The sequence below is a fragment of the Streptomyces xantholiticus genome, assembly GCF_014651015.1.
GTDB lineage: Bacteria > Actinomycetota > Actinomycetes > Streptomycetales > Streptomycetaceae > Streptomyces > Streptomyces xantholiticus.
Genome location: NZ_BMWB01000006.1, coordinates 1 through 115,343, shown reverse-complemented (window position 1 = coordinate 115,343; position 115,343 = coordinate 1). Strand labels below are relative to the sequence as shown.

The 115,343-nt window shown below is 70.6% G+C and carries 97 protein-coding genes and 4 pseudogenes (1 of these 101 running past the window's edge); 50 read left to right on the top strand and 51 right to left on the bottom strand.

Translation table 11 applies throughout. The annotated features are described in order from the left end of the window. From IE198_RS12550 to IE198_RS12525, 6 genes are all read right to left on the bottom strand, one after another. On the bottom strand, positions 1-230 hold the 5' portion of the coding sequence (locus IE198_RS12550; RefSeq protein WP_189885823.1) for a hypothetical protein. Its footprint begins 88 nt before the window's first position; the window shows 230 of its 318 coding nt (coding positions 1-230); its start codon is at positions 228-230; its stop codon lies off the left edge, out of view. Between the two features lie 92 nt (positions 231-322). After that, the gene (locus IE198_RS35125; RefSeq protein ID WP_229833868.1) at positions 323-1,015 is read right to left on the bottom strand and encodes a site-specific integrase; all 693 of its coding nucleotides are present in this window, start codon (positions 1,013-1,015) and stop codon (positions 323-325) included. A 551-nt stretch (positions 1,016-1,566) separates the two neighbouring features. Then, positions 1,567-2,844: a hypothetical protein gene (locus IE198_RS12540; RefSeq protein WP_189885821.1), complete on the bottom strand. Its 1,278-nt coding sequence runs from the start codon at positions 2,842-2,844 to the stop codon at positions 1,567-1,569. 81 nt (positions 2,845-2,925) lie between these two features. Beyond that, positions 2,926-4,245, bottom strand: coding sequence for a hypothetical protein (locus IE198_RS12535; RefSeq protein WP_189885819.1), 1,320 nt, complete (start codon positions 4,243-4,245; stop codon positions 2,926-2,928). Then, entirely contained in the window at positions 4,242-6,476 is a 2,235-nt protein-coding gene (locus IE198_RS12530) for a hypothetical protein (protein WP_189885817.1), read from the bottom strand. Before IE198_RS12530 ends, IE198_RS12535 begins: the two co-directional genes overlap by 4 nt. A gap of 105 nt (positions 6,477-6,581) precedes the next feature. Next, a complete protein-coding gene (locus IE198_RS12525) occupies positions 6,582-7,442 on the bottom strand; it encodes a hypothetical protein (protein ID WP_189885815.1) in 861 nt (286 codons plus the stop codon). 731 nt (positions 7,443-8,173) lie between these two features. Between IE198_RS12525 and IE198_RS12520 the strand changes: the two are divergent. From IE198_RS12520 to IE198_RS12510, 3 genes and pseudogenes are all read left to right on the top strand, one after another. Beyond that, positions 8,174-9,107 (top strand): annotated as a pseudogene (locus tag IE198_RS12520) (oxygenase MpaB family protein). Then, positions 9,089-11,347, top strand: a complete 2,259-nt coding sequence (locus IE198_RS12515) for a serine/threonine-protein kinase (protein WP_189885813.1) — start codon at positions 9,089-9,091, stop codon at positions 11,345-11,347. The pseudogene IE198_RS12520 and the gene IE198_RS12515 overlap by 19 nt, the downstream one beginning before the upstream one ends. A 9-nt stretch (positions 11,348-11,356) precedes the next feature. Beyond that, complete coding sequence (locus IE198_RS12510; RefSeq protein WP_189885811.1) at positions 11,357-12,889, top strand: phytoene desaturase family protein; 1,533 nt, start codon at positions 11,357-11,359, stop codon at positions 12,887-12,889. Between the two features lie 46 nt (positions 12,890-12,935). Here the strand turns inward: IE198_RS12510 and IE198_RS12505 are convergent, their stop codons facing one another. Beyond that, entirely contained in the window at positions 12,936-14,762 is a 1,827-nt protein-coding gene (locus IE198_RS12505; RefSeq protein WP_189885809.1) for a serine hydrolase domain-containing protein, read from the bottom strand. 160 nt (positions 14,763-14,922) lie between these two features. On the opposite strand from IE198_RS12505, the gene IE198_RS12500 reads away from it, so the two are divergent. The 3 genes from IE198_RS12500 to IE198_RS12490 all read left to right on the top strand — a co-directional run bounded on the left by IE198_RS12500 (position 14,923) and on the right by IE198_RS12490 (position 18,815). Next, a complete protein-coding gene (locus tag IE198_RS12500) occupies positions 14,923-16,032 on the top strand; it encodes a nitronate monooxygenase (protein ID WP_189885807.1) in 1,110 nt (369 codons plus the stop codon). After that, complete coding sequence (locus IE198_RS12495; RefSeq protein WP_189885805.1) at positions 16,029-17,588, top strand: acyl-CoA synthetase; 1,560 nt, start codon at positions 16,029-16,031, stop codon at positions 17,586-17,588. The genes IE198_RS12500 and IE198_RS12495 overlap by 4 nt, the downstream gene beginning before the upstream one ends. Positions 17,589-17,705: 117 nt before the next feature. Beyond that, the gene (locus tag IE198_RS12490) at positions 17,706-18,815 is read left to right on the top strand and encodes a calcium:cation antiporter (RefSeq protein ID WP_189885803.1); all 1,110 of its coding nucleotides are present in this window, start codon (positions 17,706-17,708) and stop codon (positions 18,813-18,815) included. A gap of 57 nt (positions 18,816-18,872) precedes the next feature. Here the strand turns inward: IE198_RS12490 and IE198_RS12485 are convergent, their stop codons facing one another. After that, the gene (locus IE198_RS12485; RefSeq protein WP_373299852.1) at positions 18,873-21,254 is read right to left on the bottom strand and encodes a penicillin acylase family protein; all 2,382 of its coding nucleotides are present in this window, start codon (positions 21,252-21,254) and stop codon (positions 18,873-18,875) included. A 143-nt stretch (positions 21,255-21,397) separates the two neighbouring features. On the opposite strand from IE198_RS12485, the gene IE198_RS12480 reads away from it, so the two are divergent. After that, a complete protein-coding gene (locus IE198_RS12480; RefSeq protein WP_189885798.1) occupies positions 21,398-22,927 on the top strand; it encodes an acyl-CoA synthetase in 1,530 nt (509 codons plus the stop codon). A gap of 202 nt (positions 22,928-23,129) precedes the next feature. After that, positions 23,130-23,282 carry a hypothetical protein gene (locus tag IE198_RS12475; protein ID WP_229833864.1) on the top strand — a complete coding sequence of 51 codons (153 nt, stop codon included), beginning with the start codon at positions 23,130-23,132 and terminating at the stop codon, positions 23,280-23,282. Positions 23,283-23,627: 345 nt separating this feature from the next. Here the strand turns inward: IE198_RS12475 and IE198_RS12470 are convergent. The 3 genes and pseudogenes from IE198_RS12470 to IE198_RS12460 form a co-directional block, all read right to left on the bottom strand. Continuing rightward, a pseudogene (locus IE198_RS12470) lies at positions 23,628-23,780 on the bottom strand (IS5/IS1182 family transposase); the annotation flags it as partial. 330 nt (positions 23,781-24,110) lie between these two features. After that, the gene (locus IE198_RS12465; protein WP_189885796.1) at positions 24,111-25,172 is read right to left on the bottom strand and encodes a CU044_5270 family protein; all 1,062 of its coding nucleotides are present in this window, start codon (positions 25,170-25,172) and stop codon (positions 24,111-24,113) included. Next, positions 25,169-25,816, bottom strand: a complete 648-nt coding sequence (locus IE198_RS12460) for an RNA polymerase sigma factor (RefSeq protein ID WP_189885794.1) — start codon at positions 25,814-25,816, stop codon at positions 25,169-25,171. The genes IE198_RS12465 and IE198_RS12460 overlap by 4 nt, the downstream gene beginning before the upstream one ends. A gap of 327 nt (positions 25,817-26,143) precedes the next feature. Here IE198_RS12460 and IE198_RS12455 point away from each other — a divergent pair, with 327 nt between their 5' ends. Continuing rightward, the gene (locus tag IE198_RS12455) at positions 26,144-26,968 is read left to right on the top strand and encodes an IS5 family transposase (RefSeq protein WP_189885792.1); all 825 of its coding nucleotides are present in this window, start codon (positions 26,144-26,146) and stop codon (positions 26,966-26,968) included. Between the two features lie 28 nt (positions 26,969-26,996). Here the strand turns inward: IE198_RS12455 and IE198_RS12450 are convergent, their stop codons facing one another. Continuing rightward, positions 26,997-27,437, bottom strand: coding sequence for a VOC family protein (locus tag IE198_RS12450; RefSeq protein WP_189885790.1), 441 nt, complete (start codon positions 27,435-27,437; stop codon positions 26,997-26,999). Positions 27,438-28,024: 587 nt separating this feature from the next. After that, positions 28,025-28,741: a TetR/AcrR family transcriptional regulator gene (locus IE198_RS12445; RefSeq protein WP_189885788.1), complete on the bottom strand. Its 717-nt coding sequence runs from the start codon at positions 28,739-28,741 to the stop codon at positions 28,025-28,027. A 172-nt stretch (positions 28,742-28,913) separates the two neighbouring features. On the opposite strand from IE198_RS12445, the gene IE198_RS12440 reads away from it, so the two are divergent. Together IE198_RS12440 and IE198_RS12435 are read left to right on the top strand one after the other, a co-directional pair. After that, on the top strand, positions 28,914-30,542 hold the full coding sequence (locus tag IE198_RS12440) for a CocE/NonD family hydrolase (protein WP_229833894.1): 1,629 nt from the start codon (positions 28,914-28,916) through the stop codon (positions 30,540-30,542). A gap of 210 nt (positions 30,543-30,752) precedes the next feature. Continuing rightward, a complete protein-coding gene (locus IE198_RS12435; RefSeq protein ID WP_189885784.1) occupies positions 30,753-31,406 on the top strand; it encodes a hypothetical protein in 654 nt (217 codons plus the stop codon). A 391-nt stretch (positions 31,407-31,797) separates the two neighbouring features. On the opposite strand, the gene IE198_RS12430 is transcribed toward IE198_RS12435, so the two are convergent. Genes IE198_RS12430 through IE198_RS12420 form a run of 3 tightly spaced genes read right to left on the bottom strand, consistent with a single transcriptional unit; the run spans position 31,798 to position 32,696 of the window. Next, positions 31,798-32,022, bottom strand: coding sequence for a hypothetical protein (locus tag IE198_RS12430; protein WP_189885782.1), 225 nt, complete (start codon positions 32,020-32,022; stop codon positions 31,798-31,800). Further along, positions 32,019-32,345, bottom strand: coding sequence for a hypothetical protein (locus IE198_RS12425; RefSeq protein ID WP_229833863.1), 327 nt, complete (start codon positions 32,343-32,345; stop codon positions 32,019-32,021). Before IE198_RS12425 ends, IE198_RS12430 begins: the two co-directional genes overlap by 4 nt. A 12-nt stretch (positions 32,346-32,357) precedes the next feature. Further along, positions 32,358-32,696: a DUF6233 domain-containing protein gene (locus IE198_RS12420; RefSeq protein ID WP_189885780.1), complete on the bottom strand. Its 339-nt coding sequence runs from the start codon at positions 32,694-32,696 to the stop codon at positions 32,358-32,360. An 821-nt stretch (positions 32,697-33,517) separates the two neighbouring features. Here IE198_RS12420 and IE198_RS12415 point away from each other — a divergent pair. From IE198_RS12415 to IE198_RS12405, 3 genes are all read left to right on the top strand, one after another. Continuing rightward, entirely contained in the window at positions 33,518-33,703 is a 186-nt protein-coding gene (locus IE198_RS12415; RefSeq protein ID WP_189885778.1) for a hypothetical protein, read from the top strand. Between the two features lie 116 nt (positions 33,704-33,819). Beyond that, positions 33,820-37,584, top strand: a complete 3,765-nt coding sequence (locus IE198_RS12410; RefSeq protein WP_189885776.1) for a hypothetical protein — start codon at positions 33,820-33,822, stop codon at positions 37,582-37,584. 116 nt (positions 37,585-37,700) lie between these two features. Then, the gene (locus IE198_RS12405; protein ID WP_189885774.1) at positions 37,701-38,231 is read left to right on the top strand and encodes a VOC family protein; all 531 of its coding nucleotides are present in this window, start codon (positions 37,701-37,703) and stop codon (positions 38,229-38,231) included. Between the two features lie 19 nt (positions 38,232-38,250). Here the strand turns inward: IE198_RS12405 and IE198_RS12400 are convergent, their stop codons facing one another. Further along, positions 38,251-39,897 (bottom strand): acyl-CoA synthetase, encoded by a 1,647-nt coding sequence (locus tag IE198_RS12400; RefSeq protein WP_189885773.1) that lies wholly within the window; start codon positions 39,895-39,897, stop codon positions 38,251-38,253. A gap of 160 nt (positions 39,898-40,057) precedes the next feature. On the opposite strand from IE198_RS12400, the gene IE198_RS12395 reads away from it, so the two are divergent. From IE198_RS12395 to IE198_RS12375, 5 genes are all read left to right on the top strand, one after another. Continuing rightward, entirely contained in the window at positions 40,058-40,879 is an 822-nt protein-coding gene (locus tag IE198_RS12395; protein ID WP_189885771.1) for a crotonase/enoyl-CoA hydratase family protein, read from the top strand. An 18-nt stretch (positions 40,880-40,897) separates the two neighbouring features. Beyond that, entirely contained in the window at positions 40,898-41,866 is a 969-nt protein-coding gene (locus IE198_RS12390; protein WP_189885769.1) for a Zn-ribbon domain-containing OB-fold protein, read from the top strand. Next, entirely contained in the window at positions 41,863-42,939 is a 1,077-nt protein-coding gene (locus tag IE198_RS12385; RefSeq protein ID WP_189885767.1) for a thiolase family protein, read from the top strand. Before IE198_RS12390 ends, IE198_RS12385 begins: the two co-directional genes overlap by 4 nt. After that, positions 42,929-44,095, top strand: a complete 1,167-nt coding sequence (locus IE198_RS12380; protein ID WP_189885765.1) for a thiolase family protein — start codon at positions 42,929-42,931, stop codon at positions 44,093-44,095. Before IE198_RS12385 ends, IE198_RS12380 begins: the two co-directional genes overlap by 11 nt. 123 nt (positions 44,096-44,218) lie before the next feature. Further along, positions 44,219-44,434: a DUF397 domain-containing protein gene (locus IE198_RS12375; protein ID WP_189886044.1), complete on the top strand. Its 216-nt coding sequence runs from the start codon at positions 44,219-44,221 to the stop codon at positions 44,432-44,434. Positions 44,435-44,504: 70 nt separating this feature from the next. Here IE198_RS12375 and IE198_RS12370 read toward each other — a convergent pair whose 3' ends face one another. Next, on the bottom strand, positions 44,505-44,855 hold the full coding sequence (locus tag IE198_RS12370; RefSeq protein ID WP_189885763.1) for a hypothetical protein: 351 nt from the start codon (positions 44,853-44,855) through the stop codon (positions 44,505-44,507). Positions 44,856-45,036: 181 nt separating this feature from the next. Between IE198_RS12370 and IE198_RS12365 the strand changes: the two genes are divergently transcribed. Next, complete coding sequence (locus IE198_RS12365; protein WP_189885761.1) at positions 45,037-45,537, top strand: hypothetical protein; 501 nt, start codon at positions 45,037-45,039, stop codon at positions 45,535-45,537. A 138-nt stretch (positions 45,538-45,675) separates the two neighbouring features. On the opposite strand, the gene IE198_RS12360 is transcribed toward IE198_RS12365, so the two are convergent. The 4 genes from IE198_RS12360 to IE198_RS12345 form a co-directional block, all read right to left on the bottom strand. Beyond that, positions 45,676-47,874, bottom strand: coding sequence for a terpene synthase family protein (locus IE198_RS12360; protein ID WP_189885759.1), 2,199 nt, complete (start codon positions 47,872-47,874; stop codon positions 45,676-45,678). A gap of 165 nt (positions 47,875-48,039) precedes the next feature. Beyond that, complete coding sequence (locus IE198_RS12355; protein WP_373299850.1) at positions 48,040-50,013, bottom strand: N-acetylmuramoyl-L-alanine amidase; 1,974 nt, start codon at positions 50,011-50,013, stop codon at positions 48,040-48,042. A 196-nt stretch (positions 50,014-50,209) separates the two neighbouring features. Further along, positions 50,210-50,383 carry a hypothetical protein gene (locus IE198_RS12350; RefSeq protein WP_189885755.1) on the bottom strand — a complete coding sequence of 58 codons (174 nt, stop codon included), beginning with the start codon at positions 50,381-50,383 and terminating at the stop codon, positions 50,210-50,212. 644 nt (positions 50,384-51,027) lie between these two features. After that, positions 51,028-52,149 carry an aminoglycoside phosphotransferase family protein gene (locus IE198_RS12345; RefSeq protein ID WP_189885753.1) on the bottom strand — a complete coding sequence of 374 codons (1,122 nt, stop codon included), beginning with the start codon at positions 52,147-52,149 and terminating at the stop codon, positions 51,028-51,030. Between the two features lie 234 nt (positions 52,150-52,383). Here IE198_RS12345 and IE198_RS12340 point away from each other — a divergent pair, with 234 nt between their 5' ends. Then, a complete protein-coding gene (locus IE198_RS12340; protein WP_189885751.1) occupies positions 52,384-53,877 on the top strand; it encodes a DNA-binding protein NsdB in 1,494 nt (497 codons plus the stop codon). A 42-nt stretch (positions 53,878-53,919) separates the two neighbouring features. Here IE198_RS12340 and IE198_RS12335 read toward each other — a convergent pair whose 3' ends face one another. Continuing rightward, positions 53,920-55,344 (bottom strand): PP2C family protein-serine/threonine phosphatase, encoded by a 1,425-nt coding sequence (locus IE198_RS12335; RefSeq protein ID WP_189886042.1) that lies wholly within the window; start codon positions 55,342-55,344, stop codon positions 53,920-53,922. A gap of 179 nt (positions 55,345-55,523) precedes the next feature. Between IE198_RS12335 and ligA the strand changes: the two genes are divergently transcribed. After that, positions 55,524-57,674 carry an NAD-dependent DNA ligase LigA gene (ligA, locus tag IE198_RS12330; RefSeq protein WP_373299832.1) on the top strand — a complete coding sequence of 717 codons (2,151 nt, stop codon included), beginning with the start codon at positions 55,524-55,526 and terminating at the stop codon, positions 57,672-57,674. A 309-nt stretch (positions 57,675-57,983) separates the two neighbouring features. Further along, the gene (locus IE198_RS12325; RefSeq protein WP_189885747.1) at positions 57,984-58,484 is read left to right on the top strand and encodes a GNAT family N-acetyltransferase; all 501 of its coding nucleotides are present in this window, start codon (positions 57,984-57,986) and stop codon (positions 58,482-58,484) included. 5 nt (positions 58,485-58,489) lie between these two features. Here the strand turns inward: IE198_RS12325 and IE198_RS12320 are convergent, their stop codons facing one another. Next, positions 58,490-59,218 carry a tyrosine-protein phosphatase gene (locus IE198_RS12320; RefSeq protein WP_189885745.1) on the bottom strand — a complete coding sequence of 243 codons (729 nt, stop codon included), beginning with the start codon at positions 59,216-59,218 and terminating at the stop codon, positions 58,490-58,492. A gap of 299 nt (positions 59,219-59,517) precedes the next feature. Between IE198_RS12320 and IE198_RS12315 the strand changes: the two genes are divergently transcribed. Next, positions 59,518-60,600 carry a class I SAM-dependent methyltransferase gene (locus tag IE198_RS12315; RefSeq protein WP_189885743.1) on the top strand — a complete coding sequence of 361 codons (1,083 nt, stop codon included), beginning with the start codon at positions 59,518-59,520 and terminating at the stop codon, positions 60,598-60,600. 285 nt (positions 60,601-60,885) lie between these two features. Here IE198_RS12315 and IE198_RS12310 read toward each other — a convergent pair whose 3' ends face one another. The 5 genes from IE198_RS12310 to IE198_RS12290 form a co-directional block, all read right to left on the bottom strand. After that, positions 60,886-63,573 (bottom strand): SpoIIE family protein phosphatase, encoded by a 2,688-nt coding sequence (locus IE198_RS12310; RefSeq protein ID WP_189885741.1) that lies wholly within the window; start codon positions 63,571-63,573, stop codon positions 60,886-60,888. Between the two features lie 215 nt (positions 63,574-63,788). Then, on the bottom strand, positions 63,789-64,442 hold the full coding sequence (locus tag IE198_RS12305) for a phosphoribosyltransferase (RefSeq protein ID WP_189885740.1): 654 nt from the start codon (positions 64,440-64,442) through the stop codon (positions 63,789-63,791). A 104-nt stretch (positions 64,443-64,546) separates the two neighbouring features. Continuing rightward, the gene (locus IE198_RS12300; protein ID WP_189885738.1) at positions 64,547-65,035 is read right to left on the bottom strand and encodes a DUF5709 domain-containing protein; all 489 of its coding nucleotides are present in this window, start codon (positions 65,033-65,035) and stop codon (positions 64,547-64,549) included. 93 nt (positions 65,036-65,128) lie between these two features. Then, the gene (locus tag IE198_RS12295) at positions 65,129-65,359 is read right to left on the bottom strand and encodes a DUF6480 family protein (protein WP_100105650.1); all 231 of its coding nucleotides are present in this window, start codon (positions 65,357-65,359) and stop codon (positions 65,129-65,131) included. 65 nt (positions 65,360-65,424) lie between these two features. Further along, positions 65,425-65,763, bottom strand: coding sequence for a DUF3140 domain-containing protein (locus IE198_RS12290; protein WP_189885736.1), 339 nt, complete (start codon positions 65,761-65,763; stop codon positions 65,425-65,427). A gap of 144 nt (positions 65,764-65,907) precedes the next feature. On the opposite strand from IE198_RS12290, the gene IE198_RS12285 reads away from it, so the two are divergent. Together IE198_RS12285 and IE198_RS12280 are read left to right on the top strand one after the other, a co-directional pair. Continuing rightward, positions 65,908-66,627, top strand: coding sequence for a UdgX family uracil-DNA binding protein (locus IE198_RS12285; protein WP_229833861.1), 720 nt, complete (start codon positions 65,908-65,910; stop codon positions 66,625-66,627). Between the two features lie 181 nt (positions 66,628-66,808). Further along, positions 66,809-67,399 carry a hypothetical protein gene (locus IE198_RS12280; RefSeq protein ID WP_189885732.1) on the top strand — a complete coding sequence of 197 codons (591 nt, stop codon included), beginning with the start codon at positions 66,809-66,811 and terminating at the stop codon, positions 67,397-67,399. A 148-nt stretch (positions 67,400-67,547) separates the two neighbouring features. Here IE198_RS12280 and IE198_RS12275 read toward each other — a convergent pair whose 3' ends face one another. The 9 genes from IE198_RS12275 to IE198_RS12235 all read right to left on the bottom strand — a co-directional run bounded on the left by IE198_RS12275 (position 67,548) and on the right by IE198_RS12235 (position 72,112). Further along, positions 67,548-67,838 carry a gas vesicle protein K gene (locus IE198_RS12275; RefSeq protein WP_189885731.1) on the bottom strand — a complete coding sequence of 97 codons (291 nt, stop codon included), beginning with the start codon at positions 67,836-67,838 and terminating at the stop codon, positions 67,548-67,550. Further along, a complete protein-coding gene (locus tag IE198_RS12270; RefSeq protein ID WP_189885730.1) occupies positions 67,835-68,050 on the bottom strand; it encodes a gas vesicle protein in 216 nt (71 codons plus the stop codon). The genes IE198_RS12275 and IE198_RS12270 overlap by 4 nt, the downstream gene beginning before the upstream one ends. After that, positions 68,047-68,829, bottom strand: a complete 783-nt coding sequence (locus tag IE198_RS12265) for a GvpL/GvpF family gas vesicle protein (protein ID WP_189885728.1) — start codon at positions 68,827-68,829, stop codon at positions 68,047-68,049. The genes IE198_RS12270 and IE198_RS12265 overlap by 4 nt, the downstream gene beginning before the upstream one ends. Beyond that, a complete protein-coding gene (locus IE198_RS12260; protein ID WP_189885726.1) occupies positions 68,826-69,176 on the bottom strand; it encodes a gas vesicle protein in 351 nt (116 codons plus the stop codon). Before IE198_RS12260 ends, IE198_RS12265 begins: the two co-directional genes overlap by 4 nt. After that, positions 69,173-69,409, bottom strand: a complete 237-nt coding sequence (locus tag IE198_RS12255; RefSeq protein ID WP_189885724.1) for a gas vesicle protein GvpG — start codon at positions 69,407-69,409, stop codon at positions 69,173-69,175. The genes IE198_RS12260 and IE198_RS12255 overlap by 4 nt, the downstream gene beginning before the upstream one ends. A 3-nt stretch (positions 69,410-69,412) precedes the next feature. Further along, positions 69,413-70,135, bottom strand: a complete 723-nt coding sequence (locus IE198_RS12250) for a GvpL/GvpF family gas vesicle protein (RefSeq protein ID WP_189885722.1) — start codon at positions 70,133-70,135, stop codon at positions 69,413-69,415. Beyond that, positions 70,132-70,560 carry a gas vesicle structural protein GvpA gene (locus tag IE198_RS12245; RefSeq protein WP_189885720.1) on the bottom strand — a complete coding sequence of 143 codons (429 nt, stop codon included), beginning with the start codon at positions 70,558-70,560 and terminating at the stop codon, positions 70,132-70,134. The genes IE198_RS12250 and IE198_RS12245 overlap by 4 nt, the downstream gene beginning before the upstream one ends. 96 nt (positions 70,561-70,656) lie before the next feature. Then, positions 70,657-70,977, bottom strand: a complete 321-nt coding sequence (locus IE198_RS12240; protein ID WP_189885718.1) for a gas vesicle protein GvpO — start codon at positions 70,975-70,977, stop codon at positions 70,657-70,659. Positions 70,978-71,065: 88 nt separating this feature from the next. Then, positions 71,066-72,112 (bottom strand): YihY/virulence factor BrkB family protein, encoded by a 1,047-nt coding sequence (locus tag IE198_RS12235; protein WP_189885716.1) that lies wholly within the window; start codon positions 72,110-72,112, stop codon positions 71,066-71,068. A 182-nt stretch (positions 72,113-72,294) separates the two neighbouring features. Between IE198_RS12235 and IE198_RS12230 the strand changes: the two genes are divergently transcribed. The 3 genes from IE198_RS12230 to IE198_RS12220 are packed head-to-tail and all read left to right on the top strand — an operon-like array spanning position 72,295 to position 74,195. Beyond that, the gene (locus IE198_RS12230) at positions 72,295-73,071 is read left to right on the top strand and encodes a hypothetical protein (RefSeq protein WP_189885714.1); all 777 of its coding nucleotides are present in this window, start codon (positions 72,295-72,297) and stop codon (positions 73,069-73,071) included. 3 nt (positions 73,072-73,074) lie between these two features. Continuing rightward, on the top strand, positions 73,075-73,548 hold the full coding sequence (locus IE198_RS12225) for a phage holin family protein (protein ID WP_189885712.1): 474 nt from the start codon (positions 73,075-73,077) through the stop codon (positions 73,546-73,548). Continuing rightward, positions 73,524-74,195, top strand: coding sequence for a DUF3618 domain-containing protein (locus IE198_RS12220; protein WP_189885710.1), 672 nt, complete (start codon positions 73,524-73,526; stop codon positions 74,193-74,195). The genes IE198_RS12225 and IE198_RS12220 overlap by 25 nt, the downstream gene beginning before the upstream one ends. Before the next feature lie 109 nt (positions 74,196-74,304). On the opposite strand, the gene IE198_RS12215 is transcribed toward IE198_RS12220, so the two are convergent. After that, the gene (locus IE198_RS12215) at positions 74,305-74,496 is read right to left on the bottom strand and encodes a DUF6381 family protein (protein ID WP_189886040.1); all 192 of its coding nucleotides are present in this window, start codon (positions 74,494-74,496) and stop codon (positions 74,305-74,307) included. 219 nt (positions 74,497-74,715) lie between these two features. On the opposite strand from IE198_RS12215, the gene IE198_RS12210 reads away from it, so the two are divergent. Continuing rightward, positions 74,716-75,309: a CAP domain-containing protein gene (locus IE198_RS12210; RefSeq protein ID WP_189885709.1), complete on the top strand. Its 594-nt coding sequence runs from the start codon at positions 74,716-74,718 to the stop codon at positions 75,307-75,309. On the opposite strand, the pseudogene IE198_RS12205 reads toward IE198_RS12210, so the two are convergent. Next, positions 75,310-75,663, bottom strand: a pseudogene (locus IE198_RS12205) (mycothiol transferase); the annotation flags it as partial. It abuts the gene before it with no gap. Positions 75,664-75,813: 150 nt separating this feature from the next. Continuing rightward, complete coding sequence (locus IE198_RS12200) at positions 75,814-76,245, bottom strand: nuclear transport factor 2 family protein (RefSeq protein WP_189885707.1); 432 nt, start codon at positions 76,243-76,245, stop codon at positions 75,814-75,816. 93 nt (positions 76,246-76,338) lie between these two features. Between IE198_RS12200 and IE198_RS12195 the strand changes: the two genes are divergently transcribed. The 3 genes from IE198_RS12195 (at position 76,339) to IE198_RS12185 (ending at position 78,521) form a co-directional block, all read left to right on the top strand. Beyond that, positions 76,339-76,908 carry a PadR family transcriptional regulator gene (locus tag IE198_RS12195; RefSeq protein WP_189885705.1) on the top strand — a complete coding sequence of 190 codons (570 nt, stop codon included), beginning with the start codon at positions 76,339-76,341 and terminating at the stop codon, positions 76,906-76,908. Next, positions 76,895-77,713 (top strand): SGNH/GDSL hydrolase family protein, encoded by an 819-nt coding sequence (locus tag IE198_RS12190; protein ID WP_189885703.1) that lies wholly within the window; start codon positions 76,895-76,897, stop codon positions 77,711-77,713. Before IE198_RS12195 ends, IE198_RS12190 begins: the two co-directional genes overlap by 14 nt. Before the next feature lie 418 nt (positions 77,714-78,131). Then, positions 78,132-78,521, top strand: coding sequence for a DUF3662 domain-containing protein (locus IE198_RS12185; protein WP_189885701.1), 390 nt, complete (start codon positions 78,132-78,134; stop codon positions 78,519-78,521). Between the two features lie 291 nt (positions 78,522-78,812). Here IE198_RS12185 and IE198_RS12180 read toward each other — a convergent pair whose 3' ends face one another. Further along, entirely contained in the window at positions 78,813-79,082 is a 270-nt protein-coding gene (locus tag IE198_RS12180) for a hypothetical protein (protein ID WP_189885699.1), read from the bottom strand. Between IE198_RS12180 and IE198_RS12175 the strand changes: the two genes are divergently transcribed. Then, on the top strand, positions 79,081-79,917 hold the full coding sequence (locus IE198_RS12175; protein WP_189885697.1) for a glutaminyl-peptide cyclotransferase: 837 nt from the start codon (positions 79,081-79,083) through the stop codon (positions 79,915-79,917). The two genes, IE198_RS12180 and IE198_RS12175, sit on opposite strands and share 2 nt — an antisense overlap. A 201-nt stretch (positions 79,918-80,118) precedes the next feature. Here the strand turns inward: IE198_RS12175 and IE198_RS12170 are convergent, their stop codons facing one another. After that, complete coding sequence (locus IE198_RS12170) at positions 80,119-80,568, bottom strand: hypothetical protein (RefSeq protein ID WP_189885696.1); 450 nt, start codon at positions 80,566-80,568, stop codon at positions 80,119-80,121. A 239-nt stretch (positions 80,569-80,807) separates the two neighbouring features. Here IE198_RS12170 and IE198_RS12165 point away from each other — a divergent pair, with 239 nt between their 5' ends. After that, positions 80,808-81,923 carry an AI-2E family transporter gene (locus IE198_RS12165; RefSeq protein ID WP_189885693.1) on the top strand — a complete coding sequence of 372 codons (1,116 nt, stop codon included), beginning with the start codon at positions 80,808-80,810 and terminating at the stop codon, positions 81,921-81,923. Positions 81,924-82,058: 135 nt separating this feature from the next. Here IE198_RS12165 and katG read toward each other — a convergent pair whose 3' ends face one another. Continuing rightward, on the bottom strand, positions 82,059-84,290 hold the full coding sequence (gene katG, locus IE198_RS12160; protein ID WP_189885691.1) for a catalase/peroxidase HPI: 2,232 nt from the start codon (positions 84,288-84,290) through the stop codon (positions 82,059-82,061). Between the two features lie 437 nt (positions 84,291-84,727). On the opposite strand from katG, the gene IE198_RS12155 reads away from it, so the two are divergent. Continuing rightward, the gene (locus IE198_RS12155; RefSeq protein ID WP_189885689.1) at positions 84,728-85,138 is read left to right on the top strand and encodes a Fur family transcriptional regulator; all 411 of its coding nucleotides are present in this window, start codon (positions 84,728-84,730) and stop codon (positions 85,136-85,138) included. 49 nt (positions 85,139-85,187) lie between these two features. Here IE198_RS12155 and IE198_RS12150 read toward each other — a convergent pair whose 3' ends face one another. Both IE198_RS12150 and IE198_RS12145 read right to left on the bottom strand, forming a co-directional pair. Then, a complete protein-coding gene (locus IE198_RS12150; protein WP_189885687.1) occupies positions 85,188-86,471 on the bottom strand; it encodes a cytochrome P450 in 1,284 nt (427 codons plus the stop codon). Between the two features lie 217 nt (positions 86,472-86,688). After that, positions 86,689-87,930, bottom strand: a complete 1,242-nt coding sequence (locus tag IE198_RS12145) for an NAD(P)/FAD-dependent oxidoreductase (RefSeq protein WP_189885685.1) — start codon at positions 87,928-87,930, stop codon at positions 86,689-86,691. Positions 87,931-88,184: 254 nt separating this feature from the next. Here IE198_RS12145 and IE198_RS12140 point away from each other — a divergent pair, with 254 nt between their 5' ends. After that, on the top strand, positions 88,185-88,754 hold the full coding sequence (locus IE198_RS12140) for a PadR family transcriptional regulator (protein ID WP_189885683.1): 570 nt from the start codon (positions 88,185-88,187) through the stop codon (positions 88,752-88,754). Between the two features lie 115 nt (positions 88,755-88,869). Beyond that, on the top strand, positions 88,870-90,591 hold the full coding sequence (locus IE198_RS12135; protein ID WP_189885682.1) for an acyl-CoA dehydrogenase family protein: 1,722 nt from the start codon (positions 88,870-88,872) through the stop codon (positions 90,589-90,591). 131 nt (positions 90,592-90,722) lie between these two features. On the opposite strand, the pseudogene IE198_RS35120 reads toward IE198_RS12135, so the two are convergent. Continuing rightward, a pseudogene (locus IE198_RS35120) lies at positions 90,723-91,038 on the bottom strand (iron chelate uptake ABC transporter family permease subunit); the annotation flags it as partial. A gap of 321 nt (positions 91,039-91,359) precedes the next feature. Here IE198_RS35120 and IE198_RS12125 point away from each other — a divergent pair. Then, positions 91,360-91,689 (top strand): STAS domain-containing protein, encoded by a 330-nt coding sequence (locus tag IE198_RS12125; protein WP_229833860.1) that lies wholly within the window; start codon positions 91,360-91,362, stop codon positions 91,687-91,689. A gap of 92 nt (positions 91,690-91,781) precedes the next feature. Here IE198_RS12125 and corA read toward each other — a convergent pair whose 3' ends face one another. Continuing rightward, the gene (corA, locus tag IE198_RS12120) at positions 91,782-92,870 is read right to left on the bottom strand and encodes a magnesium/cobalt transporter CorA (RefSeq protein WP_189885678.1); all 1,089 of its coding nucleotides are present in this window, start codon (positions 92,868-92,870) and stop codon (positions 91,782-91,784) included. 110 nt (positions 92,871-92,980) lie between these two features. Further along, positions 92,981-94,165, bottom strand: a complete 1,185-nt coding sequence (locus IE198_RS12115; protein ID WP_189885676.1) for a MalY/PatB family protein — start codon at positions 94,163-94,165, stop codon at positions 92,981-92,983. A gap of 424 nt (positions 94,166-94,589) precedes the next feature. Here IE198_RS12115 and IE198_RS12110 point away from each other — a divergent pair, with 424 nt between their 5' ends. From IE198_RS12110 to IE198_RS12065, 10 genes are all read left to right on the top strand, one after another. After that, the gene (locus IE198_RS12110; protein ID WP_189885674.1) at positions 94,590-96,305 is read left to right on the top strand and encodes a multicopper oxidase family protein; all 1,716 of its coding nucleotides are present in this window, start codon (positions 94,590-94,592) and stop codon (positions 96,303-96,305) included. An 891-nt stretch (positions 96,306-97,196) separates the two neighbouring features. Continuing rightward, the gene (locus IE198_RS12105; RefSeq protein ID WP_189885673.1) at positions 97,197-97,454 is read left to right on the top strand and encodes a hypothetical protein; all 258 of its coding nucleotides are present in this window, start codon (positions 97,197-97,199) and stop codon (positions 97,452-97,454) included. 100 nt (positions 97,455-97,554) lie between these two features. Then, the gene (locus IE198_RS12100) at positions 97,555-98,310 is read left to right on the top strand and encodes a (Fe-S)-binding protein (RefSeq protein WP_189885671.1); all 756 of its coding nucleotides are present in this window, start codon (positions 97,555-97,557) and stop codon (positions 98,308-98,310) included. Further along, a complete protein-coding gene (locus tag IE198_RS12095; RefSeq protein ID WP_189885669.1) occupies positions 98,307-99,731 on the top strand; it encodes a LutB/LldF family L-lactate oxidation iron-sulfur protein in 1,425 nt (474 codons plus the stop codon). Before IE198_RS12100 ends, IE198_RS12095 begins: the two co-directional genes overlap by 4 nt. Continuing rightward, entirely contained in the window at positions 99,728-100,369 is a 642-nt protein-coding gene (locus IE198_RS12090; RefSeq protein ID WP_189885666.1) for a LutC/YkgG family protein, read from the top strand. Before IE198_RS12095 ends, IE198_RS12090 begins: the two co-directional genes overlap by 4 nt. Before the next feature lie 568 nt (positions 100,370-100,937). Further along, the gene (locus IE198_RS12085; protein ID WP_189885664.1) at positions 100,938-101,411 is read left to right on the top strand and encodes a lamin tail domain-containing protein; all 474 of its coding nucleotides are present in this window, start codon (positions 100,938-100,940) and stop codon (positions 101,409-101,411) included. A gap of 449 nt (positions 101,412-101,860) precedes the next feature. Beyond that, entirely contained in the window at positions 101,861-104,386 is a 2,526-nt protein-coding gene (locus IE198_RS12080; RefSeq protein WP_229833858.1) for a SpoIIE family protein phosphatase, read from the top strand. Positions 104,387-105,134: 748 nt separating this feature from the next. Continuing rightward, a complete protein-coding gene (locus IE198_RS12075) occupies positions 105,135-106,175 on the top strand; it encodes a terpene synthase family protein (RefSeq protein WP_189885663.1) in 1,041 nt (346 codons plus the stop codon). A gap of 23 nt (positions 106,176-106,198) precedes the next feature. Further along, on the top strand, positions 106,199-107,542 hold the full coding sequence (locus IE198_RS12070) for a cytochrome P450 (RefSeq protein WP_229833857.1): 1,344 nt from the start codon (positions 106,199-106,201) through the stop codon (positions 107,540-107,542). A gap of 202 nt (positions 107,543-107,744) precedes the next feature. Continuing rightward, positions 107,745-110,630, top strand: a complete 2,886-nt coding sequence (locus IE198_RS12065; RefSeq protein WP_189886036.1) for an AAA family ATPase — start codon at positions 107,745-107,747, stop codon at positions 110,628-110,630. Between the two features lie 337 nt (positions 110,631-110,967). On the opposite strand, the gene IE198_RS12060 is transcribed toward IE198_RS12065, so the two are convergent. Continuing rightward, positions 110,968-111,630 (bottom strand): response regulator, encoded by a 663-nt coding sequence (locus tag IE198_RS12060; protein WP_189885658.1) that lies wholly within the window; start codon positions 111,628-111,630, stop codon positions 110,968-110,970. Then, a complete protein-coding gene (locus IE198_RS12055; protein WP_189885656.1) occupies positions 111,605-112,777 on the bottom strand; it encodes a sensor histidine kinase in 1,173 nt (390 codons plus the stop codon). Before IE198_RS12055 ends, IE198_RS12060 begins: the two co-directional genes overlap by 26 nt. Positions 112,778-112,952: 175 nt before the next feature. Between IE198_RS12055 and IE198_RS12050 the strand changes: the two genes are divergently transcribed. Further along, positions 112,953-115,232: an MMPL family transporter gene (locus tag IE198_RS12050; protein WP_189885654.1), complete on the top strand. Its 2,280-nt coding sequence runs from the start codon at positions 112,953-112,955 to the stop codon at positions 115,230-115,232. The last annotated feature ends 111 nt before the right edge of the window (positions 115,233-115,343 follow it).

Genomic DNA, 115,343 nt, shown 5'->3' with positions numbered 1-115,343 from the left:
CCCTTGGCGACGGTGGCGATCTCGACCAGCAGCCGGTTGGCCTCTCCCTCGGTGGCGTAGAGCCCGACATTGATCTGCGTCCCGACTGCGGCGGTGGCCCAGGGGACGGGGCAGGGCGGCGCGTGGTCAGGGACCGGGCACAGGATCAACGAGATGACTTCCTGCAACTCCTGCGCGTCCTTGCCTACGGGAACGTGGATCTCGTAGACGCGCCTGCTCTGGACGGTCATAGGAGCCTCCTTCCCCCAGGATACCGGTGGGACAAGGGATGCGCCGCCGGAGATCCCGCCTTTGCGATCTCCGGGCGCGGCGCCCGTGCGGGTCAGCGACGGTAGCTTTCCAGGGTGCGGCAGTGTCGCTTGTAGCTGCCCTTCTCGACGGGGATGTTGCGCTTGGCGGTGTTGACGGCCGCTTGCTCGGTAGGGCCGTTGGCCCATGCGGTGCGCTTGGTGTAGGTGTGGCCGTTGCGGACGATGTCGCACTTGACCTTGGCGTGCCAGTGCTTGCTGATGGCCGGGTCGTGCTGGGCGATGGAGTGGTGCTGAGCGGAGCTGTCCACGGTGGCAGCCGAGGTACCGGAGGTGCCCTTACCGTGCCGGACGTTGAGCTTGCCGAACCGGCCCAGCTCCCACCGGACGTCGTCCAGGTCGAGCATCCGTGCCTCGTTGATCCGCAGTCCTACGTCCGCCGCCGGCCGGGCGACCGCGTAGTTGCGAGCGGCCGGGCCGAACTTGCGGCAGGTCACCAGCTCCTCACGCCATCCGGCGAACAGCTCCTCGATCTCCGCCTCGCTGGGCGGGATCCGCAGTTGCGGTTCCACCGAGGCCCGCGGCCGGTTCATCTCGTCCAGCGGGCACTCCACCACACGGCCGGTGAGGTTGTGCAACTCGACCTTGTGCCGCAGCTCAAGGAACTGGAAGTACACTGCCAGCGCCCCCGCCCGCCCGGTCCGCGTCGAAGGCTTGGCGTCGCGGAGCACCTTGCCGAAGTAGACGTCGGCGCCGGCCGGCTCCATCTCCCACAGCGGACGGCCGAACCAGTCCCGGATCAGCTCCAGGTGGTTGGTGTCGTTGCGGATCGTGCTGTCGACCAGACCGGCCGAGCCCGTGCGAGCACGAACCCCGCCAGGACATCGGTCGCGAACTCGGCGAGTTCCTCCCCGCTCACCGGCGCCCGCTACTCGCGCAGATCGCGTACTACGGCCAGAGCCAACCGACGCCTCCACGACTTCACCCAGACTGAAGGAAGCCCGACAGGGATGAGGGTTGCGTACTACGGGCGAGGTTGGGTCAGAACGGCCTGCGGTCACCCGGACGAGGTAACAGGCCCAGGTCCAGGCACTCTCAGTCGGGCCAGGAACTGGGGAAGAAACGCGGAACTCGGGGACTGTTGCTCACCGATGATGTGACGAGGAATCCTGGTGGGCAGAAAAGACGGCACCACTGGCGCCGCGTACGACGATGTCCCGCCCAACGCGTGCACCACGCACCCGAAGCGCTGACGGCGAGGGTGCGACGGGCTGTGGTCCGACGTGCCCCCGCCGCCGGATCTCTCCGCTGGTGAGCGTCAGATGCGGAGGGTGCCGGGGAATGCCCCGTGGCTGACGTTCGGTGCGGTGAGGGCAAGCCAGCCGTGGCCGCGTACCTCGGTGTGTGGGCCGACCTCGCCGGGGTCGACCGAGAGGTACGCGCAGGCGGATCGGGCGCCCGTGGTGCCCGCGTTGGGCGGGACGCCGTCGTACTCGGGGTCGTAGCCCTCGTCGTCGACCGCGAGGGTCTCCCACGGCAGCGGCTCGCCTTCCCATTCGGGGTCGCTCTCGGCGGCGTACTGGCGGATCACCCGGCCGTTCTCGGCCACGATCCACACGTCGGAGCCGCCGGCGTCGTCCAGGAAGAACAACTGGGCCTGGCCGCAGTGGACGCTGACCCGCTCGACGGTCTCGATCATGTCGTACCAGGGGTCGTCGCCGACCAGCAGGTCGAAGGAGCCGAAGACCAGGCGCCAGCCGTCCAGCTCCGGGGTGACGAAGGCCCGCCCCACGGTGCGGGCGGTGCCGTCCTGCCCGGGCACCCGGATCTCCCTGCCCTCCGACGCCCCGACGCCCGCGGCGACCGTGACGGGCCGCGGGTCGTGCAGGCCCAGGGCCTCGAAGACGCCCTCGTACGACGCTCCGGGCACGGCCATCCACCAGCCACTGAGCGTCGACGACGGCAGCCTCGGCGTCTCGTGCGGGATCTTCACCCGGATCAGCCGCTCGATCGCCGCCCGGTCGCGGTCGTCGAGCGCGTCGACCCCGCCGCCCGCCACCAGCGCCGCCATCGCGCCCCGCCTGGTCCTCGGGGACGCGGCCGAATCGCGGCGCAGGGAGCGCAGCCGCGGTCGGAAGGAGTCGTGCAGCAAGCGGGCGTAGTCGGACGCCTTGTAAGGGACGAGGCCGCTGCGGGCGTAACAGTCCACCAGGGCCCGCAGTCCGGCCTCGGAGTCCGTCCTCAGCCTGACAAGTCCCTGGAAGCCGTTGCCCGACGTGCCGTAGTGCGGATCGGCCGCCAGAGACGCGTACTGGTCGGCGGAGCGCTCGTCGAAGACCCCGAGGAGCCTGCCCGCCTGCCAGTCCGTCACCTCCTTCCGGCGCCACGCCGCCAGGAGGATGTCGAGGGCCGGCGGCCCGATGTATCTCAACACCCGTATGACCGAATTGAGTTCAGCGGTCCGCTGTACTCCGGCCAGACCCTGCAGCAGCGTCGGCACCACGATGTCGGCCTGCGCCGCCAGCCGTGCGGCCGCGGCCTCCACCCGCGCGGCGTCGTCGCTCTCCAGATCCTCGAGAAGGGAATCGATCTTCATGTGGCAGCACAGTAGCCCCGCCCACTGACAACATCGCCGTGGCGGTGCTCGCGGACGAACCAGGGGTTCGCCGTACTGGTGTCACCTGCTCGGATACTGCCCGTACCCCTGTCCGAGGTACGGCGGTGGCGGGGCGTACTGGTGCGCGCGATTTCCTGCCATGGCGAACCAGGCATTCGAGCCCCGCAGGACCAGCAGGACGAAGACCGCGATGTACCCGAGGACCGCGAGGGTCGTGGTCAGGTAGACGGCCTGGTACGCCCACTGGGGGTGGATCTCGGTGAAGCTGGGGAACGGGTCCTGGTACTGCCCTGCACCCATGCTTTCCTTCAGCCGCTGCGACTCCTCTGCGAGCCGGCTCATGGTGGCCTGTGAGGTTGCGGTCAGGAGCCCCCGGCCCGTGGCCAGTGCTGCGAACAGCGCCGTGGCGACGAGTGCCATGATGCGTGCCCGCGGCCGGGGCAGCCGGATGGCGAGTGCCAGGCCGATCATGAGAGCTGCGGCCGCCACCAGGGCCACGACCACGATGGCGGTCGACCCCGCGGCAGTGTCCGGGAGGCGGGGGAAGGCCACGTCGATGCCGTACGGAGCAGTTTGCTTCTCCATGGCCCGCTGGTAGTCGTCGAGCCAGTTCAGTACGGCCTGGTACGTCCGGATCTCCACGACGGCGGCTACGAGGGTGACGACCGCGATGCCCACCAGGACGGCCATGGCCGTGGTGACGGCGACCGGCCGACGTGCGTCCTGGAGCGGCGGCGGCGGCGGATGGTGGGGAGGAGGAGGCGGAGTGCCGGGAGGAGGGGGCAGGTAGGTAGGAGGGGGCGGCTGGTTGGCGTGGGCGGGAGGGTGGCCGGGCGGTGGGGCCGTCGGTGGTGGCGTGAACGGGGGACGCTCACTCTGGCGGGCTGATCGGGCGGCGCGGAAGTACCCGTGGGAAACGGGCAGCGCCAGCAGGGTGACCGCACCGAGCGTCAGCAACAGCATCCCGACGGCCACCACCCGCGTCATGTCGCCGTACCAGGGCACGGAGTCGTAGATGCCGACGGTGAGCAGCGCGACGTTGAAGCAGACGGACAGTGCGCCGACGACCCAGGTCGTCACCCGGGCCCCCTGCCGTCCCCGTCCGTCGAGCAGGGACAGCAGCAGGCAGACGCCGCCGAACACGATCGTGAGCACGGCGAACGCCGTCAGCCCGTACGCGGCCAGGTCCCCTGCCGCGCCGTCGGCGGCTTCCTCGCTCCGATGGTGGCTGAACTCGGGGATGGCGAAGAACGTGCCGACCGAGGAGACCAGGGCCAACGCGGCCACCCCGGCGAACAGGTAGCTCGCCGCGAACACGGCGCCCGGAGGCATCGGGGGCGCCGGTGCCGCCAGTGGCGGTTCCACCCCTGCCGTGGTCACCGGCCGGCCCTTGCCGGTGAGTTCGCTCGGCGGCGCCACAACAGCATGCCGCCCGTCACGAGCCAGGCGGTGAGCGGCACGGCCCCCAGCACGTAGAACAGCGGCTTCGACGTTGCCGGGTCGGGGCCGGCGAAGGCCTCGGCCAGGGGCACGGCGGTGGTCTGACCGCCGAGCCAGACGTCGCGTCCCTCGCCGCTCGGCTCGTGCAGCGCGTTGCGCGCCGTGGCTGTCAGCGCGGGGTGGTCCTTGGCGAACTTGGTCGCGCTCAGCCGGTTCTGGTCGATCTGGCTGAAATCCACTCCGCCGTAGACGTAGGTACGGGTGTATACGACGTTGCCCTCGGTGGTGGTGTGCTTCACCTTGAACTCGCCGTTCTTGTAAGACTGGACGTAGCGGTCGAAGACCTCACGGGGTGTCCATTTCTCCCGGGAGGCCCAGCGGCTGATGTCGCCCTTGCCGATGAGGTCCGAGTACGCGGTGTGCTTGCCGGCGCTGCGCTTGCGGAACCACTCGGCGGCGACCCGGCTGGCGTAGACCCGACGCAGGTCGGCGTACTCGGGCGCGTGGTTCACCGCCTTCTGGATTTGCGGCAGGATCGTCGTGCGGTACACCGACTCGTTGTGCTGAGTGCTGGCCTCGTCCTGCTGTCCGCAGCCGGTGTCGCCGCCGACACCCGGGGTCTCGATGACCTCTGACTCCATCTTCACCAGCAGCGGTGCGTCCAGGATGTACAGCTCGTTGCCGTTGTCGCGGACGGTGGCCGTGTCGGGCACGATCCACTGCCTCATGGAGACGCACTTGGTCTCGCCCCACAGGGAGTCCCAGTACTTCTTGCCTCCCGGGGTGTCGGGGTGGATGAACTTCGCGACCGACTTCTTCATCGCCAGGTCGGCCTCCAGCAGCACCCGCCCGGCGTCGGTCTGGCCGAACTTCTCGTCGATGATCCGGTTGGGCTCGTCCGGATTGAGGTTGACGGTGAAAGCGGACGGCGGCAGCTCCAGCCAGACGAAGAACGAGTCCGAGGCGAGCTGTGCGGCTCGCCGGCCGCCGAAGGACTGCTCGTCGGCCGGCAGGGCGTCGGCCTTGAACGCGTACTGCACGCCGGAGCCGTTGTGGTAGGTGTCGGAGACGTAGCGCAGCTCCAGCGTCGAGAAGTCGACGCCGCCCAGATCCTGGGCCAGGTCGGGGTGGCCGGAGTCCGCGGCGAGTTGCTGGTTGACCTGGCGCAGCTCGGCTGCCTCCTCCGGGGTGTCACCGGAGTCGGCGATCTCCGCCGGGGCCGGGGCCGGGGCCTGATACTGATCCGGGGCGCGCAGGGTGTCGTCGGCGGAGGCACCGCCCCGAGGTCCGCCGCCCTGCGGCCCGCCCTTGGGGGTGCCGCCGCCGTTGGGACCGCTGTCGTCCGGGTCGGCTCCGCCCGGGTCGGCTCCGCCCGGGTCGGCTCCGCCCGGGGCGGTCCCGCCCGGGTCCGTCCCGCCCGGGTTGATCAGCCTCTTCTGCGCCGGCAGCACGGCATACGAAATGCCGGCCTCCTTGAGCAGCTTCTTGGCCTTCTTGCTCGGCTGGTCGGGGAAGAGGTACACCAGTTGCCGGGGGTTGGGCTTGCCCCGCTCGATCTCGAGTAATGCCTTGTCCCGCGCCAGTTCGCCGGCGTCGATGCCTCTACCGGACTTGACCTCGTAGAGCAGGCCGAGTTCCACGTTGGCCAAGTCGTAGTAGCGGTTCGCCTCCGGCACGTGCAACTCGGTCTGCCAGCCGTGGTTGGCACCGAGCTTGAGTCGTTCCACGAGGTGCTTGACGAAGGCCTTGCCCTGGTTGTCGTTGCCTTGATTCGGAATGTACTGCCGGAGCCACTTGTCCCACGGCAGCACGCGGCTCGGCCGCTTGCTCCCCGGATTGCGGTGGTGCTTCGACAACTCCGCGGCCTTCTTCAGCTGATAGTCCTGCCATCGCTTCAGGCAGTGCTCCCACGTCCCCGGCACCTTGGCCTTCGGGCTGAGCATCGCCGCCGCCACCTCGTGGCGCTGCGGCTGCGGTCGGTTGCGCAGCCACTCGGCGGGGTTCTCGTACTCGTACGGCTGCCGCGGTCCGGGCGGGGCCGGACGAGACCCACCCGGCAGGGCGTTCGGATCCGGCGCGGGCCCGTCGAAGCTGGGCAGCGGCACCGGCTTCGGCGCGGCCAGGCCCGAGCCCGGCCAGCCGAACGGCCCGCACAGTGCCGCCAGCGTCACCGCGACCAACCACGCTAAGACTCGTCGACGTCCGTTCACGACCAACTCCCCCGGCAGGCGCAGACGATGACCAGCCTAGCGACACTTGCCCACCGGGAGACAGACTCAGGTGAGTCGTTCGTAGGCGTGACGAAGCACGCCGGGCTCGCGGTCGGCGAGCGCGATCTGAAGCAGCAGGAACGGCACCGCCACCGTCCCTTCCGGGACCAGCTGGTCCAGGAAGGGACGCCCGACGAACATGTTGTCCCCGTCCGGATCACCGGGGTGGTAGCACCACTGCGCGCGCATCGCCGGCCGCAGCACCTCTCCGAGGTACCAGGCGGCGCCCTCGGCGAACTCCGGGTGCGCAGCCAACCCGGCCGGCCGGGAAACCAACTGACGGGCCGCCGCCTCCAGCTCGTCCAAGGACTTTTGGGAGAAGTCCCAGAGTTCGGGCCGCTCCGCGTACGTGGCAAGCCAGGCCGGCAGGGCGGCCGCGTGCTTGGCCAACCACCTGTCCAGGTAGGCCGAGCGGGGGGCGGTCAGCTCACGGTCCAGCCCGGGGGTCGGCTGCTTGCTCGGCGTCCAGCCGGGTGCTGCGGCCTGCTTCTCGGCGACCGCCCGCTCCAGGTCCCGACAGCTCCGGCCGAACTCGTCGCCGTCTCTATGCTGCCGAGCCTGCTCGACCAGCTCCGCCGGGCAGACCGCCGACAGGCTGAGCTCCGGGTCCGGCAACACGACAGGCAGACCACGCCGCTCGTCCCAGGCCCAGCACCCGCCGGCCGCCGACAGCAAAGCTTCGCCCAGGTATCCGGCGACCCGCTCCATGAAGTCGGCCCCGGGCTCGATCCGGGCGACCAGCTCCGCCTCCAGGCGAGCCAGCGACGCCGGTGAGCAGTCCGTCGGCGAGCCGTCCGGCCACTCGAAGTCCACCAGCCCGGCCAGTCGAGGCTGCATACCCTCCAGCCAGTCCTCCAACGGATCCACTGCAACTCCCGCCGGTCGACCCGCGGGGCTCCGCAGGTTCCGAACCCATCGTCCGTCGCGAGCGCCGCCGCGCGCAACGACCCGCCGTCGGGTCCTCAGGCGTCGGCAGCAGTGCGCACTGCTTCGCGCGTCGTCAGGACGCTTCCTCAGGTAATTCGGGCGGTGAAGCGTCGACTCGCCCGGGACGGCCCAGGCTGCGGCGGCGATGCGGTCGACGTCGGTGCGCTCGCCCTGGAGGCGCCCGTATCCGCTGCGACGAGTCCTTTGCCGGAGAGACCTCCACCCCCGAGTGCGCGGCCCTGAACGCTGCCAGCAGCGCGGCCAGTTCGAAGGGCATGGCCGGCCACCCCCGACACGATCCCGAGGGTGACCCGGCCCCGCAGCAGCCCGGTGTCTCGTCCACCGACTGCCGCGCCCCGCCACGGCCGCCAGGGCGGCCCGCGCGTACGGGATGACCGCGCGCCCCACCTCCGTCGGCGTCACCGTCCGCCCGGACCGATCGAGCAGCGGCCGCCCGAGGTCCCGCTCCGGCTTCCGGATCGCGCGCTCAACCCCGGCTGGGACCGGCGGTGGAGCAGTACCTGGAGATGCCGTACCGGATACGGCGTCGCCCCGACTCGCCCGAGGCGCCGCAGAGAGCTCACCTCAACCGGGGTCTCCACCACGCGAACCAGTTGGCATCATCCCTGGTCAGCGGCTTTGCTCTGTGCCATCCAGCGGTCCTGGGCACAATGACCCCTGTGAACGACGCCGACCCCGGACTGTTCGGACCCGACTCCGTGACCTGGAACGTCCACGCCGACCCGGTCATGTGGATTGCGGGCGTGCGCGCCCTCTACCTCCAGGCGCTCCATCCCCGCGCCGTCCGCGGCGTCATGCAGAATCGGACTTCCGCCAGGACGCCTGGGGCCGGCTGATGCGCACCGCGGACTTCGTCGGCACCATCACCTACGGCACCACCGAGGCCGCCGAGAAGGCGGGCGCCCGCGTCCGCCGCATCCACGCACGGCTGAGGGCCACCGACCCCGTCACCGGCGAACCCTACGGCGTCGACGAGCCCGAGCTGCTGCTGTGGGTGCATTGTGCGGAGGTCGCCTCCTACCTCGAGGTGGCCCGCCGCTCCGGGCTTCCGCTCCACGGTGATCTCGCCGACCGCTACTCGACGAGCAGCGCGAAGCGGCCCGCCTGGTAGGCCTCGACCCGGCCGCCGTGCCCGCCACCACCGGGCAGCTGGCCGCCTACTTCGAGCGGGTGCGGCCCGAGCTCGCCGCCGGGCCGGAAGCCCGTGACGTCGACGACTTTCTGCGCCGGCCACCGCTCGCGCCCGCGCTGGTCCCCGTGCGCAAGCTGCTGTGGGGACGGGTCGCCGCGCTCGCCTACGACGCCCTGCCCCCGTACGCCCACGCGCCGTACGGCAGAGGGGCACCGCCGGCGGACCGGGTGACACGCCGCCTGACCGCCACGGGCAACCTGCTGCGCTGCGTCCCCTCCCGTATACGCTGGCAACTACCGCCCGGTCACATTCTGAAAGCGATCGCCCGACTCGGGCCCGGATCGCGCCCGGCCCCGTACAAACTTCGCAGGCGGGCCGCCATACTGGACCGGCCGGGGAGGGCGCAGCACAGCGACGGGGGCGACAGCACGCGATGGCGGAAACCAGGCTGATCCAGGGCCGGTACCGGCTGCTCGATCTCATCGGGCGGGGCGGTATGGGCGAGGTGTGGCGGGCCCGCGACGAATCGCTCGGCCGACAGGTGGCCGTCAAATGCCTGAAGCCGATCGGGTCGCAGCCCGACCGGTCCTTCACCCGGGTCCTGCGGGAACGCTTCCGCCGTGAGGCCCGCGTGGCTGCGGCGCTCCAGCACCGGGGCGTGACCGTCGTCCACGACTTCGGCGAACACGAAGGCGTGCTCTACCTGGTGATGGAGCTGCTCGAGGGCCGCAATCTCAGCCAGCTGCTCGACGACAACAAGCAGCAGCCCCTCCCGGTCGCCGAGGTCGTCGACATCGCCGACCAGATCGCCGACGCCCTCGACTACACGCACGAACAAGGCATCGTGCACCGGGACCTCAAGCCTGCGAACATCATGCGCCTCACCGGCGGTGGGGTGAAGATCTGCGACTTCGGGATCGCGCGACTCGGCGAGGACATCGGCTTCACGTCGAAGCTCACCGGCACCGGCATCGCCATGGGCACCCCGCACTACATGTCACCCGAACAGATCGGCGGCAACCAGGTCGACCACCGCAGCGACCTGTACTCGCTCGGGTGCGTGCTCTACGAACTGGCCACCGGTGCCCCGCCCTTCGACGTCGGCGACACCTGGTCGATCCTCGTCGGCCATCGGGACACGACCCCCCGGCCGCTGCGCGAGCACCGCGACGAGATCCCGGAGTTCCTCGACCTGATGGTGCTCGACCTGCTCGCCAAGACACCCGAGGAGCGGCCCGGTGCCGCGGGCGAACTGCGCCGCCGTATCCATGCCGCGGGCCATGTGCGCCATCGGCCTCCCGTGGTGCCCCTGCAGCGCGAACCCGAGTCGGAGGAGGCGTCACGCGGGGCGTCCCTGCCCTACTGGACACGCGGTATGACCATCGGCCACAGGGCGACCGGTGCGATCGCCGCCCGGTCGGTGCCGCCGGGCCTCGACCACACGGCGGCGCTGACCGGCCTGTGGACCACCCGCCCGGCCCCGCACACCGCCGTCCCGGTCCCGGTACCCGCCCAGGGCCCCGAGCGGACCACCCCGCCGCCCGAACTGCTCGCCGTCCTTGCCACGCGGCACAACGCGGGCCTGAGCCTCGGCCGGCTCGGCCGCTGGGAGGAGGCGGGCGAGGTGCACCGGGCGGTGGCCGCGGAACGCGGGACGCTGCTCGGACCCGACCACCCCGACACCCTCGCCAGCCGCTACGAGGTCGCGTTCAGCCTCAGCCGCACCGGCCGCGCCACGGACGCGCTCGAGGAGTTCGCTCACGTCGCCGCCGGCCGGGAGCGGGCCCTCGGCCCCGACCACCCCGACACGCTCGCCGCCCGCCAGGAGACCGCCTATGTGCTGGGCGGCCTCGGCCGGCACGCCGAGGCCGACCGGCTGTACGCGGCCGTCCTCGAGTCCCGTGAGCGCACCATGGGGGCCGACCACCCGGACACCCTGCGCTGCCGGCACAACCTGGCCTTCAACCTGAGCCGCATGGGACGGATCGAGGACTCCCACCGGATCGCGGAGGACGTCGCCAAGGTCCGTGCCCGGGTCCTCGGCCCGGACCACCCCGACACCCTCGTCACACGCTACGAGGTGGCCTTCGCGCTCGGGCTGATGGGCCGCTGGTCCGAGGCGCTGGCCGGCTACCAGGACGTTGCGGGCGCCCGGGCCCGCGCGCTGGGCCCGGACCACCCGGACACGCTCGCCGCCCGCTACGAGACCGGCATCTGCCTCGGCCGGCTCGGCCGCGGAGCGGAGGCCGTCGACGTCTACCGCGGCCTGGTCGCCGACCGCACCCGGGCCTTCGGCCCCGACGACCCGGAGACCCTGCGCGCCCGCCACGGCCTCGGCGTCAACCTCGGCCGTCTCGGCCGCTGGGACGAGGCACTGGCCGAGGCTCGCGAGGTGGGTGCCCTGCGCGAGCGAGTGCTCGGGCCCGACCACCCCGACACCCTGGTGAGCCGTCGAGAGGTGGCCGTGGCGCTCGGCTGGCTGTCCCGCTGGGCCGACGCCCTGAGCATCTACGAGCAGGTGGCGCAGGCCCGTGAGCGGGTCCTCGGATCCGACCACCCCGACACCCTGTCCAGCCGCAACGACGAGGCGCACTGCCTGGAACAGCTCGGGCGCCACCAGGAGGCGGTCGAGCTGTACCGGCAGGTCGCCGCGCTCCGCCGGACCGTGGCGGAGCAGGCGCCCGGCGGTTAGGGTCCGGCCATGCCCGCACACGCCTCGTACGACGCCGTGATCGTGGGCGGCGGCCACAACGGCCTGGTCGCCGCCGCCTACCTGGCCCGCGCCGGACGCTCCGTCCTGCTGCTGGAGCGCCGGGCGAACACCGGTGGCGCGGCCGTCTCGACGCGGCCGTTCCCCGGTGTCGACGCCCGGCTGTCCCAGTTCTCGTACCTCGTCTCGCTGCTGCCCGACAAGATCGTGCGCGACCTGGAGCTGGACTTCGCCGTACGCAAACGAACCGTCTCCTCCTACACGCCGAAGGGCGGTGGCGGACTCCTCGTCGCCGCCGGCCGCACCCGGGGGTCGTTCGCGGACATCACCGGCGGCGACCGGGAGTACGCGGCGTGGCAGGAGTTCTACGGGATCACCGGCAAGGTCGCCCGACGGGTGTTCCCGACGCTGACCGAGCCGCTGCCCACCCGGGACGCGCTGCGGGCCCTGGTCGACGACGAGCAGGCCTGGCGGATGCTGTTCGAGGAGCCGATCGGCGCCGCGATCGAGAAGCGGTTCGGTCACGACCTCGTGCGCGGCGTGGTGCTCACCGACGCGCTGATCGGCACCTTCGCCGACGCCCACGATCCGTCGCTGGTGCAGAACCGCTGCTTCCTCTACCACGTCATCGGCGGCGGCACCGGCGACTGGGACGTGCCGATCGGCGGCATGGGCGCGCTCACCGACGCGCTGGCCGCCGCTGCCCGGAAAGCCGGCGCGGAGTTCGGCGTCGAACACGAGGCCATCGGTATCGAGACCGACGGCGAGCGGGCCGAGGTCGCCTTCCGCACCCCGGCGGGTGAGGGGACGGTCGCCGCTCACCGGGTTTTGGTGAACGCATCACCGCAGAGCTTGGCCGAACTCCTCGGCGAACCGGTGCCCGAGGCCGCTGAGGGCGCACAGTTGAAGGTGAACATGCTGCTGCGCCGGCTGCCCCGGCTGCGCGACGCCTCCGTCGACCCGAAGGACGCGTTCTCGGGCACGTTCCACGTCTCGGAGGGCTATGAGCAGCTGGCCACCGCCTACCAGGAGGCCGCCTCCGGCCGGCTGCCGAGCTCCCCGCCGTCCGAGATCTACTGCCATTCGCTGACCGATCCCTCCATCCTGTCGCCCGAGCTCGTCGGCCAGGGCTGCCAGACCCTGACGCTCTTCGGACTCCACACTCCGGCCCGGCTGTTCGCCGGCGACAACGAAGGCGCGCGCACGGAGCTGCTGGCGGCGACGCTCGCCGAACTCGACTCGTACCTCGAGGAGCCGATTGCCGACTGCCTCGCTCTCGACGCGAACGGCGACCCGTGCATCGAGGCGAAGACACCGCTCGACCTGGAGCGGGAACTGCGGCTGCCCGGCGGGCACATCTTCCACCGCGATCTCTCCTGGCCTTACGCCTTGGAGGGCGGCGGGCGCTGGGGCGTGGAGACGCCGCACGCCAACGTGCTGCTGTGCGGCGCGGGTGCGGTACGTGGCGGCGGGGTGAGCGGGGTGCCCGGCCACAACGCCGCGATGGCGGCCCTGGGCCGGTGACACCGAAACCTCCCGTGCGACATGACCGGCCGACAACGGCAGGCTGTCAGTCCGATGAGGCGGTCCAGCCCAGGGCCTCGATCAGGGCGGCGTCCGCGGGCCGTGACTCGTCGAACACCGGCCGGCCGTTCTCGTCCTCGACGCGGATCGCGTCGACGTAGGCTCCCCGGCCCACGTAGAGCCGGTCGGTCGCGTAACGCCAGCGCAGCCGTACCGGCGTGCCGCGCCATGCGGTCAGGTCGGCGGTGAGCCGGTGCCAGATCCGACCTGACCAGCCGGTGGCCGAGCCGGCCGGGTGGGGCTCCTCCGCGCCGCCCTTGCGGGCCGCCGTGAAGGCGACCGGCCTCCAGGACGCCCCGTCGTCCTGCGACGCCTCCAGGAACAGCGCGTCGGAGCCGGGCTCGGTGTCCCACCACAGGGAGCACCGCAGCCGCGGTCTGCCGGAGGCGAGGGTGAGCGCGGGCAGCGTGAGGGTCGCCTCGGTGGAGCCGGCCATGCCGGAGAACCAGGCGGTGCGGCCGTGCTCGGGGCGGACCGGGACGGCCCTCGCCATGTTGTTGGCGGCGGCCACGCGCGGCGCGCTCCCGGAGCGCCAGCTGCGCACCGGGTGCACGGAGTTGCCCAGCACGATCAGGAACGAGTCGGTGGTCGGGTCGAGCACGAGGCTCGTCCCGGTGAACCCGGTGTGCCCGGCGGTCCGCGGTGTGGCCATCGCGCCCATGTACCAGTGCTGGTTGAGCTCGAAGCCGAGGCCGTGCCCGTCGCCCGGGAAGTCCGTGTTGAAGTCGGAGAACATCAGGTCGACGAAGGCCGGGTCCAGGATGCGCGAGCGGCCGTAGACGCCGCCGTTGAGGAGCGTACGGGCGAGTATCGCAAGGTCCCAGGCGCAGGAGAAGACCCCGGCGTGGCCGGCCACGCCGCCGAAGCTGTACGCGTTCTCGTCGTGGACCTCGCCCCACACCAGGCCGCGGTCGAGACCGGACCAGGGGAGCCGCGCGTCCTCGGTGGCGGCGATCTGCGGCCTCCAGGAGGCGGGCGGGTTGAACCGCGTGCGGTGCATCCCGAGCGGAGCGGTGATCTCGTCGTGGAGCAGCTGATCCAGAGGACGACCGGTGATCTTCTCCAGGACGAGCTGCAGGGAGATCAGATTCAGGTCGGAGTAGAGATACGCCGTGCCGGGCGGGTTCGCCGGCGCCTCGTCCCACAGTCGCTGCAGCCTGGCTTCCTGTGTCGGCTCGCGGAACAGCGGGATCCAGGACCGGAAACCGGAGGTGTGCGTCAGCAGTTGACGCACCGTGATGCCCTGCTTGCCGGCCCGCGCGAACCCGGGCAGGTAGGAGGCGACCGGTTCCTCCAGTTCGAGTGCGCCCCGCTCGATCTGCTGGACCGCGAGGATCGATGTGAACAGCTTGGAGACCGAGGCCAGGTCGAAGACCGTGTCCTTCGCCATGGGGATCTGCTGCTCGGCCGGGAGTTCGACGGCGGTGTCGGTCTTCTCGTCGTACGCCGAGTAGCGCAGCGCCTTGCCGATCGCCCGGTGCAGCGCGACCGTACCGCCCCGTCCGGCGAGCAGCACCGCCCCCGCGTACCACGGGTGCTTGGGCGAGGGAGCGAGGAACTTCTCGGCGTCCGCGACCAGTTGGTCGAGATGTCCGGCGAGCAGACCCGCCCGCTGCGCAGTGCCCCGCCGCAGCGTCGGCCGGCCGCTGCCCGTATCTGCTCCCGCCCCCGCGCCGCCCGCGCCCGGGCCGTCCGGCATCCCGGCAGCTGCCGCGAAGGGGACCGGTGCGAGGGCGAGCGTGCCGCCCAGCGCCACCATCCCGCCACCCAGCCGCCGCCTGCTGACCCCTCTGCCCGCCGAGTCGTCGGTCATGCGGAACCCTCTCTGCGCGTCTTTGAAAGTATCTTTCGGATCTCCCGCGACACGTGAAACTTTCTTGCCGCCCCGAGGGTCTGTCAACCACCCCAAAAAATCTGACGCAGCATCAGAAAATGTCTTCCCTCGTCCGGCCCCCTGCGGCATCCTGCCGCCCATGGAGACGGAGCTGAGCAGACAACTGGGGATCGAGCACGCCATCTTCGGCTTCACACCGTTCCCAGCGGTGGCCGCCGCCCTCAGCCGCGCGGGTGGCCTCGGTGTGCTCGGCGCCGTCCGCTACACCGCCCCCGAGGACCTGAAGCGCGACCTCGACTGGATGCAGGACCACACCGACGGCATGCCCTACGGCCTCGATGTCGTCATGCCCGCCAAGAAGGTCGAGGGCGTGACCGAGGCCGACGTCGAGGCGATGATCCCCGAAGGCCACCGCCGGTTCGTGGCCGACACCCTCGCCCGGCACGGCGTCCCCGACCTCGCCGAGGGAGAAGCCTCCGGATGGCGCATCACCGGCTGGATGGAAGAGGTCGCCCGCAACCAGCTCGACGTCGCCTTCGGCTATCCCGTCAAGCTTCTCGCCAACGCCCTCGGCCCTCCTCCCGCCGACGTCGTCGCACGCGCCCACGACCAAGGGATCCTCGTCGCCGCCCTCGCAGGCAGTGCCAAGCACGCCCGCCGCCACGCCGAGGCCGGGATCGACGTCGTCGTCGCCCAGGGATACGAGGCCGGCGGCCACACCGGGGAGATCGCCTCCATGGTGCTGACGCCCGAAGTCGTCGACGCGGTCGCCCCCGTGCCCGTCCTCGCGGCCGGCGGCATCGGCAGCGGCGAACAGATCGCGGCCGCACTCGCCCTCGGCGCCCAGGGCGTCTGGCTGGGCTCCCTGTGGCTCACCGCCACGGAGGCGTCACTCGGATCCCACGCCCTCACCGAGAAGCTGCTCGCCGCCGGGTCAGGCGACACCGTCCGCTCCCGTGCCCTCACCGGCAAACCCGCCCGCCAGCTGCGCACCGCCTGGACCGACGCCTGGGACGACCCGGCCGGGCCCGGCACCCTGCCCATGCCGCTGCAGGGGCTGCTCGTCGCGGAGGCAGTCTCCCGCATCCAGCGGTACGAGGTCGGGCCGCTGCTCGGTACCCCGGTCGGCCAGATCGTCGGACGGATGAACTGCGAGCGCAGCGTGCGAGAGGTCTTCGACGACCTGACCCGCGGCTTCGAACGCGCCGTGGACCGCATCAACCGCATCGCCGGAAGGAGCGCGCCATGACCGGTTCACCCGCACCCCTGAACGGCTTCTGGTCCCAGGCCGCGGCCGACCCCGGGCGCACCGTGCTCACCGACCCCGCGGGCGAACGGTGGACGGCCGGGGAGCTGCACGCCGCCGCCAACCGGCTGGTGCGCGGGCTGCGGGCCGCCGGCCTGGAGCGCGGGGACTGCTTCGCCGTCGTCCTGCCCAACTGCACCGAACTCGTCACCGCCTATCTCGCCGCCGCCCAGGCCGGGTTCTACCTCGTCCCGGTCAACCACCATCTCGTCGGATCCGAGATCGCGTGGATCGTGTCCGACTCCGGCGCCAAGGTGCTCGTCGCGCACGAGCGGTTCGCCGGCCCGGCGGGCCACGCGGCCGACGAGGCGCAGCTGCCCCGCAGCCACCGGTACGCGGTCGGCGACGCGGCCGGTTTCCGTCCCTACGACGAACTCCTCGACGGGCAGCCGCCCACCCCGCCCGAAGGGCGCACGCTCGGCTGGGTCATGAACTACACCTCGGGCACCACCGGCCGGCCGCGTGGCATCCGGCGCCCGCTGCCCGGGAAAGCACCCGAGGAGACCCACCTCGGCGGCTTCCTCGGCATCTTCGGCATCCGGCCCCACGACGGCAACGTCCACCTCGTCTGCTCGCCGCTCTACCACACGGCCGTGCTGCAGTTCGCCGCCGCCGCCCTGCACATCGGCCATCCGCTGGTCCTGATGGACAAGTGGACGCCGAAGGAGATGCTCCGCCTCATCGACGCCCACCGGTGCACCCACACCCACATGGTCCCCACCCAGTTCCACCGCCTGCTCGCCCTGCCCGACGAGGTGAAGAAGCGCTACGACGTCAGCTCGATGCGGCACGCCGTCCACGGCGCCGCCCCGTGCCCCGACCACGTCAAACGAGCCATGATCGACTGGTGGGGCAGCTGTGTGGAGGAGTACTACGCGGCGAGCGAGGGCGGCGGCGCCTTCGCGACCGCCGGCGAGTGGCTGAAGAAGCCCGGCACGGTCGGCAAGGCGTGGCCCATCAGCGAGCTCGCCGTCTTCGACGACGACGGCAACCGGCTCCCGGCGGGCGAACTCGGCACCGTCTACATGCGGATGACGACCGGCGGCTTCAGTTACCACAAGGACGAGACCAAGACACGGAAGAACCGCATCGGTGACTTCTTCACCGTCGGCGACCTCGGCCACCTCGACGAGGACGGCTACCTCTTCCTCCGCGACCGCAGGATCGACATGATCATCTCGGGCGGGGTCAACATCTACCCCGCCGAGATCGAGGCCGCGCTGCTCACCCACCCGGCCGTCGCCGACGCCGCCGCCTTCGGCATCCCGCACGCGGAGTGGGGCGAGGAGGTCAAGGCCGTGGTGGAACCGGCCGAGGGCCACACCGCCGACGACACACTCGCCACAGCGATCCTCGCCCACTGCGAACGGCACCTGGCCGGCTACAAACGCCCCAAGTCGGTGGACTTCGTCGCCTCCATGCCCCGTGACCCCAACGGCAAGCTCTACAAGCGGCGGCTGCGCGAGCCGTACTGGGAGGGCCGCGACCGGGCCGTGTGACGCCGCCGCCGCGTGCGGTGCCCCGCTGCGACCGCGGCGCCGTACGTCGCGGCGACGGCAGGCGGAGCAGGGCGGCTCGTCGCGCGGCAGCCGCCCGGCGCTGGCAGCCTCGCACCCATGAGCGCGGTGAACCTCACGTCCTTCCTGAGTCGGTGGACCGTCTGGGCGCCGCTGGCCGCGGTGATCGCCCTGGTCCTGAGCTGGGGCCGCGACCTGCCGCTCTTCGCGGTCGTCCTCGTCGCCTTCTGCCTGGCGGGCGCCGTCCTCGCCGCGGTCCACCACGCCGAGGTGGTGGCGCACCGGGTGGGGGAGCCGTTCGGCTCGCTGGTGCTCGCCGTCGCCGTCACCGTCATCGAAGTGGCGCTCATCGTCACCCTGATGGTCGACGGCGGTCCCAAGTCCGCCTCCCTCGCCAGGGACACCGTCTTCGCCGCGGTGATGATCACGTGCAACGGGATCGTCGGCCTGTCCCTGCTGGTCGCCGCGCTGCGCCACCATGTCGCCGTCTTCAACGCCGAAGGCGCCGGCGCCGCGCTCGCCACCGTCGCGACGCTCGCCACCCTCAGCCTGGTGCTGCCGACCTTCACCACCAGCCGACCCGGTCCCGAGTTCTCCGCCCCCCAGCTGACGTTCGCCGCCGTCGCCTCGCTGGGTCTGTACGTGCTGTTCGTCGCCGTGCAGACGGTACGGCACCGCGATTACTTCGTGTCCGTCACACACGACGGCGAACCGAAGAACGGGTCCGACGACGAGCACGCCGAGCCGCCCGGCAGATCGGCCGCACTGTTCAGCCTCCTGCTGCTCCTCGTCGCGCTGGTGGCCGTGGTGGGCGACGCCAAGGCGGTGTCGCCCACCATCGAGTCGGGCGTGGAGTCGGCGGGCCTGCCGCACGCCGTCGTGGGCGTCGCCATCGCCCTGCTCGTACTGCTGCCCGAGACCCTCGCCGCCGTACGGGCCGCGCGCCGCGAGCGGGTCCAGACGAGCCTGAACCTGGCCCTGGGGTCCGCGATGGCCAGCATCGGGCTGACGATCCCGGTGATCGCGCTGGCCACCGTCTGGCTGGAGGGGCCGCTGCTGCTCGGACTGGGCGCCACGCACATGGTGCTGCTCGCGCTCACCGTCGTCGTCGCCGCCCTGACCGTCGTGCCGGGACGGGCCACGCTGCTCCAGGGCGGAGTGCACCTGGCGATCCTCGCGGCGTACATCTTCCTCGCCGTGAGTCCGTGAGTCCGTGAGTCCCTGGGCCGTCAGCCCGTCAGCCCGTCAGCCCGTCCCCACGTACGACTACCGCCGCTCGCGCACCCGCACCACCTCCAGCTCCGGCGAGCGCATGATGTCCCGCTCACAGAACCGCGACGTCACCCACTCCCCGTCGGAGAACAGCGCCGTCTGGTCCCGGTAGTGCGGCGAGGCCGGGTTCGACGACTGCGAGTACGTCAGCACCGTGCGCGCCACCGGACACCGGCCGCCGTCCCAGCCGATCGCCTGGACATGACTCGAACCGTGGGCGACCTCCGTGTAGCCGCCGCCCGGCGCGTCCCACACCGCCTCGATCTTGTTCCAGACGCCGAGGGCCTCCGTGCCGCCGTGGACCGGATGGCGCTTGCCGTCCCGTACGACGAACTGGTGCTCACCGAGCGGCGCGTCCAGTGCGATCCCGGCCGCACGCAGATTGACCACCGCACCCCTGAGTGCCGCGGCGAAGGCGGGAGAGCCGGTGTTCAGCGTGTGCGGCGTGGCGACCGGATCGGTCGCGGAGAACGGCACCTTCCACAGCTGCGCCGCGGGCACCGACGCCGTCAGCGCCCGCCAGAACCGGTCGAACAGCAGCGCGCCCCGGCTGCCGGTGCCCATGGACGCGTCCCAGCGCTCCAGCACACCGCACGCCTCCGCCAGGTCCTCGGCCGACAGCTCCTTGCAGGCGCGTACCGTGTCGGCCACCGCAAGATCCGCCGCCGGCACCCGGTTCGCGAACTGCTGCCGCTGCAGATCACCGACCGTCAGCCGCCCCTGGTCGGCCATGTCCGCGACGTCCTCGATCGCGCCGCGCGTCCGCAGCGAACGAGGCGTGCCGACGGTGCCGAAGACCCGCTCGTAACCGGTCAGCGGCGTATCCGCGTTGCTCAGCCACGCGCTGTCGTTGGAGTTCTCCGCGTACGCCGCGTCCTTCAGCACAGGCATCCGCGACGGCCCGAAGATGCCCGGCTGCACGGCGTCCCGGTCCCGGCCGAGGTCGCAGTCGCTGCGTGAACCGTCCAGCACCGCCACACCGGAGGCCGGATACGTCACCCGGCCGAGCGGGGTCGAGCAGCGCTGAGCGAGATCGTCTGTGATGCGCGGCAGCACCTGTGACTGGGTGAAGAGGCTGTGGCCGGTGGAGTCCGCGGCGATCGTGTTCACCCACGGCAGCCCCTGTGTGCGCCGCAGGCCCTCGAGCATGTCGTCCGTGGAACGCGCCTTGCCGAAGGCGAGCGCCGTGTCCGAGGCGCGCAGATTCCCGGCGTTGGGGTCGTTGAGCGCATACGCGATCGACCTCGACCACGGCAGGGGCAGTGACGCGCCGAGCGAGGTGACGACCGGGCCGTACCGCGTCCAGTACTGCGTACGAGTGAACGGAGCGCCGTCCTTCACGGGAACGGTGACGGTGCGTTCCTTCATCCGCTCTTGCCTGCCGTCCACCAGGTACACGGTCGGGTCGTGCGGGTCGAGGGTCAGCTGATGCAGATTCAGCGTGACGCCGGTCGCGACGGTGTGGCTCCACGCCACCTTGTCGTTGAAGCCGATGTTGACCACGGGCGTGCCGAGCAGGGACGCACCGGAGACGTTCAGCTCGCCGGGGATCGTCTGCTGGGACTGCCAGAAGCGGCGGCCGCCGTGCCAGGGGTAGTGCGGGTTGCCGAGCAGCAGCCCGCGTCCGTTCGCGGTCACCTTCCCGCTGAACGCGACGGCGTTGGACCCCATGTCGGCGTTCTCCGCCCCGAACAGCTCGCGCGCCGCCTTCGCCGTCTTATCCGCGTCGGGCGGCGCGACGGGCGCCGTACCGGGTGGCTGCGCCGCCGTGATGCCGTCGATGCCGCGGCCCTGACCGCCGAGCACGGAGACGGCGAACCCTCGGCGGGCGACGTCCAGCGTCGTCACCGGTCCGACCCAGTCGGCGTCCCGGCAGGCCGGATCGGTGATGCGGTTCTGCTTCAACCAGGCGTTGTAACCGGCGGCCCAGCCGCGCATCAGCTCCTTCACCTCCCGGCCGGGGCCGGCCGGTGCGGGCGTGGCGAGCAGCCTCTCGACCGTGTGGGAATCACGTGTCCCGCGGAAGTAGAGGTCGCTGGAGAGGTTGGTCCTCGCAGAGGAGAGAGACCCGTCGGGCGCGGCGTTGGGACCGAAGTGGCGCGAACGCTCGCCGCGTACGGTCACGAAACCGTCGGCCAGCACGCACACCTGGTCGGCCGCCTGGGCCCAGCCGGTGCCGAAACCGAGGTGCGCGTAGTCCTTTGCCACGATGTGCGGAATACCGTGCTCGGTGTAGCGGATCACGGCGGACAGACCCCCACCGGAGGGGTGCCGGCCGATGCCGTGCGCGGCTGCCGGTGGGGTCAGGGCGGTGGCGGCGGTCACAAGCGCGACACCGGTGAGAGCGAGCCGCCCGAAGCGGGTGCGGAAGAGCAACGTGCCTCCCAACAAGGCTGCGTAGCATACTGGTTGGTATATGCAGTCAGCCCGTGCCTTTGCTGTCAACATGCCGTTGCGTGTTCGAGGTGACGCCATGACGAGGACTTGACCCCGCCCCCGCCCCCGCACAGGATCACGGCATGACAGGCGCACACAGCAGCACGGTGGACTCCCTCGTACGCCGCAGTGCCCGGCGCGGACCGGGCCGCACCGCCGTCCGCTACGACGACCGGTCCTGGACCTACGCGGAACTCGACGCCGCCGTCACCACGGCGGCCGCCGTCCTGGCCGCCCGCGGCCTGTGCCAGGGCGACCGGGTCGCCGCCTACGGCCACAACTCCGACGCCTACCTGATCGCCTTCCTCGCCTGCGCACGGGCCGGTCTCGTCCATGTCCCGGTCAACCAGAACCTGACCGGTGACGACCTCGCCTACATCTTCGACCAGTCGGGCAGCACACTCGTCCTCGCCGACCCCGCCCTCGCACCTCGCCTCCCGGCCGGGCAGCGGGTACTGGCCCTGCGCGACGCGGACGACTCACTGCTGGCCGAACTGGCCCGACCGCGGCCGTTCACCCCCGAGCGCGAGCCCCAGGCCGAGGACCTGGTCCAGCTGCTCTACACCTCCGGCACCACCGCCCTGCCCAAGGGCGCGATGATGACCCACCGCGCGCTCGTCCACGAGTACGTCAGCGCCATCACCGCCCTCGACCTCGCCATCGGCGACCGGCCCGTCCACTCGCTGCCGCTCTACCACTCGGCCCAGATGCATGTGTTCCTGCTGCCGTACCTCGCGGTCGGCGCGGAGAACACCATCCTCGCCGCGCCCGAGGCCGACCGGATCTTCGACCTCGTCGAAGCCGGCCTGGCCGACAGCCTGTTCGCCCCGCCCACCGTGTGGATCGGCCTGTCCAACCACCCTGACTTCGCCACCCGCGACCTCGGCGGCCTGCGCAAGGCGTACTACGGTGCGTCGATCATGCCCGTGCCGGTGCTGGAACGGCTGCGCGCACGGCTGCCCGCACTGGGTTTCTACAACTGCTTCGGCCAGTCGGAGATCGGCCCGCTCGCCACCGTCCTCGGCCCCGACGAGCACGAGGGCCGGATGGAGTCCTGCGGCCGTCCCGTCCTCTTCGTCGAGGCGAAGGTCGTCGACGAGGACGGCAAGGAGGTCCCGGACGGCACCGCCGGCGAGGTCGTCTACCGCTCACCGCAGCTGTGCGAGGGCTACTGGGACAAGCCGGAGGAGACCCAAGAGGCCTTCCGTGACGGCTGGTTCCACTCCGGCGACCTCGCCGTGCGCGACAGCGAAGGGTACTTCACGGTAGTCGACCGGGTGAAGGACGTCATCAACTCCGGCGGCGTACTGGTCGCTTCCCGCCAGGTCGAGGACGCCCTCTACACCCACCCGTCCGTCGCGGAGGCCGCTGTGATCGGCCTGCCCGACGAGCGCTGGATCGAGGCCGTCACGGCGGTGGTGGTGCCACGCGAGGAGGTGACGGAGGCCGAACTGATCGCGCACGCCCGCGAGAAGCTCGCCCACTTCAAGGCCCCCAAGCGGGTCCTCTTCGTGGACACCCTCCCCCGCAACGCCAGCGGCAAGATCCTCAAGCGCGAACTCCGCGACCGCTTCGGCGACCTCGGCTCCGGGACTGGTGGGCCCGCATGCTGAGGTGTCGCGTATTCCAGCTTGGACGGGCCTTGTTGGTCACTGTGGGTGGCGAGGCCCGTGTTCGTGGTCCGTCCTTGGGCGGACAGGTTTGCCGTGATGTGTCCAAGGCGCTTCCGGAGGGGGCACCGGTGGACGTTGTCGCGATCATGGAAGCGCTGGCTGAACAGGGCATAACCGTGCTGTTCAAGCTGATGCCGAGCGGATGGCAGAGAGGCGGAAGCCCTGGACGTTCGTGGCCAGTGGCGCCCCTGTGCGTGACGACATCCTCGTACGTACCGATGCTGCGTCGGTGGAGCAGTGCCTCGAAGCCTGCCTGCCCCGCCTGCGTGAACTGGGCTTCTCTTTTCCCGAGTGACGAGGCATGCCGGCTGGAGTGGAGCGGCAACTCACCGCGTGTGGTCGCCGGGGGCGTAAGCAGGACGCCGCTGTCCATCAGCAGGTCACGCAGGTGAGCGACGGTTCGCCAGGGTGCTTCCTGGTGCAGTCCGTCGTGGGTGAGCGGGATGGTGCCGGTGGCCAGGCCCCGCAGGAGACGGACGACGTTGGGGTTGCGGAGCCAGATCAGGCGGCTCTTGGGTCAGGCCAGGCGGATCGTCTCGGGCCGGCAGCCCCTGGCTGATCGGGCGGTTCAGAACCTCGACGATCTCGTTCGGCTGCATGGTTCGGATTCTCCTTAGAGCTCGCACATATAGGCGTGGGGTCATGGTCGCCGGGTGGAGCGGTCGTGCCAGCGGTGGGTAGGCCAGGCGCGGCGGATAGGGCTACGCACGGTGATGATGGCGTCAGCGATGTCAAAGAAGGCGTTGATGACGCTGGTCTGGCATTCGTAGCATCGGGCGAGCCGGTGGAAAGAACCGCACGCTTGAAGTGGCGGGGACTAGAAACGGAGCATCGGCCACCGCGCCAGTCCCCGACTCTACTTACGCGGGGCGCCGGTGGTGGCCGTTCACTGAGCGGTTCGGGGTACGAGCAGGCCGCCCACGACTCGGCGGGCGGCCTGCTTCCCTCGTGGCGTTGTGCTGCCTGCCGTCAGCTCCGGCCGGCTGTGCGGCGCCTGCGTGTGATGGACACTGCGCCAGTGCCGACCAGCCGCGACCGCGAGACCGACACCCGCAACGGCGGGAGTGCTGCTCGATGTGATCGCGTGGCACCATATGCACTGCCTAGAGGGGCGATCGCGTTCTCACGCGCGGGTGCCTTGCGCGCCGGGGCGCTGCTTCTGGGCGTCGACGACGGTCCGCTCCAGCACGGCGGTGGATTCGAGGACCGTGCCGGGCTTGATGCCGTCGGCCTGCTTGACCTGGACAGCGCGGCTGCCGAGATAGGCGTACGTTTTGGGGTCGAAGATCCACTCGGTGCGGTCGCCCCTCTGCTGGTCGACCCGGGCCAGGGCGATGCCCTCGCGTCCCGCGGCGTCCTTGGCATGGTCCACCACGACAACCCCGGGGATCTTGGCCGCGGCCCGGTACAGCGCCGCGTTCAGCTTCGCCGGTGCGAGCTGCTCCCTGAGCAGGTCGCCGACAGTGGTGAATGCCTGCTGGTCCGGGGAGTTCCCCTGGCCCTTGGTCTCCTTGTAGATCTTCTTCAGCAGGGCGTCCGGGTCGGTGGGCAGCGTCTTGAGGTAGTCGTAGGAAGGGGCGTTCAAGCTGTTCTCGACGTCGCTGTTGAGGGTGATGCCGCCCTTGGGCTTGTAGCCGGGCTCGTCCAGCCAGCCCTGCTTGCCGTCGGGGGAATTCCAGACCTCACGGATATGCAGGGGCTGGACCCAGGCCTTGGACTCGTCTGCGTCGGTGTGCGAGACGACGAGGTAGGAGACCTTGCTCTTGATGTAGATGTACTGGCCCGGGCCGGGTTCGGGCGTCTTGCGGGCCGAGGCGGCAGCGGCGATGCGCTCGACGGTGGAGGCGAGCTGGGCGGTGCTGCCGGGCTCGATGCGGACGACCGGCGCCTCGACCGGGGCCGGGGTGGCCGCGGCAGGGCCGCTGCCCCAACCGGTCAGCGCGGTGAAGGCGAATGCGCCGGCCAGGGCGGCGGCGGTGACCGGGACACCGATCAGCAGGACACGGCGTGCCGCGCGGCGGGACGGCGCAGGGGCGGGTGCAGTGTGCTGGATCTCGTTCATCAGGTGCTCCTCGAGAAGCAAGTGACGGTCGAGCGACAGGTGCGGGTCTCCGGGCGCCGGCAGCAAACGGGCCAGCTCCGCGTGGTCCAGCGACTCCTCACGCCGAGACTTCTTGCGGATCATTCGGACCTCTCCTCGTACGACTCATGTGACCGGGCCGCAGAAGTGCGGCCGCCCTGTACTTGTCCGTTGCGCGGTAGCGGTTCCCTGCGTTTCCTCAGTTCTTCGTCGGCCAGCTTGCTCAGCCGGCTGCGGGCGCGGGACAGGCGGGAGCGCACGGTGCCGACCGGGACGCCGAGCACGGCCGCCGCCTCGGCGTAGCTGAGCCCGGACCACACACAGAGTGTGAAGACCTCGCGCTCGCTCCGGCGCAGCTTCTTCAGCACCCGCTGGGCGGCAGCCAGTTGGTCGGCATCGGCTATGCGGCCGACGAGTTCGTCGGCGAAGTCCGGGACCGTTTCCTTGGCCGGCAGGCGCTCCAGGGCCCGCTGGTGGCGGCGCGCAGCGCGGGTGGTGTTGCGCAGTACGTTCACGGCGATGCCCATCAGCCAGGGGCGCGGGCTGTCGCCCTCGTCCCGCAGCTTGACGCGCAGCCGCCACGCCTCCAAGAAGGTCAGCGAGACGATGTCCTCGGCGAGGGTCCAGTTCCCGGTCACACGCACCGCGTGCCGGTGGACCAGTCGGGCGTGGTCACGGAAGAGCTCGCGGAACGCCTCGGGGTCGCCTGCCCGTATCCGGGTGTGCAATGAGTAGTCCACGTCCAGCATTGTCCAAGCGGCAGGGCAGGTTCCCGTGGCGTGCGTCACACGGTCAGGAAGACATGGGGCTCCGCGGCCGGCTCGCGCATCGCGTTCACCGTCTCCGGGAGCTGAGCGACATCTCGAGCAGCAGCCAGTACTGGGCGGCACGGTAGTTGAGCAGCAGGGCAGATGGCGTTGTCAGGTTGAGTGGAGGTCTTGTCTGTCAATCGGCTCGAACTGTGGAGATCTTCTAGGAACTCGCGTAGGTAAGCGCGTTGGGGTACCTCGGTAGCAGAACAGAGACACGACCTGGTGATCATGGAGTTGCGACGCTCTGTGATCACCAGGAGACCTGTGCCTACCCTGCCGTCATGGCTGACTGAACCCCTCTGGGACCCCTTCACGGCACTGCTGCCGCAGCGGCCGGTCTACGATCCGGCCCACCCGCTTGGCTGCCACCGCCCGCGGATCAGCGACCGGATCGTCTTCGACAAGCTGCTCCAACTCCTGCGCTTCGGCTGCTCCTATCAGGCAATCGCCGACACGACGTGCTCGGCCACCACGATCCGCAACCGCCGCGACGAATGGATCCGGCTCGGCATCTTCACCCAGTTCCAGCGCATCGCCCTGGAGTCCTACGACCGCATCGTAGGTCTCGTCCTGGACCAGATTGCCATCGACGGGTCGATCACCAAAGCACCCGGAGGCGGAGAAGCCACCGGACGCTCACTGGTCGACCGCGGCAAACAAGGGCTCAAACGCTCAGGAATGACGGACGGTTACGGAATTCCACTCGGCCGCGTACTGGCCGGAGCGAACTGCCACGACTCTCCCCTGCTTGTCCCCACCCTGGACCTGCTGCACGACGACATCACCGTGCACCTGGACTCGGGCTACGACTCGGGCAAGACCCGTACCATCCTCGACCAACGCGGGCTGAAAGGCCGGATCGCGCACAAAGGCGAAAAGGCCCCGATCCAGGCCACCCAGCGCTGGCACATAGAGCGCACGCACGCCCGGCAGAACGCCTTCCACCGGCTCGCGCGATGCTACGAACGCCGGGCCAGTGTCATCAACGCCTTCTTTGACTTGGCTGACGCCATCATCACCGTGCGTAGCCTTATCCGCCGAGCCTGGCCTACCCACCGCTGGCACGACCGCTCCACCCGGCGACCATGACCCCACGCCTATCTGTGCGAGCTCTTACTCATCGCAGTTGCTCGGCCAGTCCGACGATGATGCCCTCCGGGCCGCGGATGTAGCAGAGCAGATGGCTGTCCTCGAACCGGGCGATCTCGCCGACGAGTTCGGCGCCGTGAGGGCGCAGGCGGGCAACGGTGTCCTCGATGTCGTCGACGGCGAACATGACGCGGTGCGTGCCCAGAATGTTGTGCGGCCGGTTGCGCGGCCCGGCGCTGATCACCGCGGGGCTGCGGTACTTCGCCAGCTCGAGCCGGCTGTGACCGTCCGGGGTCCGGACCATCGCGATGTCACAGCGGACGCCGTCGAGTCCGGTGCACTGGTCGGCGAAGAGGCCCTCGACCTGCGCCCTGCCCTCCAGCTCCATACCGAGTTCCACGAAGAACGCGATGGCGGCATCCATGTCCTCGACGACGATGCCGACGTTGTCCATCCGCTGAATGGCCATGCTGGTTTCCCTTCTTCCTCGTGCGGCCGGTGGTGGCCGCTGATGTCCCTGGGACGGAGCCGATGGCACGTTCTCGACATCCTCGGACCGCCGAACTCCGAAAAATCTGGATCGCGCCTCAGCACCGCTACAGCAGACCCGCGACCCAGGCGCCACCATCGAGGGTGAGTGCGGCGCAGGTGCCGCGGTGAAGGCCTCCTGCGCGGCGAGCTGTTGGTGGTCCCTGTCATGCGCCAGTTGTGGAGTGCCTGGATAACGTGCGGCTGCACGTTGCTCCCTTCCGCCAGCGGCGCGCGGCCACCAGCTGGCCGTCAGAGAGACATGATGTGAGCCATGGGCGCACCCTGAATGCTCCGGAAGCCTTGCGTCCGCTGAAGGGTACCGACCGGTCAGCTGGCTGCAGGCACGGTGACCTGATCGCATGACCCGTCCAGCGGGAACCAGCAATATTCAGCCCTGTCCTGTGGCCCACGACTATCAGCCGCCGGCGGTAATCGCGCTGCAAGCCAGGCCAAATAGCTCAAGCACTTTTTCCCGTGGTCTGCAAGGCAACCTTGAGAACGGGCACGGTGAAAGGCGGAGCGAGCTCAGCCGGTGTCCAGGCCGTCGATCAGGCGGTTGAGGAACCGGGTGAAGGTGGCTTCGGGGGTGAGGGGGCGCCCGGGAGCGGAGAGGACTTCGGCGAGTTCCGGGTGGCGGCCGTCCGCGGCGACAGCGGCGAGGTAGCGGGCTTCGACTGCGGCTCGGTCGGGGGCCTGCGAGGCTGCGGCCTGCGCAATCTCATGGGCGACGTGTCCGGCCACGAATGCTGTGAGTTGGGCGAAGATCTCCAGCTTCGCCGTACCGTCCAGTCCGGTGGGCCGCAGGGCGGCGAGCGCGTGTTCCAGGAAGGCCAGGGTGTTGGGTCCAGGGACGCGGCGGGTGGACAGGGCGGCGGGCAGCCAGGGGTGTCGCAGCATGAGGGCGCGCTGAAGGTGAGCGATGACCTTCAGGTCGGCGCGCCAGTCGCCGGTGAGCGTGTTTGCGGTCGGCAGTTCGCCGCTGACGTGGTCGACCATCAGGTTCAGCAACGTCTCCTTGTCGGGGGCGTAGCTGTAGAGCGACATGACGCCGGCTCCGACCCGTGCGGCGACTTTCCGCATGGTGACCGCCTCGAGCCCCTCGGTGTCCGCAAGGGTGACGGCCGCCGCGGTGATCGCCTCTCGGCTGTAGGCAGGCCTGCGACCTCTGCGGGGCTGGACAGGGGTCAGCCAGAGTTGCTGAGGGTCGACGCCCGGGGCGCCGGCTCCTCCGTCACGGGGCATGGTCCAACTCCTTCCTGATCGGCAGCCCTTGCGGGCCTCAGTCAAGCATGCTCTATTCTCGTACATCGTACGGAAATGTAGGAGGGGAACGATGACATCACGCACACACGGTCCAGTGCCGAGGCCGACCTGGGCACCGCCTGCCGGGAAACCGCCACTTGCCTCACGGATGATGAGGGCGACGTGGCGCCGTCTCCCGGCCAAACTGCACGATGTCGGGTGGGAGCCGGGGCTGGTGGTACCGGCCGCCGATGGCAGCCCGCTGATTACGGACCACTACTTCCCGCGCGCAGAGGGTGACTTCCCGACCCTCCTGGTCCGCTCGCCATACGGCCGAGGCATTCCGTGGTCCCCCATGTACGGCCTGCTCTTCGCCGAACAGGGCTTTCACGTGGTCCTGCAGAGCTGCCGCGGCACCGGCGGCTCGGGGGGCGCGTTCGACTTGTGGCGCAACGAGGCTGCCGACGGCCGGGCCACGGTGTCCTGGCTGCGCGAGCAGCCCTGGTTCAACGGAACACTCGGGACCGTCGGCCCCAGTTATCTGGGCTACGCGCAGTGGGCCCTCGCCATTGACCCACCGCCAGAACTGAAGGCAATGGTGGTGCAGGTGGGCCTGCATGACCCCTACGCCCTGTTCCACGCGCACGGTGCGCTACGGCTGGAGACCGCCCTCGCCGTCGGCGTAGGTATGACCTACCAGCACCAGGGCGTGGCACCGTTCCTGAGGGCAGCACTGCGCCTGCAACGACGCCTGCGTGATGTCACCGCCGCGCAGCCGCTGCGCGGGGCGTACGCGTCGGCCCTCGGGGGCGAAGTGCCCTGGCTCGACGATGTGATGACACACCCGGACGCCAAGGACGCGTACTGGCGCGGCGCGTCCCTGGCCAAGGTGGCGGAACGACTCGGCGTGCCCACGAGTCTGATAACCGGATGGCATGACGCGCTGGTCGACCAGACCTTCGAGCAGTACGACCGGCTGCGTCAGGCTGGATGCGAGACCGCCCTGCTTGTCGGCCCCTGGACCCACACCTCCGCCCTGCAACAGGGATGGCCCGAGGTGTTCGCCGAGAGCCTCGCCTGGCTGCGCGCTCACCTGTACGCCGACCCCTCCGGCCTGCGTCCCACAAGGGTGCGCATGCACATCGGCGGCGAAGGCGCCTGGCGGGACCTCGACGACTGGCCGCCGACCACGGCCGTCAGCCCGTGGTTTCCCACCGCGCAGGGACATCTCACCCAGCAGGCTCCCACGGGCTGCGCACCATTGACGTCCTTCTGCTACGACCCGGGCGACCCCACCCCGTCCCTCGGCGGCCCTCTGCTCTCCCGCACCGCCGGTCCTCGCGACAACAGCAGCCTGGAGGCTCGGGAAGACGTACTGACGTTTACCGGCCCCCCGCTGACCGAGCCCGTGGACATCCTCGGGCCGGTCTCGGCGCGGTTGAGTATCTCCACGGACACCGGTCATGCCGACGTCTTCACCCGCCTGTGCGACGTGGACACACAAGGCCGCTCCGTCAACATCTGTGACGGGCTGGGCCGACTGCGGACGAACGGGCAGGAGCCGTCGCAGGTCACCGTGCCGATGAGCTCAACGGCCCACAGATTTGCGGTCGGTCACCGCATGCGCTGGCAGATCAGCGGAGGCGCCCATCCGCGCTACGCCCGCAATCCCGGCAACGGGGAGTCGCCGGTGGACGCCACCACCTTCACACCGGTGCGCATCACGCTCCACACGGACTCGGCGCTGATGCTTGCGATGCATGCCCACAGTTCCGGGCTCAGCCCTGCGGGGAACGGCTGACCAGCCGGACCCGACGGCCCGGCTCACTCCTCGGCGCCGTCTTCGTCGTCGGCCGTCGCTCCCACCGGGGACGACGTGCGGCTTCACCACGCGTGTGATGCGCTTGATGGAGTGGACGATCCGAGGTACCACCCCGGCCCGATCCTTGGCGGGCCTTTCCCACAGCGGTCTCCGCGCAGGAGCGGAGACGGGCTGTGACAAGGAGGAGCCATGTCCGACACGACGAAATCGGAACGGCACCTGAGCGGCCTGCGGAACGCTCGCTATGGCGAGGTCCTGCTCATCTCGCCGGGCGAGGACGGTCGTCTCAAGGCAGCCGTCTACAACACCTTCGGTCTCAACGACTGTCCACCAGAGCGGTGGAACGCGCTCGATCCCCGTGCGCTGGCCGAGCAGTTCAAGGTGCCGATGGTGTTCCTGAACGGGCCCCGCTTCTGGACGATCGACGAGGTCACGGCATTCGACTGGGGGGACACCGCGATGTTCGACGGCCTGGAGGCCCGCTGCGTGGCCGAAGTCCGCATCCCCGCGGAGATCGACCTCACCGGGGCGACGGCCAAGAAGTTCTACGTCGACTCCACGGTGAAACGGGACACCGAGTACGTTCTGTCCAGCGGCAAACCGGTGCACGCGCTGCTCGCCCCGGGCGACCGCACATATGTCCTGCAGGCGTACTCCCACACCGTGGACGACGGCCAGACGATGGACTCCCTGGCCACGCTCGGCCAGCGGCTGCGACTCCCGCAAGGCTGGCAGTATCGGGTCCATACCCCGGAGGACGACCTTGTCATGCGGACGGTCGGGGGAGATGCCCACGTCGTGCAGGACGAACTGGAGAACACCTACATGCTCCTCGCCCACTGAGTCGTGGCCCGGCGGCAGACGCTGCGATCCCTGAGGTCAGGCGCGCAGGCGGTAGTTGGTGCCGCAGGTCGGCGCACCCGCCCCCGTGGCCTGAGCGCCACCGGGGGCAGTTCGGGAGCGAGCAGTCGGCCGCCGTCGTAGCCCTTACGTCACCGAGCGGGACACCTCCATCCGGTCCCACTGCCCTGCCGCCGCACTCCGGGACCATCGCAGACAAACGATCACTACGTGGGACACGGTCCTCATGCTGCCAGGAGCGGGCGTTCGTGCTTTCCGGCCGGCATCTTCCGCTGTGGCTTGATCCGGTGCATGCTGTGCGCACCCCATCCGCGGCTACGTCAGGGCGGGGCGGCCGTCCCTCCCGGCTCCCCACGGGAGGGTCGACGCCTGTCTACGCGGCGTCCCACTGGTGTGCCCGGCCGCCGCGCCACTCGACCCACGTCGGATCGTCGATGACGCGGTCCGGATCGAGGATTCCCGCGGCCTCGAGAAAAACGACCAGGTCGTGATCGGAGTAGGCGGTCCCGAGGATCTCGTCCCGGCCCTGGGCGTGCACGGTCACCCGGCGGCCGCCCGACGGGGATGGCCGGTGCACGACGATCGGCGCCTCGCTCACTCATCCATCGTGCGCGCCGCGCCGCAGGCCGGCACGCCGGCCGCCCGGCCGCAGCGCCACTTCACCCACGCCGGGTCGCCGATGATCGGGTCCGGGGCCGGAAGCCCCGCTGCCTCGAGGAACACCATCAGGTCGTGATCCGAGCAGGCGGAGCCGAACGCGAAGACGACGGTTGCTGCGACAACCTCCGGGTCCGGTCGCTCCCGAAAGTCGACGTCCGCGCGTGCCACGGCTCGCGGCTCGAGGTTGAAGAACCCGGCGAGGATGCACCGCTCTGGTCGCCGGACGTCTGCCGATTGCCGCCGCCGGTCCACAGCGATCACGCCGCGCATGTCCTAGTCCAAGATCCCCAGCTCGGTGTCGGGCCGGCAGTGCGAGCACGCCTCCACACCGGCCGCGATCGCCCGAGCGGCGACGTCCCGTGCGACCGGTTTCACCCGCTTCCCGGCCATGTGGCAGCCGCCGACATGCACGTACACGGCGCCGCTTCCGCTGCCGATACCGGTTTCCAGCACCCAGTCCGGCGTCGACGGCCGGTGCACCGCGCCGTGAGCCTTCTCCTGCTCCCGCCGCTCGGCAGTCGTGATCGCCTCCCGTACCAGCTCGAGCAGCAGGCGCAGGTACGTCTCGATCACACGCAGGCGAGGCAGGTCGGGCGGCAAGAGTTCGGACACATGTTCGATTCTATGCCGCGTAGCCCATGATGGTGTCAGTGGGGCGCGGGGTCCCTCGGCCCGTGGCCGTGCTGCGGCACAGTGTGGTGTCACCCTGGCTCCCCACCCGTGTGGCATCGTCGGCTTTCTGCGGCGGTTGATCGCAGGCGACCTCGATGCCTGTCCCGCGAGTGACAGCACCCTCGGGCTCACGACCCCGTCCCTCACGGCCGCCGCGATCCCCTGGGCCGCGGCCGCCCGCTGCTCGCCGGTCGCCTCGGCGCGGACGGCCAGTGCGTCAGGGCGGCCCTTGCTGACCAGGGCAAAAGCGCCCGGTTCATTGCCGCCGAGCTCGGCGTCGGCAAGGGCATCGAGCGCCACGATCTCGAAGCCCTGCGCCGGAGAGTGCCACCCGGGACCGGGTGCACGCCGATGCGCCGCTACCGGCGACCGGCGCACCCGATGGCTCGCGTCTCGAGCTCCATTGGACGACCAGCCGCCAGGAGCTCGACACCATGACCCGCACTCGCACAACCGCCTGGGAAACCGTCGCTGCCGCGGTGAGCGTCCTCGCCGGGATCTGCGTAACGCGTGGGCCGCAGGCCTCGTGCCGGTCGGCGTCGCGCCCGCCATCACCGACTGCTCCGTCATCCCGCTCCGGCGTACGCGGCGATGAAGCGGCCCCAGGGACCTGGCCGCAGTACTCCCGTCCCGAAGCGGGCGACCGATCATTCGGTCGTTCTGTTTCGGGGCCAGTTATTCAGCCCGTTCCGGCGTCCGTCAAGGCAGGGGAGGAAGGGCTTTCCGCCTGCGCCAGGGGCGTAAGGCAGTTGCCACCGCCGGTGGCCACGGCCGACCCTCGTGGTGGCGGCCCGGCCAGCCACACTCCGCAGGACCGGCTCGCCGCGCCGGCCGGCCGTACACCCGCCGGCCGGCTGGTCAGGATCGACGCCGGCCACCTCGTCCCCGAGAGCAGGCCGCAGGAGTTCTTCGCGGCACTGAAGTCCCGGGGTCTGCAGGGCGGTTGACCTGTTCGACGGGTCCGCGGGGGCGGCCTGGCCAGCGGCTGTCCGAACCCGTTGTCAGTGGTGCGTGCTGAGATGTTCTCCGACGTCCGACACATGATCGAACGGGGGTGGGGCGGATGTCCCGTGCCGATGTGGATGCGGCCGGACTGCGCCGCCACATGGTGGAGTTGCTGACCCACGGCGTGCCCGCCGAGGAACTGGCCGGGGTGCGGGTACGGCTGGGGCTCGCCGAGTCGAAGGCGCCCGAGTCGCCGGCCACGGCTGCGCCGGGGGACGCCGCCGCGGCGGTGCGCGCCGCGCTCACCGACCGGAGAGCTACGGGCCTCGCCCCATTGGTCGATGCCGCTCGCTCGGCCGGCGAGCTGGACGACAGCCTCACCGCCGAGCTGGTGCGGAGCGCGCGCCCCGCCCGCACCCTCGCCCGGCTTCTGCACGGTATTCCGCGGCCCGGAAGCGCGACGGCGTCACTTCTGAGCGAGTTGACGCAGCGCCACCTCGGCGGCGCCCCGGCCCGCTGGCGCGGACTGCACGACGCCCTTGCCACCTCCCGGGAAACGTTGCCGGACCTGCTCGCGGCGTGCCCCGAACCGGCCGACGGCGGGGCGCTGCTGCCGCCGAAGTCCGTCTGCGACACGCTGGCGTTGCTGCTGGAGCAGGCGGCCAAGGAGCACGCGGCTGCCGCGCTGACCGAGCTGCCGGACAGGACGGTGGAGACGCTGCTGGCGGCGGGCTCCCTGCCGGGTGCTTCACTGTCGGCCGCCGTCACTCGGCACGGCGACGGTCGGGCACGGGCCGCGCTCGCCCGCCACCCCCGGATCGACGCACGTGTCCTCAAGGAACTCGTGGCCGTCGACGACACCACGGTGAACGCCGCCGTGTACCGCAACCCGCGCTGCACGCCGTCCCTGCGGCGGACCATCGTCGGCGCACTGCACCGCGTGCCGCTGGACGAAGGGCTGCGCGCGGAACTGCTCTCGGCGACCGGCGAAGGGTCGCGCAGCCGCGCCGCGCCCCTGCTGGGCAGCGGTGATCCGGAGCTGACCGCCCTCGCCCTCGCCTGGGGCGCACGCAAGGTGGCCCAGCGGTACGCCCTGCTGCGCGTCTGGGAGTGCCGGGGCCGCGACGCCGTGCGCGCCGCCCTGGCCGACCCGCTCTTCACCCGGCACGTCCACCCGGACGTCCGGACCGACGTCGGCGCCGCCCTCGGGGAACCGGACGGGGCGGCCCGGCTGCGCGCCGAGGGCGAGCCGTACGAGGTTCCCGCGGCGCTGCCACGGCTGCTGAGCACGAGCCGTGGCACGAGCACCCTGCGCGATCTGCTCAACGAGCCGTACACGCACGACATCCGCGCGCTCGCCGCCGCCAACCGGCGCGCCCCGTTCATGCCGAAGGCGGCGGAGGAGCTGGTCAGGCACGAGGACGCCACGGACGTCGAGCGCGCCGACTTCCGGCTCACGCTGCTCAACGCCCCGTGGCGGGCAGGCGGTCGCATCGCCGGAAACCTCACCCCGCCGTCCCGGCGCCTGGCCGACGAGCAGTTGGACGCCGCGGCCGCGGAGTGGGCGGTCGGCGTGGTGCGGGCGGGACTCCTCGACCCGGCCGAGCTGGTCACCACCGCCCGGCCCGCGGCCCGCGCGCTGCAGGCCGTGCACGCCCTGACGGAGCACGGCCTGGAGGGCGGGCGAGCCCGCGACGGGCTCGCGGCGCTCGTCGAGGACGGGATCGCGGGACGGCCCGGCGCGTGGGCGGTGCTGCTGGAGGTGCTGGCCGAGCATCCCGGCACGCTGTCCGAAGCTGTCCGGGAGTTCGCGAGGACGTCCGGCAGCGGTGCGGCGGCGCGCACGGACCACCGAACCGGCCAGGGAACGGACCACGGAACCGACCGCACAACCGACCGCGAAGCGCACGGTGACGGGGGCCTCGCCACCGACGGCGCACCAACCGGGACGCCCGCCCGGCCCGCGGCACCGTCGAAGCCCGTCGGGCCCTGCGGGCGCTCCGCACTCGGCGCGGTCGACCTCCTGCTGTCGCTCGCACCGTCCGGCACCGCCCCGCTGCCGCAGGACCCGGCGGTCCTGCGGCATCTGACGGCCCACGCCGGGGCGGACGCGCCCGGATGGCAGCACCCGGACTGGCTGTGGAAGGCCTGCATGGACCAGGGGCTGGAGTACGCGGCCCATCGCTGCGCAGCGCCGACCCGCCAGGACGTCCTGTCCTGGATCGAGGAGGAACCGAACACCGAGGCCGTCGCCCGTGTCGCCGAACGGGCGTACCGCAACGGCATCGTGCAGGCAGACGACCTGCTGCGTCACCTACCGGCAGCCTGGCTGCTGCGCCTGCCGTACGGCTGGGAGGACCTGCACTTCCCCGTGGCCTGGAGGCGGGCGCTCGCCGCGTTCCTCGAAAGGGAACTCGGAACGGACGCGGACGCCTGGCTACGGCTCGCCGCGGCCGCACGCGGCGCGGCCGCCGGCCAAAGCGACCACCGCACGGAGGGGGCCGCCGACACGTGGCCCGAGCTGCTGGACCGTTCACGCCAGGACGGCTCGCACGACGCGGACATGTTGAGAGAGCTGTGCGCGGGAGTCGGCACCTCCTCCTTCTCGGCGACCGTCGCACCGCCCACCCCGGAGGCCGCCCTCTCCCTGCTCGCCCGCGGCAACCATCTGTGGCAGTGGCCCCTGGGCACCTTGCTGTGCGCCGCCGCCCCCCCGGTTCTTGCCGCGGTGCTGCCTCGCTTCGGCCCGGACGGGCCCTGGATGCTCGCAGCGTTCCTCCTGCGGTCGAAGCCGACGCCCCGCGTACCGTTCGAGCACCTGCTCCAACTGGGCGACCGGCCGGCGCTGCGGGTCCTCTCCGAGCAGTCACGATGGCTCGACGACGAGGCCACCGCCCGACTGCTCGACCTCGCCGACCCCGATGTCGACCTGGCCGTACTGCGGACCACCCACGACGTGGGGCTCTTGCGCCGTATCGTCGCCCGGCCGGGCGACCTGGCACCACGCCTCGTCGCCGAGCTGCGCGCCGACCCGCTCGCCGTCCCGCCGGGCGGCCCCCTGTGGCTGGAGTCCGCGGAACCGGACCTCGTCGAGCTCGTGTTCGCCAGGTCGGGCAGGCGCCTCGATCTGGCACAGCAACTGGTGGGCTGCCTGAACCTGCTCCGTCACGGCGGACCGGAGCGGCTGGCGGCGCTCGCGGAGGGCGGACTGCTGGGGGCGGCCGCGACCCGGCTGTGTCAGAAGGCGCTCGCAGCCGCGGACCCGGCCGCGCCCCTGGCTGCGCGCGCCCGGCGGGAGTTGTCGGCGGAACGGCTGGTGAAACGGCTGCGCCGGGTGAAGGGACACTGGGACACCCGGGCAATCCTCACGAACCGCCCGGGCGCTCTCGACTGGGACGCGCTCGAGGCCGAGCACCGTGCGGAGCCGATCCCCGAATGGGACCAGATCGTCCGGCGTCCTGATGCCCCGCACGACTTCCGGCTGCGGAACGCCGTCCACCTGCCTGTGCCGTCCCTGCGCACCGTGCCACTGGGACGAGAGCTGACCGTGGCCCGAGTGCGGCACGGCATGGCCCCCGTGGGGTCACGCGAGTCGACGGACACCCTGATCGACCATCTGCTGACGACAGGACAGCTGACCGGCCGGGACCTGATACACGAAGCCGCGCCGGCTGCAGTCGTGCTGAGCTGTCTCAACGGTGCCCAGCGCCGTTCCGACGCGCCCGCCGAGGTGCACACGGCCTTGGCGGCGGTCGCCGATCTGGTGCGCGACCGGCTCGGCGACGACGCCGACGCATGGCACCGCGTCTTCGCCCGCCTCACCGAACAGGTGCCGGACAAGGATCCCGTCGTTCCGGTCGCGGCGCTGCTGTCCGCGCCGTGACCGGTGGGCGCCGTGCCGCCGTGTCGCGGGGCAGGTCGCAGCGGTGTGTGCCGTCCGTCGCGTAAGTTGCGGGGCAGTTGTTGAAACCCGTACACACTGTTCGTGAAGGAGCCGCGATGCCCCAGCCAGAGGGAGCCGAACTCGAAGCCCTGCGCGCCCGCCGTGAGGAGCTCAGGCGCCAGTATCTGCGCGCACCCGATGACCGGCCGGCGACCACCACCCGCGGTATCCACCATGTGGCCTTCATCTGCCGCGACGTGGAGGAGACCATCCGCTTCTACCAGGAGTTCCTCGGGTTCCCGTTGGTGGAGATCGTGGAGAACCGGGACTACCGCGGTTCCACCCACTTCTTCTTCGACATCGGCAACGGCAACCTGCTCGGGTTCTTCGACTTCCCCGGCCACGACCATCCGGCGGCGACGGAGACGATCGGCGGCGTGCAGCACATGGCCCTGTCGGTCGACGCGAGCCGGTTCGGTGCCGCCCGCGAGGCGCTGGACGCGGCGGGCGTGGAGTACGTCGGCCCCGACCGGGGGGTCGAGGACAGCCTCTACATCCATGACCCCAACGGCGTACCACTCGAGCTGTACCAGGAGCGGCTCGGTGTCTTCAACGGCGAACGGATCCTGCCCGGCGACGGAGACTGATAGCACCGGGGCCGCCCGCTCAGCAGCGGTTCTCCGTCAGGCCTGCGGCGCCCGCCGCCTCCGAGGCGACGGCCCGGGCCCAGCGGTAGTCCGCCTTGCCGCTCGGCGAGCGCCGGATCTCCTCGGCGACCACCAACTGCCGTGGGATCTTGTAGCCCGCCAGCCGGCTGCGGCAGTGCGACCGGATCGCGTCCAGGCTCGGCGCAGGGGCCCCCTTGCGCAGCTGGACGACGGCCGCCACCTGGTTGCCCCAGGTGCGGTCCGGTACGCCCGCCACCAGTGCGTCGTACACATCCGGATGCGCCTTGAGCGCCTGCTCGACCTCCTCCGGGTAGACCTTCTCGCCGCCGGTGTTGATGCACTGCGAGCCCCGGCCGAGGACCGTGACAATGCCGTCCTCGTCGACGGTCGCCATGTCGCCGAGCAGCACCCACCGTTCGCCGTCCCGTTCGAAGAACGTCTCCGCGGACTTCGCCGGGTCCTTGTAGTAACCGAGCGGTACGTGTCCGCGCTGCGCGACCCGGCCGGTCCTGCCCGGTTTCACCGGTTCGTAGGTCGCCGGGTCGACCACGGTGGTACGGGCGTTGACCCGCAGCCGGAAGCCCCTGGCCGGGCCGGAGTCGTCGGTCGCGGTGCCGTTGAAACCGGACTCGGAGGAGCCGAAGTTGTTCAGCAGCAGGACGCCGGGAGCCAGGGCGCCGAACTCCTTTCGTACCACGTCCGACATGATCGCCCCTGAACTGGAGACGCTGAACAGGGCCGACAGGTCACAGCCTTTCAGCGGCCCCTTGAGCGCGTCGATCAGAGGCCGCAGCATCGCGTCGCCGACGAGCGAGACACTGGTGACCTTCTCCCGCTCGATGGTGCGCAGCACCTCGTGCGGGACGAACTTGCGGTGGAGCACGACCCGCTGGCCGAAGTTGAAGCCGATGAACGCCGTGAGCGTGGATGTCCCGTGCATCAGCGGGGGAGTGGGGAAGAAGGTGATCCCGTCGCCGCCGGCGGCCACCCGTTCGGCCAGCTCATCCGGCCGGGAGACCGGCTCGCCCGTCGGCGCACCGCCGCCGAGTCCGGCGAAGAACAGGTCCTCCTGACGCCACATCACTCCCTTGGGCATGCCCGTGGTGCCTCCGGTGTAGATGATGAACCGGTCGTCGGCCGAGCGCGGCGCGAAGCCCCGCCGCGGCGAGCCGGCCGCCTCGGCGTCGGCGAAGTCCACCGCGTCGAGGCGCAGCACCCCCTCGGGCGGTGTACCGACGCGTACCAGGTGCCGCAGCCTCTCGGTGCGGGGCAGCACCGCCGCGACCCGCTCGGTGAACTCGGCGTCGAAGACGAGTGCGGCGAGGTCGGCGTCGCGGTAGAGGTGGACCAGTTCGTCCTCCACGTACCGGTAGTTGACGTTCACCGGCACGATCCGGGCCTTGAGACAACCCAGCACGGTCTGCAGATACTCGATTCCGTTGTAGAGGTGCAGCCCCAGGTGCTCGCCGGGGCCGATGCCTGCCCCGAGCAGATGGTGCGCGATCCGGTTGGCCGCCGCGTCGAGCTCCGCGTAGCGGAGCCGGCGCTGCGCGCCGGTGCCGGGATGGTCGATGTACACGAGTGCCTCGCGGTCGGGCACGACGTCGACCACGGATTCGAACAGGTCGGCAAGGTTGTACTCCACCGCTCCTCCTGACCCCGGCGAACCTGGCGGTCATTAGAGCGCCGGTCGCCGCAACTGGGAAGGGCCCGCGGCAAGGAAATCTGACTGACTGTCAGAAAACTATTGAACTGCTCGCCCGGCTACTGCAACCTGTTCCAGGTCTGGGATCGGGAGGTTCCCCATGGACCATCGCAGCGACCACCGCACGGGCACCGAACACCTCACTGTGGCACGCCAGGGCGCCACCCTGATCGTCACGCTGAACAGGCCGGAGGCCAAGAACGCCCTCTCGATCGCGATGCTGGTCGGTCTGTACGACGCCTGGCTCGCGGCCGACGCCGACGACACCGTCCGCTCCGTCGTCCTCACCGGAGCGGGCGGCTCCTTCTGCGCCGGCATGGATCTCAAGGCGCTCGCGGGCGCCGGCATGGCAGGCGAGCGGTACCGGGACCGGATGAAGGCCGACCCCGACCTGCACTGGAAGGCCATGCTCCGCCACCACCGCCCCAGAAAGCCGGTCGTCGCCGCCGTCGAGGGGTACTGCGTCGCCGGCGGGACCGAGATCCTCCAGGGCACCGACATCAGGGTCGCCGGCGAGAGCGCCACCTTCGGACTCTTCGAGGTACGCCGCGGCCTCTTCCCGATCGGCGGCTCGACCGTACGCCTGCCGCGGCAGATCGCGCGTACCCACGCCCTGGAGATGCTGCTCACCGGGCGCCCCTACACCGCGGCCGAGGCCGAACGCATCGGCCTCGTCGGCCGCGTCGTCCCCGACGGCACCGCACTCGACGCCGCACTCGACGTCGCGGAACGCATCAACGGCTGCGGCCCGCTCGCCGTCGAGGCGGTCAAGGCGTCGGTGTACGAGACGGCGGAGATGACCGAGACCGACGGGCTCGCCGCCGAGTTGAAGCGCGGGTGGCCCGTCTTCGACACCGCTGACGCGAAGGAAGGCGCCCGCGCCTTCGCCGAGAAGCGCGACCCCGTCTACCGGCGCGCCTGACAACCCACGGAGAGCCCCATGCCAGAAGTGCTGCGCGCCCCGCTGGTCGTCGAGTTCCCCTTCACCCGCTCCCTCGGCCCCGTGCAGAGCGCCTTCCTGACCGGTCTGCGGGAGCGGACCGTGCTCGGTGTGCGCACCGGCGACGGCAGGGTGCTCGTACCGCCCGTCGAGTACGACCCCGTCACCGCAGAGGAGCTCCGCGAACTCGTCGAGGTCCACGCCACCGGTACCGTCACCACCTGGGCGTGGAACCCGGCTCCGCGCTCCCAGCAGCCGCTCGCGCGCCCGTTCGCCTGGGTGCTCGTACGGCTCGACGGCGCGGACACCGCCCTCCTCCACGTCCTCGACGCCCCCGGCCCCGACGCGGTGCGCACCGGGATGCGGGTACGCGTCCGCTGGGCCGCCGAGCGCACCGGGGCGATCACCGACATCGCCTGCTTCGAACCGTACGGGAGCGAGCCCGCTCCTTTGCCGCGCGCCCACAACGGCAGTTTCCCCCGCACCGCGGCCGGGCCCGCGGCAGAAGCCGTGACCGGCATCGTCGCCCCGGCGAGGCTCGACTACACCTACGCGCCCGGTCGCGCCCAGAGCGACCACCTGGCCGCGCTCGCCGAGCGCAGGATCGTCGGCGAGCGCTGCCCGTCCTGCCGCAAGATCTACGTCCCGCCCCGTGGCGCCTGCCCCACCTGCGGGGTCGCCACCGGGGAACAGGTCGAGGTCGGCCCGCGCGGCACGGTCACGACCTTCTGCATCGTCAACATCAAGGCGAAGAATCTCGACATCGAGGTCCCCTACGTCTACGCCCACATCGCCCTCGACGGCGCGGACCTCGCGCTCCACGGACGCATCGGCGGCATCCCCTACGACGAGGTGCGCATGGGCCTGCGCGTCGAACCGGTCTGGCATGACGGGGCCCGACATCCCGACCACTACCGGCCCACCGGCGAACCGGACGCCGACTACGACACCTACAAGGAGCTGCTGTGACGCGGTACGAGGCCCCGTACGGCAGGGACATCGCCGTTGTCGCCTTCGCCCAGACCTGTCATCGGCGCCGCAGCGACGAGCTGTCCGAGGTCGAGATGCTGATGCCGGTGCTGCACCAGGTGCTCGAGGCAACCGGGCTGCGGACCGGCGACATCGGATTCACGTGCTCGGGATCCAGCGACTACCTCGCGGGCCGGGCGTTCTCCTTCACCATGGCGCTCGACGGGGTCGGCGCCTGGCCCCCGATCAGCGAGTCGCACGTCGAAATGGACGGCGCCTGGGCGCTGTACGAGGCGTGGGTGAAGCTGCTGACCGGTCAGGCGGACACAGCGCTCGTCTACGCGTACGGCAAGTCGTCGCCCGGCGAGGTCCGCGACGTGCTCACCCGGCAACTCGACCCCTACTACGCGGCCCCCCTCTGGCCCGACTCCGTCGCTCTCGCCGCCCTGCAGGCGCAGGCACTGATCGACGCGGGCGAGGCCGGTGAACCGGAGCTCGCCGGCGTCGCGGCCCGCAGCCGCCGTGCTGCCGCGGCCAACCCGCACGCTCAACTTCAGGGAGAGGTTCCGCGAGGCGAGTACCACGTCAGGCCGCTGAGGGTCTCCGACTGCCCGCCCGTCGGCGACGGCGCGGCCGCCGTGATCCTGGCCGCCGGTGAGCGGGCCCGTGAGCTGTGCGGGCGGCCGGCCTGGATCCGCGGCATGGACCATCGAATCGAGGCACACGCCCTCGGTGTGCGGGACCTCACCCGTTCGCCCTCCACCAGGCTCGCGGCAGAGCGGGCCGGCGCCTTCCGGCGCCCTGTCGACACGGCGGAGCTGCACGCCCCGTTCACCTCCCAGGAGATCGTGCTGCGCCGCAGTCTCGACCTCGACGACAGGGTGAGGGTCAACCCGTCCGGCGGAGCACTTGCCGCCAACCCGGTGATGGCCGCCGGTCTGATCAGGATCGGCGAGGCCGCTGCCCGGATCCACCGCGGCGAGTCCGACCGGGCCCTGGCCCACGCCACCTCCGGCCCCTGCCTCCAGCAGAACCTGGTCGCCGTCCTTGAAGGAGAGGCCGATGCCCGCTGAACCCGTGGCCGTCGTGGGCATCGGCCAGACGAAGCACGTCGCAGCGCGCAGGGACGTCTCCATCGCCGGACTGGTGCGCGAGGCCGCCCGGCGGGCCCTCGACGACGCCCAACTGACCTGGGCCGACATCGACGCCGTCGTCATCGGCAAGGCACCCGACTTCTTCGAGGGCGTGATGATGCCGGAGCTGTACCTGGCCGACGCCCTCGGTGCCGTCGGCAAGCCGATGCTCCGCGTCCATACCGCGGGGTCCGTCGGCGGCTCCACCGCCCTCGTCGCCGCCAACCTTGTGGCCGCGCGCGTGCACGCGACGGTGCTCACCCTGGCCTTCGAGAAGCAGTCCGAGTCCAACGCCATGTGGGGGTTGTCCCTGCCGATCCCCTTCCAGCAGCCGCTGCTCGCCGGCGCGGGCGGCTTCTTCGCCCCGCATGTGCGCGCCTATGTGCGACGCACCGGAGCGCCCGACACGGTCGGCTCCCTCGTCGCGTACAAGGACCGCCGCAACGCTCTGAAGAACCCGTACGCGCACCTGCACGAGCACGACATCACCCTTGAGAAGGTCCAGGCGTCGCCGATGCTGTGGGACCCGATCCGCTACTCGGAGACCTGCCCATCCTCCGACGGGGCGTGCGCGATGGTCCTCACCGACCGGGTGGGCGCCGCCCGTTCGCCCCGTCCGCCCGCATGGATGCACGGCGGCGCGATGCGCAGCGAGCCCACCATGTTCGCGGGCAAGGACTTCGTGTCACCGCAGGCAGGCAAGGACTGCGCCGCCGACGTCTACCGACAGGCCGGCATCACGGACCCCCGCCGCGAGATCGACGCGGTGGAGATGTATGTGCCGTTCTCCTGGTATGAGCCGATGTGGTTGGAGAACCTGGGCTTCGCCGCCGAGGGTGAAGGATGGAAGCTCACCGAGTCCGGTGTGACCGGACTCGACGGTGACCTGCCCGTCAATCCGTCCGGCGGGGTGCTGTCGACCAATCCCATCGGGGCGTCCGGCATGATCCGCTTCGCTGAGGCCGCGCTCCAGGTGCGCGGCCAGGCGGGCGAGCACCAGGTCGAGGGCGCACGCAGGGCCCTCGGACACGCATATGGGGGCGGCGCGCAGTTCTTCGCCATGTGGCTGGTCGGCGCCGAGCCGCCTGCCACCTGATCGCCGCCGCACCGTCACGCGCGGCACCCTGTCCGTGACGGGGTGCCATCGCTAGGCTGGCCCCGGAGACGACGCGGGAGGAGCAGGGACGTGGCCGAGAGCACCACCACCACAACCACGCACATGTTTTCGAGGTGGGAGAAGCCGGACCTCGACCTGAGCAACGCGGACTGGCGTTCGGGTACTCAGGGCACCGGGGACGTGCAGATCGCGTTCGTCGAAGGGTTCATCGCGATGCGCAACGGCGGCCGTCCGGAGAACCCGTCGCTGATCTTCACCCCGGCCGAGTGGCGTGCCTTCGTGCTGAACGCGCGGGACGGCGAGTTCGACCTCACCTGACGGCGCCCGGCCCGGGCCCCCTCCCGCCGGCGTGGGAGGGGGAGCAGGCCCGCTCGGGCGGACGTCCGCGTCACATCGCGGCCGACCCCGCCGTGCCGTTGATCTTCTCGATGGCCTGCCGGGCATGCTCACCGGGCGTGCGGGCGGTGAGGGAGGAGACGGACGACGCCGGCGGCAGGTGCTGGCTGCCCGAGGGCGTGGCCGAGGGCGTCGTCGTCGGCTTGGCGTGGCCCGCGGAGCGGGTGCGCAGCCGGTGACCGGCTGCCTCGTCGAGGCTCACGGGTCGCTGCATCTGGGTCGCCAGCCGGCCGGCTTCCTGCCCGAGCGCGGCGACGTCCTCCCAGTGGAGGCGGACCACCAGACGCAGTTCCGCCTCGCCGTCGGGGAGGGCTTGCAGGGCTGGAGTGGTGCGGTCGTTCATGGACTGATCCTCACGTCGGTACGGAATCCCGGCTGGAACGCGCTCCTCACAGGCGTCGGTACTCACCGGCACCGGCCGTGGGGGACCGGTGCTCCCAGGGATACGAGGACGGCGGCCGCCGCGTTCAACGGGCCCCCGCCCCGGCTCGGCCGACTCCGTCCGTACCCGTACCATTGCGGTTATGTCCTTCCTCCGCCGCCGCAGCGCCGCCACACCCGCGGGCCCGGACTTCGACGTCCTGGCCATGGACCCGGGGGACTGGCCCGGAAATCTCGGCGCCGGACTGCTGCCCGCCCCGGACGGAAGCTGTCAGGGCGTCTTCCTGCGCTACGACCTCTTCGGCGGCCGCGGCCCCGCGATGATCATCGGCAACCTTCCGGAGGGCTCGCCGGCCCGCGAGGTCGCGGAGGGGGAGATCCCCTTCGAGGTGGGCCAACTGCTCGTCGCGCTGGAGAACGAGGAGCAGGTCCATGTCACCGGCATCGAGGACACGCCGGTCATGCAAGGGGACAACCTGCTGATCGTGCGCCGGCTGAAGCTCTCGGAAAGCCGCATCTCCTGCGTCCAGTTCGACCGCAGCGACAATGTGCTCGTCACCATCGCCAGCTGGGACCGGCCGATCACCGACGACCTCTACGCGCTGCTCAAGCCGCTGCCCGCGGAGCTGTTCCAGCAGGGCTGACGCCGCCCGGGATCCCCGTCCGACGCACTGCCGGGGCCCGGCGGCCCAGGCAGTCCTGTGACGTGAGACCCCATCGCCGGGCGGCTGCGCAGTCCACCGGCCGCAGAGCCTGTCCGGCGGAGCAGGGTCGGGCAGGCCCTACACCCCGAGCCCCGACCGCCGGCTCGGCAGCGACAGCCGGGCGGCCGACGTGCCCAGCCCCGAGGGTGCCCCCAGCCGCCTCGGTACCGCGCCGCCCCGCAGATCCTCCTCCTTGTAACGCCGCACCTTCCGGTGCCAGTTGAGGATGCCCGCGAGCCAGTCCTCGAGCTCCCTCACATAGGTGTCAAGGGCCGCCCTGCCCCCCTCGTCCAGGCCGAACTCCTCGCACACCAGAGGAAGTTCATGTTCCTTCGTATGCAGGAACTGCTCCAGCCGGGACCGCATGAGAGCGTCGGTCATCGCGGCGGCCGTCGGACGGTCGCAGTCGAAGAACGTCTGCACCACCAGCACCGCGTTGTGCACCTCTCCCTCGTACTCGATCTCCTTCTGGTACGAGAAGAGGTCGTTGATCAGGCAGGCGTAGTCCATGGCCGCGTTCTCCAGGCCCTGCACCGGCCCGCTCGTGTAGAGCTCCGGCGGCAGCTCGCCCTCGTGCCGCAGCCTGCACAGACTCGTGGTCAGGTCCGAGCCGAAGGTCAGCCGCCGCATCTCGATGTAGTCGACCGGATCGGGGACCCGGTGCTGGGCCTGGTTGTGGAGCTCCCACAGCCAGCTGTCCAGCATCACGTCGATCGCGCTCCGCAGCGAGGACCGGGCGCCGGGAGACATCGGCCCGGCGGTGCGAGCCCACAGATCGGCCAGACTGCGCTCCATGGGGGCTACCGCGACGGCGGCGCCGGCCGCCGGTTCGTCCACGGGCATGCAGGCCTTGAGCCGCTCGTTGCACAGCCTGGCACCCTCCAGATCGCGGGAGCGTCCGAAAACCAGCGGATAGTAGTCGTCGCCGTACGTCCCCCAGGTCAGCCACTCGGCACTGAGCTCCAGCTCCTCCGGCGTGGCGTCCGGGTCGAGCCCCGCGGAGCACAGTGCGAAGTCGAAGCCGGTCAGCTTCGCCTCGTCCCAGATGTCCCCCAGCAGGCCCATCCGGCCGGCCCAGGCGACGGAGGCGGCGCGGGCCTGCTCCAGATGGGGGCTGAGCGACACCGGGAACGGCAGGTCGAACTCGGGCAGCCACGAAGGCCCCACCTGCTGCGGCCGGTGGGTGAGTGTGCGCAGCCGCGCCGCAGCGGGACGGCCGAAAAGCGTCCGGATGTCCAGCGCCGATGTGCCCAGCACCCCCTCGAAGCGCGAGCGCTCGTTCTCCACGCCCTCGTTCATGTAGCGGCTGGAGCGCATGTGCCACTCGTGGCCGCCGGACTGCCAGTCCTGAAGTCCCTTGGTATAGGCGGCGATCGCCGCACACTCCGCCGGAGCCAGGCCCTTCTGGACGCACAGGGCCGGCACTTCGGTGAGCGCGGTGTTCTCGAACTGCTGGACCCGTGAGGTCAGCAGGTCGTTGACCACCTCCGCCGCCTCCTGCGTGCCGCAGCCCAGGAACCGCTCCAGCACCAGCACACCGTTGCTGTTCTCGCCCTCGTCCTCCACCTCGCGTTGGTACGAGAAGAGGTCGTTGCGCAGATGCACCGCGTCGGAGAAGGAGTCACGCAGCACCCGCAGCGGACGGGAGCCCGCCACCGACTCCGGTACCTCGGCCTGTGCCGCGTACTCCACCAGACCGGCGGACCAGGGGGCGCCGCCGACCTTCCGGCGCATCTCGATGTACTCGACCGGATTGGCGACCCTGCCTGCGTCGATGTTGGCGAGCTCCCACATCGACTCGTTGAGAAGATGCTCCGTGGCCTCGGCGAACCGGGCCCGCCAGGCGGGCGACATGGTGGGCACAGTCCGCTGCCACAGATCGGCGAGCCCGGCCTCCACCGGGTTCGCCGGATCCGGCGTGCCCGGCGACAGGTCCATCGGCATGAACGCCGGCAGCCGGTCCAGATACGCCTTGCCGCCGGCCAGGTCCTGGCTGCGCTTGAAGACCTCGAGGAAGTGGTCGTCGAAGAAGAAGACCCACACGTACCAGTCGGTGACCAGGCCGAGGGCATCGGCGTCGCAGTCCGGGTGGGTGTACGCGCACAGCAGGGCGTAGTCGTGCGCGTCGAGGTCGCTCTCCTCCCAGATGCCGGACCCCTCCAGCATCCCCATCCCGCGTGCCCACTTCTTGCTGTGCCGCCGCGCCTCCTCGACATGCCGGTTGAGGCGGGCCGGATACGGAACGTAGAAGTCCGGCAGTACGAAGGGCTGTGCCATGTGCGCCAGGGCCTTTCGGAAAAGCCGCGCACAGGGCGCGGACCGGTCATGACGGCCCAGCCCTACCCTTCGCCCGTACGGCCCACGCACCCCGGCAATTACTCACATAAGCAGCCAAGAGGAACGGGGCGCCACCGGACCCCACGACCGGTGGCGCCCCGCGGCCTACGGGAGCACCCGCACGTCGGCTTCCTTCACAAACGCCACTCGGTGCCCCAACTGGATCTCGTAGTACATCTCCTGGCCCCGCACCACCCGGTGGCCTGCCGTGTCGAACGTCGTCGCGTACAGGTACTCGCCCGGCACCCGGTCACCGACCACGTACTTCTGCCCCGCGAGCAGCTTGTACGGAAGCGGCGAGACCGCCTGCACCGGAACACCCGCCGGATAGGCCGACGCCTCCGGATAGGCCCTCCCGTACACCGGCACCTCCGCGAGACCGTCCTTCGGCGTCAGCACCGCCCCCTGCGCGGCAACCGCCGTCGGTTGCGTGCCCGGGTTGTGGAACCACGCCTTCTGCCCCAGGTACCAGATCGCCGTCCACTCGCCCCGGCGCTCCGCCACCGCGTACTGCTGACCGGTCGACGCCCGCGCCCCCGTGTCGTTCACGCCGGTCGTCGAGTCCTGGCCGCCCGGCCGCAGACCGATGTCCTTGACGAGCGGAGCGGTCCCGCTCGGCCCGGTGTGCAGTCGCACCGCACCGGAACCGTGCGGCGCACACGCCTCACCGGCCTTGACGCAGCCCGTGTAGAGCGGCTGGTGCTCCGAGTACTCGGGACGGACGGTGACCACCGCGCTGCTCGGCCCCGCCTGCGGCGTGAACGGCTTGCCCAGCAGCCGGAAGTAGTGCGCCCAGTCCCAGTACGGCCCGGGGTCGGTGTGCATTCCGCGGATCGTGGAAGTCGTCGTGCCCGGCACATTGTCGTGGCCCAGGATGTGCTGGCGGTCCAGCGGGATGTCGTACCGCTTGGCCAGGTACCTCACCAGCCGCGCCGAAGCGCGGTACATCGCCTCGGTGTACCAGGCGTCAGGGGACACCAGGAATCCCTCGTGCTCCAGGCCCACCGACTTGGCGTTGACGAACCAGTTGCCGGCGTGCCAGGCGACGTCCGCGAGCGGGACGTGCTGCGCGATGTGCCCGTCCGACGAACGCAGTGAGTACTGCCACGACACGTATTCCGGGTTCTGCACCAGTTTCAGGGTGGTGTCCCAGGAGGCCTCCGTGTCATGGACGATGATGTAGTCCACCGACTGGGACGCCGGCCGGTTTCCCTGGTCGTGGTTGCCGTAGTCGCCTGCGCCGAACTCCTCGTACGGTGCCGGGATCCACTCGCACGCCACCGTGGGTGGACACTCGGTCCTGCCCGCGTCGGCGGTGCGCAGCCCCAACTGCCGCACCTGTTCACGCGCGGGCGCCACCGCCGGGTGCGGCGCGAGCGCCACCCGCTGACCGCTGTCGGTGGTCCGCGACTGCCCCGTGCGGATCACGTCGAAGACGTCGTCCGCGTAGGCCGTCGCCGTCGCCACGTCGTCCGCGCCGGAGTACCTGGCCACGGCGCCGTACCAGTCTGCCGGATTCTGGCCGGCCGGCATGCCCAGTTCGCGCTGCGCTTCGGCGAGCAGCGCCGCACCGCCGCGTACGTTGGCCCGGGCGCTGTCCCGCAACTGCTCCGCGCCGATGCCCGACACGTCGGCCGCGCGTTCCAGCGTCCGCAGCCGCGCCGGCAGTTCCCCGGCCTTCGACAGCGCCGCCTCGACGACGGAACGGGCCGGACGCGCGTCGTCCCCGCGGGCGTCCTCACTGCCGTGCGCATGATGCGGGGCATCGGCCGGCGCCGTCCTCGCGTCGGTCAGATGCATCGGGCCGTAGCCGCCGGTGACACTCGCCGCGCCGCCGTGCGCGTCCCAGCGGGACTGCAGATAGGAGACACCGAGAAGCACACTCTCCGGCACCCCGTACTCGTCGGCCGCGGCGGCGAAGGCCTCCTGCAGCGAACCGGCCGGGGCCCGTTCGGCAGTCGCCGACGGACCGGCGGACACCAACGGCAGCAGCAGGGCGGCGCTCGCCACCAGGCCTCCCGCCGTCAACGCGCGACGACGGCGGGCACCGCCTGACCGTGGGGGAGTCGATCCTTGCAATGCAGCCTCCAGTGACGAGTGGTGCGCGACGGGACCTGCGGGGCCGGACACGACCCATGGGTATCCGCTCCCGGACGATCCGTCAATCATGCTTCGCCGTAGGAAATTTGCACGTCAACGCGGGTCCCGGCGGGTTTCGCGACGACGGTGCGCCGGGCTGCGGCGCGCCAGTGGCGTGGACCAATGGCCGAGGTGTTCAGCCGCCCCGGACCGCCAGGAGACAGGCGTCGTCGTCATGCCCGCCGCCGACGTAACCAGCCGCCGGCCGGTCCACGATCTGCTGCCGGAAGCGGCCCGCACACATCGCCAGCGACTGCGTCGGCGAGCTGACGCAGTCGCTGATGTCCCTGCCGCCCCCGCTCCACCACACGGTCGGGTGTACAGCAGCAGCACGTCCCCGCTTCCGGTGCGAAGTCCAGCGCCTCGTCACGGTGACCCGGCAGCGCCACCGGCACCGGGCCGCGATGGGCCACCGGCAGCAAAATCGCGCGGTCGCCGCGCAGCAACAGGGGCGCCGCGTGACCGGCACACCCCCGGCCCGGCACCCGCTCGTCCGTGATGTGCCCGGCAAATCACGGTCGCAGTGGACGCGGAGGGGTAGCCGGCCAGCAGGTCATTCACCCACGTGGCGGCATCGCCAAGATGGCCGTTCCGTGTGGGCGAGTCCGGCCATCGCATACCACTGCCGGCCCACCTGACCACCCACCGGGATGGTGGCGGCTCGCGCCCGATGACCACAGCGCCTGCCCGCTGGGCAGCGGACGGCACTTGTACCAGTCACCGCCCACCGCCGCGTTCGGGTTCGGCCGTCAGATACGCGGGGCTCAGGGGGACGCGAGGGACCGGACAGGCCCGGAGCGGCCACCCGGACACCGGCAGCAGCGGTGCCCCGCTGCGCCTGCTGCCGCAGAGGACACACCGCCGATCCTCGGTCGGTGCCCGACACTCGCTGCGCTGCGCGCCCGGTGTGTCGAACACCGGACGCGCAGCGCGCCTTCCCTCTGCGGTGGTGGGTCAGCGGGTGCCGACCGCCGCACGCACGGCCCTGCGGGCCATCGCGCAGTCGTCGTGCAACCTCCGCAGCAGCAGCCGCTGTTCCTCACCCGCGGCCGGGCCGGGCTGCGCCTGGCCGGTCGGGACCGGCGACGCGTCGCGCATGGTGCGCTGCACCGCCGTCTCGTAGGTACGGATCTCCCGGGTCAGCACCAGCATCAGATTGACCAGGAACGCGTCCCGGGCCGCGATGCCCGACTGCTGTGCCAGCTGGCTGATCTGACGCCGCGCCAGGGGGGCGTCCCCCAGCACTGCCCACAGCGTCGCCAGGTCGTAGCCGGGCAGATACCAGCCGGCGTGCTCCCAGTCGACCAGCACAGGACCCGTGGGCGACAGCAGGATGTTGGAGAGCAGTGCGTCCCCGTGACAGAACTGCCCCATTCCCTGCCTGCCCCCGGCCTGTGCCAGACCGTGCAGCAGCTTCTGCAGGTCGCCCAGGTCCCGGTCGGTGAACAGCCCCAGCTCGTGGTAACGCGAGATCCGCGACCCGTAGTCCAGCGGGGCGTCGAACATCCCGGCCGGCGGGCGCCAGCTGCCCAGCCGTACGATCGCGCCCAGCACGGCGCGCAGGTCCGCACGGGGCGGGGCCTCCACCGGATGCCGGGTCAGGGCCGCGGGCCGTCCCGCCATCCGCTCGATCACCAGCGTGCAGTTCTCCGGGTCCGCCGCGATGAGTCGCGGGACCCGCACCGGCGGCCGGTGCCGCACGAAGGCGCGGTAGGACGCTATTTCGTGGCGCAGCCGCTCGGACCACGCCGGCGAGTGGTCCAGTAAGCACTTGGCGACCGCCGTGGTACGCCCCGTCGTTCCGACGATCAGCACGGATCGTCCGCTGCGGCGCAGGACCTGCACCGGGTTGAACTCCGGGCAGATCCGGTGCACCGACGCGACAGCCTTGCGCAGCTGCGCGCCCTGAGGGCCGGACAAGTCGATTCTCCCGCTGAGGGGGCGGCCGACGGTGCCGGCCGGTCTGGGCGCCCGGCCGGCCTCGACGGGCCGGGGATACGGTCCGGTGCCGGCCGTGAACGCGTTGCGCTGCTGCAGCCGGGGCGGGGCGGACACGGAGGACGATGCTGTGTACATGGGAGACAGATCCCTTCGTGTGCCGACAGTTGCGTGCGCGGCCCCGCCCCATATGCCATGGGTAACACCCTGGGGAATGTGCCCCCGGCAGAGGGGACGAGGTGGCGCATTCATACCTGACACCGCGTCGCGGGTGGCACACCATCTGGCGAACCCTGGCGAACCCTGGCGAATAGTCGCCCGCCCCATGCCGGCGGGTTAGTGTCAACTCAGCCGAGAACCTGGGGGCTTGACGTGAGCAGAGAACCCAACACCCGCCTGTGCGACTTGTTCGGCCTGGCCGGCTGGTCCAAGGGGGAGCTCGCAAGACTCGTGAACCGGCAGGCGGCCGCCATGGGCCATCCGCAGCTGGCGACCGACACTTCGCGGGTCCGGCGTTGGATCGACATGGGGGAGACCCCGCGCGATCCCGTGCCCAAGGTGCTGGCAGCTCTGTTCACCGAGCGACTCGGTCGTGTCGTGACCATCGAGGACCTCGGGTTCGCACGGAGCGGGCGAACGGGTAAGCGGCGGAACGTCCAGGGCACCGACAACCCTGACGGTCTGCCCTGGGCGCCCGACCGTACGGCGGCGGTCCTCACCGAATTCACGGGAATGGACCTCATGCTCAACCGACGCGGCCTGGTGGGCGCGGGCGCGGCGCTTGCCGCGGGCTCAGCACTCAGCAGCGCCATGCACGACTGGCTCAAGACCGATCCGGCGACGCCCCGGGGCGCCGCCCGCACCTTTGAAGTTCTGCACACCGACTCCGCCGGGTACGACCGCTACGAGGCCGCCCCCATCGGGTCGCAGGAGATCGAGGCGCTGGAGCGTTCCGTCGAGGTGTTCCGCGCCTGGGACGCCGCCCGCGGCGGCGGACTGCAGCGTAAAGCGGTGGTGGGACAGCTCAACGAGGTGGGCGGCATGCTCGCCTACCGGCACCCCGACCACCTCCAGCGGCGCCTGTGGGGCGTCGCCGCCAACCTCGCGGTGCTCGCCGGCTGGATGTCCCACGACGTCGGCCTCGAACCCACCGCCCAGAAGTACTTCGTCATCGCCGCCCATGCGGCCAGAGAAGGCGGCGACCGGCCCCGCGCCGGTGAGGCGCTGTCGCGTGCGGCCCGCCAGATGGTCCATCTGGGCCGCCCGGACGACGCGCTCGACCTGATGAAGCTCGCCAAGTCCGGCTCCGGGGAACAGACCCTGCCGCGCACCCGCGCGATGCTGCACACCATCGAGGCCTGGGCGCAGGCGTCCATGGGCCACGGTCAGGCCATGCGCCGCACCCTCGGCGAGGCGGAGGAGCTGTTCGTCTCCGACAAGGGCGATGTTCCCCCGCCCAGCTGGATGCAGATGTTCGACGAGGCCGACCTCCACGGCATGCAGGCGCTGGCGTACCGCACGCTCGCCGACCACGAGCCGGCGGCGGCCGGTATCGCGCAGAAACATGCCAAGCAGGCGCTGCAGTTGCGCGAGGGCGGCCGTCAGCGCTCGAAGATCTTCGACTACATCTCGCTGGCCTCCGCGTGTTTCATCGCCGACGACCCTGAGCAGGCCGACCGTTACGCCCGGCTCGCGCTGGTGTCGATGGGGGAGACCTCCTCGCACCGGACCTGGGACAGGCTGCGCGAGATGTACCGTCTCACCGGGCAGTACGCCGGATACGCGAAGATCGAGGACCTTCGTGAGGAGATCGAGATCGCGCTGCCTCGCGGCGACATGCCGAGGCCGAGGAACGCGGAGATCTGACCCTCACGGGATCTGCCCCCTCGGCCGTACCGCGGCCGGCAGCTACCCGATGACCCTTGCCACCATCACACAGGCGTCCCCCTCGCGCTCCTGCGCACCGAACTCCTCGAGCATCGCACGAACGCATCCCGACGCGTCCTCGGCTCGGGCGAACCGTGCTGCCAATGCCGTCAGCCGGTCCGCGCCGACCTCGGACGCAGCGCTCGGGCGGGTCAGGCCGTCGGTGTGCAGCACCAGCAGATCGCCGGGCTGGAGGGCGACTTCGGCCTGCTCGTACACCGCGCCGCCGGTCGCACCGAGGAGTACGCCGTCCGGCGCCGCCAGCGCCTGCCCCGTGCCGTCGCGGAACAGCAGAGGGGCGGGGTGTCCAGCCTGCGCCCACGAGAGGGTCCGGGTCGAAGGCGCGTAACTGCAGCAGACCGCGCTGCCGAGGGCGGGCTGTGCTGAGGCTTCGAGCAGTTGGTTGAGGTGCGTCATCAGCGGCCCCGGCCGGATGCCGGCCACGGCCATGCCGCGCAGCGCGCCCAGCAGCATCGCCACGGCGGACGTGGTGCTCACTCCATGGCCGGTCAGTTCGCCGACGCTCAAGAGCGTGTCACCGCCCGGCAGTTGGAGCGTGTCGTACCAGTTGCCGCCGACGAGCGTGCTCTTCGAGGAGGGGAGGTAGTGGGCCGCGATGTCCAGTAACGCGGCGCCACCTGCAGGGAAGCCGGTGCGCGGAGGGAGCACCGCTTCCTGAATCTCGGCCGCGATCCGGCGCTCGGTCTGCTCCATGTGCTGCCGCCGCTGCAACCAGTCCATGGTCTCCCGCACGGCCCGCTGGCTGCGGCGCAGTTCGCTGACGTCCCGCAGGACGGCCCACATCGACGCGGTGCACCCGTCCGCGTCGAGCACCGGCTCGCCCATCATGTGCACGGTGCGCACCCGGCCGTCGGGCCGTACGAGACGGAACTCGCCGTCGATGGGGCGGCCGTCGACAAGACAGTCCGTCACCATGGCGGTCAGCAGCGGCTGGTCCTCCGCGAACACCACGGACGGCATCTCGTCCAGCGACATGGGCCCGCTGCGAGGATCGCGCCCCAGGATCCGGTACAGCTCGTCGGACCAGCTCACCTCGTCGGTGAGGAGGTTCCACTCGGCGCTGCCGACCCGGCTGAGCAGCGAGCCGGTGCGGGCCGCGCCGTCGGCCTCGTACTCGGCGAGCTCGTCGGCGAACGCGTCGGCCGCCTCTTGGGGAAGCCCTTCCTTCAGCTGCCCCAAGTGGGCGCCCAGATCGTCGAGATGATGGAGCGCCAGGTCGCACAGGGCGCGCTGCCAGCGGCCCTGCGGGTCGTCCTCCGTCGATGCGCCGTCCGGGCGCACCGCGTCGACGTCCCCACGGAGTATGCGCGTCCGGGTGATCAGCGCGTCGACGTCTCCGCGCTCGGGTGGCTGGGCGGAGCGGTCCGCGAACACATGGGACGGCATGTCGTACTCCGATACAAACGCGGCCACGGCCAGGGTCTGGGACAGGGACCGGGTACGACTGTTGCACAGGGAGCGAGGGGCCGTAAGTCATTTGGCAACACTCGATCCGGTGGTGCCTCTGTCATGTGCCACAGGCGTCCGGGGCCTGGCCCCGGCCGTTGTCAGTGGGGGGCGGCAGTATGTTCGACATGACGACTTCACCTGCCGTTGCTGCCGCGCCCGCCGCCGTGGTCACCGACGCCGCCGCGTACGCCGAGGCGGTCGAGACCGCGACCCGCGCCGCCGCCGCGTATTACGCCACCGGCGAGAGCCCCCTGGACGACGACGCGTACGACCGCCTGGTGCGCGGGATCGCTGCGTACGAGCAGGGGCACCCCGACGAGACATCGCCGGTCTCCCCGACCGGCAAGGTGGCGGGCGGCGCGGTGTCCGGCGACGTCGCGCACACGGTTCCGATGCTTTCCCTGGACAACGTCTTCTCCGCGGAGCAGCTCGTCGCCTGGATGGCTTCCGTGGAGCGGCGCACAGGCCGGCCCGTCGAGGAGTGGAGTGTCGAACCCAAGCTGGACGGCCTCGCCATCGCCGCGCGGTACGAGCAGGGCCGCCTCACCCGGCTCGTCACCCGCGGGGACGGCACGGCCGGTGAGGACGTCTCGCACGCGATCGGCACGATCGTCGGTCTGCCCCGGCAGCTGACCGAGCCGGCCACGCTCGAGATCCGCGGCGAAGTACTGATGACCGACGAACAGTTCGAGCAGGCGAACGCCGCACGCACCGGGCACGGCGGCGCGCCCTTCGCCAATCCGCGCAATGGCGCGGCGGGCAGCCTGCGCGCCAAGGACCGTGAGTACAGGGTGGAGATGACCTTCTTCGGCTACGGGGCGCTGGCGCTGCCCGGCTCCGGCGCCGAGCTCGCCGCCGGACTCGGCGAGTGGGCGCACAGTCGGGTGATGCGTCATGTGGCGGGGCTCGGTGTGCACACCGCCGACAGCACCCCGGTCGCCCCGCGCACCCTGACCAAGGCCGCGGAGATCCAGGACCGCATCGACGAGATCGCCGCCGCCCGCCCGGAGCTGCCGTTCGGCATCGACGGGATCGTGATCAAGGCGGACCGGGCCGAGGACCAGACAGCGGCCGGCTCGGGTTCCCGTGCGCCCCGGTGGGCCATCGCCTACAAGCTGCCCGCCGTGGAGAAGGTCACCACCCTGCTCGGCGTCGAATGGAACGTGGGCCGCACCGGAATCATCGCGCCGCGTGCCGTGCTCGAGCCGGTGGAGATCGACGGATCGACCGTCACCTACGCGACCCTGCACAACCCCGCCGACATCACCCGCCGCGATCTGCGCACAGGGGACCGGGTGATGGTCTACAAGGCGGGCGACATCATCCCCCGCATCGAGGCGCCCGTCGCCCATCTGCGCACCGGCGCCGAGCAGCCCGTCGTCTTCCCCGAGGTGTGCCCTCAGTGCGGCTCGGCCATCGACACCTCGGAGCAGCGCTGGCGATGCGTCCGCGGGCGTGACTGCCATGCCGTCGCCTCCGTCTCCTACGCGGCGGGGCGCGACCAGCTCGACATCGAAGGGCTCGGCACCACCCGCGTCGTCCAGCTCGTCGACGCCGGTCTGGTCCGCGACTTCGCCGACCTGTTCGGCCTCACCCGTGAGCAACTGCTCGGGCTGGACCGGATGGGCGAGACCAGCACCGACAATCTGCTGGCCGCCATCGCCGCGGCAAGGACCCGGCCGCTGTCACGGGTGTTCTGCGCCCTCGGCGTGCGTGGCACCGGCCGCTCCATGTCCCGCCGGATCGCCCGGCACTTCGCCACCATGGAGCACATACGGGCTGCCGACGCCGAGGCCCTGCAACAGGTCGACGGCATCGGCGTGGAGAAGGCCCGGACGGTGGTGGCCGAACTGGCTGAGCTGGCCCCGCTGATCGACCGGCTGACGGCCGCGGGCGTCAACATGAGCGAGCCGGGTGCGACGTACCAGGGCGCCGGGACCGTGCTCGGTACCGGCCCCGAAGGGGACGATGACTCCGGCGCGCCCATGCAGACGGCACCGGGCGCCGGCCCCTTGTACGGCATGACCGTCGTGGTGACCGGCGCGATGACGGGCGCGCTGGAGAAATTGAGCCGCAACCAGATGAACGAGCTCATCGAGCGGGCCGGCGGCAAGTCGTCCTCGAGCGTGTCCAAGCGCACGTCCCTCCTGGTCGCCGGAGCAGGCGCCGGCTCCAAGAGGGACAAGGCCGAGCAACTGGGCACCCGGATCGCCGCGCCGGACGAGTTCGCCGCCATGGTGGCGGACTTCCTCGACACGGCCGTGTGAAGCGGAGGGGGAAGGCGGGTACGGCCGAACCCGCCCACCCCGTTCCGGCGAGGCGCCCGGAACAGGCCGCTCGAAGGCGGCGCGGTCGGGGGAAGGTGAGCCGGGCCCGCTTCTCCGGGTCGTCCACCTCGGTCCGAGGACGAAGCCGGAGCGGACCGTACGGGCGATGGCCTTCTCGTTGCGCGCGCCGGTTGCACCACGAGCCGCCGGTGCGACGGGCCCGTGCGTTCGTGGAAGGCCACAGGGAGACCACGGCGGCCGGACGGCCGTCGGTACCCGACCGGCACGGGGGCGCGTCATACTCGTTCCATGACTTCACCCCTGACGGCGAACGGTGCCGCCGAGCAGCGCCCCGGCCGCCCTGGAGCCCCCGCGATCCGACGGGCGACCGGTCAGGACGCCAAGCGGCTCACCCGGATGGTGCGCGGGTCCGGCGCCTACCAGGGGCACTACGCCCCGATGGTGTACGGATACCGCGTGGGCCCGGACTACATGGAGGCGCACGAGGTGTTCGTCGCCGCCGACGAGAGCGGCAGGGTGCTCGGCTTCTACTCCCTGGTGCTGTCGCCGCCCGAGCTGGACCTGATGTTCGTCGCCGACGACGCACAGGGGCAGGGCATCGGCCGTCTCCTGATCGACCACATGACCGGCCGGGCCCGCGCGGCCGGTCTCGACGGCGTCCGAGTCGTCGCGCATCCCCCGGCGGAGGGGTTCTATCTGAGCGTGGGCGCACGGCGGACGGGCACCGTCGAAGCCTGCCCGCCGGCCGTCATGTGGGACCGCCCGGAGCTGCTGCTCCCCGTCCCCTGACCGGCTCAGCCCGTCAGCAGCCGTGCGCGCAACCGGTCGATCGTCTCCTCGTCGACGCCGAGGTGCCCGGTGACGTATCCCTGCACGGAGCCGTACGCGGCCGCCAGGTCGGCGAGGAACAGCCGGATGATCTCCTCGGGCGCCCGGCCGTACCCGGGCCAGACGAGGTCCCGGCCCGGGTGTGCCGCGCGCCAGTCGGCCCGCAGGCGTTCCGTGGCGAGTTCCGTGAGCGCGAAGTCCGCCGCGATGTCGTCCTCCGCGACACCGGCGAGGGACAGTACAAGAGCGGCGAGCAGCCCCGTGCGGTCCTTGCCGGAGGCGCAGTGGAAGACCAGCGGGCCGCCGTCCTCCGCGATCACCTCGAGCGCCCGTCGGAGCTCCTTGGCGCCGTCCAGCGACACTTCGGCATAGCGGTCGGCCAGATATCGCCAGGGGTCCACGTCCGGTGAGATCTCGGCCTGGTCGTACGGTCGGTGTTCCACGCTGAGGTTGAGGTACGCGAGGCCTTCGCTCTCCGGGACACGGCCCTTCGCCTCGATCTCCCACGGGTAGCGCAGATCTATCACCGTATGCACGCCGAGCGTCAGGAAGCGGTCCCAGTCCGCTCCCTGAAGCTTGGAGAGCGAGTCGGACCGGTAGAGCGTCCCGTATCCGACGCTGCGGCCGTCGGCGGTGGCGTAGCCGCCCAAGTCCCGGAAGTTGTGCAGCCGTTCGAACCTCACGTGTCTGTCCATGCCCGTCACTCTACGATCACGCACCCACCTTGCCCGTGTCGCCGGGATCCCCCTCAACTTCCCCAATGCCGCCTCCCTGAAAGGAGTTCAGCAGTTCGATGTGCAGATGCGTCGGACAATCGGCGGTCCAGGGCATGAGGCGCCGGTGCTGGGAGCGCTCCCGCAACGCCTTTGCGTACCGGCGGCCCGGGCCGGTCGTTCCCCTTTCCGTAAGGACCCCGGTCCGGATTCCGGCGTAATGTGGCAGTTGCGGGCCGGTCCCGCCGGCGCGCCCCAGCAGCCCGGTGGAAGGAGCGGTCATGTCGATCTCCGACGCACAGCAGGCGGCACCCGACCTCGCCAAGCAGGAGGCGTTCGCCGGTGAAGTGGTCGACGTGCTGAACAAGGGCGCGCTGGCCCTGCTCATCAGCGTCGGCCATCAGACCGGCCTGTTCGAGACCCTCGCCGGTCTGCCGCCGTCGAGAAGCGAGGAGATCGCCAAGTCGGCCGATCTCGACGAGCGTTATGTCCGCGAGTGGCTGGGCGGCATGGTCGTCGGCGGTGTCGTCGAGTACGAGCCGCACGGCGAGACGTACCGGCTGCCGCCCGAGCACGCCGCTTCCCTGACCGCCGCGGCCGGGCCGGACAACCTGGCGGGCATGATGCAGTACATCGGGCTGATGGGCGGGGTCGAGCAGGAGGTCGTGCGCTGCTTCCGCGACGGCGGAGGGGTGCCGTACTCGGCCTATCCGAGATTCCAGTCCCTGCAGGCCGAGGAGACGGCCCGGGTCTACGACCGGTCGCTCGTGGACACCATCGTCCCGCTCGTACCCGGCCTCACCGAACGGCTCCACGACGGTATCGACGTCCTCGACGTGGGCACCGGACAGGGCCACGCACCGGTCGTACTGGCGAAGGCCTTCGACGCCAGCCGGTTCCACGGCCGGGACCGGTCGGAGGCCGGCATCGAGGCCGGCCGCGCGGAGGCAGCCCGCCTGGGGCTCGGCAATGTGCACTTCACGATCGGCGACTCGACGGAGATCACCGGCGAGTACGACCTGATCACCGCGTTCGACGTGATCCACGACCTGGCGAGGCCGGACGCCACGCTGGCGGCGATCGCGAACTGCCTGCGGGAGGACGGCACCTTCCTCATGGGCGACATCGCCGCCTCCAGCCGTCTGGAGAAGAACATCGGGCACCCCTTCGGGCCCGCACTCTTCGGCTTCTCGGTCTTCTACTGCATGACGACCTCGCTGAGCACCGGCGGAGCCGGACTCGGCACGGTCTGGGGCGAGGAGACGGCCGTCCGGATGCTCAAGGACGCCGGATTCACCGATGTCGACATCAAGGCCGTGGAGGGCGACCCGCTCAACGTCTACTACGTCGCCACCAAGGACTGACCGCTCGGGACCCGTCCTGCGCCAAGCGCGCGCCGCCACGCGCGCCGGGCCTGAGGGCCCGGGGCCGCTCAGGGGGTCAGCCGGCAACCGGCAAAGCGGGCTGAGCCAAGGGAGCCCGTGGTGCTTCTCCCGCGCGATCCCGGTCAGCGCCCTGCCGATCGGGGACGTCGTCCCCGGCCTCGACGTGACAGGTCCCGTGCCCGGCCTCGCCGAGCAGGTGCTCCACCGCCGCTTCCGCCCGACCCGCCGCGGCTGACCGGGCCCGCCGCCGAGGGGCCGCTCGCTTCACCGCGTGCCCGCCGCGCCCGGCATGGGCTGTTCGGTCCAGATGACCTTGCCGTCGGCCGTGTACCGCGTCCCCCAGCGTTCGGCGAACTGCGCCACCAGGAACAGCCCACGGCCGCCCTCGTCCGTGGTGGCCGCCTGCCTCAGATGCGGCGAGGTGCTGCTGTGGTCGGAGACCTCGCAGATCAGTGCACGGTCCCGGATGAGCCGCACCCGGATCGGCCCCGCGGCGTAGCGGATGGCGTTGGTGACCAGCTCGCTGAGGATGAGTTCGGTGGTGAAGGCCTCCTCCTCCAGGCCCCACTCCGCGAGTCTGTCGGACACCGCCGCCCGTACCCTGGCCACCGCCGAAGGGTCGGACGGTACGTCCCACTCCGCGACGCGGCCGGAGCCCAGTACGTTGGTACGTCCCACGAGCAGCGCGATGTCGTCCCTCGGCCGCTCGGGCACGAGGGCGCCCAGCACCGTCTCGCAGGTCTCCTCGGGGTCCAGTCCGGCATGATCGGCCAGCGTGCGGCGCAGCAGTTCCAGGCCCTCGTCGATCTCCCGTTCCCGGTCCTCGACCAGCCCGTCCGTGTAGAGCACCAGCCGGCTGCCCTCGGGCAGCCGCAGCTCGAGGGTCTCGAACGGCAGACCGCCCAGCCCCAGGGGCGGCCCGCCCGGCACGTCCGCGAAGTCGGCGGTGCCGTCCGGATGGACGACGACGGGCTGAAGATGCCCCGCCCGTGCCATGCTGCAGGTCCCCGACACCGCGTCGTAGATCGCGTAGATGCAGGTGGCGCCGGTGACGCCGGCATCGGAGCCGTCGTCGGTCTCGTCCTGGTCGATACGCGCCACCAGCTCGTCCAGATGGAACATCAGCTCGTCGGGCGGCAGGTCCAGACTGGAGAAGTTGTGGACCGCCGTCCGCAGCCGGCCCATGGTGGCGGCGGCATGCAGCCCGTGGCCGACGACGTCACCGACGACGAGCGCCACCCGGGCGCCGGGCAGCGGGATGATGTCGAACCAGTCGCCGCCCACGCCGCCCAGTCCGCCGAGCCCGGCCAGCGCGGGGCGGTAGCGGTACGCGACGTCCAGGGCGCTCTGCTCGGGCAGCACGCGGGGCAGCAGGCTGCGCTGCAGGGTGACCGCCATCGTGTGCTCCCGCGAGTAGCGCCGTGCGTTGTCGACGCTGACCGCCGCGCGGGCGACCAGCTCCTCCGCGAGCGACAGGTCCTCCTCCTCGAACGGCACCGGATTGCCCGCCCGCCAGAACATGGCCATGCCGAGGATCACGCCCCGCGCCCGCATCGGGACCGCGATCATCGAGTGGATCCCCTCGTCGAGGAGCATCCTGGCCCGTTGCGGGTCCTGCTCCTGCCAGTCGGACGGACCGGCCAGATCCGGCTGGAGGACCGCCTCGCCCCGGCCGAGCCCGACTCCGACCGGTGTGGTCGGTACGAACCGGATCACCTGCCCCAGCGGGTAGAGGGCCGTCTCCCCGGCGCCGCTGAACGCCGTGCGCCGCATGTCGGTGTCGGCGCCGGTGGCCGTCGGCTCCTCGCCCCGCAGCACGGTCTCCACCAGGTCCACGGTGGCGAAGTCGGCGAACCGGGACGCGGCGAACTCGGTCAGCTCCTCGCACGTGCGGACCACGTCCAAAGTGGTGCCGATCTCCGTGCCCGCGTCGTAGAGCAGCTTGAGCCGCCACCGTGCCACATCGGCCCGGCCGGTCAGGGCCTGTAGCTCCGTGGTGTCCCGCAGGGTCGCGACGGAACCGGGCGGCCCGCCGTGCTGGTCCGTCGAGCGCTGGTTGACGGCGAGCAGCCGCTCCCCGACGGGGAAGACCTCGTCGGTCACGGTCCGTCCGGAGGACAGCAGATGCGAGGTGAGCGGATCCAGACCCAGTTCGGTGACCGGTGCCCCGTCCACGTCGGCCGGCAGCCCGAGGAGCCTGCGCGCCTCGTCGTTGGCCAGCAGCAGCCGGCCCTCGCCGCTCACGATGATGACCCCCTCGCGTACGGCGTGCAGGACCGCGTCGTGATGCTCGTACATCCGGGTCATCTCGGCGGGGCCGAGCCCATGGGTCTGACGCCGCAGGCGCCTGCTCACCAGGGCCGTGCCTCCCGTGGCCAGCAGCAGCACGCCGCCGGCGGCGCCGAACAGGAGGGGGAACTGTTCCTCGACGACACCGCTGACGCGCTCGATGGTGATGCCGGCGGAGACCATGCCGATCACGGTCCCGTTGTTCGAGGTGATCGGGACGATCGCCTGGACGAGCGGCCCGATCGTGCCGGTGATCCGCTCGGTGTACACCTCACCGCTGCGGGCATGGCTGAGATCGCCGACGAACTTCTTCCCGATCCGGTCCTGCAGCGGATGGGTGTAGCGGATGCCCTCGATGTCGAGCACGACGATGAAGTCGACGCCGGAACGCATCCGGGCCGCTTCCGCACTGGGCTGGAGCACCGCGGTCGGATCGGGACTCCTCAGAGCCTCCTCGATGCCGGGGGAGTTGGCGAAGGTCTCCGCGACGGCGACCGAACGGTTGCGGGCCTCGCGTTCACTGCCCGCACGGGACTGGAAGACGAGTGCCGCCATGGCCGCGGCAACGAGCAACACCACGATCGCCACCTGCAGGAGAAAGACCTGACCGGCGACAGTTCGCATCCTCAGAACCGAGCGCGGGCGGCCGTAGCGTCCGGCCATAGATTCTTTCTACACCTCCGCCATGAGCTGGGCGAACCGCGTAGGGCGGGGCGTGGACGGCTGCGCACCACCCTGTCACGGGTGGCTCAAGCATGCCAACGGAGGTGAGTGTGCCCAAGGTCTTTGCGGAATTCGGTGATCTCGAAATTGCGCGGACGCGCTGCACGACCAGCAAGCCTGCGTCTCGTTCCGCTGTGGGGTGGTGTGAGGAACCGTCAGCGGCCTCCGGGGTGGCCCCGGAGAATCGCGATCACTTCGTCGTCGCCGACCTGGTCGAACTCCTCGTACCACTGCCCCACCGCGTAGAACGGCTGCGGCCGGTGCAGGCACACCACCGCGTCGGCCTCGGCGGCGAGCGCTTCCGCCGCCTCGGGCGATCCCACCGGCACGGCCAGCAGCAGCCGGGCCGGCTCCATGCCGCGGACCGCACGCAGGGCTGCCCGTGCCGTGACGCCGGTCGCCAGTCCGTCGTCCACGACGACGGCTGTCCGCCCCTTCACTTCGGGAGCGGGCCGTCCGCCCCGGTAGAGGTCCTCGCGCCGGTGCATCTCCGCCCGTTCCCTGGCCACTACGGGGCTCAGCCGGTCGGCCGTCAGGTCGAGCATGGCGAGGGCCCGCTCGTCGTACAGCGGAGGGCCCTCTCCGGCCAGTGCGCCGACCCCGACCTCCGGGTTGAACGGCGCACCGATCTTGCGGGCCACGACGACGTCCAGCGGGGCGCCGAGCGCCCTGGCGATCTCGTCGCCGATCGGTACGCCGCCTCGTGGCAGGGCGAGTATGAAGGGGTCGGCGAGCGCGCCTTCACTGCGGAGCGCGATGAGCCGGTCCGCGAGTTCGCGCCCGGCCTCGCGGCGATCGTGGAACAGCATTCCTCGGCTCACCCCTTCTCGTGTACGGGCAGCGGGTCGGGGCCGGCACGGGGCCTGTCTGCCCGGCCTCGCCTGCCCGTGCCGGGCCTGCCGCCCGGCGCGGCCTAGCTCTCGCGCGGTTCCTCGTCGTCCGTGACATGCATCGCCGCTTCCTCGGCCGACGCGGCGCCGCCGTCGATGCCCACATCGCGGGCGATCACGTCGCTCGGCCGCCGCGGGGCAGGATCGTCGACGGGTGCCAGCCGTCCGGCCCGCCGCGCGCCGGCCTCCTTGTCGAGCGGCTCGCCGTCGCCGTCCTCGAGGTCGCCGATGCCGTCGCCCCCCGGCCCCTGCACATCGGGGGTCTCCTGGGCGAGGCGCTGGTCGAGGCTTTCGCCCCGCTGCTGTTCCTCCCCTGTCGTGCCGTACTTGCCGACGCCGAGCGGACGCTCGGGCGGGGAGTATCCCTCCGCCATGGTGTCGTCGAGTCCGCGCTCGCCGATGACGTTCTCCATGTCGAGGTCGCCGCTGGGGCGGTTCTGCACGTCGGAGTTCTCCGGCTGGTAGACGTCGTCGCCACGCGCCTGGTCACGCTGAACTGCTTCGTCGGACATTGCGTCCTCCCTTCGTCGGGCGTCTTGGCTGCCGGCGGTCAAGGGCACGGCGACGCGTTCCGCGGCGCGGTCGAACCGGCGGGCGACGACTGCTCAAAGGATCATGATCAGCGCGTATGCCAGGAAGAACGCGGCGAAGAGAACGACGACGATGCCGATGGCGATCATCGGGCCCTTGGCCCAGCCCCGCGACTGGTCGCCGCGCGGCCCGGTCTCGGAACCGGTGCTCGCCTCGCCGGGCGGTGTCTCACCGGGCGGCACGGGCTCACCGGGGCGGACGCCGGGGGTGTTCCGGGGGTCGGGATCGGGACTCTGACTGTTCATACCGGCCGGGTGCCCGGAATCTCCGGAATCAACAGTCCGGATTTCACGACCGCCGCTCACGGTGGTCAGCCGGCCTTCAGCGGGTCGTGCCCGAGAGTCATCAGCCGGTGACGCCTGCGCGTGTCGTCGACGGTCACGGCGGCTCCCTGCTCCTGCCGCTGCGCCTGAACGGTCTCCACCACCTCGTACATCACGCGCACGTCGTCGTCGGTGAGGTCGGTGCGGCGCTTCTGCAGGATCGCCAGGACATGGCGTCCCGTCGGTGAGCCGGCCTGGTCCGGCAGGGGATCGGTGTCCTCGCCCGCGTCGCGGGTCTGGAGCCAGGCGCTCAACTCCTGTGAAGTCATGTTGACGACCCTGTGGAACTCGTCCCAGAGCGCGTCGAGTTCAAGGGCGTTCGTCATTGTGGCCTCCCGATACGTACGGCTGGGTCGCACATGCCTCGGCGGCCACGCCCGTGGCGCACCGGCCCGGCGCGAGTACCACCGGGCCGGACGGGTACCCGGCGTGCACGGAGGCGAACCTGCCCTGAGCGGGAGGCGAGGACAGTGACCGTCAGCGGTGAGAAGGAAGCCGGGCAGGGCTACGACGCGGGCCCGTTCCTGCCACGGAGCGGCGGCCTGCCGGCACTGCGCAGCGCCGCGGCAGTCTGTGAGGGGTGCCCCCTGTTCCGCAACGCCACACAGACCGTGTTCGGGGCGGGGCCCTCCTCGGCCCGGATCGTGCTCGTGGGGGAGCAGCCCGGCGACCAGGAGGACCGGCAGGGAGAGCCGTTCGTCGGCCCGGCAGGCAGGCTGCTGCGCGACGCGCTCGAGGAAGCGGGCATCGACGCGAAGTCGGCGTACTTCACCAATGCCGTCAAACATTTCAAGTTCGAAACCGCGGTGCGGGGGAAGCGCCGGATCCACAAGGCGCCCAGCCTGCGGGAGATGTCCGCGTGCAGGCCCTGGCTGGCCGCCGAACTGCGCAAGATAGAGCCCGACCTGGTGATGGCGCTCGGCGCCACCGCGGGCAAGGCCGTCCTCGGCGGGTCCTTCCGGGTCTCCGAGCAGCGCGGGCTGCTGCTGCCGCTGCCCGCCTGGGACGAGCTGGGCCGGACGGACGTCTCCGGCGCCACCGGGATAGCGGAGCGTGAGGCAGCCGCCCACGGCTGCGTCATCGGCACGATCCACCCGTCGGCGGTGCTGAGGTCGGACGACCGCGAAGCGGCGTACCGGGGGCTGGTCTCCGACCTCCGGGTCGCGGCCGACGTACTCGCAGCCGCCTAGCGGCCCAGGGGCGGGGCCGAGCGGGCCGCGGCCGGCGTGCTCGCAACCTGGACCCCGGCCCGAGCGGGCCGGGGTCGGCGAGCTGCCGCCTGGGCACCGTCGGAGCGGGACGAGGATACGATCATGGCTGTCGGCCGCCTCGGGCCGGATCCGAACGCCGCCGACCCGTGAAGGAACCGGGATGCCCAGCAGCGCCGTGCAGCGGACCACGGACGTGGCCCGCGCGGTCACCGACGTACTCCAGCCCCGCAATGTCCTGCTGCTCGGAATGCTCGGCATCGGCCTGGCCGCTGCGGACAGCTGGACCGGGCTCCCCTGGGGCCTGCTGGGCGCGCTGTGCGCCGGGATCGCGCCCGCCGCGTACATCGAGAGGGAACGCCGCCGCGGCACCTGGGGCGACCGGCACGTGGTGGACCGCCGGCAGCGCGCCCCGATCTTCTTCGTGATCCTCGGCTCCATCGGCGTCGGCTTCCTGGTCATGGTCCTCGGGAACGCTCCCGTCGGGATTCTGCTCGCGATGACCGCCCTGTGGATGATGACCGTCGTCCTGCTCGCCGTGAACACCGTCTGGAAGATCAGCGTGGACTCGGCGGTCGCCTCCGCCGTCACCGCCCTGCTCGCCTGTGTCCACTCGCCGTGGTGGATCGCCGCATACGTCCTCGTCCTGGCCGTGTGCTGGTCCCGCGTGGCACTCGGGTACCACTCGGTCGCCCAGACCGCCGCCGGAGCCGGACTCGGTGCAGCCGGCGCCACGGCGTTCCTGTTCGCATAGGCGCCCGCCGGTTCCCATGGGCCGCTCGCTTCGACGGTCTTCACCGGGCCGGCGGACATGTGGTGCACCTCCGGTCAGGTGGACGCTCCCCCCAGGGCGGGGATGGCGGCAGGCAGGTGGCGGAAACGGCAGGGAGCGCCGCGGATCCTCACTCGTCGCGGGGCAGCAGCGAGCCCAGCGGTCCGAGGTCGATGTTCAGGTCGCCGGGCTCCAGGCCGAACTTGTCCCGCAGCACGTCCATCCGGTCCTCGAGCAGCATCAGCGTCATGCCGATGCGTTCCTCCTGGTCCTCCGTGAGCTCCCCGGTGTCCACCCGGCGCAGTGCCTGCCGTTCCATCAGCTGCCGCAGCAGCTCGACCACGGTCAGCACCAGCCTGGCGAGGTCGCGCTCCACGGTGTCCGGGTCGAGTTCCACCCGGCGGCGCTGCGTGTCGCTCATCCGTCCTCCTCCGGCGCCGGCCACGGCGACGGCACCCGCGGACCCACCGAACTGATCAGTGCCTTCAGGTCGATCCTCACCAGGTCCACATCGGCGATCCGCAGAGTGACGTCGCCGGCGATGACGACGCCACCGGCGAGGAGGCGGTCCAGCAGGTCGACCAGGGCGAGTTCGCGCCGGGCGAGCGGTGAGGTGTCATCGGCCGCCGTCATGCACCGACCCGCCCCTCACGGGGGTCCGAGAGATCCGCGAACGAGTACGGCGCCCACGGGCCGGTCACCTCCACGCGGATCCCGGGCTCCTGCGGAGTCAGCCGCTCGACGAGCCCCACGAACGCCTCGCTCCCGGCGCGGCGGACAAGGAAGGCGGCATTGAGCACGTTGACGCCGTCGGCACGGGCCAACTCCCCGCTCTGTGGCCGGTGCAGCCGCTGCGCCTCCGCGTGCCCGGCGAGCTCGGTGTGCAGCCGGCGGGCGAGAGCGTCGGCCTGCGCCCAGTTCCGCTCGCGGGACTGCCGGCTCCGCAGCCGCCGGCGCAGATAGTCACGGCCCGAGGACGGCGCCTCCACCGCGGGCTCCTTCTCCGGCTCCTCCTGGACCGTCGCGTACAGCTTCACGCCCCACTCGACATGTCCCTCGAGCCGGTCGAGATTCGCCGTGAAGCGGTCGTACCCGTCGTCGAGCATACGGCGCACTCCGCTCTCGCCCCGGCACACGGTGGCCAGCCGCAGTGGCACCACACCCATGACGTCGCTGACCGCCCGTACCACCGACTCGTGCGCACGAGCGGTCCCTGACAGCCAGTCGAGGTCCTCCAGGTGCTTGCGCAGGGGCGCCTCCTCGAAGTCCTCCGCCCGCACGTCGCTCACCACCGCGATGAGGCCGTCCCCCGCGACCGGCCGGACCGGCGCACCGCCGACCCCTTCGATGGAGGCGGGCACACCCTGTACGGGAGCGCGGGCCACGGCGTACACGTACAGCAGATCGCTCATGACCGCTCCCTGTCCTCCTGGTCGCGCCGGGCCGGCGACGAGAGGGCCTCGAGCTCGGCGACCCGGCGCTCCAACTCGGTGTTCCGTTGCTCCAGTTCCCTCTTGCGGGCACCGGAGGCGAGCGCAGGGTCGTGCTCCCACCAGTCGATGCCCATCTCCTTCGCCTTGTCGACCGAGGCGACGATCAGGCGCAGCTTGATGGTCAACAGCTCGATGTCGAGCAGGTTGATGCGGATGTCACCGGCGATGACGATGCCCTTGTCGAGGACGCGCTCGAGGATGTCCGCGAGATCGGTTCCGCCGCCGGAGTCGTACGGGCCGGGAAGCCTGCCGGTCGCAGTCGTCATCGTGGGCCGCCCTTCGCCGCCAGCCGCTCCAGGAGCACGTCCTCGCGCCGGTCGAATTCGCTCTCGTCCATCTCGCCCGCCTCGAACCGCTCGACGAGCTCGGCGAGTTCGCGCTGTACGGCGGCGGGGTCGTAGTACTGGCGCTCCGCCTCGTCCACCACCTGCCGCAGCACCCAGGAGGTGCCACGGACGGGTGCGAGAGGCAGGAGCAGCAGCTCACCCAGCAGGCCCATCACTCACTCCACGAAGCTGTACGGGGGCAGCGGTCCGTTGACCTGCAACCTCAACTGCGGGTTCACCCGCTGGAACTCGGCTGCGGCCGAGAGGAACTCCTCCGCGCGCTCCCTGTCCACGAGATACGACAGGTTCGCCACCCAACCGGAACTCTCCGGGCCGGGCGCCGAGGCCGTGGCCGCGTCCGCCAGCGCCCGGTGCACCTGGTCGCGGTCGAGCTCCTCGCGCCGGCGCACCGCCGCGACGATCAGTTCACCCAGTCGCAGCTTCTCCTCCTGGCTGCCGCCGCCCGCGGCCTGCTGGGCGGCGCCCATGGCCCGCAGATCGGGGTCGTCGGCGAGCACCCGGTGCAGTACCGCCTCCTCGTCGTGTTCGGCCTTCACGTTGTACTCGGCCTTGCCGTCGACCGCGTCGAGGCGCTCGAGGTAGTGCTCCTCCCGTTCGGCCAGGACCGCGGCCACCGCCTCGTCGTCGAAGGAGACACCGCCGAACCGCAGTGGCAGCACGGTTCCGGTCCTACCGGCGGCCTCCGTCAGGACGTGCTGATGTGCGAGCAGGTCCCGGCGCTTGGGGCGCAGATCCTCCGGCGCGTCGCTGACCAGGGCGGCCAACCGGCCCTGGCTGAGCACCCGTACCGGGCGCGGCGGGTCGCCGACGCCGTCGGGCCGGGCGGCGCGTTCGAGGTCGGGGGAGTTGCGGGTGATCCCGTATACGTAGGTGCTCACTCCTGCTCCTCCTTCCGGCGGGAGCCGGTGCTGCTGCGCCTGGCGCGTGGCCTGGACTCCTTCTCCTCGTCGTCGTGGCCGCCGCCGAAGGCGTCCGAGATCGTCTGCGCGGCTCCGGCGAGCGCGCCCTTGGACTTGCCGCGGGCGCCCGACTCGGTGATCTCACCCACCAGATCCGGGAGCCCGGGGTCCTTGCGGTTCCCCGCTTCGAGGTCGAGGCGGTTGCACGCCTCCGCGAACCTCAGATATGTGTCGACGCTCGCGACGACGACCCTTACGTCGATCTTCAGGATCTCGATGCCGACCAGTGAGACACGGACGAACGCGTCGATCACGAGCCCTCGGTCGAGTACGAGTTCCAGCACGTCGTACAGTCCGGTACTGCCGCGGCTGCCCGCGCTTTGCTGTGCCGGGACAACGGTCATTGCTGTGATTCCCTCCCTGTGCGAAGCAGTGTGTGGCGTCGGTGTCCTGCCTAAGGCGCACTGCGCGAGGCCGGGCACGAGGGCCCGGCCTCCGGCTCACGACGGGCGATCGGCCCGCCCGCGCTCGTAACGCCGCGTCCGTCGGTAGGAGGTCAGTTCGCCGTCGCTGTCGACCTCCACCTCGTACGAGGCGAGGAGACTCGTCGTGTCGGGGACGCGGGCCAGCTCCAGCACTTCGACCACGAGCCGCCAGCCGTCCTGTGTACGGGCGAACGACGACACTGCTTCCGCAGTCATGCCCGTCAGCTCGGCGAGCTGCTCCCGGGCGGTGCGCAGCACCTCCACCGATCGGAGGGGCCGGCCCTGCTGCGTGTCGTCGCTCTCTTCGTTGTCTTCGTTCTCTGCAGTACGTCCCATAGTTGCCTCGGGACAGCGGGTATCCGCAGACTGCGCTCCCAAACCCCTGAGGGGTGCCCGGGGCGCGAAAGAGGCCTTCGGACCGGCCCTACTGCACGGGTCCCGCGCGCCGCCGTTCCTCTTCGGTCCACTTGCTGGTGTCGCGCGGCTCCACGTACGGCTCCTCGCTCTCCGGAAGGCCGCCGGTGATCGCACGCTCACGGGACAGTTCGGCGTCGAACTCGAGACCGAGCAGAATCGCCAGATTGGTGATCCACAGCCACACCAGGAAGATGATCACGCCGGCGATGGCGCCGTACGTCTTGTTGTACGAGCCGAAGTTGGCCACGTACACAGCGAAGCCGGCCGACGCGAGCAGCCAGATCACGACGGCGAGGCAGCTGCCGGGCGTCACCCAGCGGAAACCGCGGCCCCTGGCGTTCGGCGACGCCCAGTACAGGAGCGCGATCATGGCGATCACCAGCACCACCAGGAGCGGCCACTTGGCGATCGACCACACGGTCACGGCCGTGTCCCCGATGCCCAGCGCCGTGCCGCCGTGGCGCGCCAGAGCGCCGGTGAACACCACGATCAGCGCACTCGCACACGCCAGGATCATCAGTGCCACCGTCAGGGTCAGCCGCAGCGGCAGCACTTTCCACGTGGGCCGGCCCTCCGGGATGTCGTAGACGGCGTTGGAGGCACGGATGAAGGCCGCCACATAACCGGAGGCCGACCACACGGCCGCCAGCAGACCGGCGATCGCCAGCACCGAGCCGGTGCCGCCCTGGCCCTGCAGTTGTTCCACGGCATTGGTGAGCACATCGCGGGCGGCGCCCGGAGTGAGCTTCCGAATGTTGTCCAGCAGCGCCCGTGTCGCCGACTCACCGGTGATGCCCAGTACCGAGACCAGTACCAGCAGGGCGGGGAACAGCGACAGCACGCCGTAATAGGTGAGGGCCGCGGCCCTGTCCGCGAGCTCGTCGTCCTTGAACTCGTTCAGCGTCCGGCGCAGAACCGCCCGCCAGGACTTCTTCGCCATGTCGGTGGGCCCCTCCGGCAGCGCCTCGCCTGCGGTTGGCGTCCTGCTCCCAGGTCCCCCCGTGCCCTGTTCCGGGCCGACATCGCCACTCTGTTTCTTCCCTGTCCGTCCCATGCCGGACCGGGTAACCGCCGGGCCGGGTTCGAACCCGTCCATCGCATAGATATGAGTAGTTCCTTAGGGATTCATCCCTATATCCCTCGAATTATTTTTTCTACCGATATGTCCCAATGTGACGGCGAAGTAGGGGTACCCGCACGAAAACAAGATCCGCAACGTTCGACGCAGGAGGAGCTTTGAGTGACATCGACGGCCCCGACCGCAGGGACCAGAACAAGACCGCGGCAGCGGCGAGCGCAGTGCAGGACAAGGCGGCACAGGGCGCGGAGGTGGTCACGGAGCACGCCCAGGGCGTGGCGGGCACCGCCAAACGGCAGGCGGCCGGAGTGGCCGGCGAGGCTCGCTCCCAGGCCAAGGACCTCGCCGGCCAGGTGCGCGGCCGGCTCCGCGAGCAGGCACAGTCCCAGACCCACAGCCTGGCCACCAACGTCCAGCGGTTGTCCGACGACCTGATGGAGATGAGCGACAGCGCCCGCCCGGGATCAGGCGCCGCCAAGGTCGTGCGCCAGATGGCCGACGGCGGAGGGCGCGTGGCCTCCCGCCTCGAGAGCCGGGGCCCGGAGGGCGTGCTGAGCGACATCCAGGACTTCGCCAGGCGCAGGCCCGGCGTGTTCCTGGCGGGTGCCGCACTGGCAGGCTTCGCCGTGGCGCGCGCCGGCAAGGGCATCAGCGCCGCCGGCTCCGAGGAAGGCGCCCGCGGTGCCCCGTACGGCGCCGACCGTGAAGCGGAACGCCTCACACCGGCCGGTGTGGCCGCCGGGGAGACCCGTTCCGAATCGTCCCGCGCCGGGTTCGGGCAACCGGATCCCCTCGACACGTACGGCCAGTCGCAGCCACCGCACTACACCCCCCGCTACGCCGGCGGCGAGCCCGGACCGGTGGAGCCCCACACCCCGCCCACCTACCCGCGCAGCCGGGACCAGGACGGGAACCCACCGGTACAAGGGAGTTGAGCCGTGGCCACCATCCACACGGATCATGCACCGCCCGCATCGAAACGCCGGACGGAGACGGAACGCCCCTTTGAACCGGTGGCCGCCCAGCCGCCCGTCGGCGAACCGTCGGTCGGTGAGCTGATCGGCGAGATCGGCAAGGATCTCTCCCAACTGGTCAGGGAAGAGATCCAGTTGGCCAAGGCGGAGATGAAGGAGGAGGCGACGAAGGCGGGCAAGGCCTCCAGCATGCTCGCCGGCGCGGGCTACGCGGGGCACCTCGTGCTCCTGCTGGGCAGCCTGACCGTCGTCCTCGCCCTCGCCAACGTCATGCACGGGGCATGGGCGGCACTGATCGTGACCGCCGTCTGGGCCCTGGTCGGCGCGGTGCTCTTCGTCCGCGGCCGCAAGCAGATGCGGAACGTGAACCTCAAACCCGAGCAGACCGTCGAAACCCTGAAGGAGGACGCCCGATGGGCACGCAACCCGACGAGCTGAGGAGCGAAGTGGAACACACACGGGCCCATCTGGCCCGCAACGTGGACCTCCTGGCCGACCGGATGGCGCCCCGAAGGATCGCCCGCCGGAAGGCCGATTCGGCACAACACCGACTCAGGGGGATCAAGGAGCACGTCATGGGCTCTGCCAAGGACACCAGGAGCGGACTGTCCTCCACCGCGCACAGCGCCGCGGACACCGCAGGAGAGGGCGCCGAACAAGTGGGTGAGAAGGCGAAGGTCACCGCCGGCATGGCCAGGGACACCGCCGGCCGTCTCGGCAACAAGGCCCAGCACACACCTGCCCGGATGAAGGAACGCACTCAGGGCAGCCCCCTCGCCGCCGGCGTCATGGCATTCGGTGCGGGCATGGTGGCAGCAGCGTTCCTTCCGTCGTCGAAGGCGGAGGAACGCGTCGGTGAGCAGCTGCGCGAGCACTCCGGCGAACTCCTCGAACCGCTCAAGCAGAGCGCCCGTGACGTGCAGGAGGGCCTGCGGGACCCGGCCGACGAGGCCGTCGAGGCGGTCAAGTCGGCGGCGCAGGACGCCGCACGGGCCACGAAGGACGAGACCCGCAGCGCAGGGCAGGACACGGCTCAGGGTCTGCGCGAGGCGGGCAAGGACGACACCCGGCGGCGAGAGCCGTAGTCGTAGCCGTGCACAGGGACCGTCCCTGAGGGCACGCGCACGAAGCTGCCCGGCCGGTCGGAGCGCTCCTGCAAGGGGCTCCGACCGGCCGGGCAGTGTTCGACCGTGACTACTGCGGCGGATAGATGTCGCCGCCGCCCATGCTGCTCTCCTGCTCGCTCTGCGCCTGCAGCCGCTTGGCCTTGTCCTCCAGCCGCTGACGCTCCTGCGGGTCCGTGGCGCGCTCCGCGGCCTGCTTCAGCTCTTGGGCCTTCTCGCGCATCTGACGGGCACGGCCGCTGGACTCACCTGCAACGCTCATGATCATCGCTCCTTGCGGTAACTCGGAAGAGCGGGCCCGACCAGCCAACCAGTGCGGCGCCGCTACCGCATCCCGAAGCGTCACCCGCTGTGACCGTCCCGGCCCGCGCCGCCCTGGTAGGTCCCCCGATGTGCCCAGCAGCGGGCGCGCTGCACCGGACGGACGCGGCCGGTGTGCAACCCTCGCTCCGCCGCGCTTCCTGAGGAAGGAGACCAACCCATGCGCCTGACCATGCGGTTCCGGCCGTCCCGAGCCGTCCTGTTGTCGATGTGCGGTGCAGCAGTGCTCGCCGCAGTGGTTGCGGTCATGTGGCTGATGCAGGGGGGCGGGCGGGTTCCGGACCCGCGGGGCACCGCCGTCGTCGGCCAGGACCCCACTCCTGCCGAGACCCCGCCGCCACCCGCTGTCGGTCGCGCCGTCAGAAGTGACGTGGGAAGGGTCGTCGACCTGGTGAACGCCGAACGCGCCAAGGTGGGTTGTCCCCAGATGTCGGTGAGCCGGCAGCTGGAGGAGGCGGCGCAGGCCCACGCCGACGACATGGCAGCCCGCGGCTACTACGAGCACAACGGTCCGGACGGCCGCGACGGCGGGGACCGGATGACCGCCGCCGGCTACGGCTGGAGCCGGTGGGCGGAGAACCTCCACAAGGGCCCCACGGACCCCGGAGCCGTCGTCGCCGGGTGGATGCGGAGTCCGACGCACCGCGCCGGCATCCTGGACTGCCGCTTGAAGGACATGGGCGTGGCTGTGAGGTACGGCTCGGGTGGGCCGTGGTGGGTCCAGGCCCTCGGGACCCGTCAAGGGCCTCACTAGCTTCCGCCCGTCGGGCAGCTCCCGGATCGTGTCCATGTGACCGGCGTGCTGTGACGTCTCCTCGATCATATGGATCAGCATCCGGCGCAACGACGCGGCGGCGGAACGGAAATCGGGATGCCGTCCCGTCTCGTCGAGCGAGTGCGCGGCGGTGATCTCGTTCAAGACGGCGCACTGCTTCGCGTGCTCGTCGAGCAGTTGGGGGGAGGACGGCAGCAGGGGACGGTGGGCCTTCTCGTCGGAGAGCTCCTCGCGCTTGTGGCGAATGATCGCGCGTTGGATGCCGAGCCGTCCGACGAGCTGTGTCCGTTCGTCGGCGATGAAGGGCGGTCGTAGGCGAGGCGGCAGCGTCATGGGGAGCTGACGCTGCCCGGGCGGCCGCAGGGCCGCCCCATTTCCCGCCCGGTCGGGGCGCCGCCCTCGACGCTCGCGTCAGTGGCGCCCCGGGGAGCAGGGCCGCGTGCGGTTGCGTCAAACGCCCTGCGCGTCGGCGGACTCGGCGGTTCACCCACCCGCGGGTGCCGGGACGAGGCCGTCGGCGATCAGGCCGGCGAGGACCGCTTCGCCCAGGGTGTGAACGGCGGACTGCGGCCTCACCATCACGGTGAACTCCTTGATGCGGCCGTCGTCGTCGAAGTGCAGCAGGTCGATGCCGTGGATCTGCCTGCCGTTCACGGTCGTCCGGAAGAGCAGGACCGCGGAGGGGGATTCGGTGCCGTCGGTGCTTGTCTCGGCCGCGCCGGTGTAGTGCCCGACGTAGCGGAAGTCCTCGAAGGTGCGCAGCAGGACCCCGAAGAGGCCCAGCACCATCGGCTTGCCTTCGAAGGGCGTGAACTTCACGGGGCTGTAGAGCCGGATGTCCTCGGTGAACAGGTCGTCCAGGGCGGCCAGGTCGCGACTGTGCACGGCGGCGCGGAAACGTTCTGTTGTGGTCATGGCTTGCCCTTCGTAATCATGAAAGTGATTAGTCAGATTCTTGAGTACCATGGAGGGTGTGTCCATGAACAGGGGAAGGAAGGAGGCGATCCGATGGCTCTGCGCCACGCCGTGCTGGCGGCGCTGCTGGACGAGGAGCTGAGCGGGTACCAGCTGGCCAAGGCGTTCGACCTGGGTGTGGCCAACTTCTGGCACGCCCAGCCGCAGCAGTTGTACGCCGAGCTGACCCGGCTCGAGAAGGACGGACTGGTCACGGGCAGGGAGGTCGTCCAGGACACCCGGCCCAACAAGCGCGTGTTCGAGGTCACCGACGCCGGCCTGGCCGAGTTGGAGCGGTTCACGGCCACCGCCGCCAAGCCCTCCTTCATCCGCGAGGACCTGCTGGTCATGGTCCAGGCCGCCGACCACGTCGACACCGGGGGTCTGATCACACAGCTCACCGACCGCGCCGCCTTCGCCCAGGCCAAGATCGACCTCTTCGAACGGCTGCTGCACACCATGCGCGGCGACCGCACCGAGGAAGAGTTCCTGCGCCACGGCAGGCCCGTCGGCCCTTACCTGACGTGCCTGCGCGGCCTCGCCTTCGAAGAGGGCAACCGTGACTGGTGCGCACGCACGGTCGCGGTCCTCCGGGAGAGGGAGGCCGCTCATGTCCGGCACTGATCCGCGGTACCTGCGCTACGTGGCTCTGGGCGACAGTCAGACCGAGGGCCTGGGTGACGGCGACGACACGGTCGGACTTCGAGGATGGGCCGACCGGCTCGCCGAGCACCTCGCACCGCACAGTCCCGGCCTGCAGTACGCCAACCTGGCCGTCCGCGGACGCCTGGCCGGGCAGGTCCACACCGAGCAGCTCGTACCCGCCCTCGCCCTGAGCCCCGATCTGGCCACCGTGGTCGCCGGGGTCAACGACATGCTGCGGCCGAGGTTCGACGCCGACGAGGTCGCCGGTCACCTGGAGGCGATGTTCGCCGCGCTCACCGCCGGTGGCGCCCGGGTCGCCACCGTGACCTTTCCCGACCTTGCGCGCATCACCCCGCTCGCCCGCCCGTTCAGCTCGCGCGTCTCGGCACTCAACGACCGTATCCGCGAAGCCGCCCGGCGTCACGGTGTCGCCGTAGCCGAGACCGGCCACCATCCCGTGGTCACCGATGCTCGCCTGTGGAGCCCCGACCGGCTGCACGCCGCCCCGCTCGGCCACCAGCGGATCGCCGCCGCAGTCGCTCATGCCCTCGACCTGCCCGGCAGTGACGATTCCTGGACACATCAGCTGCCTCCTGGACCGACCCCGCCCCGCGGACGGCACGCCGTCACCGCCGAACTGCGCTGGGCGGCTTCCTTCCTCGGCCCCTGGCTGCGCAGACGCGTACGCGGGCACTCGTCCGGTGACGGCCGCACGGCCAAACGCCCGCACCTTCTCCCCGTACAGATGTCCACCGACAGCGGTCACCGCGGCGGACCGAGGTGAACAGGCCTGCAGCAGCGCGAGCAGGGGGTGGGAAACCTCCACTGGAGCGGAGCGCCGCCGAAGGTGACCGTTCCCGTGCCCGTACCATCACCGTGCCCACCCGTTTGATCGTCCGCGGCTCCAGCGGATCGCCGCGGCCGGCCAGGACGTCGGTGGAAGTGGGCGGTCGGCCAAGGCCGTAGCGGGTGTTACCACCGGCCGGGGAGCGCACGGGAACCAGGGGGCGGGCCGTGCAGGCGGCCCGCCGCTTCGTCGATGCTGGGTCGTGGGGCCACCGCCCAGCGGATTGCGGCGACAGGGTTTCCGGCGCCCGTAAGGACTTCTCCAGGCCGGTGCGGACCGGTCGGCGCGCGGTGCGGCACGACAGACGGATGCGCGGGAGGTGCGTGGCCCGCGAAGTTTCGGGCACCCGCGTGCCATGGGAACGCTGATCCGATGGGAACGAGCCCTGGAACGCTGGCAGGATGCACTCCTCGCCAAAGCTTTCCGCAGCGAACAGGTCGAGCTGCTCGATGCGTTGCGGCACGAATGCGACTCTCACGTCGTGGTGTGCAGCCAGAGCCGCGTGGTGGTACCCAACGCCTACGAGGTGGAACTCGAGCCGGACGTCCACCGGGAGCTGACACGGCGCGGAGGCCGTGTCGGGCAGGCGCTGACCGACATGCTGGTCCGCCACGGGGAAGTGAACCGCTACGAATGGGCCGGTCCGTTGACGGTGCGTGTCGTCCCCGCCGCAGGCCTCCCCAACGGCCGCTACCGGGTCACCAGCAGTGTCATGCATCATGTTCGCGTCGACGCATTCGCGTGAACCGGCTGTCCCCATGGCTTGGCCGCTGTGCCCCCGCCCGGGCCGGCTTCACCGATGTGCGCCAGGCACGGCGGACGGTCGGGCAAGGGACAGGTCTGCGATCACTCCGTGATGATCACTCACCTGTGGGCCGGCCACGGGCCCGACCGGGACCCGATCGCATGCGGTGACTCTCAGCATGGGCCGTGCGGGCCGCAGCGAAGCAGCCGGTGCGACGACTCCGCCGCACCGACGGGGGCGGCTGTCCGCTCCGCCATCGGTCGGCGCTGCCGTCAGTGTTGACGCCTGTCTTCATCCCAAGGTGAGAAGGACGATCGCGACGGCCGCGGTGACCAGGTCGGCAAGGTGGGCGCCTGAGGCTGCTTCCTCGCTCGGCACCGTGAGGCCGAGAACGGCCGCAACAGCCGGGTGGATGCAAGGCTCGCCGTCCTTCGCAAGGGGATAGGTGGACGTCTTTGTCGGCGAGCCACGGGTCGGCGAGCCACGGTCCGCCGGCGGTGCGGCGAGGCACGGGCGCGGCCACACCGGAATACGGTCGACGCTGTGCCAATGTGACGCCATGCGTCGTCTTCTGCTGCCCGTCTTCATGGCGGCGGCTCTGCTCACCGCAGGCGTGGCCCCCTCGTACGGTCCGGGCGGCGAAGCCGCACGGCGTGGTGCGAGTGCAGCCGGGCGGCTCGCCGGGCAGGTCGAGCGGCTGGAGGTCCGCGTGCTCGACGTTCTGCCCCACGACCCTCAGGCGTTCACGCAGGGGCTGGAGGTCTCCGGACGCATTCTGTACGAGAGCACCGGTCTGGTCGGGAGGTCCTCGATCCGCGCGAGCCCGCTCGGTGGCGGCCCCACGATTCGGGTGGAGCTGCCCGCTCCGCTGTTCGGCGAGGGGATCACCGTCGTCGGGCCGACCCTGTGGCAGCTCACATGGCGCAATGGCATCGCGGTCCAACGCGATGCGAGGACTCTCGCCGAACTGCGCAGAGTCCCCTATCGAGACGAAGGCTGGGGGCTGTGCCATCAGCGCAAACGCAACCGGCTGGTGACGAGCAACGGGTCGTCACGGCTCACCTTCCGCGATCCGGAGAGCCTGGCGAAGACGGGCGAGGTCGAAGTCACCGCCGAAGGGCGGGCCGTGATGCACCTCAACGAACTGGAATGCGTCGGCGACACCGTCTACGCCAATGTCCTGTTCTCGGACCGGATCATGCGCATCGACGCGAACACCGGCACCGTCACCGGGGAAATCGACGCCGCAGGCCTGCTGGACGCGGAAGAGCGGCCCGGCTCAGCCGTACTGAACGGCATTGCGGTCGTCCCCGGCACGGATCAGTTCCTGCTCACCGGCAAACTGTGGCCCAAGCTGTTCCGCGTCACATTCGTCCCACGCGCGCAACGGTCGTGAGGTGCTGCAGTGCCTCGCGCGCCTCATCCCTTGACCGGGCCCGCCGTGAGCCGCTGGACGGCCGGGCGACCCTGGCCACCCCGGCGGCCCTGGTGACCCGCGACCGGGCCGCGGCAGAGAGCGCCGCGGCTGCGCACATCGCCCGCGGCGAATGGTGGCTCGCCGCCTGCCGTCCACGCGGTACGGCCCGGTCGCGGCAGGTCAGGTGAGTCGGTCCCACCAGGGCTCGATGCCGCGCCGGCGCCGCCGGAACCCACGCAGGCCGGCCACCACCGTGAGAACGGTCCACAGCGCCGCGCCGGCCACGACCGCTCCGGGCCTTCCGCCGATCGCCCCCATCACGACGGCTGCTGTGCCGGGCACGGAAAGCACGGCCGTCCATGCCGCTTTGTGGAGGATCAGGAGAGCGATCCCCAGGCCGATGCCGAGGGTGAACCCGGTGGCGAACACGAGCCAATCCAGGCCCGGTGCCGCCCGTCCGAGCATGGTTGTCCCGGTGCCCGCTGCCACCCCGTACAGCGCGAGGCCCGCCGTCCCTCGGGCCAGCCGCCGGCCGTCCACTCCGTAACCGCCCATGCGGGACAGCGGGGTGGTGCGGGCCGGGCGGAACTCCTGTGCGGGCCGGGCCGATCTGCTGTTGTTGCTCGCCATCCACGCAGCATAGGCACTGCCGCACCGAGCGGATCACCCACCAGATCCGATGTGCTCGGCCTGGCCCGGGTGACCTTCGGTGCCGTGCCGTGCCGTGCCGTGCCTTCGCCGGGGTCGGGTCACCCTCTGTGCCGACACCCGGTCAATTCGTCGGCCGGGCGGGCCGAGTTGCTCGACGAAGTGGCTCCCCGCCAGCGGTGATTCCGAAGTGGGACGGGAGTACGAATAGGGTGAGCTCCATGTCTGCCACGTTGAGTTCCACGAGAACCCGCGCCGCGCTTCGTACCTCGGCGCGCGTCTCGGTCGAGTTGCTGCTGGTCCTCGTGATGGCCGGGGTGGCCCTGTGGTTTCTGGGCCGCATGTGGTCCATCGTCTGGCCGCTCGTAGTGGCCCTGTTCCTCACCACGCTGACCTGGCCCCTGGCGCGCTTCCTGCGCCGGTGCGGGTGGCCCCCTGCCCTGGCCGCGTCGGTGGTGACCGTCCTGTTCCTCCTGGTCGCCGCGGGCATCGTGGCGCTGATCGCGGTGCCGGTGGCATCCCAGTCCGGCGAGCTCGCCGATGGTGTGGTGGAAGGCATCGAGAAGCTGCGCGAGTGGGCGGCCGGGCCGCCGCTGAACATCGGCGACGACCAGATCACAGGTGCCTTCGACGCCGCGACCGCCCGTATCAAGGACAGCGTCGGCAGCATGGTCACCACTGTCGTCACGGGAGTGAGCACCGTGTTCAGCGGCGTGGTCACCGCCGTCCTGGCGCTCTTCCTGATGTTCTTCTTCCTCAAGGACGGCCCGCGCTTCCTTCCGTGGCTCACCCGCCAGCTTCCCGGCCGGCTCGCCACCGATGTCCCGACCGTGGCCGCGCGCGGGTGGGACACTCTGGGCGCGTTCGTGCGTTCCCAGGCGTTCGTCGGCCTGCTCGACGCCGTCTTCATCGGCCTGGGCCTGTGGATTCTGGGGGTCCCCCTGGTGCTGCCGCTGGCGGTGCTGACCTTCGTGTCCGCGTTCGTGCCCATCGTGGGTGCCCTGTTCGCCGGTTTGGTCGCGGTGCTCATCGCACTGGTGTCGAACGGCCTGACCGACGCCCTGCTCGTACTGGCGATCATCGTCGTGGTGCAGCAGCTCGAGGGCAACGTGTTCCAGCCCATGATCCAAAGCCGTGGACTGGGTTTGCACGCGGCGGTGATCCTGCTCGCCGTGACGTTGGGCGGCAGCCTGGCCGGTGTTGTGGGCAGCCTGCTCGCCGTTCCGGTGGCCGCGCTGATCGCGGTGGTCTGGAACTATCTGCGCGAGCAGCTCGTTGATCCGCCGCAGGAGCCGGAGACCGAAGAGCCGCACAGCGGTGTCGCCGTACCGTCCTAGCAACTCGCCCCACCATGAAGGGGCCGCGATGCTGCGCACCGCATGCGGCGGGCAGCCCCGGGGCCCACGACGGTGAGGTCCACTCGCGCCGAGGACGTCCAGGTCGGCCGGTGCCGGCCGACCTGGACGTCGTGATCAGACGAGGTCGAACCGGTCGAGGTTCATCACCTTGTCCCAAGCCGCGACGAAGTCGTTCACGAACTTCTCCTTCGCGTCATCGCTCGCGTAGACCTCGGCGAGAGACCGCAGTTCGGAGTTCGACCCGAAGACGAGGTCGACACGGCTGCCGGTCCACCTGACCTCGCCCGTGGCGTCGTCGCGGCCCTCGAACGTGTTCGCGTCCTCGGACGTGGCCGTCCACGTCGTGCCCAGGTCGAGCAGGTTGACGAAGAAGTCGTTGGTCAGGGTGCCCGGGGCGTCGGTGAAGACGCCGAGCGGCGACTGCTGGAGGTTGGCGCCGAGGACACGGAGGCCACCGACGAGTACCGTCATCTCGGGGGCGCTGAGAGTCAGCAGGTTCGCCCGGTCGATCAGCAGGTACTCGGCCGGGAGCCGGTTGCCCTTCCCCAGGTGGTTGCGGAACCCGTCGGCCGCCGGCTCCAGTGCGGCGAACGACTCCACATCGGTCTGCTCCTGCGACGCGTCCACGCGGCCCGGCGTGAAGGGCACCTGGACGTCGAAGCCGGCGTCCTTGGCGGCCTGTTCGACGCCGGCGCAGCCGGCGAGCACGATCAGATCGGCGAGCGAGATCTGCCTGCCGCCGGTCCGGTCGGCGTTGAAGGACTGCTGAATCCCCTCCAGGGTGCGCAGCACCGACGCCAGCTGGTCGGGGTCGTTGACCTCCCACCCGCTCTGCGGCTGGAGGCGGATGCGCGCGCCGTTGGCGCCGCCGCGCTTGTCGCTGCCCCGGAAGGACGAGGCCGAGGCCCATGCGGTGGACACGAGCTGGGACACCGACAGGTCGGAGGCGAGGATTCGGCCCTTGAGTTCGGCGATGTCCTCGGCGTCGACGAGCTCGTGCGTGACCGGCGGGAGAGGGTCCTGCCACAGCAGGGTCTCGCTCGGGACCTCCGCGCCGAGGTAGCGCACGATCGGGCCCATGTCACGGTGGGTCAGCTTGAACCACGCGCGGGCGAAGGCGTCCGCGAACTCGTCGGGGTTCTCGAGGAAGCGCCGTGAGATCTGCTCGTACGCAGGGTCGACGCGGAGCGAGAGGTCGGTCGTCAGCATTGTCGGGGCGTGGCGCTTCGACGGGTCGTGGGCGTCGGGCACGATACCGGCGCCGCCGCCGTCCTTCGGCCTCCACTGGTGCGCGCCGGCGGGGCTCTTGAACAGCTCCCACTCGTAGCCGAACAGGATCTCGAAGAAACTGTTGTCCCAGGCGGTCGGGGTGTTCGTCCAGACCCCCTCGAGACCGCTGGTGATCGTGTCCCCGCCCTTGCCGGTGCCGTGGCTGTTCCTCCAGCCGAGGCCCTGCTCCTCGATCGGGGCGGCCTCGGGGTCGGGGCCGACAGCGTCCGCCGGGCCCGCGCCGTGGGTCTTGCCGAAGGTGTGACCGCCCGCGATCAGGGCGACCGTCTCCTCGTCGTTCATCGCCATCCGCCGGAACGTCTCGCGGATGTCGCGCGCCGCGGCGAGCGGGTCCGGGTTGCCGTTCGGTCCCTCCGGGTTGACGTAGATGAGGCCCATCTGGACCGCGCCGAGCGGGTTTTCGAGCTCGCGGTCGCCGGTGTAGCGATCGTCGCCGAGCCAGGTGGACTCGGGGCCCCAGTAGACGTCCTCCTCGGGCTCCCATACGTCCTCGCGACCGCCGGCGAAACCGAAGGTCTTGAAGCCCATCGACTCCAGGGCGACGTTGCCGGCGAGGATCATGAGGTCGGCCCACGACAGCGCCTGACCGTACTTCTTCTTGACCGGCCACAGCAGGCGGCGGGCCTTGTCGAGGTTGCCGTTGTCCGGCCAGCTGTTGAGTGGGGCGAATCGCTGCTGGCCCGTGCCGGCGCCGCCGCGGCCGTCGCTGATCCGGTAGGTGCCCGCGCTGTGCCAGGCCATCCGGATGATGAACGGGCCGTAGTGGCCGAAGTCGGCGGGCCACCAGTCCTGGGAGGTCGTCAGCACCTCCGCGATGTCCCGCTTCACGGCGGGGAGGTCGAGGGATGTGAACGCCGCGGCGTAGTCGAACTCGTCGCCCAGCGGGTTGGCCACGGCGGGGTTCTTGGCGAGGATCTTCAGGTTGAGCCGCTCCGACCACCACTGGCGGTTTCCGCCGCCCTGTGTCGGGTGCGGGGCGCGCCCGTGCGCAACCGGGCAACCGCCTCCGCCCTCTGCCTTCGGGTCTGTGACGATTGCATCCGGGTTCTCGGACATGGGAATCCTTTCGGGCGGAGCGGGATCGTGGTGCTCGGGAATGGCCGGCGGTGGAACAGCCGAGGGCATGCGTGCCGAGGGGTATCAGCGCTTGGCGGTGCGATACGGCGTACGGGGCTGGAGGGATCTGCACCTTGCGCGAAGCGCCCCGAGGCAACGGCGGTGACGCGGGGCACCCCCCAGCGAGGCCTTGAACAGCCCTCCGCGAGAGGCGGCCGGCCGCTCAGGCCGGCACCGTTCGGCTTCTCGGCGGTGGTCCTGTCATGTCTGGGTCTCCTGCCGCGCTGGAGGCTCGTGCTCCCTTGGCTATTGCCGGATCTGATCCTACAATGGACATAGTCCAGGTCAAGAAGCTTGCGGGTTCCATATCCAATCGGGGCCCGGACGTCGGCCGGTGAACTCCGGATGTCCCGCCAAGCCTGAACAGGTGAACCGATATGAGTGCCCTGCTGGAGCGACTGCGAGGGCGTGGCTGGCGGGTGACCTCCCAGCGGCGTGTCGTTGCGGAGGTCCTCGAGGGCGACCACGTGCATCTCACGGCCGACGAGGTGCACGCCCGCGCGGTGCAGCGGCTGCCCGAGATCTCCCGGGCGACCGTCTACAACACCCTGGGGGAACTGGTCTCGCTCGGCGAGGTCATCGAGGTCTCCACCGACGGCCGCGCCAAGCGCTACGACCCCAACGCGCACCACCCGCACCAGCACCTGGTGTGCTCCCGCTGCGGCACCATCCGCGACGTCCGTCCGACCGGAGATCCGCTGGCCGACCTCCCGGCCCAGGAACGGTTCGGCTTCACGGTCTCCGAGGTGGAGGTCACCTACCGCGGGCTGTGCCCCTCCTGCGCCTGACCTCCGCTCGAAGGGGAAGCGTCGGTCCGGCCGGGGTCGGCCGACGCCGTCATCGGGGGAGCCGTCGCTCCACCCCGACTGTCAGGGGTGCCCGGAAGGACAACAGGCCGAGCATCGGCGGTTCGTCCCCTTCCGTCGTGAGCCGGACGTCCGGCATACGGCGCGCCACCGCCCGCAGGGCGATCGCCGCCTCCGTGCGCGCCAGGGACGCCCCCGGGCAGCGGTGACGGCCGGCTCCGAAGGCCAGGTGATGGCGGACGTTCGTCCGATGCGGGCACATCCGCTCCGGCTCCGCGAACACGGCCGGGTCGGAGCCGCTCCCCATCAGCATGAGGAGCAGCTGCGCACCCGCCGGGAGTTCGACACCACCAAGTTCCACAGGCCGTGCGGTGATCCGGCGCCAGGTGGTCACCGGCGGCTCGCGCCGCAGCACTTCTTCCACCCAGGCCTCGGCCGACCCCGCCTCGCACACCAGGCGCGGCAAAAGTTCCGGCTCTGCCAGCGCCCGGCGCAACACGGTGGCGATCAGTTGACCGGTGGTGGACTGACCGGCGATGAAGACGAAGAAGCAGGCGCTGACCGCGGTTGGCGTGTCCAGCGGCTTTCCGTCGGGCAGGCGGTGGCGGGACAGCGCCCCGATGAAGGAGTCCGACGCCGCCGTGGCGCTGTGCACCGTGTCGGTCAGCCACTGGTGGAACTCACCGACGAGGCAGGCCAGTTCCAGCTGACGCTCGGGGGAGGGCCTGCCCCAGAACAGTTCCAGCGAGGCGTCGCTCCAGCGGACCAGCGTATCGGGAGTGACACCCCGGATACCGAGCAGCTCCATCAGCACCCGGCACGGCAGGATCTGCGCGAAGGAGGCGAACAGGTCACAGCGCCCGGTGGCGTCGATCCGGGCCTGCGCCGCGTCCAGCAGTTCGTCGGCGCAGCGCTCGATCACAGGGACGGCGGCCGCTACCCGCCGGGAGTTGAAGAACCGGGTGACGACCCGGCGCAGCCCGGCATGGCTGGCCGTGCCGTTGTTGGCCAGCGCGGGCGGGAGTGTGAAGCCGGCCCGTGCGAGGGTCCGCAGCACGGCGACGGGCAGCGGGGCCACCGCGTTCTGCGCGTTGTCCGGCAGGAAGGCGGACGAGTCGGACAGCACCCGTCGTACGTCGCAGTGGCGGCTGACCAGCCACAGCCCGGTGCCCGGGTCGCGGTGCACGGGCGACTCGGCGCGCAGGGCGTCCAGCCAGGGGAAGGGGTCGCGTACGAAGTCCTCCCCGAACAGGTCGAACAGCTCGACCAGTTCCCGCGCGTCCGGCACCTGCGATGCGCCGATGCGATCGTGCACGTCGGGCTCCGCCGCGGCGGTAGCCGACGTGAATACGTCCAGGGCCGGAAATGTCACGCGCGGACGCTAACACGCACCTTTGTCGTCCTCACCGGCATGTGCGCGGTATCACTCACCGGGCACACGGTCCGCCCAAGCAGGGCCCGGTGCAGTCCCGGATCCTGCCCGGGCGGAATCGTCATCGGGGCATCACCGGACGGGGTGGTTTCGGTGACGGTCAGGCCGGGCTGCCCGCCTCATGCGCCATCCGTTCCTTCATGTGGCCGAAGAACTCCTCGGGCCGGGTCACTCCGGCCGTCACCCTGGCGAACTCGTCCTGCGCAGATCGGCTCCGGGACGTCGCAAGGAGCAACTGCTCCATCTCGGGAGGCGGCGGCTCCATCGACGCGAACTCCGCCGTGAACTCGTACATGCTCATGACCTCCGCGTCCCGGGCCTCCTGGCTCGACCGCATGGCCTCGTCGAACGTCTGCCGTCCGGCAAAGGTGTCGTCGAGTGCCCGCGCGCACCGCTCCGCGTCCCGGAAGGCGTCCTGGATGCCCTGGGCGGTGATGGGATCCTTCAGATATCCGGCGTCGCCGACCAGCACCCAGCCCGGACCGTACGGCTTACGGAAGTAGTTGGGAACGGCCATGCCGACGAACCGTTCGGTCCGGTGGGCGGCGGACACCCGTTCGGCCAAGGCCGGCGCCCGGGCCAACGTGGCGTGGTAATTCCCTTCGACATCACCGCGGTTGGCCTCGAAGTCCCGCATCGGCCAGCCGCAGATGACCATCGTCAGACCGTCGTTGGTCGGCCATGCGGCGAACGCCCGGTCCCCTCGGTCGTAGGCCTCGAACGTCCCGTGCATCGCCAGTCCCGCCCAGTACGTGTAGTAGTAGGCGTTGATCTTCGGCTTCTCCGCGTAGCCGACGGCGCCCACTGCCTTCCCGACCGACGAGTGGAGTCCGTCCGCGCCCACGACCACACGGGCGTGTTCGGTCACGAGCCTCCCGTCCTTGCCATGGCCCGTGATGCCAGAGACCGTGCTGCCGTCCGACACGATGTCTTTGACGGTGAATGCCTCGCGCACCTGAGCACCGGACTCGGCGGCGGCGTCGACGAGTATCTTGTCGAGGACGGTGCGACGCGGTGCGTACGAGACCTCGAAGCCCGCCCCTGCGGGGGACCCGGCGATGGTGAACGGACCGAGGTCGAAGGCGTAGGTGTCGATGGAGGGACATCCGGTCGCGACCACCCGGTCCAGCAGCCCCCACCGGTCCAGCGCGGCCAGTCCGGGCGGATGGATCAGGTGCGTGGAGATCGTGTCGCTGGGGAAGGTCGCCCGGTCGACCAGGAGGACCCGGTGTCCGAGACGGGCGAGCAGCATGGCGGTCGGTGCACCTGCGCAGCGTGCGCCGACGACGATCACGTCATGGTGACGGTTGTCCGTGCCGACTTGGCCGGCCGTTCTGGTCATGGTGTCCACCTGCCGATCGGCGGCTCCGCCTCTCGGACTTCCGGCCGGGCGACCGCCGGACGAGGAGAGGGCCCACCTGTCCCGGGATGCGGGTCTCGCTTTCCATGTGTCCTGCGATGCGGTCCTCACTTTCCACGCTAGACCACGCTCGTGATGCGGGCTGCCTGTGCCGGCAGGCCGGGTGCGAGTGAGCCACGTCTCACCGGGGCGGTCCGCCCTTGTTTATGCAACGAGTTGCATAGCAGGATCACCGTATGGCCCTCGAACACGCGATCCTCGTCTCCCTGCTGGAGAAACCGGGCTCCGGGTACGAGCTGGCCCGCCGGTTCGAGCGGTCCATCGGTCACTTCTGGACGGCCACCCATCAGCAGATCTACCGCGTCCTCAAACGGATGGAGGCCGACGGATGGATCGAGGTGCGGGAAGTGCCGCAGCAGGGCCGACCGGACAAGAAGGAGTACTCGGTCTCGGCGCCGGGCCTGTCCGCCCTGGGCGAGTGGCTCCACGAGCCCATCCGACCGGAAAGCGTCCGGCACGAGCTCGCCGTGAAGATCCGCGGCGCGGCTTTCGACGACCCGCACGCCCTGGTCGGTGAGGTCGAACGGCACCAGCGGATGCACAGGGACCGGCTCGAGCACTACCTCGCCGGAGAGCGACGGGACTTCGGTCGGAGTGACGCAGATGCGGCCGACGACGAACTCCCCGATGCCGGGCGGGAGTTGCAGCATGCGGTTCTCCGCGGTGGGATCGCGTACGAGCGGATGATGATCGCCTGGCTCGACGACGTTCTCGTCACGCTTCGTCGCCTCGGACGCGCCCGGTGACCCGCCGGCGCGGAGGAAGCCGCCCCGTGCTCCCGCGTCGGCACGGCTTCCCCGTCGTGCCGGACCACATCTCTTCCTGACCCCCGACCACCTCGAGCCGGAAAGGCGAACACCCATGGCCGACACGCTCCTGTTCAATCCCCGCACGTACGACCCGGCCCATTTCGACCAGGAGACCCGCAGGCTGCTGCGCGCCACCGTCGACTGGTTCGAGTCCCGCGGGAAGCGCAAGCTGATCGAGGACTACCGCACCCGCGCCTGGCTGGCCGACTTCATCGCATTCGCCGCCGAGGAAGGACTGTTCGCGACCTTCCTCACTCCCGCCTCGGAGGGCGAGCCCGGGCAGGGCAAGCGCTGGGACACGGCGCGGATCGCCGCCCTGAACGAAATCTTCGGCTTCTACGGGCTCGACTACTGGTACGCCTGGCAGGTCACCGTCCTCGGCCTCGGACCGGTCTGGCAGAGCGACAACGCCGCCGCTCGGGCCCGTGCCGCCGAACTGCTCGCCCAGGGAGAGGTCTTCGCCTTCGGGCTGTCGGAGAAGGCCCACGGTGCCGACATCTACTCGACCGACATGCTGCTGGAGCCCGAGGGCGACGGCGGCTTCCGGGCCCGCGGATCCAAGTACTACATCGGCAACGGGAACGCCGCCGGACTCGTCTCCGTCTTCGGCCGCCGCACCGACGTCGAGGGCCCCGACGGCTACGTCTTCTTCGCTGCGGACAGCCGCCACCCGGCCTACCACCTCGTGCAGAACGTCGTCGACTCCTCCAAGTACGTCAGCGAGTTCCGTCTCGACGACTACCCGGTGGGACCCGAGGACGTCCTGCACACCGGGCGCGCCGCCTTCGACGCCGCGCTCAACACCGTCAACGTCGGCAAGTTCAACCTCTGCACCGCCTCCATCGGCATCTGCGAGCACGCGATGTACGAGGCAGTCACCCACGCCCACAACCGGATGCTGTACGGCCGCCCTGTCACCGCCTTCCCGCACGTGCGCCGCGAGTTGACCGACGCGTATGTCCGCCTCGTCGGAATGAAACTGTTCAGCGACCGCGCCGTCGACTACTTCCGCTCCGCGGGCCCCGACGACCGCCGCTACCTGCTCTTCAACCCGATGACGAAGATGAAGGTGACCACGGAGGGCGAGAAGGTCATCGACCTGCTCTGGGACGTCATCGCCGCCAAGGGCTTCGAGAAGGACACCTACTTCGCCCAGGCCGCCGTCGAGATCAGGGGGCTGCCGAAGCTCGAGGGAACGGTCCACGTCAACCTCGCGCTGATCCTCAAGTTCATGCGCAACCATCTGCTGAACCCGGCCGAGTACGCGCCGGTGCCCACCCGTCTCGACGCCGCCGACGACGTCTTCCTCTTCCGGCAGGGACCGGCACGCGGCCTCGGCTCCGTCCGCTTCCACGACTGGCGTCCCGTGTTCGACGCCTACGCCCACCTGCCCAACGTCGGCCGCTTCCGTGAGCAGGCGGACGTCCTGTGCGAGTTCGTCGCCACCGCCGCCCCCGACGAGGAGCAGAGCCGGGACCTCGACCTGCTCCTCGCCGTGGGCCAACTGTTCGCGCTGGTCGTGCACGGTCAGCTGATCCTGGAGCAGGCCGGGCTGACGAGCCCGGACGAAGACGTGCTCGACGAACTGTTCGCCGTCCTGGTACGCGACTTCTCCGCACACGCCGTCGAACTGCACGGCAAAAACTCCGCCACGCCACAGCAGCAGCGCTGGGCTCTGGACGCGGTCCGGCGCTCCGTCGTGGACGACGGCCGCTCTGCGCGTGTGTGGGAGCGCGTCGAATCCCTGGCCGGAACCTACGAGATGAAGCCGTGAGCGAGGCGTGACTCCGTAGCGGGCGGAGCAGGAGCGGCCGGTGCGGGCCCAGCCCGCACCGGCCGCTCTGCGCGGTGTCGTGGGTGTAACGGGAACCTACGACAGGGGCCACCATCTGCGTGGCAGCGCCTGCGGGCGTGCCGGCGGCCCACCGGGGCACGTACCGCGTGGGGTGCCACGAGCCCGACGAACCCGACCGTGCCTGCGGAGGCCACGGCGGTGGGGCTCGGCAGCACACCGAGCAGGAGGAACCCGAGGCGCGTGCGTGCCGGTCCCCGGCCGAGTTGTCTCGGGGTGTGCTCGTCGAGCGACCTCAGCTGCAGCTCCCCACGCCGTACGGTCGCCCCGGCGGCGCTCACCACGAGCAACGGCCACGCGAGCAGCGCGTCGGGCAGGGACCGCCCGCAGGGTGGATCCGGAAAGCCAGGTGAGGGCCTTCGTCGCGTTGACCTGGCCGGAACCGATCGCCGGGCCCCGGGCCGACCACCCCTGGACCTCGACGGCGTCGACCGGATCGGGCGGGCGGACCAGGCCGGCAGCCCGGGTGGCCGTCCGCTCACCACCGCGGCGCCGGCTCCGACTGCGAAGGTGGTGTGGGGCAGCTCGCCGGTGCCCGAGGCCGGCTCAGCTGTCCGCCCGCGCTAAGGCGGTTGACCGGCTTCTTAACCTTGAAGTAGCTATTCGTTCATATTTGGGGTGTATGCCGTATATAGGACATTAGCTCTGCATGCGGTCGCTTCGGTGCTTCTCGCGGATCTGGAGATTCCCATGACAACCTCGACATCCCCCGGGCAGCAGCTTCCCCTTGCCATCTCTACGGACGGCGAACGCGTCATCATGACCTTCCACGGCGTTCTGTACTCGTCGATGGCACTCGCCCTCGAGGAACATCTGCAGGATCCGCGCCTCAGTGGCAGTCGGGAGTGGCTGCTCGACATGGGTGCTGTGGAGCGGATCGACTTGGTCTGCGCCTACGCCTTGCTCCGCGTCGCCGGAGCTGCGGATGCCCCGAGCATGCGCGTCACCCACGCGAATCGTCGCGTCGAACGCACGCTGCATCACGCCGGGCTGCACGCCGTGGCGACGTTCGACGCCTGACTTGACCGGCCCCGCGACAGCCCCTCGGAGCCGGACATCTCCAGGCACGAGGCGGCCCCGCGCTGCCGCCGGCCCGCGAGCAGGTGGCGGCGTCAGAGCCAGCCGTTGCGGCGGAAGCCCCGGTGGATGACGACACAGGCGACCGCGATGACACCGAGGAACAGGGGATAGCCGTAGGTCCAGCGCAGCTCGGGCATGTGGTCGAAGTTCATGCCGTAGACGCCGCAGACCATGGTCGGTACGGCGATGATCGCCGCCCATGCCGTGATCTTGCGCATGTCCGCGTTCTGGGCGACGGTCATCTGGGCGAGATGGGCCTGGAGGATGGAGTCGAGCAGAGCGTCGAAGGACGTGATCTGCTCGGTCACCCGGTCGAGGTGGTCGGCGACGTCACGGAAGTACGCGCGGATGTCGGGGGCGATCTGAGGCATGGGTTGTGAGGCGAGCTGCTGCAGGGGCCTGCCCAGAGGTGTCACGGCCCGCTTGAGTTCGAGCAGTTCGCGTTTGAGCTGGTAGATCCGGCCGGCGTCGCCACGGTCCGCCTGCTCGGCGAAGACAGCGCTCTCGACCTCTTCGATGTCGTTCTGTACCGCTTCGGCTACGGCGAGATAGTCGTCGACCACATGGTCGGCGATGGCGTGCAGGACGGCGGACGGCCCCTTGGCCAGTTGCTCGGGTGCGGTCTCCAGGGCTTCGCGCAGCGGACCGAGCGAGCCGTGGCCGCCGTGGCGGATGGTGATGACGAAGTCTCGACCGATGAACGCCATGAGCTCGCCGGTGTCCACGACCTCGCTGGTGGCGGTGAGCTCCTCGTGCTCGACGTACCGGACGGTCTTGAAGACGGCGAAGAGTATGTCGTCGTACTGCTCCACCTTCGGACGCTGATGAGCGTGGACGGCGTCCTCGACCGCCAGCGGATGCAGGCCGAAGAGCCCGGCCAGGTCCGCGAACTCCTTCTCGTCCGGCTCGTGCAGGCCGATCCAGACGAAACCGCCGCCCGACTTGCGCACACGCCGCAGGGCTTCCTCGGTCGAGCAGTCGCCCGCCTGCCGCCCTCCTTCGATGTAGATCGCACACTTGACGACCGCGCTGCCGAGCGGCGAACGCGCCGGGTGGCTGAGGTCCACGGCACGTCGGTACGTCCGGCGGACGGCCTTGCGCAGATGCTGGATCATCGACATGGCGGAGACTCCTTCGGCGAATCGGCTGTCAGTCTGCCATCGCCTTGCCGCCTGCCCCACATGATCCCTCGACGCAGTCGTGGTCGCCGCAGTGCCTGGCGCCATCCTGGTCAGTCGAGGGCGGCGGCCATCCGGTGCACCGCCTCGCTGATCACCTCGGCCGAGGCCGCCAGGTTCATGCGGACGAAGCCGGCGCCGCCGGTGCCGAAGCCGGCGCCGGAGGTAAGAGCGACGCGCCCCCGCTCCAGGAAGACGGTCGCCGGGTCGCCGCACAGATCGAGCGAGCGGCAGTCCAGCCAGGCCAGGTAGGTCGCCGGAGCCGGTTTGTAGCGCATGGCAGGCAGATGCTCGGCCAGCAGGCCCGCCAGCAGGCGGCGGTTGCCGTCGAGGCCGGCGAGCAGGGCGTCGAGCCAGTCGCCACCGCTGCGCAGCGCCGCCGTGTGGGCGATGATGCCGACGTGGCTGGGGCCATGACCGACCTCTTCGGGGACGCGGGCGAGGTCTTCGGCCGCATCGGGGCCGGCGATGGCCAGGGCGGCCTTGAGGCCGGCCAGGTTCCACGCCTTGGACGCCGACATCAGCGACAGGCCGCTCTGCGCGCCCGGCACACTCAGGTACGGCACGAAAGTCGCTCCCGGTGCCACGATCGGGGCGTGGATCTCGTCGGCGACGACACGCACGCCGTACGTTCGCGCGAGCGCCGCCACGCACGCGAGCTCGTCGGCGGTGTGCAGGGTCCCGGTCGGGTTGTGCGGGCTGCACAGCAGATACGCGGGCCGGTCCCCGCCCGCGACAGCTCGCCCGAAGGCGTCCTCCAGCGTGCGGAAGTCGATGCGGCCGTCCGCACCGAGCGGGGCCTCGACGACCGGCCGGCCCATGTTCCCGACGAACTGGTAGAACGGCGGATACACCGGGGAGTTGACGATCACCGGATCGCTCGGACCGGAGACCAGTTTGAGCATCTCGACGATGCCGAGCATCACGTCCGGGACGATCGCCGTGTGCTCCACCGCGAGGCCGTGCCAGTTCCAGCGCTTGCTCGCGAACTCGGCCAGCGCTTCGGCGTACCCCGTCCCGGCCGGGTATCCCGTGTCTCCGAGCGTCACGGCGTCGGTGATCGCCCTCGCGACGGGCTCGGCGAGCGGCACGTCCATCTCGGCGACCCACAGCGGCAGCACATCGTCCGGATACGCCCGCCACTTCATGCTCGTACGCCGCCGGAGCTGCTCCAAGGAGAGCTGCTGCAGCGGATTGCCGGCACCGGAGGCAGGGATGTCACGAGGCACGCTGTCCATGAGTCAAGGGTAGGAGTCCTGCCGAGCCGCTGGGCGCCCGATGCGCCGGCGGCCTTTCCCCGCCCGCTGCTTCGGGCGTGGCCGGGTCGCCCACGGGTGCCCACCACCAGGACCGGAGGCGCCCGTTTCGCGTTCACGCGACGCGGCGGCTCGGTGCCTTCGGGCCGGCTCCCGCAGATCGGTTCGGTGGTCGTACGGGAAGTGCCGTGGACGCCTGCGGGCCTGTGCGCGGGCGCGTCCGGCCGGTGCACCCCGCCGCCGACCGAGGCCATTCCCGCAGCGCGACAGACAAGACGGTCATATGCGTTCCTACCCGATGTTTCTGGCATTGTGCTCCATGCTGGTTCGTGCCGCGTCAGCCCCGCCCGGGGCGCCGCCCATCAGCCGGGGCGGGATGCGCGCACGTGCGACCGACCGGAGGATCATGTACAGGCAGGATCACATCCGCCCGAGCTCTCCCACCCGGCGTGCCGTGCTCGGCGCCGGGATCGCCGCAGCCGGAACCGCACTGCTCACCGCCTGTTCGGGCGGCGACGCGGACCGCACGGGCGGTGTCGGAAAGGAGGCCGTCAACGCCGGCCCAGGAGGCTCCGTCTCCGCGGACGGCAAGAAGGTCCGGCCCACTTGGACGCCCAGCCCCGAAGGGAAGGTCCGCAACCGCACCTTCACCGCCACACCGGCCACGGTCGAGATCGGCGGCGGACGCACCGTCAGGACCTGTACCTACAACGGCGAACTGCCCGGAAAGCCGGTGCGGATCACCGCCGGCGACACACTCGAGATGACGCTCGCCAACCACCTGTCCGAACCCACCACGGTCCACTGGCACGGGATCGCCCTGCGCAACGACATGGACGGCGTGCCCGACGTTACTCAGCCGCCCATCAAACCGGGCGGATCGTTCACCTACCGCTTCCAGGCGCCGCACCCCGGCACCTACTGGTTCCACCCGCACGTGGGCCTGCAGATCGACCGGGGGATGTACGCGCCGCTGATCGTGGACGACCCCAACGAGCCCCTCGCCTACGACGCGGAATGGATCGTCCTGCTGGACGACTGGATCGACGGGGTCGGCGGCTCCAGCCCCGAGGACGTCTTCGACCAACTCCGCAAGGGCAAGCCCGCCATGAGCCACGGCTCCGCGCACCGGCGCGGGGAAAACCACGGCGTCCGGCCCGCGCCGTCCAAACCCTCCGGAGGAATCGCGGCCGGGTACGGGCCGCCGAGGGCCCACGCGCCCGAGGACGACCGCACCCCGCAGCGGGAAGACGCGTCGCCCTCACAGCACCATGGAGAAGGGCCCGGTCGGCTGATGAAGGGTGCCCGGAGCGCACTGCTCGGCGGCCATGCGGGCGACGTCGCGTATCCGCACTATCTGATCAACGGACGCACACCCGACGATCCGACCCAGTTCAGAGCCAGACCCGGCGACCGGATCCGGTTGCGCATCATCAACGGGGGCGCCGAGACACCGTTCCGTGTGGCCCTCGGCGGTCATCAAATGACGATCACCCACAGCGACGGTTTCCCCGTACGTCACCACCGGACCGACTCCATGCTCCTGGGCATGGGCGAACGGTACGACGTGCTGATCACCGCGAAGGACGGCGTCTTCCCGCTCACCGCCCTCGCCGAAGGGAAGGGCGGCGCCGCCATGGCCGTCCTTCGCACAGCAAGCGGCGCACTTCCCGGCCCCACCGCCCGCCCCGCGGAGTTGCGGCGCGCCGTCCTGCCGTCGGCGCGCCGCCTCAGGCCCCACGAATCCGTTGAACTCGACCGGCGCAGACCCGACCGGATCCTCAAGGTCACGTTCACCGGCGGCATGGAGGACTACGACTGGGGCATCGACCACCGCCCCTACACACCCGACCGCGTCCACCGCATCGAACGCGGCGAACGCGTACGGCTCGTCGTCATCAACGCCACCGACATGTGGCACCCCGTCCATCTCCACGGCCACACCTACGCCCTCGCCGGCATCGACTCCCACGGCGCCCGTAAGGACACCGCCACCGTCCTGCCCCACAACAAACTCGTCCTCGACTTCGACGCCGACAACCCCGGCCACTGGATGCTGCACTGTCACAACACCTACCACTCGGAATCCGGCATGATGACCACCCTCACCTACGGCGCATAGCCACCCGTCACTCGAGTACCGCCGGCCGGAGCCGGACCGTCTGCCGGGGGTGTGGGCACGGTTGAGGTGCGGCTGCCTGCGGATGCCGCTCGGGTGGCCCGGCCTTCCAGCACACTCCAAGCGGCCGCGTCCAGGCCGGTTCAGGTGCCTTGCGTCCATCGGCACATCCACATGGTGAACATGGTGTGCCCCGCGCTGTGGTTACGGTCCTGATCTCTCCCACGGTGATCGCGGCAACCCTCCTCGAGGCCTTCTGGCCAGGACGCCGCATGCGCGCGTTCGACGGTTTCCGTCGACAGCGCGGCCGGCGCCCACAACGCGGCCCCCGCCGCTGCCGCCCCAGCCGGCGGCTGAGAGGCCCGGCGCCGAAGCGCCGAGTGTGGGGGAGGCTGGGCAGGGCGTCCTGCCGTACGGCGCCGAGCCGGTCCCGCAGGCGCTCGCCCGGACCGGGCGCTTGCCGACGCTGCCTGCTGCTCACCGATCGCGCGGTCGCCGAGCAGGAGCCGGTGCACGTCGCGGGGCGCGCCGACCTCTTCGGTGGCCCGGGTCGGCAGACGGCCGCAGGCCGGAGAGATCAGCGGTATGCGTTCGGACGACTTCCAGGTCACGGTGTCACCGCAGGCCGGGGCGACGGCCGTGTCCAGACGACCGCCGCCGTCCCCGCTGAGTAAGGGCTCGCACGCCGCGCCGGTGGACGGCCAGGCGTGCTGCCCGCAGCGCCGGGCGATCGAGGCGCGGTCGCCCGGACTCCCGCGGCCAGATCGCCGGCCGACCCGGACATCAGCACCCGGCGCTGCCGCGCGTCGTGCGACGGGGACGGGCCGCTGAGCCCGCGGCCACTTCCGCCGGCCCCGCCGGCCCCGCCGGCTCAGCCTCGCCGATAATGGGCACATGCACAACGCACCCCCTGCCGGCGACGCAGAGCCGTCCTTCGGCGGGCGCAGGACGGACGATGCCGGTGCTCCGGCATCAGAGGAGCTGCGCGCCGTCGTCCGGGACCGCCTGGACGACGTCGACGACCTGGTGAGCCGCTACGCCGCCCAGGTCTCGGCGTTCGACGACCATCAGGGCAGTGCCGGACGAGGACCTGCGCGAGAGGGCGCGCATGCTTCGAGCTGCTGCTGCGGCTCGTCGGCGGCCTGCACATGACCGATGAGCTGCGCGCGGTGCCCGAGCGCCCGGGCCGACGCCGCGCCCGTCAGGGGGACGCGGCTGCCGCCCGGCCCACCCCGGCCCGGAGGAACTACTGATGCGCGTCGCCCTGTTCGCCACCTGCGTCAACGACGCCCTCTACCCGTCCACGGCCATCGCCACCGTCAGACTCCTCGAACGCCTCGGTGCCGATGTGGACTTCCCCGCTGCCCAGACATGCTGCGGCCAGCCGCAGTTCAACACCGGTTACCGGCGCGAGACCGAACCGCTGGTCCGCCGCACGGCCCGCGCCTTCGCCGACTACGACCACGTGGTCACGCCTTCCGGTTCCTGCGTCGCCATGATTCGCGACAACTATCCCCGGATCGGTGCCAGAGCGAAGGCCGAAGGCCGCGGCGAAGAACTGGCCGAGGCCGCGGCATCGCTCGTGCCGCACGTCTACGAGCTGACCGAGTTCCTCGTCGATGTACTGGGTGTGACGGACACGGGCGCGTACTTCCCGCACACCGTCACCTACCACCCTTCCTGCCACGGGCTGCGGATGCTCGGCCTCGGTGACCGGCCGCGCCGGCTGCTGCAAGCGGTCAGGGGTCTGGAACTGATCGAACTGCCGGGCGCCGAGGAATGCTGCGGTTTCGGCGGAACCTTCGCCGTGAAGAACCCTGACGTGTCCGAGGCGATGGGCGCCGACAAGCTCCGCAACGCCCTGTCCACGGGCGCCGGCGTGCTCTGCGGCGCCGACAATTCGTGCCTCATGCACATCGGCGGCATGCTGCGCCGCCAGGACGCGCCGCAGCGGACACTGCACCTCGCGGAGATTCTCGCGAGCACGGAAGAGGAGCCGCTGGTATGAGTGGGACCTTCATGGGAATGCCGGCCTTCCCCAAGGCGGCACGCGACGCCGTACGCGACACGACACTTCGCGGCAATCTGCGGCACGCGACCCGCACCATCCGCGCCAAGCGTGCGGCGGCGGTGGCCGAACTCGAGGACTGGCCACAGTTGCGCGAGGCCGGCAAACAGATCAAGGACCACACCCTGCGACACCTCGACCGCTACCTGGAGCAGGTCGAGCAGGCCGTCACCGCCGCGGGCGGCACCGTGCACTGGGCCGCCGACGCCGACGAGGCGAACCGGATCGTCGCGGACCTCGTGAAGGCCACCGGTGAGACGGAGGTCGTCAAGGTCAAGTCCATGGCCACCCAGGAGATCGGCCTCAACACGGCGCTCGAGGCGGCCGGGATCCGCGCCTACGAGACCGACCTCGCCGAACTGATCGTCCAGCTCGGAGACGACCTGCCCTCCCACATCCTCGTCCCGGCCATCCACCGCAACCGGGGCGAGATCCGCGACATCTTCCGTGACAACATGGCAAGTTGGGGACGCCCGGCACCGGAGGACCTCACCGACCGCCCCGCCGACCTCGCGGAGGCGGCGAGACTCCACCTGCGCGAGAAGTTCCTCCGCGCCAAGGTGGGCATCTCCGGCGCCAACTTCATGATCGCCGAGACCGGAACGCTCGTCGTCGTCGAATCAGAAGGCAACGGGCGGATGTGCCTGACCCTGCCCGAGACGCTCATCTCGGTGGTCGGCATCGAGAAGATCATCCCCACCTGGCGCGACCTCGAGGTATTCCTCCAACTGCTGCCCCGGTCCTCCACGGCCGAGCGGATGAACCCCTACACCACGATGTGGACGGGCACCACCGACGGGGACGGCCCCCGCACGTTCCACCTGGTCCTGCTGGACAACGGCCGCACCGACACCCTCGCCGACGAGGTGGGACGCCAGGCGCTGCGCTGCATCCGCTGCTCGGCGTGCCTGAACGTCTGCCCGGTCTACGAACGGGCCGGCGGTCACGCCTACGGCTCCCCCTATCCCGGCCCCATCGGCGCCATCCTGACCCCCCAACTGCGCGGCATCGCCTCCGAGGTCGACGCCTCGCTGCCGTACGCGTCCTCCTTGTGCGGCGCCTGCTACGAGGTCTGCCCGGTGGCCATCGACATCCCGGAAGTCCTGGTCCACCTGCGCGAGAAAGTCGCCGACCAGGGCGGCAGGGGCCACCGGCTGGAGAAGGCCGCGATCAAGGCGGCGACCTGGCTTCTCGACCACCCGGCCGCCCTCACCGCCGGAGAGCGCCTCGCGTCCAGGACCCGGAAGCTGCACCCCGAGCGCCTCCCCGGCCCCGGGACGCGCCAGTGGACCAACAGCCGGGACCTGCCGGACCTGCCCGCCGAACCGTTTCGCGACTGGTGGAAGAAGAACCACGCATGACTTCTCGGTCCTCCTCCCGCGAACGCATTCTCGCCAAAGTGCGCAGTGCGCTCGCCGATGCCCCCGATGCCCCCGAGGTCACTCGCGACTACCTGGCGAGCCACACATCTGACGACCCCGCCGCGTTGCTCGACCTCCTCCACGAGAACCTCACCGACTACCGGGCCGTCGTGCACCGCAGCACCGAGCACCATCTTCCGTCCCTCATCGGCCGGCTCCTCGCCGACCAAGGCGCGCGCACCGTGGTCGTCCCGCCGGGCCTGCCCAGCGGCTGGCTGGCCTCCACCCGAGTCGAGCAGTGCTTCGACGCCGGCCCCCTGGTTCCCGCCGAACTCGACTCCATCGACGCCGTGATCACCGGCTGTGCGCTGGCCGTCGCCGAGACAGGCACCATCGTCCTCGATGCCGGCCCCGGGCAAGGCCGCCGGGCCCTCACTCTCGTACCCGATCTCCACATCTGCGTCGTCAACGCCTCCGACCAGGTGGTCGCCTCCGTCTCCCAGGCCCTGCCGCGGCTCGACGCCACCCGCCCGCTCACCTGGATCTCCGGCCCCTCCGCCACCAGCGACATCGAACTCGACCGGGTCGAAGGCGTCCATGGCCCGCGACGCCTGGAAGTCGTCCTGGTGATCGACTGACATCCACGGCGCAGGTGCGGCGGACGTCGTAGAACCGGCGCAGCGCTCTCACGGACGGCGCCGGAGCCGTGCAGGTGGCAGCTTCCGGCCAGTTGAGTGCCTGGTGGGAGTGGTCCGGTTGGGGTGGGGGCATGGGGTGGAGTGAGGGCTTCTGCCGCGGTTCCCCCGTCGCGGCAGAAGCCCTCGATGTTCCGGTCCCGCGTACGGCACGGGCGCAGGTGTGCGAAGAAGCGTGAAGAACGGCTGTTACGGAGACTTGCGGCCTCCGGCAGGTCGTGTGCGGGGTGGCGCAGTGGGTGGCGGGCCGAAGCGCGTAGGGGCTCGCCGTTGATGGTTCAACGGTCGGTGTAGCGGTCAGTTAATGTCAGGGCCCCGCCCGGCACTCGCGCGACCGATATGGGCGACAGTTACAGAAGTGTCCGTGATTGGTAACGCGGCCTGGTGCGTCGGCTGTTGGTTCCGCCAGTGCTCCAGTGTGTGGGTTCTCGGCCGACACGGCCGGGAATCCGCATCGCCCCCCGCCGCCCTGGATCGGCTGTGGGCCCTGTACTTGAGGGGACATCAACTCATGTCTGCTTCTTCGACCGCCCGTCGTGTCATGGCGACCGTCCTCGCTGCCGGCGCCGTTGTCACGGTCGTCGCTCTGCCGGCCTCCGCCCACGACGACGACCGCGACCGCCGGTACCGTCAGCACCCGCGGGTCGAGATCAGCGCCGTGCATGCCGACAGCCCCCGGCGCGAAACTCGCTCCAACCGGTCCCTGAACGCCGAATGGGTCGAGATCACCAACACCAGCCGCCGCTCGGTCGACCTGGACGGCTGGACCCTGCGCGACCTCGACGGCAACCGCTACTGCTTCGACGACTACATCCTCGCCGGCCGCTCGACCGTCCGCGTCCACACCGGCATGGGTCGCGACACCCGCACCGACCTCTACCAGGACCGCCGCACCTCCGTGTGGGACAGCCGCTACGACGAGGCCGTCCTGCGCGACCACCGCGGCAACACGGTCGACATCGAATCCTGGAACCGGGGCCGCTGACCCTCGGCCGGTGAACGGGGTGTCTGCCCGTCGTCAGCACACCCCGACCACCAGCACGAGCGTGTGTGCCGGGCAGCCTGACCTGCCCGGCACACCGCCGCAAATGCCGCCGGGCGCAGCAGGGGGAGAGGCGGCAGGAGCCTGCCGACCACGTACTCGAGCCGCGTACGGTGCGGCCCGGCGTTGATCCACTCGCCGCTTGGGACGAATTGCCGACTGACGTGATCCGCGACGCCGACGACAACCGGGTGCATGGGCGTCGAACTGCGCGGCGGTGCGGACTTCGGGAAGTCGCCCTGCGGAGCCCCGTACGGGGCAGGCCCCACCGAGGCGGGGGATACGTGGATTTCCGCGGCAGGTACTCCGGTGCGGAGCCTGCGAACGGCAATCGGTTCGTCACCCTGGGTTGCTGCCGAGCTGACCTGTGCCGACCTGCGCACACTGGAAGCATGGACGGGATGACCGTCGGCGGGACGGCGGAGCGGGAAGATCTACTTGCCGCAGCCGTCGTCGAAGCCGTCGAAAGAACCGGCGCCTACGGAGGCAGTGTCTTTCTGCGCTCCAGCGACCGCCGGTCGATCGTGCTCGCCGCGACCTGCGGCGTGCCCCCCTCCCTGCTCGGTGGCTGGCGCCTCATTCCGGTGAACGGCCCCATCCCGGTCGCCGAGGCGTACAGCTTTGGGCGCACGGTCCACCTGGCCGACGCAGAGGAGACGATGCGCCGGTATCCGCAGCTCGCAGTGGCCCTGCCGTACGCCTTCGGCTCCTGCTCCGTGCCGGTGGGCACAGGCGGAGAGACCTTCGGGTCGCTGGCGATCGTCCGGGCGGCAACACCAGGCAGCGAAGGGCTGTCCAAGGCCCGGCGCCGCCACCTGCGGAGTGTCGCCAGCCGGCTGGGCGACTCCCTGGCCGCACTCCGCGCCCGTACCGGCGATCCTGTGGAATGCGACGGGGAAACGGTCCCCGTCGAGATCCCGGCTCCCTCCGGAGCTGCCGTGCAGGTCGGCTTCTTCCAGTGGGACCTCGGCACCGGCACCTTCCTGGTGGACGACGAGCTCTGCGCAATCTGCGGTCTCGACCCTCATGCTTTCGACCAACGAGCCGACACGCTCGCTTCCCGCCTTCACCCCGGAGATCTCACTGCCTTCCGAGCCTTCGCCCGAGAGGCAGCCATGGACGGCCGGACCACCAGTAGGCGCGTCCGCTTGTCAGACCCCGGGCACGGCGGTGAGGGGTACCGCACGGTCGAGTTGTGGGGCCGCGTGCCGAACGCCGACGACCCGCGGGCAGGCACCCACCTGGTCGGGGCGGTCGTCGACGCCCGGGTCGGCCACATGGCCGTCGCAGCGGTCGAGCGGCTGCGCGACGGGGTCTTCTCCCTCGCCCCCGACGGACGGGTCACCTACGCCAACCACAGTGCCCTGCGACTGCTTGGCGCGTCCGGCGACGAGCTGCTGGGCCATTACCTCTGGGATGTTGTGACCTGGCTGTCCGATCCCGACGTCGAGTACCGGCACCGGTCCGCGATGATCTCGCAGTCGCCGGCCTCCTTCCTCGCCTGCCGCCCGCCCGACCGGTGGCTCTCCTTCTCCCTCCATCCGGAGGCGGACGGAGTGACCGGCCGGGTCGTGCCCGTCGGTCGGCCACCCCCGGACTCGACGACTTCCGCCTCGTCGGCATCACCCGCCACGGCGCCGTCGCGCCTGGGCGTCATGTACCACGTCCTGCAGTTGGGGAGCGCGCTGACCGAGGCGGTCACCGCCCGCGAAGTCTGTGAAGTCGTCTCCGACCAGCTCCTGCCGGCCTTCGGAGGCCAGCAACTGGCGATCTACGTGGTCCGCGACGGAACGATGCACCTGCTCTTCCACACCGGCCACCACGAAGACTTCCTGGACTGGCTGGAAGGCGTACCGCTGCACGCCCGCCTGCCCGGCACGGAGACCCTGACATCCGGCGCTCCGCTCTTCATCGAGTCGCAGAAGGACCTTTCCCGGGGCTACCCGGGCATCCCCACGGGCGAAGTGAGCTCGTGGGCGTATCTCCCGCTGATCGCCTCCAGCCGCCCTGTCGGCACCTGCATCCTCGGCTTCGACGACATCCATCAGTTCACGGAGAGGGACCGCGGTGTCCTCACTGCACTCGCCGGGCTGATCGCCCAGGCTCTGGAACGAGCGCGGCTCTACGACTCGGAGTTCGCCCTCGCGCGTGGCCTGCAGAAGGCGCTCCTGCCGCACCGGCTGCCAAGGGTCCCGGGCATCCGTAGCGTCGTGCGCTATCTGCCCGGCACCAGCGGAATGGACATCGGCGGCGACTGGTACGACATCATCCCCACCGAGAGCGGGGTCTGTCTCGTGATCGGAGACGTGGAGGGGCACAGCATCGCCGCCGCTGCCACCATGGCCCAGTTGCGCAGTGCGGTGCGGGCGTTCGCGGCCGTGGGGCCCATGCCGGGCGATGTGCTGACGGGTGTCAACCGAACCCTCATCGACCTCGGACCCGGGCTGCTGGCCAGCTGCTGCTGCATCTACTTCGACCCCCAAGGCCCCCAAGACCACCATGCCTACGCCGTCACCGCCGGCCACCCCCCACCCTTGCTCCGCCGCCCCGACGGGACGACCGATGTCCTTGACCTGGAGGTCGGCCCGATCCTTGGTGTGGAGCGCGCGAGCGCCTACCCCGAAACCCGGATCGCCCTCCCACCGGGATCCGTCCTCGCCCTCTACACCGACGGACTGGTCGAGGAACCCGGAACCGATATCGACGTGGGGATCGACCGGCTGCGAGCGTCCTTGGCCCACGCCCGTGCGGACTCGCTGGACGAACTCGCCGACCGGCTTCTGCACAACGCCCGCAGCTTCTCGTACCGAGCCGACGACATCGCTCTCCTGCTCACCGAGTTCCGGCCACCTTTCCCTGGAGGACACCAGGGAGACGACCGTGACGACTTCGCTGCGGGTCGGTCTGCGGCACGGTGAAGATGATGGCCCCAGCCGCGTCCCGACCGCAACGCTGAAAGAGCTCACTGCTGAGGGCGAGGGCGCCGTGGGGAATGGCGGGGAAGCGGGCGGACCCTCGGCGGCCCTGTTCGCTCGAACGCGCGGGCACCGGTGGCCGGGAGAACGCGCATGTCTGTCTGCGCCGCAGCGGCTGGTTACATGCGCCCAGCCGATTCGGGGAAACCGTTGGAAACGGGCAATTGAACCTGGGTGGCGCGTCGGGCGAAACGTCGGCGCGCGAGAACGGACGCGGGCGCGCGACGGACTCCCGCGCGCCCGCTGCTCCCTCCCCGCCGGCCCTGCCCATCGCCTGCCCTCGTCCACACGTCCAGCTGCCACCGGTGCTGAAGCTGCGGCGACTGCCCATCTGACCTGGGGCTGTCCTGTGGGGGGCGCGCGTCCCGCGTGTGTGGACGACTCGTCGGCCTCCCCGGCGCCACAATTATGGCATTCGCATATGACCCATTGAATAGTCACCTGGCGATTGCCCAATGTGTCTCGGAATTCCGCGGCCGGATTATATTGACAGTCTGCTCGGATCCGCGCGTTAATTGGCCACATGAAGTGTCGGATGTTCTCGCGTGGACATACAAAACGACCAATTCTGCCGCCGGAGTGATCGCAAGTCCATAGGGAGCACAGCGTGTTGAGGCGTGATCGCCTGGTCGTGAACGCGAGAACCATTCCGGCGGGAAGTGGCGAATTCGGATTCCTTATGGAGAGATTTATGGCCCTTCTTGACTCCTTCACCATTCCGGACTTTTACCTCCCGTTCGAATCCGCCAAGCATCCGCAGTCGGGTCGGGCCAACAGCGAGGCGACCTCGTGGGCGCTGCGCCATGGGCTGATCACCGACGCGGCGGAGCAGTTCGCGGGCATCGGCTTCGGGCACCTTTCCGGGCGGGTGTGTCAAGAGGCGCCCTACCGGCACGTCGTGCTGCTTGCCGAGTGGATGGCCTGGTCGTTCGTACTCGACGACCAGCACGACCACCTCATCAGGGCGGAGCGGCTGGAGGCCTGGCCTCCCCTCACCGATGCCATCACCGGGTACCTCGCCACGGGGCAGGTCGACAGTGCGCCCCAGCTGCGCGAGAATCCGCTGGTGGTCGGGTTCATCGACCTGTGCGACCGCATTCTTTCCGAGATGCCGACGACCATCAGGGAGCGCTACCGAGCGCACATCCCCCTCATGCTGCGCTCCCTCGACCAGGAGGCGGTCAACCGGAATGCCGCACAGCAGCCGACGATCGAGGACTACGTGCGCATGCGCCGGCACAGCTCCCAACTGCTGCCGATGATGGACATGGTGGAGGCCGGCCTGGGCGTCGAAGTGCCCCCGGAGGTGTACGACAGCTCCGCGTTCCAGGACCTCATGAGCAGTGCCCTGGACGTCATCTCATGGGGCAACGACGTCTTCTCCCTGCGCAAGGAGTTCTCCTGTGGGGACAACAACAACCTGGTTTCCCTCCTTGCCTGGTGGAACGAGTGCTCACTGCCGGAGGCCGTGCTCGCCGTCCAGGAGCGCACCCGCTCCCGCGTGGAGGACTTCCTGACCGCGGCACAGGGGCTGCCCGACGTGCTGGACACTCTCGGGGTGACGGACCCCTCGGCGCGCGCCGGGGTCGCGCGCTGCGTGAAGAGCTATCAGGACTGGATGATCGGCGCGGACCTCTGGCAGCGGTACGAGTGCACCCGCTACAACGATGAACGGTGGGTCGCGGGCCTCGAGTCCACGTACACCCGCCCGGATCTGGTCCCGGGAATATGAGCGGTACGACGGAGAGGTGGCCCGTGGCACACGTCAACCCGTCAGGCGAGGCGGCGGTGGCTCCGGGGGGCCTTCCCGTCCTCGGCCACGCGCTGCAGTTGTGGCGCAGGCCGATAGCGTTCCTGGAGTCGCTGCGGACGCACGGCGACGTCGTGAGGGTCGACGTGGCCACATGGCCCGTCCACGTGCTCACCAGCCCGGAGCTGATCCAGACCGTACTGGTCGGTGACGCGAAGAACTTCGGACGCGGCAGGGTCTTCGACAGGTTGCGCCCGCTGTTCGGCAACGGTCTTCCGCTGGCTGACGGTGAGTTCCACCGCAGGCAGCGCCGTCTGCTGCAACCGGCGTTCCACCGGAATCACATCACCGCCTACGCGGAAATGATGTGCCGCCTGGCGGACGAGATGTCCACGTCGTGGACCGCCGGTCAAGAGATCTCGGTGACGACTGAAATGCGCCGGTTCGCGCTGTCCTCGGTCGCGGCAATGATCTTCTCCGGCGACCTCGGGCGGTCGGCTGTCGAGGAAGTGCACCGCTCGTTCCCCGTGCTCGTGGAGGGCATCCTGAGGCGAGCGATCATGCCGAAGGCGCTGGACCGGTTCCCGATCACGATGAACCGCCGGTTCGACACGGCCGCCGCACGGCTGCGCCGGATCATCGACGAGGTGATCGTGCGGTACGGCACCGAAGGGTCGGGCCGTGACGACTTTCTGTCCCTGCTGTTGTCCACGGTGGACGCCGAGACGGGCGAGACGATGAGCGACGAACAGGTGAGGGACGAAGTGATCTCCATCTTCTTCGCCGCGACGGAAACCTCGGCCACGGTGCTGTCCTGGATCTTCCATGAACTCGCCCGTCATCCAGAGGTGGAGAAGCGCCTGCACGACGAAGTCGACGAAGTGATCGGCACGCGGCCCGTCCGTCCCTCTGACCTCGCCGGTCTCACGTATACGAACAACGTCTTCCAGGAGGCGCTTCGCCTGCATTCGCCGCTTCTGTTCACCAGGCGCGCCCTTGTTCCGGTCAAGCTCGGTGGCGTCTCGATCCCGGCCGGAGCCGAACTGGGTTACAGCCCCTACGCGCTCCATCGGGACCCCGCGCTGTACCACGAGCCCGGGAAATTCGATCCGGATCGCTGGAGCACCGACTCGGCGGATCGGCCACGCCCGCACAGGTTCATTCCGTTCGGGGCCGGTCAGCACAAGTGCATCGGGGATTCCTTCGCTGCGTCGGAGATCGTGATCGCCGTGGCGACCGTGGCGTCCCGGTGGCGGTTGGTCCACGCCCCGGGTACCACTGTGCGCAATGTTCCCGGAGGTATCCCTCAGCCGGATGCGCTGGCCATGATTCCCCTGGCACGACACTGACGGAATACGGTCCTTGGCACCTTCGCGGCGATCTCCGGACGTCTCACGAATCCGTGCCTGCGGCTGCGTCAGCGAAGGGTACAGGTCCACCCACGAATGAGTGGCCGAATTCCCTGAAAATGGTCGTAAGGAGTATCACCCCACCCCTCTGACCGTACACTCGGCGGCACGCGCTTGAGGGGGCCAAGAGGTGACACAGGTCGTGGAGCAGCAAGGGTGGGCTGATCAGCCCATTCTCGAACGGGAATCCGAAGTCCACGCAATCCAGCTTGCGTTGGGTCAGTTGTGCGGAGCCTCGGCCAACGGCTCGGGTGCGCGGCGGGGCGGTGTGCTCGTCTTCGCAGCACCAGCCGGCCTGGGCAAGACGACCCTGCTCGCCGAAGCCCGCAGGCACGCCACCGAACGCGGCTGCACGGTGCTGTCCGCGCGCGGCGGCGAGCAGGAGAAGCAGGTGCCGTTCCATGTGGTGCGCCAGCTCATCCAGCCCACGGTCGCCGCCATGAGCGAGGGCGAGCACCGCGAGATCCTGGGGCACTGGTACGGCATCGTCGCACCGGCGATCGGTCTGACCGCCCCGCAGGACGGTGCCGCACCCGACCCCCAGGGAGTGCGCGACGGTCTCGACTGGGTCGTCACCCGACTGTCGGTGCGTTCCCCGCCCGTCGTGCTGATCCTCGACGACGCGCACTGGGCAGACGCGGAATCCCTCGCGTGGCTCACCGCCTTCGCGACACGAGCCCAGGAGCTGGGGATGCTGATCGTCGTGGCCTGCAGGCCGGATGAGCTCCCTCCCGACGCCACCGTGCTGCACACCCTGGCCTCGCGCCACGGTGCGCGCCCGCACCGGCTGGAGCCCCTCACACCGAGTGCGGTGGCGCGCATAGTGCGCAACGCCCTCGGCGACGGCGCCGACGACCTGTTCTGCCGGGAATGCTGGGCGATCACCGGCGGGAACCCGTTCGAGGTCGTCGAGCTCACCGCGAAGGCCCGCGACCGTGGCCTGAGGCCACTGCGGGACAACATTCCCCATCTCCGTGATCTCGCCTCAGCCGTCAAGGGCAGCGGGCTCATCGAACGGCTCGAACAGCTCGGGCCCTCCACAGTCCGGCTCGCATGGGCTGCCGCGGTGCTGGGCACCGGCATTTCCACAAGGATTGCGGCGAGCGTCGCCGCGCTCGGCGACGCGCAGATCAACGAGGCCATCGACCAACTGCACGCCGCGCGCATCCTGACGGTCCTGACCACGGTGAAACGCGAGGAGGTCGTGGAGTTCTTCCACCCGCTGATCGCCACCGCCGTGTACCGGTCCATCCCTCCAGGGGTACGCGTCGCCATGCACGGCATGGCGGCGAGGACCGTGATCGACGCCGGCCTCGGCGCCGGGGCCGCCGCCCGCCACATGCTGGAGATGCACCCGGAAGGCGACCCCTGGGTCGTGCAGCAGTTGCGCCAGGCCGCCCGCGAGAACTTTTCCGCCGGAGCCCCCGACGCCGCCCGCCGCTATCTGGCCCGCGCTCTGCGTGAACCGCCGGTTCCCGAGGACCGGGCCCAAGTGCTGTTCGAACTCGGTTCAGCCAGTCTTCTCCATGAACCCACCACGACCGTCAACCACCTGCGGGCCGCACTGGAAGAGCCCAAGATCGAACAGGGTCTACGGGAAGCGGTCGTCTACCGGCTCGCCCAAGCCCTCGCCCACACCGGCAAGTTGGTACAGGCGACCGAACTTCTCGCGGAGGAGGCCCGCCGCACCTCCAGCGCCCGCACCAAACTGCGTATGCAGGCCGAGCAGTTCAGATGGAATGCGGTCCGCGTCGACGAGCAGGACTCACCGGCCCGCTCCCGGCTGCTGGCCCAGTTCGCCAAGCGCCTCACCGGCCGCAGCCTGGCCGAACGCCACATCCTGGGGCTGCGCGGCTGGGACTGCGTGATGCGCGGTGAACCCTCTGCCAGGGCACTGCAGTACGCGGAACGAGCTCTGGACGGCGGTCTGAGATGGACCGACCAGGACTTCGGGTTCGAGGTGCCGGCCGTCATTGCTCTCACCCTCATGTACTGCGATCAGCCGGGCAGGGCCGAAGAACTGTTCAGCGATGCCATCACCGAGTTCGAAGCACGAGGATGGCGCGGCGCGCACCTGTCCTTCGCCTACACCCTGCTCGGCTACGTCCGCTACCGGCGCGGTCGGCTTACCGAAGCAGAGGACTTCGTACGCCAGGGACTCGAGATCGCCGACCGGGTGGGGCGCGGAATCCCCGCGCAGTGGCAGGCGGTCGGCACCCTCATCGAGACCCAACTCGCCCACGGAGACCTTGCAGAGGCCCAGCGCGTCGCCGAGTCCTACGACTTCGGAAAGGACTTCCCCAACTCGGTCATCTACCCCGACCCCCAAGCCGTCTGGGGCAAGCTCCTCCTGGCCCGCGGCATGAACGACGAGGCCGAGCGGCAGCTCGCTGAAGCCGGCCAGCGCCTCGACAGCCGAGGCACACGCAACCCCGCGTGGAGCCCCTGGCAACTCGACCTCGCCCTGGCGCAGGCCAAGCATCAACCCGAGAAGGCCCGTGCCACCGCACAAGACGCCGTTGCGCGCGCCCGCGCGTTCGGAACCGCCGGCGTCATCGGTCACGCACTGCGCGTCCAGGCGGCGACCACCGACCCGGCCGAGGCGGTCGTCCTCCTCCAGGAAGCCGTCGAGCACCTCGAGACGTCGCCGGCCGCGTACGAACTCGCCCACGCGCTCATCGACCACGGCGCCGCCCTGCACGCCCTCGGCAACCTGGAGCGCGCCGCCCACCAGCTCTACTCCGGCATGGAAGCCGCGACCGGCTGCGGCGCCGACGGCCTCGCAACCCGCGCCCGGACAGAGCTCGCCGCCGCCGGACTGCGCCCGCGTCGCCGCCAGAGCAGGGAACAGGACACCCTCTCCGAAGCGGAGAGCGTGGCAGCCCGTCATGCCGCGCTCGGACTCGACAACGCGGCGATCGCCGCCGAGTTCGGCATCGGAGAGGATGCCGTGTCGAAACTGCTGTCCGCCGTCTTCACCAAACTGGGAACCGACCGAGCGGGCCTGCGCCGCGCGCTCGGCATGTGATCGGGCGGGGCCGGGGACGGCTCACGGGTCCGGCCGGACAGGTGCCGGCCGGACCCGACGCGGGTGCGCCCTGCGCCGGGCGCCCGTACTAGGCCGCGTATCGAGTCGTGATCATCGGGTGGTCCTGGTGAGGTCTTTGATCCAGATCATCGAGGCGTGCAGGTGGAGACTGGCGAGGTAGCTGTCGGGAGTCTTGTCGTATCGGGTGTCTCACCGTCCCAGTTCCGGCCTCCTGGTACGTCACGCTCAGGGGCGGGTGAGGCACGTGGAGCCGACGTGAGCCGACCGTGCACTGATGTCCGGGCGGGGACTCACGGGACATGGCCCGGCACCCGGCTCAGGTTCCGGGGAGGACACGGCGCGTTTCGTAGGCCCACATCGCGATCTCGACCCGGTTACGGGCGCCGAGTTTGGCCATCAGGCTGGCCAGATGCGTCTTCACCGTGCTGAGGCTGATGTGCAGTGCATCGGCGATCTCGGTGTTGGTCAGCCCGCGAGCGACGGCGAGGAGCACCTGCTCCTCGCGGGCGGTGACGGGGGAGACCGGCTGGGCCACGGGCCGGCCGGCGGGCAGGTCCGCGAATGCCTGGAGCAGACGGACGGTGACGCTGGGCGCGATGAGCGCCTCACCGTCGGACGCCGACCGTACGGCCTGCGCCAGAAGGTCCGGTCCCGTGTCCTTGAGGAGGAATCCGCGGGCGCCGGCACGCAGTGAGCCGTAGACGTACTCGTCGAGGTCGAACGTGGTGATGACGACCACGGCCAGCGGGTCGGCGACGCCCGGGCCGGCGACCAGCCGGGTGGCCTCGAGCCCGTCGAGTACGGGCATGCGGATGTCGAACAGGCAGACATCGGGGCGTAGTTCGCGGGCCAGACGTACCGCTTCCCGCCCGTCGGCGGCCTCGCCGACCACCTCGATGCCGGGCTGGGCGTTCAGCATGATCCGCAACCCGGTGCGGATGATCGTCTGGTCGTCAGCGACGAGGACGCGAATGGACACCGCTCTCGCTCCTCGCTCTCGGCAGTTCGGCTTCGACATGCCAGCCCCGGTCGGTACCCGGGCCGGCTCGTAGTGTGCCGCCGAGCAGGGTCGCGCGCTCGCGCAGTCCGGTAAGTCCGTATCCGTCGCGACCCCGGCCGGTGCGCCGGCCGTTGTCGCGCACGCTCACCCGTACCGTGTGCCGTTCCGCGGCGACCCGAACGACGAGCTCGGTCGCGTCGACCGCATGGCGCAGCGCGTTGGTCACCGACTCCTGCACGATCCGGTAGACGGCCGCGTCCACGGCCGCGGGCAGCGCGTCCAGTTCGCCGTCGAGCCCCAGGTCGACCCTGAGGCGATCACCCGGGGTGCGCACCAGGCGCTCCAGATCCGCGACTCCGGCAGGGGGCGCCAGCTCGGCGCCGACCCCGCGGTCGCGCAGCGCGGCGACCATGGCGCGCATTTCCTCCAGCGTGCGCGCCCCTTCCTCCTCGACCCCCTCCAGCGCCTCGACGGCGGCGGACGGGTCGGTGCCCGCGAGCACCCGGCCCGCCTGGGCGATGATCACCATGGCCGACACGTGGTGGGCCACCGTGTCGTGCAGTTCCCGGGCGAGCTGCTCGCGCTCGCGGGAGCGCACCTGCTCCAACTGCCGCTCGCGAGCGGTCACCCGGAACCGCACGGCAGCCCCGACCACGCCGGGCAGCAGCAGGAAGACGAAGCCCACGACCTTTTCGACGACCGGGGTCTCGTCCGTGACGACACACAGCGCGCCGGCCGCGAGGATCACCGCGCCGCCCAGCACGATCTCGCGTCCCGATCCCCACCGGGGCAGCGCGTACACCAGCACGAGCACGACCCCGCCGGTGTACAGGCCGACGGGCTCGCGCGGTGCGGCGACGAGCGAGGCCACCGGAAGCAGGATCACCGAGCCGAACGCCAGCGTCACCATCGCCAGCGGGCGGGTCCGGCGCCACAGGGGCAGCAGGCACAGCCATACGGCGAACACCACCGCCACCGGCCGCCACACGACGTTCTCGCGCAGGGTGGCCTCCAGCGCCACACCGGCAAGGCCCGCGGCGAGCAGCGCCCAGTCCCGCCGCACCCGGGCGGGCGCGTCGGGCGGCCGGGGTTCGGTCCACAGGGTTCGCAGGTCGTCTCGGAGCACGGTTCTCAGCCTAGGGACCGCGGCGTGCCGCGCATCGGCCGAAAGGACGGGTCGTCACTCCGCCCCGGGGCCGAGGGATCCGCGGCCCGCGGGCCGATGCCGCGGAGCGCCGTGGCGACGAGCCTCGGCATCGGCGGCCGTACAAGGACGGCCGACGAGGTGGTTGGAGGACCCGATGCTCTCGAAAGCCCTGTTGCGCCTGGGCGCAAGCGCCGCCCGCCATCCCTGGCGGGTGATCGCGGCATGGCTGATCGCCGCCACGCTCGCCGTCCTCGCCGCCGTCGCCTTCGGCGGGCGGACCGCGGACTCGATGACCGCTCCGGGACTGGACTCCCGACGGGCCGCGGAACTGATCGAGCGGGCAGGCACCGGCCAGGAGGGGATGACCGCCCAAGTGGTCGTCACCCCCCTCGACGACGGTGCGACGTTCTTCGACGACGACGACGACGACGGCGCGCGCGCCGCTCTCACGCGGCTGCGGGCCGAGGTGAAGCGGCTGCCGCACGTGCTCGGCACGAGCGACCCGGCGGGGGCGCTCGACGCGGGCGGGGACACCGCCGTGCGCGGCGGCCTCGTTTCGGCCGACGGGCGGATCGCGGTCGTCCGGGTGCAGTACCCCGACCAGAGCCGGCTGTCGGCCGAAGACCTCGACGCCCTCGTCGATCTCGGCGACCGGCTGCGCGCCGAGCTGCCGCTGCGCATCGAGATGGGCGGGAACCTCTTCTACGTCTTCTCCGACCCCGACGGCGGCGCGAGCGAGCTGATCGGCCTCCTCGCCGCGGCCGCGATCCTGTTCCTGGCGTTCGGTTCGCTCGTCGCCGCCGCGCTGCCGATCGGCATGGCGGTCTTCGGGCTGACCGTCGGGGTCGCCACGATGACGGTACTGGCGGGGGTGACAGAGGTCCCCACCTTCGCACCGGTCCTGGGCAGCATGGTCGGGCTCGGAGTGGGCATCGACTACGCGCTGTTCGTGCTCGCCAGGCACCGGGAGTACCTCGCGTGCGGGCTCGATCCGCAGGCGGCGGCCGGACGAGCGGTGGCAACGGCGGGGCGGCCGGTGGTCTTCGCCGGCGGCACCGTCGTCGTGTCGATCCTCGGCCTGGCGGTCGCGAACGTGCCGTTCATGACGGTGGGCGGGGTTGCCGTCTCGATCGTCGTCCTGACGATGGTGCTCGCGTCGGTAACGCTGCTGCCGGCCTTCCTCGGCGCGGCGGGCCCGCGCCTGGCCCGGGCCGGCCGGATCGGCCGGGCTCTGCAGACCAGGAAGCTGGGCCGACTCGCACGGCGGCGGGACCCGGCGGCAGGCGCCGCCCACGCCGCCGGGTGGCGTCGCTGGATCGGGCACGTCAGCCAGCACCCGGTGCCGTACGCGGTCGGCGCGGCGGGGCTGCTGCTGACCGCGACGCTGCCCGTGCTCGGCCTGCGCGTCGGCCTGCCCGACGACGGCTCACTGCCCCACAGCCGTACCGAGCGCCGGGCCTACGACCTCGTCGCCGAGGGGTTCGGCCCGGGCACCAACGGTCCCCTCGTCATCGCCGCGGACCACACCGGTGATCCGGGAGTGCTGGACCGACTCGTCGCAACGGTCGCGGCGGATCCGGGCATCGCATCCGTCGCGCCGACGCACATCGATCGGGCCACCGGCATCGCGACCCTCGTGGTGTTCCCGACCACCAGCCCTCAGGACAAGGCCACGGCCGACACCATCGCCCGGCTGCGCACCGACGTGCTGCCCACGGCGATCGGGCACGGCCCGGCCAGGGCCCACGTCGGCGGCGCCGCCGCGAGCCTGTCCGATGTGGGCCAACGCACCAGCCAACGCCTGCCGGTGTTCGTCGCCGCCGTGCTGGCGATGTCGTTCCTGCTGCTGATGCTGGTCTTCCGCTCGATACTCGTACCGCTCAAGGCGGTACTGCTGAATCTGCTGAGCATCGGCGCGGCCTACGGCATCATGGTCGCGGTCTTCCAGTGGGGCTGGGGAGGCGCACTCATCGGGCTGGAAGCGACGGTTCCGATCGTGTCGTTCATCCCGATGTTCCTCTTCGCCATCCTGTTCGGCCTGTCGATGGACTACGAGGTGTTCCTCCTCTCCCGCGTACGCGAGGAGTACCTGCGCACCGGCGACAACGGCACGGCGATCGTTGAGGGCGTCTCGCGCACCGCCCGGATCATCACCTCGGCCGCCCTCATCATGGTGGCGGTCTTCCTGTCCTTCGCCGTCGCCGAGGACCCCTCCACCAAAATGTTCGGGCTCGGCCTGGCCACCGCGATCTTCATCGACGCCACGGTCGTACGCATGGTGCTGGTACCGGCGACCATGACACTCCTCGGCCGGACCAACTGGTGGCTGCCGAAGTGGCTAGACTGGATGCTTCCCCGCGGCCCGGTCGGCACCGACGAAACCGACGCGAAATCCACGGGTGAGGCCCCGCGTCCACGGCTGGTTGACCGTTGACTCAACTTCTGCCCGCCCTTGGCGTCCGGCACCTCAGCGCGTCACCTAGGTTCTGTCCGGCGGATCATGTCCTGAGCCATAACCGGATGGCTGCCAGGGTGACGGCGCCGT

Coding starts and splice junctions, on each gene's coding strand:
- IE198_RS12460 (WP_189885794.1), bottom strand. CDS start 25,816: ATGCTGGACGTGGACTACTCATTGCACACCCGGATACGGGCAGGCGAC.
- IE198_RS12440 (WP_229833894.1), top strand. CDS start 28,914: ATGAGGGCGACGTGGCGCCGTCTCCCGGCCAAACTGCACGATGTCGGG.
- IE198_RS12495 (WP_189885805.1), top strand. CDS start 16,029: ATGACCGGTTCACCCGCACCCCTGAACGGCTTCTGGTCCCAGGCCGCG.
- IE198_RS12125 (WP_229833860.1), top strand. CDS start 91,360: ATGACAACCTCGACATCCCCCGGGCAGCAGCTTCCCCTTGCCATCTCT.
- IE198_RS12405 (WP_189885774.1), top strand. CDS start 37,701: ATGCCCCAGCCAGAGGGAGCCGAACTCGAAGCCCTGCGCGCCCGCCGT.
- IE198_RS12190 (WP_189885703.1), top strand. CDS start 76,895: ATGTCCGGCACTGATCCGCGGTACCTGCGCTACGTGGCTCTGGGCGAC.
- IE198_RS12180 (WP_189885699.1), bottom strand. CDS start 79,082: ATGGCGTCACATTGGCACAGCGTCGACCGTATTCCGGTGTGGCCGCGC.
- IE198_RS12240 (WP_189885718.1), bottom strand. CDS start 70,977: ATGGGACGTACTGCAGAGAACGAAGACAACGAAGAGAGCGACGACACG.
- IE198_RS12115 (WP_189885676.1), bottom strand. CDS start 94,165: ATGGACAGCGTGCCTCGTGACATCCCTGCCTCCGGTGCCGGCAATCCG.
- IE198_RS12090 (WP_189885666.1), top strand. CDS start 99,728: ATGACTTCTCGGTCCTCCTCCCGCGAACGCATTCTCGCCAAAGTGCGC.
- IE198_RS12210 (WP_189885709.1), top strand. CDS start 74,716: ATGCGCCTGACCATGCGGTTCCGGCCGTCCCGAGCCGTCCTGTTGTCG.
- IE198_RS12145 (WP_189885685.1), bottom strand. CDS start 87,930: ATGACCAGAACGGCCGGCCAAGTCGGCACGGACAACCGTCACCATGAC.
- IE198_RS12325 (WP_189885747.1), top strand. CDS start 57,984: ATGACTTCACCCCTGACGGCGAACGGTGCCGCCGAGCAGCGCCCCGGC.
- IE198_RS12445 (WP_189885788.1), bottom strand. CDS start 28,741: ATGCCCCGTGACGGAGGAGCCGGCGCCCCGGGCGTCGACCCTCAGCAA.
- IE198_RS12300 (WP_189885738.1), bottom strand. CDS start 65,035: ATGTCCGACGAAGCAGTTCAGCGTGACCAGGCGCGTGGCGACGACGTC.
- IE198_RS12220 (WP_189885710.1), top strand. CDS start 73,524: ATGGGCACGCAACCCGACGAGCTGAGGAGCGAAGTGGAACACACACGG.
- IE198_RS12490 (WP_189885803.1), top strand. CDS start 17,706: ATGAGCGCGGTGAACCTCACGTCCTTCCTGAGTCGGTGGACCGTCTGG.
- IE198_RS12365 (WP_189885761.1), top strand. CDS start 45,037: ATGTCCTTCCTCCGCCGCCGCAGCGCCGCCACACCCGCGGGCCCGGAC.
- IE198_RS12280 (WP_189885732.1), top strand. CDS start 66,809: ATGCCCAGCAGCGCCGTGCAGCGGACCACGGACGTGGCCCGCGCGGTC.
- katG (WP_189885691.1), bottom strand. CDS start 84,290: ATGTCCGAGAACCCGGATGCAATCGTCACAGACCCGAAGGCAGAGGGC.
- IE198_RS12395 (WP_189885771.1), top strand. CDS start 40,058: ATGGACCATCGCAGCGACCACCGCACGGGCACCGAACACCTCACTGTG.
- IE198_RS12245 (WP_189885720.1), bottom strand. CDS start 70,560: ATGACCGTTGTCCCGGCACAGCAAAGCGCGGGCAGCCGCGGCAGTACC.
- IE198_RS12215 (WP_189886040.1), bottom strand. CDS start 74,496: ATGAGCGTTGCAGGTGAGTCCAGCGGCCGTGCCCGTCAGATGCGCGAG.
- IE198_RS12450 (WP_189885790.1), bottom strand. CDS start 27,437: ATGGCCATTCAGCGGATGGACAACGTCGGCATCGTCGTCGAGGACATG.
- IE198_RS12080 (WP_229833858.1), top strand. CDS start 101,861: ATGGACGGGATGACCGTCGGCGGGACGGCGGAGCGGGAAGATCTACTT.
- IE198_RS12290 (WP_189885736.1), bottom strand. CDS start 65,763: ATGACGAACGCCCTTGAACTCGACGCGCTCTGGGACGAGTTCCACAGG.
- IE198_RS12515 (WP_189885813.1), top strand. CDS start 9,089: ATGGCGGAAACCAGGCTGATCCAGGGCCGGTACCGGCTGCTCGATCTC.
- IE198_RS12105 (WP_189885673.1), top strand. CDS start 97,197: ATGCACAACGCACCCCCTGCCGGCGACGCAGAGCCGTCCTTCGGCGGG.
- IE198_RS12380 (WP_189885765.1), top strand. CDS start 42,929: ATGCCCGCTGAACCCGTGGCCGTCGTGGGCATCGGCCAGACGAAGCAC.
- IE198_RS12510 (WP_189885811.1), top strand. CDS start 11,357: ATGCCCGCACACGCCTCGTACGACGCCGTGATCGTGGGCGGCGGCCAC.
- IE198_RS12200 (WP_189885707.1), bottom strand. CDS start 76,245: ATGACCACAACAGAACGTTTCCGCGCCGCCGTGCACAGTCGCGACCTG.
- IE198_RS12335 (WP_189886042.1), bottom strand. CDS start 55,344: ATGCCGTCCCATGTGTTCGCGGACCGCTCCGCCCAGCCACCCGAGCGC.
- IE198_RS12165 (WP_189885693.1), top strand. CDS start 80,808: ATGTCTGCCACGTTGAGTTCCACGAGAACCCGCGCCGCGCTTCGTACC.
- IE198_RS12435 (WP_189885784.1), top strand. CDS start 30,753: ATGTCCGACACGACGAAATCGGAACGGCACCTGAGCGGCCTGCGGAAC.
- IE198_RS12270 (WP_189885730.1), bottom strand. CDS start 68,050: ATGACGGCGGCCGATGACACCTCACCGCTCGCCCGGCGCGAACTCGCC.
- IE198_RS12185 (WP_189885701.1), top strand. CDS start 78,132: ATGGGAACGCTGATCCGATGGGAACGAGCCCTGGAACGCTGGCAGGAT.
- IE198_RS12085 (WP_189885664.1), top strand. CDS start 100,938: ATGTCTGCTTCTTCGACCGCCCGTCGTGTCATGGCGACCGTCCTCGCT.
- IE198_RS12095 (WP_189885669.1), top strand. CDS start 98,307: ATGAGTGGGACCTTCATGGGAATGCCGGCCTTCCCCAAGGCGGCACGC.
- IE198_RS12410 (WP_189885776.1), top strand. CDS start 33,820: ATGTCCCGTGCCGATGTGGATGCGGCCGGACTGCGCCGCCACATGGTG.
- IE198_RS12050 (WP_189885654.1), top strand. CDS start 112,953: ATGCTCTCGAAAGCCCTGTTGCGCCTGGGCGCAAGCGCCGCCCGCCAT.
- ligA (WP_373299832.1), top strand. CDS start 55,524: ATGTTCGACATGACGACTTCACCTGCCGTTGCTGCCGCGCCCGCCGCC.
- IE198_RS12310 (WP_189885741.1), bottom strand. CDS start 63,573: ATGGCCGGACGCTACGGCCGCCCGCGCTCGGTTCTGAGGATGCGAACT.
- IE198_RS12195 (WP_189885705.1), top strand. CDS start 76,339: ATGGCTCTGCGCCACGCCGTGCTGGCGGCGCTGCTGGACGAGGAGCTG.
- IE198_RS12260 (WP_189885726.1), bottom strand. CDS start 69,176: ATGACGACTGCGACCGGCAGGCTTCCCGGCCCGTACGACTCCGGCGGC.
- IE198_RS12170 (WP_189885696.1), bottom strand. CDS start 80,568: ATGGCGAGCAACAACAGCAGATCGGCCCGGCCCGCACAGGAGTTCCGC.
- IE198_RS12465 (WP_189885796.1), bottom strand. CDS start 25,172: ATGATCCGCAAGAAGTCTCGGCGTGAGGAGTCGCTGGACCACGCGGAG.
- IE198_RS12110 (WP_189885674.1), top strand. CDS start 94,590: ATGTACAGGCAGGATCACATCCGCCCGAGCTCTCCCACCCGGCGTGCC.
- IE198_RS12360 (WP_189885759.1), bottom strand. CDS start 47,874: ATGGCACAGCCCTTCGTACTGCCGGACTTCTACGTTCCGTATCCGGCC.
- IE198_RS12505 (WP_189885809.1), bottom strand. CDS start 14,762: ATGACCGACGACTCGGCGGGCAGAGGGGTCAGCAGGCGGCGGCTGGGT.
- IE198_RS12475 (WP_229833864.1), top strand. CDS start 23,130: ATGGCAGAGAGGCGGAAGCCCTGGACGTTCGTGGCCAGTGGCGCCCCT.
- IE198_RS12255 (WP_189885724.1), bottom strand. CDS start 69,409: ATGGGCCTGCTGGGTGAGCTGCTGCTCCTGCCTCTCGCACCCGTCCGT.
- IE198_RS12140 (WP_189885683.1), top strand. CDS start 88,185: ATGGCCCTCGAACACGCGATCCTCGTCTCCCTGCTGGAGAAACCGGGC.
- corA (WP_189885678.1), bottom strand. CDS start 92,870: ATGTCGATGATCCAGCATCTGCGCAAGGCCGTCCGCCGGACGTACCGA.
- IE198_RS12480 (WP_189885798.1), top strand. CDS start 21,398: ATGACAGGCGCACACAGCAGCACGGTGGACTCCCTCGTACGCCGCAGT.
- IE198_RS12540 (WP_189885821.1), bottom strand. CDS start 2,844: ATGAAGATCGATTCCCTTCTCGAGGATCTGGAGAGCGACGACGCCGCG.
- IE198_RS12345 (WP_189885753.1), bottom strand. CDS start 52,149: ATGTACACAGCATCGTCCTCCGTGTCCGCCCCGCCCCGGCTGCAGCAG.
- IE198_RS12375 (WP_189886044.1), top strand. CDS start 44,219: ATGTTTTCGAGGTGGGAGAAGCCGGACCTCGACCTGAGCAACGCGGAC.
- IE198_RS12135 (WP_189885682.1), top strand. CDS start 88,870: ATGGCCGACACGCTCCTGTTCAATCCCCGCACGTACGACCCGGCCCAT.
- IE198_RS12155 (WP_189885689.1), top strand. CDS start 84,728: ATGAGTGCCCTGCTGGAGCGACTGCGAGGGCGTGGCTGGCGGGTGACC.
- IE198_RS12265 (WP_189885728.1), bottom strand. CDS start 68,829: ATGAGCGATCTGCTGTACGTGTACGCCGTGGCCCGCGCTCCCGTACAG.
- IE198_RS12175 (WP_189885697.1), top strand. CDS start 79,081: ATGCGTCGTCTTCTGCTGCCCGTCTTCATGGCGGCGGCTCTGCTCACC.
- IE198_RS12100 (WP_189885671.1), top strand. CDS start 97,555: ATGCGCGTCGCCCTGTTCGCCACCTGCGTCAACGACGCCCTCTACCCG.
- IE198_RS12075 (WP_189885663.1), top strand. CDS start 105,135: ATGGCCCTTCTTGACTCCTTCACCATTCCGGACTTTTACCTCCCGTTC.
- IE198_RS12315 (WP_189885743.1), top strand. CDS start 59,518: ATGTCGATCTCCGACGCACAGCAGGCGGCACCCGACCTCGCCAAGCAG.
- IE198_RS12320 (WP_189885745.1), bottom strand. CDS start 59,218: ATGGACAGACACGTGAGGTTCGAACGGCTGCACAACTTCCGGGACTTG.
- IE198_RS12305 (WP_189885740.1), bottom strand. CDS start 64,442: ATGCTGTTCCACGATCGCCGCGAGGCCGGGCGCGAACTCGCGGACCGG.
- IE198_RS12500 (WP_189885807.1), top strand. CDS start 14,923: ATGGAGACGGAGCTGAGCAGACAACTGGGGATCGAGCACGCCATCTTC.
- IE198_RS12235 (WP_189885716.1), bottom strand. CDS start 72,112: ATGGGACGGACAGGGAAGAAACAGAGTGGCGATGTCGGCCCGGAACAG.
- IE198_RS12390 (WP_189885769.1), top strand. CDS start 40,898: ATGCCAGAAGTGCTGCGCGCCCCGCTGGTCGTCGAGTTCCCCTTCACC.
- IE198_RS12295 (WP_100105650.1), bottom strand. CDS start 65,359: ATGAACAGTCAGAGTCCCGATCCCGACCCCCGGAACACCCCCGGCGTC.
- IE198_RS12370 (WP_189885763.1), bottom strand. CDS start 44,855: ATGAACGACCGCACCACTCCAGCCCTGCAAGCCCTCCCCGACGGCGAG.
- IE198_RS35125 (WP_229833868.1), bottom strand. CDS start 1,015: ATGGAGCCGGCCGGCGCCGACGTCTACTTCGGCAAGGTGCTCCGCGAC.
- IE198_RS12275 (WP_189885731.1), bottom strand. CDS start 67,838: ATGAGCGACACGCAGCGCCGCCGGGTGGAACTCGACCCGGACACCGTG.